Origin of the sequence: uncultured Ruegeria sp., from assembly GCF_947489545.1 — a bacterium.
GTDB lineage: Bacteria > Pseudomonadota > Alphaproteobacteria > Rhodobacterales > Rhodobacteraceae > Ruegeria.
Genome location: NZ_CANLDZ010000003.1, coordinates 57672 through 171894, shown reverse-complemented (window position 1 = coordinate 171894; position 114223 = coordinate 57672). Strand labels below are relative to the sequence as shown.

Sequence of the window (114223 nt, the reverse complement as noted above, 5' to 3'; positions counted from 1 at the left end):
GTCGCACACCAACCGCGGCATTTGCAAAAGCCCCTTTGGACGTGCGCCCAACCAATAGGCAGGCCGCGATTTCGGGAAACGCGCGAAACGGGACGATGAGAAAAGAACAAATGCGGAACAAACAGAAGGAAAGTCCAGACCCGGCGAGATGAGTCGCAAATGAGACTGGAAAGACCTAAATGCCTTGACTAAGGAAGAGTTCGAACATCGCAGAAGGAAGACGCACGCAATGGCAAAGATCACCTATGTCGAGCATGGCGGTACCGAACACACAGTCGAAGTCGCCAGCGGACTGACCGTCATGGAAGGGGCCCGTGACAACAACATCCCCGGCATCGAAGCCGATTGCGGCGGCGCCTGTGCCTGCTCGACCTGCCACGTTTATATCCACCCAGACTGGGTCGAGAAAATTCCCGACAAAGATGACATGGAAGAAGACATGCTGGACTTTGCTTATGAGCCGGACCCGGCCCGGTCGCGCCTGACCTGCCAGATCAAGGTCACGGATGCGCTGGACGGTCTGGTTGTGCAGATGCCCGAAAAACAGATCTGATGCATCTTGAAGCGCCGCACACGCGCGCTCGCCGGTGGCTGGGCCGGGCTCGCGGCGCACTGCTGGCGTCAAGCGTGTGGTTGTTAACAATAGGGCCAACGTCAGCCGCTGACACGATCATATCCGCACGCTTCACAGAACCGACCACCCGATACGCACATGGTGTGTTGGGTGATAATATTGAATACGGCACGCTGGAAATCACGGTCCAGACCGAACGGTCAAAACAGGCACAGGCAACTGATGCTGCCCAAGATCATTCGGTCCTGACCATCCGCCTTCCAGAAGATCGTGTATTCGAAGATCTCTCTCCACGTCTCATGGACGTAGATTCCGATGGCAAGTTCGAAGTAGTCGTCGTGGAATCTCAAGCTCAAAAAGGCGCTCAGCTGGCGATTTATGACGCCTCGGGGCAGAAGATTGCCGCCACCCCGCATATTGGCACACGCTTTCGCTGGCTCGCCCCGATCGGCGCGGCGGATCTGGACCGTGATGGTCATATTGAAGTCGCCTATATCGACCGCCCTCATCTGGCTAAGACCTTGCGAATCTGGCGCTTTGGAAACGGGCAATTGACCGAAATCGCCACCCTGCCCGGCCTCACCAATCATCGGATCGGGGAAGACTTCATCAGCGGTGGCATCCGGGAATGCAGATCAGGTCCGGAACTCATTGTGGCCAGTGCAGATTGGCGCAACATTTTCAGTGTGCGCTACGCGAACGGCTGGGTGAAAAACCACCTCGGCCCGTTTTCGCCCGCAGCTATGGATCAGCACATGGCCTGTTTATAATAGTATTGCCGCAGCCCGCGACAGCGGGCTGCCCGGCCCAAGGCCTGCTGAGACGCATCTTAGATGCGGCGCAAGGGCACGGGAGCTTTTTGATCAAAGCGCTCGCCAGCCAATGTCGCGCCGGTAAAACCCGTCCGGCCAATCGATCCCGTCAACCATCGCGTAAGCCCGGTCGCGTGCTTGCTTCAAGGTCTCACCACGTGCGGTAACGTTCAGCACGCGCCCGCCTGAGGCGGTGATCTGACCATCAACAGACTTTGTCCCTGCATGGAAAACCATGTTTCTGCTGTCTTCAGGAACACAATCCAGACCTTTGATAAAAGTCCCTTTTTCATAGGATCCCGGATACCCGTTGGCAGCCATGACCACCGTCATTGCATAATCATCCGCCCAGTTGACCTGCGTTTCGCCTAACCGTCCCTCAGCTGCCGCATGCATCAGATCCATCGCCTGCGCCCCCAAGCGCATCATCAAAACCTGACACTCCGGGTCACCAAAACGAACGTTGTACTCCACCAAACGGGGCCGGCCGTCCCTGATCATCAATCCCGCGTACAGGACACCCTGAAACGGCATACCCCGGCGCTTCATTTCCTGCATGGTGGGCCGGATGATTTCTTCCATCGCGCGCGCCTCGATATCAGCACTCAATACCGGCGCGGGGGAATAGGCGCCCATGCCGCCGGTGTTCGGTCCGGTGTCACCTTCACCGACGCGTTTGTGGTCCTGAGCGGTTCCGATCGAAAGAATCTCCTCGCCATCGCAGAGCACAAACAACGACGCCTCTTCGCCGTCCATGAACTCTTCGATCACAATCTCAGCCCCGGCACCGCCAAAAGCCCCTCCGAACATGTCGTCTATCGCGTCCAGAGCGTCCTGTTCCTCCATCGCCACGATCACGCCCTTGCCTGCAGCCAGACCATCGGCTTTGACGACAATCGGCGCGCCCTGTTCGCGAATATAGGCTTTAGCAGGCCCAGCTTCGGTAAATCGCGCATACGCCGCTGTCGGTGCCCCCGACGCATCACAGACTTCCTTGGTAAAGCTCTTTGAAGCCTCCAATTGCGCCGCTTCCGCCGAGGGTCCGAAAACCAACACCCCGGCTTCACGCAGACGATCTGCAACACCCGCAGCCAATGGCGCCTCGGGGCCTACAATGACAAAATCAATCGCGTTTTCTTCCGCAAAGCTGACCACCGCACCGCCGTTTTCGATATCCAGCGCCGCGCAATCGGCAATCTGGGCGATCCCGGCATTGCCCGGCGCCACGATGAGGCGGTCACATTTAGGGTTTTGCAACACGGCCCAGGCCAGGCTGTGCTCGCGCCCACCACTGCCGAGAATGAGGATATTCATGAATGCGCTCCGATCTGCTTGGCCTTGCCTTCCGGGCGTTCTAAGCTGGGCACGCATTTGACACAAGGCGCTGAAATGTCCGACCTGCTTGACGACCCGGTTCCGGGCCAAAACACACCCGAATACACCGTCTCGGAAATCTCGGGCGAGGTGAAACGTACGCTCGAAGGCTCGTTCGGGCGGATCCGCGTGCGGGGCGAGGTTGGGCGCGTGTTCAAAGCGCGGTCCGGGCATCTGTATTACGACGTCAAAGATGATCGGAACGTTCTGGCCTGCACCACTTGGAAAGGGCAAGTTTCCGGCCTGTCTGTTGTTCCCGAAGAAGGGCTGGAAGTTGTAGTAACCGGTCGTCTGACCGCATTTGGGGCGCAGTCGAAATACAACCTGAATGTCGACGAAGTTGCAGTCGCCGGGCAAGGCGCGTTGATGGCCTTGTTGGAAAAGCGCAAAAAACAGCTTGAGGCCGAAGGTTTGTTTGCGCCGGAACGCAAAAAGCCCCTGCCCTATTTGCCGCAAGTCATAGGCGTTGTGACTTCTCCATCAGGCGCTGTGATCCGGGATATCCTGCACCGCCTACGAGATCGTTTTCCCCGTAAGGTGTTGATCTGGCCAGTGGCCGTTCAGGGTTCAAACTGTGCACCCGAAGTCGCGAACGCAATAACTGGGTTCAACCAGTTTACATCCGGCGGGGCGCTTCCACGTCCCGACCTGATCATTGTTGCACGTGGCGGCGGATCAATCGAAGATCTCTGGGGATTCAATGAAGAAGCGGTGGCCCGTGCTACGGCAGCGTCGGACATCCCGTTGATCTCGGCGGTTGGACATGAGACCGATACAACGCTGATCGATTTTGTTTCGGACCGCCGCGCACCCACGCCCACGGCGGCGGCCGAACTGGCGGTGCCAGTGCGCATTGAGTTGCTAGCCTGGACCGGCGAACAAGGCGCTCGCCTGTCGCGGGCAGCCACCGATGCGGTCCAACGCCGGGCCCAGCGTTTGCGCGATCTGTCTCGCGCCCTTCCGCGGGCCGAGACGCTGCTGGGCACGCCGCGTCAGCGGCTGGATCAGGTGTCAGAACGGCTCCCCAATGCGCTCATCCGTGGCGTACAGAACCGCCGAGTCAAACTGCTGGATGCGTCCGCGCACCTGCGCCCTTCGACATTGCGCGGACTGGTGGAAACACGGCGCGACCGCTGGCGCAACCTGTCGTCACGCCTGTCTTTACGCCCGATCCAACGTGAACTCGAAGCCCGTAGCGAGACTTTGTCCCGATTGACCGAACGGCTCAACATCGCACAAACCACGCGACTGGACCGATTGCGCCAGCGGCTTGAGGCAACGGACCGCCTGCGCGAAACACTCAGCTACAAAGCAACGCTGGAGCGCGGCTACGCTGTTGTCCATGCCAACGGCGAGGTGATGACAACCAGGTCACAAGCCGCAGAGCATTCGGTTCTGGAAATCGAATTCTCCGATGGTCGTTTGAAAACCGGCGCGACTGGCAAAACGCCCGCCAGGAAAACCAAACAGGACACCCCTGACCAAGGGTCGTTGTTCTAAGCCATGCTGACCATCTGGGGCCGCAAAACATCATCGAATGTTCAGGCCCTGATGTGGTGTGTTGGTGAACTTGGCCTTGCATATCGACGCCATGATTTAGGACATCAATTTGGTGGCTTGGACACCGAACCGTTCAAACACTTGAACCCAAACCAGACCATTCCGGTTTTGCAGGACGGCGACACCCCACCGATTTGGGAAACCGGTGCGATCCTGCGCTACCTTGCCGCCCGATACGGGGACGATACGTTCTGGCCAAAGGACCCTGTTCAGCGGGCCGAGGTGGACAAATGGGCTGAATGGGCAAAGATCAATGTCGCGATGGCGTTCACAGTTCCAGTGTTCTGGCGCATCGTTCGAACGGCTCAGTCGGCACGGGACGAAAGTGCCATTTTAGCTGCTGTCAACGCGCTCGAAAGCAAACTGAAAATCGCGGATTCGAAACTGATGCAGAGCCAGTTCATCTCCGGGCCCGACCTGACACTGGCTGACATTCAACTTGGCCACATACTTTTCCGCTACTACGATATTGAAATTCCAAGAGCATCTCTGAAAAATATCCGCCGCTATTACGACGAACTGAGCCAACGAAGCGCATTCCACGAACATGTCATGATCAGCTATGACGACCTGAAGGTGACTTGATCCGGTTTCAGACCCCAACCTCAGGCCCGTAACAGATCATTTCTTCGCCTATGTCATCCGCTTCGTACAGTTCGGTTGCCTCCGGGTCGCCTTCAAACTGGGCGATCAAGCCGCCGCCTGACTGCGTAAACACCCAACACTGAGGGTCCAGACGATCCTCATAGATAAAGCAGATTTGCTCACCTTGTTGATACCAGATGCCTTCGCGGCACTTGCCGTCAAGGAAGGACCAGATAACGCGCTGATTGGGCAAATACCGCTCAACCCCATAAACTTGGCCATCATTGCCATAGTACAGCGTCTTACCGCGCGTATAGTTATCAAATTCTGAGCCGGACAACGGGGGCTGCGCTGCGGCTGCATTGCCCAAAAACACCAACGGAATCATCAGACATCTCAACATGCCTGCATTTTGTCAGATGCGGTGCGCCCGCGCCATACAAGCTTTGACATCGTGGCGCGCACAACTGACTGCCTCAACGTCACTGCTTGCGCCCAATCTGGAACCGAAGTGACATGGCTAAGAACAGTATTTGATCGGGACCTGACATGACGACAATCCTATTCTGGGCCGCCTTCGGATGCGCCTTGGCCTATCTGGCCCTTACAGCACGCGCCGCGAGCCCCATTCGCACCGTTTTGAAAACGTCGTCGGTTGCCATACTGGCATTAGTCGCGCTGATGCTGTCCACCCCTTGGATGCTGGTCCTTGCTTTGGCTTTGTGTTCCGTGGGCGACGCCTTGCTATCGCGAGAGACAGAGACAACCTTCATGGCCGGGATCGCAGCGTTCGCCGCCGGGCATCTGACCTATATCGCTTTGTTCCTGACGCTCCCTGCAAGCGATCCTGCACTAATCCTGGCATCACCCGCAGTCTTCTGGTCCCTGATCATTCTTGGGATTGTAATGGCGACACTGCTCGCACCGCGTGCGGGGGATCTAAAAGGTCCGGTATTGGCCTACATCCCGATCATCCTCGGGATGGGTGTAACGGTTCTGGCCCTGCCCGAAACCGGCGCGCTACGATGGGCCTTACCTGCTGCCATAGCCTTCATTGCATCGGATTTGATCCTGGCGACCGAGAAATTCCTTCTGCCCGAAGATCATCCGGCGCTCAAGCTTACGCCCTATATGGTCTGGCCGCTTTACTGGGGTGCACAAGCTGGCTTTCTGATCGCCTTTTCGTGACCCTTTGCAACTGCCGTCAATCCGCATTAGGTGAGGGGCACACCTGTGGAGACCAAAGATGGCGTTTTTCTCAAAGCTGAAGGACAAGCTGTTCAAATCCTCATCGCGCCTTGAAGAAGGGCTCGACGCGATTGTCGAGGATGGCGGCGAGGAAACCACAACCCCGGATCCGGTTATCCCGGAACCCGAACCCGAACCGCACCCCGTCCCCGAGATCCCTGAACCCGCGCCGGTCCCGCAGCCGGCTGAAACGCCCTCTCCAATCCCAGCGGACCCCACACCTGCAACGCCACCGCCCGAAGTGCCGAGTTCCAAGGGAGTACTGGGTCGCCTGTTTGCTCGCAGCGACACCCCCACCGAAGTTCGACGCACACTGGACGATGACATGCTCGAGCAACTCGAAGAGCTGCTGATCGCATCTGACATGGGCGTCGATACCGCCCTGCGTGTCACCGCCAACATGGCCGAGGGTCGCTTTGGCCGCAAACTTTCAACGCGTGAAATCAAGCAGTTGCTGGCGCAGGAAGTCATCCGTGTCATGGAACCGGTCGCGAAACCTCTGCCGATTTACCCTAAACGCCCACAAGTGGTTCTGATCGTCGGCGTTAACGGCTCAGGCAAGACCACCACGATCGGTAAGCTGGCCAGCCAATTTAAATCGGCTGGCAAGAAGGTGGTCATTGCCGCCGGCGACACATTCCGCGCAGCGGCAGTCGAACAGTTGCAAGTTTGGGGCGATCGCGCTGGCGTTCCGGTTCTGACAGCGCCCGAAGGCTCTGACCCGGCATCGCTTGCCTTTGATGCCCTGAGCAAAGCGCAGGAAGATGGCGCTGATCTGCTTATGATCGACACCGCCGGCCGTTTACAAAACCGCGCCGACCTGATGGAAGAACTGGCCAAGATTGTCCGCGTCATTCGTAAAGTCGACGATACCGCCCCGCACAACACCCTGCTTGTACTGGATGCAACCACCGGTCAGAACGCGCTGAACCAGGTCGAAACTTTCCGCAATCTGGCCGATGTCTCGGGCCTCGTGATGACCAAGCTGGATGGCACGGCCAAGGGTGGCGTGCTGGTGGCGCTGGCTGACAAGTTCGGCCTGCCGATCCATGCCATCGGCGTGGGCGAGCAGATCGACGACCTGGCCCCATTTGACCCAGAGGAATTCGCCGCCGCCTTGACGGGCCTGGAACAGAGCTGATCCACATCTTCATCTGGCTTCAAATATCCTCGGGGGGTCTGGGGGGCAGACAGCCCCCCAGCCTCTGCGCCAGCGAAAGCCCCGAGGCTTGAGCGACTGGCTGATTTCTCTGGAGGGTACCGAGGCAGGTCACCAACTTGCCCTCGGCCTCGCCCTGATGGCAGCCTTCCTGCATGCCGTATTTGGTGCGCTGCAAAAGGGTCGTCACGACCCATGGCTGTCACGTGGTGCAATCGATGCCTGCTATTGCCTGATGGCCGCGCCTTTTGCTTTCTTTGTGGTGCCATGGCCGGAACCTTATATGTGGCCGATCTTTGCAATGGTTTGGCTGATCCACATTGCGTACAAAACGCTTCAGGCCATGGCCTATACCAAGGGCTCCTATACCGTCGTCTATCCGGTCGTCCGCGGAACCGGCCCGCTCTTCACGGTTATTGGCGCCTATTTGTTGTTCGGAGAAGTCTTCACCGGTCTGCAATGGTTCGGCGTTGCTGTCTTGTTGGCCGGCATATTTGGCTTGGCCGCCTATAACCTTCGCTTCCTGGAAACCGACCGCGACACACTGGGTGTCGCGCTGGCATTAGCACTGGCCACGGGTTTGTTCGTTGCGATTTACACCACCTATGATGCTTACGGCATCCGCGCCACGGCTGATCCGTTCACCTTCCTGGCCTGGTTTTTCATGATAGATGGGGCAGCTATGCCGATCTATGCGTTCTTCAGGTGGCGCGCCATGATCCATCGCCCTACCATCGGACCGCTGATGTTGCGCGGTCTCGCAGGGGGCATCATTGCTCCGCTGTCTTTCGGGGCGATCATGTTGGCCACGCGTCTGGACAAGGTCGGAGAAGCGGCTGTGCTGCGCGAGACGTCAACGGTGTTCGCAGCCTTGATCGGGTGGCTCGTTTTGAAAGAAACCGTCGGTCCAAGGCGTATTGCGCTGATGGCATTGATTGCACTCGGCGCTGTAATAGTTGAAATGGGCGGGTAAGTAGCAGGACGATAGCATGACCGACAAAAGAGAAATCAATCCGTTTCTGAAGCAGGCCCTGGAATTGGGTCCACCCTTGGCGTTTTTCTTCATCTACCTGCGCTTGCGTGATGACAGCTTTCAATTCGGCAATACCGAGTATTCTGGCTTTATCGTTGCGACAATTATCTTTGTTCCGCTGATGTTGGGTGCGATGGGTGTTCTTTGGTTCCTGACTGGCAAGCTTAGTCGAATGCAGATCTTCACAGCTTTCATGGTGATCTTCTTTGGCGGCCTCACAGCCTGGTTCAACGACGAGCGGTTCTTCAAGATGAAGACGACGCTGGTTTATGGGTTTTTCGCGCTGATCCTGGGTATCGGTCTGCTACAGAAGAAATCCTATCTGGCCTACGTGCTGGACGAGATGCTGCCCATGCGCCACGAAGGCTGGATGATCCTGACCCGGCGCCTCTGCGCCTGTTTCGTCGTATTAGCGGTGGCAAACGAATTGGTCTGGAGAACATTGTCCACTGATCTGTGGGTCAAGATCGAAACTTTTGGGTTCCCCATCGCATTGATGGTTTTCCTGATGTTGCAGTTCAATTTGCTGCAAAACTTCATGGACGATCCCGACCACCAATAGCCAAAACTGACCTAAGCGGCGGATTGCATCAGCAATTGGCCGCAGATTAACAAAAATCAGACAAAAAACCTTGGCTTAGCCTTCAAGCTGTGAAACCTTAACTCACCACTCACCATCCAATTCCGGAGAACAGCGCCCGAATGACGGCCTTCCCAACCAGCGGATTCCTGTCCGAAGCATCCGACGGGCTGAGAGAAATGCTTGCCGATCAAGCATCCGAAATTTCTTTGGCTCAGGGCGAAATTCTATTCGAACAAGACGACGAAGGCGACGCGTTGTACGCCATTTTGGACGGCACGCTCGAGGTTTCGTTTCTCGCGATGAGCGGCAGAAAGCTGACGCTGACGTTGATGCGTCCCGGCGAAGTGTTTGGCGAGATTGCTTTGTTCGACAGCGGTCCTCGCACAGCCACCGTCGCGGCCGCAGAGCCCTCGCGCGTTCTGCGTGTCCGTCGCAGCGACGTCATGAACCAAATCCGCCGACACCCTGATCTGGCTGTAGATATGGTCCGCCTCGCCGGTTTAAGGATGCGGTGGATGGGATCGCAACTCAACGAGCAGGTCTTTCTGCCGATGCCAATACGGCTGGCTCGGAAACTCCTGCATTTGTCCGGCCTGCAGGACGACCCAACTGAACGTATCACATTGTCGCAAAGCGAGTTGGCTGAATTCGTCGGAGCAACACGTGAGGCCGTGTCCAAGACAATTGCCACATGGAAACGTGACAATGTCGTTGAAGCCTCTAGGGGTGGCTTGCTGATACAGGATTTCGACGCCCTACGCGAATTGGCAGATTCCGACCTGATCTGACCGCGTGTGAACTGCTTCACATACCAAGAACAAGTCCTGAGCTAGTTTGGATTCGTTACCGTAGGAGGTCAGAGAATCATCCCCGATATCTGTCCACTGACCTCTCCCTGTATCTGAGCCATATGCCCGCACGGCATATGGCTCATTTTCTTTTCAGCCATTGTCACAAACCAGACTTACGTTGTCATCGGCAAGCAATGATGAACTCTCTGTTTTCAGAATTCCGGGATGAAGTGTTCATTAACGACTTCATATTGCGAAAGCATATGTCCAACCTGCGCCGCTTCTGTGCCGTTCAGCCATTCCCAGTTGTCTAAAAGAAAGGAGGCCCAAAATGAGCCTCCTTAACAACCATCTTAGTGGTCGCCTTTCGGTATTGCCCAACTGCCTCTTGCTTTACTCTTCCAAGCTCAGCGCAACAAAACGCGGATCACCGCCTCGACGCACCAAAAGCAACAGGGATTTTCGCCCAGCTACGCGCGCTTCCTCCATTCGTCCTTCGAGATCTTCGATCGATTCGACCTTTTGCTGACCCGCTTCGGTAATCAGGTCGCCTGCACGTAGCCCTTTGGCATAAGCCTCGGATGCTTCATCCACATCAGCGACAACCAGCCCTTCTGCATCAGCGTCCAGACCAAGATCTTCCCGGAATTTGTCTGTTAGCGGGGAAATGGTCAGACCCAGGATATCAGCGTTTTCACCACCCTCAGCGTCAGGTGTTTCTTCTTCTTCGCTTTCGCTGCTTTCAGCGTCTTCACGACGTCCCAGCGTAACCAGAATGGTCTGTGTGCCGCCGTCTCGCTGAACAACGACCCGCACGGATTTACCCACCGTAGTCTCGCCAACCTGACGTACCAACCCACGCGTATCTTCGACGTCAACACCGTCAAAGCTGAGGATCACGTCACCCGCTTTAAGGCCGGCTTCTTTTGCCGGTCCTTCGGGTACATCGCTGATCAACGCGCCGCCGGGCTTCTCCAGCCCCATTGCCTCTGCCATATCTTCCGTGACGTCCTGAATGCGGACGCCGAGCCAACCGCGGCGCGTTTCTCCGAACTCACGCAGTTGATCTACGACCTTGATCACTACATTGGAGGCCATTGAAAATCCGATACCGATCGAGCCCCCGTTGGGCGACAAGATCGCGGTGTTCACACCGATGACCTGCCCGTCCATGTCAAACAGCGGCCCGCCCGAGTTGCCGCGGTTGATCGCTGCGTCGGTCTGAATGTAGTCATCATAGGATCCGCTAAGCGCCCGATTACGGGCCGAAACAATCCCGGCTGAAACGGAAAAGCCTTGCCCCAACGGGTTGCCCATTGCGATGACCCAATCTCCGACCCGAGCGTTGTCACTGTCGCCGAAGGTCACGTATTTCAACGGCCCCGATGCCTCGACCTTAAGAAGCGCGATGTCGGTTTTCTCGTCAGTACCGATAACTTCGGCGGGTAGTTCCTTTTTGGGCTGACCGTCGCCCGGGAAGAATTCAACAAGGATTTCATCTGCTTCGGCGATGACGTGATTGTTGGTGACGATATAACCGTCTTCGGAAATCACGAAACCGGACCCCAGCGCATTGCTGCGGCGCGGACGGTTTTCGTCATCGCCGTTGCGGTCTTGGAAATCTCGAAAGAAGTCTTCGAATGGTGACCCTTCAGGGACGATACCCTGCGGACCGGTCTGCCCTTCTATCAAGGTAGAGGTAGTGATGTTCACGACCGCAGGGCTGATTTGTTCCGCCAACGGCGCCAGGCTTTCCCCCCGCGCATGCGCGGCCATCGTCTGTGCCAAAACGAGCAGCATGCTGGCAAAGGCCAGCCACATCAGCCGCATCATAACACTAACATCGTCCCAACGGACGGACACACTGCGCGCTTTTGCCTGCACTTGGGATCTCCTTGTCGACAAACTATCCCGACGGTTATGCCGGTATTTCTACCCAATGTAGTCAGTTTGGGTCTGCCCGCAACTCGGGAACAGGCGGAAATCACCAGCACGTGACATCACCAGATCAAAATCCCAACTGATATGCGCCCCACAAAAGAACAAAACCGCTGACCACACAAAGCAAACCCATCAGGCGCCGGGCTGGTTCCGGCAGGGCGCGCAGCGCCTCTAACATGCGCTCAATAAGCGAAGGGGCCAGCGCATAGGCCAGCCCCTCAACTATCAATACCAGCCCGAAGGCCAGAAGGATCAGGCCCATTACTCGGCTACCGCAGCCGGCGCTTGCCGTCCGGTTGGAGAGCTGAGGTAGTTGAAGAACTCTGAATCCGGGCTCATTATCAACGAGCTGTTTCCGCCCTGCAGCGCATTCTCATACGCTGTCAGAGAGCGGTAGAATTCAAAAAACTCAGGGTCCGCGCCGTAAGCTTCGGCAAAGATCGCGTTGCGTTCAGCGTCAGCTTCACCGCGGATGATCTCGGCCTCGCGACGCGCGTCAGATACCAGCTCCACAACGGTCCGGTCGGCTTGAGCGCGCACACGCTGCGCAGCCTCGTTACCGCGGGCACGTTCGTCGGTCGCTTCCCGTTCCCGTTCGGCTTTCATCCGATCAAACGTTGCTTCGAGGTTGGCTTGCGGCAGGTCAGTGGCCTTCAAACGAACGTCAATCACGCTCACGCCCAGCGCCTGCGCCTCGGCAATCGCGCTGTTGCGGATACGAAGCATCAACGCGGCACGATCCGAGCTGAGGATATCGCGAGACGATACCGAACCCAGAACCTCACGAGTTTCGGCGCGCAGGATCCGGTCCAGACGGTCTTCGGCAACCGGAATACCGCCAACACCAACCGCCTGACGGAACTGTTCAAGGTCTGAAATCCGGTAGCGTGCAAACGCGTCAACCACCAGACGGCGATCATCCAAAGGCGTAACCTCAAGCGGCTGAACGTCGATGGACAAGATACGGTCGTCGTATCGGACTACTTCTTGAATAACCGGGATTTTGAAGGCGAGACCAGGCTCTTCTTTGACCGCAACAACGCGACCAAATTGCAGAACCAACGCGCGTTCGCGCTCGTCCACGATAAAGATCGAGGACAGACCCACAACCGCCAAGATGAAAACAAGGATCAGAATAATAGGTGATTTACGCATCAGTTGCTCTCCGCGGCAGGGCTACGACGCAGCTCGTTAAGCGGCAGATAGGGTACGACACCCTGCCCCTGCCCGCCTGAGTTCTGGTCCAGAATGATCTTATCTACGTCGCCCAGAACCTGCTCCATTCGCTCAAGATAGAGACGCTTACGGGTGACATCCGGCGCTTTGGAGTATTCTTCAAGAACCGCGCTAAAGCGGCTGGCCTCACCCTGAGCGCTGTTTATCTGCTGGGCACGATACCCTTCAGATTCTTCCAGGATTTGCGCAGCTTCACCACGCGCCTCGGCGAGAACCCGGTTGGCATAGGCGTCAGCGACATTCTGCAATCGATCCCGCTCCTGCGCGGCAGCCTGAACGTCGCGGAACGCGGCAATCACGTCCTGCGGTGGGTCGGCCTTGTCGAAGTTCACCCGCACAATGTTCACACCAGAGTTATAGCTGTCCATCGTGGACTGGATCAGTTCCTGCAGGCGATCCGCAATAATACCCCGATCCCGGTTCAGGATCGGAGCCAGCTCTGATTGCGCAATGATCTCACGCATGGCGGATTCCGACACGGCCTGAATGGTCTGCTTAGGATCTCTCAAGTTAAACAGGTACTTGGCGGGGTCGTTGATGTTCCAGACAACCTGATAATCGATGTCGACGACGTTTTCGTCGCCGGTCAGCATCAGACCGTCATCGCTGCCACGCGCTCCGCCCATATCTTCGTTCTGTTCGCGGGTCACCGGAATGACCTCGGCGGTCACAAGCGGCCAAGGTGCAAAGTTCAGACCCGGGTTACCGACGGCAGAGAACTCGCCCAGAAACAACTCAACAGACTGTTCTTCTGGCTTGACCGTATAAAAGCTTGCTGCCGCCCAAAGACCAGCCGCGACCAACAGACCAATGGCAACAGTGCCTTTGGTGAAGATGGGACCGCCACCACCACCCTTGCCGTTCGAACCACGGCCACCGCCGCCGCGCCCGCCCATAAGGACGCGCAGCTGTTCCTGGCCCTTCTTCATCAGCTCGTCGATCTCGGGAATCTGCGGGCCGTCGCTTTCGGGGGGCTTGCGCCCGTCCCCGTTGTTACCCCGATTTCCTCCGCCACCCGAGGAGCCTCCGCCCCCCCAGGGGCCACCGCTGTTGCCCGCCATATTTTTCAATTCCTTCGCTTAGGCCCGTGTGATCACGGGGTCCCTTGTAACTTGTGTGCGCGTACTTGCAAATCAAGCAGTGCGCACAGGTTGCCGCATTGTCACCAATTCCTCGGCCATCACCGGGTGAACCGCGACTGTACGGTCAAAGTCTTCCTTGGTTGCGCCCATCTTTACCGCAATACCTGCCAACTGAATCATCTCACCTGCGCCCGGCGCGACGATGTGACAGCCTAGCACCTTTCGTGTCGCCTGGCTGACAATCAGTTTCATCAAAACACGCTGGGTTCCACCAGCAAACGCTTTCTGCATCGGTTTGAACGAGGTGGCATACACCTCGATCGGTTCCTGTTCGGCGGCCTCTTCCTCGCTCAGGCCAACCGTGCCCATTTCCGGCTGGGTAAAGATCGCTGTTGGGATAAGCTCGTGATCGACCGGTGTAGGGTTGCCCTTAAACACGGTTTCGACAAAAGCCATCCCCTCGCGGATCGCAACCGGCGTCAGATTGACCCTGTCGGTGACATCGCCAATGGCGAAGATCGAGGGAACGGCCGTCTGGCTGTAATCATCAACGACAACCTCGCCTTTACGCCCCCTCTCAACACCCAGAGCTTCAAGCCCCAGATCATCGGCGTTCGGCGCGCGGCCCGTCGCGTACATAACCGTGTCAAACAGTTGTTCAGACCCGTTGGTCGCCTTGACCCAGATCTTGTCGCCCTGCTTCTTCATCTCAAGCACGTTTGTGCCCAGGTGAACATCGATCCCGTTCTGGCACATTTCTTCGCTGATCAACCCACGCGCCTCGTCATCGAAGCCGCGCAGAATTTGCGCGCCGCGATAAAACTGTGTCGTCTTGACCCCAAGCCCGTTCATGATCCCTGCAAATTCGCAAGCAATGTACCCGCCGCCGACAATCAACATTGTCTCGGGCAGCTTTTCCAGATGGAAGATTTCATTCGACGTAATCGCCAGCTCTGATCCTGGAAACGCAGGCACAACCGGACGACCGCCTGTGGCCACCAGAATGTGCTTGGCGGTCTTGCGCAATCCATCGGCCAGCTCGACTGTGTGTGCGTCCACCAAATGGGCACGCTGATCAAAGCTTTCGACGCCGTTGTTCTTCAGGATACTGCGATAGATACCTTCCAACCGATCCAGTTCTGCATGCAGTTTGCCGCGGAACGTTTCCCAATTGAAAGCACCGGGTTGAATGTCCCAACCATAAGCTTGTGCGTCACCCACGGTGTCAGCAAATTCGCTGGCAAAAACCATCAGCTTTTTCGGAACACAGCCCCGAATGACACAGGTTCCGCCATAACGATCCTCTTCAGCCAACGCCACTTTGGCGCCGGTTTCGCCAGCCGCGACCCGCGCCGCGCGTACCCCACCCGAGCCACCACCGATGACGAATAGATCATAGTCAAAGCTCATGCCTGGTTCCTTCGTTCAACTTGCAAGAATTCTCTGGATATCTGGGCGCAGAAAAACGCCTGCCAACCCCTTTGGAGAGGAAATAGCTGCTTTTCTTACAAGATTTGCGCCGCGACACATCAAATGGCTCAATCCGACAAATCGGAGAACAAGTTTTCGCCGGCCCCTTCGATCAATTGGTCCAGCTCGATTGTGCCCTCGTTGATGTCGCGTAATTCGACCCGACCATCCCCATGCCCGATGACGACCTTGTCGCAAATGTCGATGAACAAGCCATTCTCGACCACGCCCGGCACCTGATTCAGCACCAAGGCCATTTGCCGCGCGTTGCCAATGCGTTGCAGATGCAGATCAAGAATATGGTTCCCCTCATCCGTCACAAACAGCGCCTCACCATTCATGCGCAGTGCAGCCGAAGTGCCAAGCACGTCCATTGTGTCCAGCGCTTCTTCGATCAGCGTTCGCGTAGTTTGCCAACCAAACGGGATCACCTCGACCGGTAGCGGGAAAGCACCCAGTGTTTCGACCTCTTTTCCCGCATCCGCAATCACGATCATCTGGTCACTGGCAGTGGCCACGATTTTTTCCTGCAAATGCGCACCACCGCCGCCCTTGATCAGGTTCAGATCGCCGTCAAACTCGTCTGCTCCGTCGATGGTCAGATCCAGCCACCCGGCCTGATCCAGCGAGACCACCTCGATACCAACCTCGCGGGCCAGCTGAGCGGTCCGGGTCGATGTCGGAACACCCATGATCCGCAGGTTTTCACCCTGAACCCTTTCGCCCAAACGGCGTACCAGCCAGGCGGCGGTGGACCCGGTGCCCAAACCGACACGCATTCCGTCTTCAACCATGTCGGCTGCACGGCGCGCTGCAACGTATTTTGCCATATCGATGGGCGACAGTTCTCCGGTCATGGCAGCTATCCTTTGTTTTTCTGTCGATCTTATACGGAATGCGTCAAACGACTGCGAGCCCGAAATCGCATAAGCGCTTACCAATCATGTCGCAAAAATACGCGTTTCCTATCGGAAACGTCGCAATCAAGTCTTCCTGTTTCCACGTAGCGCTATAAGTAGACAGAATGACGACGCAGTATCGCCTCCACTATGCTCCTGACAACGCCTCGCTGGTGATCCGACTGGTGTTGGAAGAAATGGACCTGCCCTATGAAACTGTGCTGGTCGATCGCAGCCGGAACGAGCAAGAAAGCGTGGCCTACCGGGCGCTAAACCCGAACGGGTTGATTCCTGTTCTTGAGACATCGCAAGGCCCGATATTTGAGACAGCCGCGATTCTGTTGTGGCTGGCAGACACCCATGGTGAGCTCGCGCCCTCCTCAGCCAGCCCTAACCGCGGTGATTTCTTGAAATGGCTGTTCTTTGCGTCAAACACGCTGCATTCAGATCTGCGTATCCTGTTTTACGCGGACCAGTACATTGAATCTGCAAAGGCAGCGGAACTGCGCGCCGGAATGTGCCCTCGCCTGCGTCGACACCTGAACGCACTAGATACGGTGGCAAAACAATCGCCCGAATGGCTGCACGCCGATCACCCATCGATCCTGACCTATTATCTGGCCTGTATGATGCGGTGGATGGCGCTGTATCCTGCCCGAATAGATCGCAGCTGGTATCAGCTGCCCGACACGCCGTATCTACAGAAAATTCTGATGCAGCTTGAAACCCGCCCTGCGACGCGTGCAGCCATTGCGGCCGAGGGTCTTGGGGTCACACCTTTCACATCTCCCACTCACGCCACTCCTCCTGAAGGCTCAGCTATCTGACATGTTCCTCTCTGTCTTTGATATGTTCAAAGTGGGCATTGGCCCATCCTCGTCGCACACAATGGGACCGATGGTTGCCGCTGCCCGGTTTCTTGACATGATGCGCGCCTCGCCATTTGAATTTGCGGGACTTCGCGGGTCGCTACACGGCTCGCTGGCCTTTACTGGTGTCGGCCATGCCACAGATCGGGCGACCATCCTGGGGCTGGCAGGGTTTGTTCCGGACACCTACGACAACGCCAAAGCCGAGGCCGCATTGGCGGCGATCTCCGAGACCCACTCCGTTACGCCCGACGGTTTGCCAACCCTCAAATTCGATCCCAAGGCCGATCTTCTCTTTGATTATGAAAACACCCTGCCGGGTCACGCCAATGGCATGATCCTGATGGCGACGGACGCACAAGGCGACGTCATCCTGCGCCAAGTGTATTACTCGATCGGTGGCGGCTTTGTGATGACCGAAGAAGAACTAGCCGCAGGCAAAGCAACCGACGAAGGCGCACCGGTTCCGTTTCCCTTCAAGTCTGCCGCCGAGATGTTGGAGATGTCCAATTCCAGTGGCAAAAGCATCGCCCATATGAAGCGCGAAAATGAAATCGCGCGTGGGTGCGCCAACAGTTTTGCCAAAGGGTCGGCCCGCTTGTGGCAAGTGATGAATGACTGCATCGAACGTGGACTGTCCACGGATGGTATTCTGCCCGGGGGTCTGAGCGTGCGCCGCCGCGCAAAGGGTATCTACGATGCCTTGATGGCCGAGCGCGGTATGAACCTGACAGCGCCGCACACCATCAACGACTGGATGAGTGTTTACGCCATGGCCGTGAATGAAGAAAACGCAGCCGGTGGTCAGGTCGTGACAGCCCCGACTAATGGCGCGGCGGGCGTGTTGCCTGCTGTTCTGCGTTATTACTTGGATCATGTCCCGGGCGCATCAGAAAGCCATATCGAAGACTTCCTTCTGACCGCAGCCGCGATTGGAGGGCTGGTGAAATACAACGCCTCGATCTCGGGGGCCGAGGCTGGTTGCCAGGCCGAAGTTGGCAGCGCGTCTGCCATGGCCGCTGCGGGTCTGTGCGCAGTAATGGGTGGAACCCCGGAACAAGTGGAAAATGCTGCCGAGATCGCGTTGGAACATCACCTTGGCATGACATGTGATCCAGTAGCAGGTCTTGTTCAAGTGCCTTGCATCGAACGCAACGGGCTTGGCGCGATCAAGGCCGTCTCGGCGGCGTCACTAGCATTGCGTGGCGATGGTCAACATTTCGTGCCTTTGGATGCGGTGATCGAAACCATGCGCCAGACCGGGCAGGATATGCATGAGAAGTATAAAGAGACTTCACTCGGTGGTCTCGCGGTGAACATTCCCAACTGCTGAACGAGCGTTTAGCCCTTCCCCTCCGGCACAGCTTGACCTAGCGTGCCGGGCATGACCCAGGATCGCCCCGTCTTTGGCATCGTTCTGATGCTTGGTTTTTGTGTGCTCGCGCCGCTTGGCGACGCGACGGCGAAGCTGTTGGGGGAAACCACGCCATTGGGTCTGTTAGTGATGGTGCGTTTTGCGATTCAGGCGCTGATCCTGATTCCGTTGATTGCCGCCACCGGCCGCCCCTGGCGAATGCGCGGACGCATTCTACGACTGACAATGATCCGCACTGTGCTGCATATCGTTGGGATTACAGCAATGTTCAGTGCCTTGAAGTTCCTGCCGCTTGCAGATGCCGTCGCGATCGCATTTGTGATGCCATTTATCATGCTGCTGTTGGGGAAATACGTGCTGGGCGAAGAGGTTGGCGCCCGACGTTTGATCGCCTGTATCGTTGGATTTGCAGGCACATTGCTGGTTATTCAACCCAGCTTCGCAGAAGTCGGTGCGCCTGCCTTGCTACCCCTGATCGTCGCCGTGGTTTTTGCGCTTTTCATGCTGGTCACACGGCAGATCGCAAAAGAAACCGATCCGGTTTCGTTGCAGGCCGTGTCTGGAGTGTTTGCGACGATACTATTACTGCCAGTGCTTTTGATCGGAACGAGTGCCGACATCTGGGAGATCTCGGTGATCGTACCGACTGGCAACTCCCATTGGCTATTGCTGGGCATCGGTATCCTGGGCACCGTGGCGCATCTGTTGATGACCTGGTCGCTGCGCTACGCGCCCTCGGCCACTTTGGCCCCGATGCAGTATTTGGAAATCCCGGTTGCGACCCTGATTGGTTGGATGATCTTCAAAGATCTGCCTGACGGTCTTGCCGCGCTTGGGATTTTCATCACGATCCTTGCTGGGCTTTACGTCATCCTGCGCGAGCGGGCCACAGCCCGGTCTGCCCCGACAGAAACGCCTGCATGACCTGATCCAGCGCGTTGCGCGGGACCATAACCAGCAAGCCCGGTCCATCCATGTGCAGCTCGACCTCTGACAAGGCGCGATTGGACGTGCCCACTTGCCCGTTCGGTTCAAAAATCAAATCCTCGATGGGCCACTCCAACCCATTGCTGCGGCCAGTTACCCGAGCAAGTGGAAACAGAGACACTATGTCTCCGGGCGCTATTGCAAGCGAAATCTTAGGCGGCGCATGAAAGACTACTTCGTGTTCGCCAAACAAAACACATGCTCGGTCCTGATAGGTGACCAGAGTATTGAGCACCGCTAGTTGGTGATCCAGACGCCTGCCTAAAAACCCAGCGCCCAGAACCAAGGGTGCCTGCACACTGCGCAAGGCCTTGTCAAAATCCGTGCTGTCTTGTTCCCGTATGGGAAACAAGCGGTCGTCAGGGATTCTGTCTTTGATTGTGCTCTCTAACGAATCAAAATCGCCGATGACAGCATCCGGCAATCGCCCCGAATCTACCAAAACCGCTGCTCCACCATCCGCCGCGACGACGGTGGTGACGCGATTCAGCACCAGATTCAGGTCATCTGGCCCAATCTGCCCGCCTCCAAAGAGCCCAATGGGGCCATTTGACCGTATAATTGTCCCATTTTTTCTAAGATTGACCATTTTTTCCGGATTTGGACACATTGAGACCACAAAATGATAGGTTCATACAAAAAGTTTTAAGCCAACAGGTGTGCCCGGACCCGGGCAAGTTGGCTCGTAGTTTGTAGAGGACATGTGTCTGATGGTACAGAATAACAAAGTGTTGACCGTTTCTTATGGAACCTTTTCCTGCACATTAGAAGGATTTGACAATTCCTTCGAAACTCTGAAAGCCATTGCCGACTACTTCCGCGAACTCGCTGCGGATGACCGGTATTTCGGATCTGAGCCGCCGCAGCCAGATGCAGAAATGCTAAACCGCATCGCTCAGCGCAATCCCTCCCAACACATCGAGGCCAGTCATAGCGAAGCCGGTCTGTTGCTGCGCGCAACAGAAGCTGCTGCGCCCTCAACTGCAACTGCACCCGAAGAACAGACCTCGCAAGCCGCCTCGCTGAACATGATTGAAACGCCTGCCCCCGAAGCACAGACAGAGCCTGATGTTGCCAAGACAGACAGGCCCGTTGGCGCAGCAGCTGCGCCTGCTGATAGTATAGCATCCAAGTTGCAACGCATCCGCGCCGTCGTTTCACATTCGGATGCAAACCCACAGGGCTATGTCGAAGACGAAGACACCTCGTTGCTAAAAAGCAAAGAAGCCCCAGCAGACGCACTTACCGCCGCGTTCGAGGCGGGCGCGCTGAGTTCAGAAGATTTACAGCCGGCAAACGTTAAAAGCCCGTTTTCAATGGATGACCCCCAGCCAGTGACCGAGACGGCGCAGAAAAACGATCCTCAAACTGACGAAATTCTCTTTTCTGATCTCGACGAAACGTCGGAGGTCGAATTGGAAGATGACGGCATGCTCAACATCCTGAGCGATGAGGAAGTTGTTAGCCAGCCGGAAGGCGCGTCGATTGAGGACGCGCCGGGTCAAACCACCGAAGGTGTCATCACCGCCGAAGATGAGGCTGACCTGCTAGATGAGATTTCGGAAGTCGAATCAAAGCTTTCGGATCCGTCAGGCATCAAGCTGGCCGAGAAGACCGATCCGGACCAGGATGTTTTTCGCCTGATGGAAGAAGCCGGAACACAGATGGAAGACCCGGCCAATAACAACAAACGCGAAACCTACTCGCACCTACGCACGGCGGTTGCCGCAACCGAAGCCGCGCGCAAGGTCGAAGGTGACGCTGGACAGAAATCACTGGATCAGGACTACCGCGGCGATCTGGCGTCCGTGGTCAGCCCCCGCCGTCCGGACACGAATACGACCAGCGCGCGGCCCGACTACGATAGCGCTGCACCTCTTAAACTTGTTGCAGAACAGCGTGTCGATGACGAGACGGAAGACGCTGGCCCGGTTTCGCCGCGCCGCGTAAGTACTCAGTTGGAAGACGCTGGCCCCGAAGAGGGTGGTTTTGCCCAATTCGCCCGCGAACAAGAGGCACAATCCCTGCCCGATCTTCTTGAAGCGGCCGCAGCATACTTGTCCTTCATTGAAGGACAGGAGCAGTTTTCGCGCCCGCAGCTGATGAACAAAGTACGGTCGTTCAAGCAAGATGAATTTGATCGTGAAGAAAGCTTACGTTCTTTTGGACAATTGTTGCGCGACGGTAAAATCCAAAAAGCGGGTGGCGGTCGTTTTGCGGCGTCGCACCTGATTGGGTTTCGCCCAGACGATGCCCGCGCCGCGGGCTGACACTCATGGAAATTGAACTAAAAGGGCCGGGAGTTTCTCTCGGCCCTTTGCTTTTTGCATAGCTCTGTCGACACCAAGAGATGCGCGAATTGCCACTCATGCGATCAATTGACCACGTTATGCTGCAGCGCAGAATTGTGTTACAGTGAACCCAGGTTCCTTTTTTGCCAAGATATCCCGCTCAGACAGAGGCCGCGCCATGCATGACATCGCAATCCGACGTTTGCGTAAATACGATAAGGCTCAGGTGATTACACATTTTAGTAATCTGGACAGCGAGGCCCTGACATCTCGTTTCGGCGTACCTGTTCGCCCACAACGGTTACAAACCTACATATCAGACATGTTTGGCACCGCAGCATTGGTGTTTGGCGCTTTCCCGGATACTTGCCTGCGCGGATTGGCAGAATTGTATCTACAGCCTGACGGCAATGGTCACATTGCCGAAGCCGCATTTTCGGTGGAAAGCCCCTGGCAAGACCAGGGCATAGGTGACGCCTTGTTGTCTCGGCTGCTAACGGCAGCTCAAAACAGAGGGATTCGCGAAGTCCACATGCTCTGCCTTGCGACAAATCAAAAGATGAGGCGATTGGCATCACGTCACCAAGCTGACCTTACTCTTTTGCCTGGCCAGGTTGCGGCGACGCTGACCACGCCGTGGCCCACTCCATTTAGTATGGCCGAGGAACTGACTGGTGAATACCACGCCTTTGCACGTGCGGTTCTGAGTTGGCCAAATAAATAATAGAGAATTGATTAAGCTTGGAAATTGAATGCCAGCGCGACATACGGGCCGGTCAGAATCAGATCAATTACGTTGCCGCCCTCTTCGAAATCCACGCTCAGATGTCGATACCCACCTGCAACGTCGATACGGTCGGTCCATTTCCAACTGGCTTGAACCACCGCCTCCCACTGAAAATCTGACCCAACATCAAAACCCCCAACATTACCCATGGCCGAGACACCCCAATGCGAATTGATCGCCCTGCTATATCAAGCGCCGATCAAGGGGTCGGTCCAACTCTCATCAGTGCTGGCAGTAAATCCTGCGACGGTCGTCGACAGGTCCAGATCCCAATGCCTTAGCCCGCCGAATGCTTCGACTCGGGATTGGCCATCGTCAAACACCGAATAGCCCAAAACCAACGAGGTCATTGTGCCGTCCAATACCCAGTTTGCGATGTCATTAAATGGCCCGATGTTCACATCGTCGCCAAGGTTGAGATAGTTGAACTCGCCGCCGACGGCCCAACGCCCGTTTCTGGCCTCACCAGCGATCAGAAAGGCGCTGTTTAGTATGTTGAAAATGGATGTACTGCCATCAACCGGAGGATTCCGCCCGATATCAAGCGATGTACGAAAATCCGGGCCCCACACTTACGAGGCTACCGTGTACTCCCAATCGCTGGCCTGTGCGGTACCGGCAAGCAATCCCGACACGACAAGTGCTATCATGTTCAAATCAGGCCTGTTCATGAACAAACCTCCCGAGTTCAACACGCCAAGGCACCGCCGCTATAGAAGCGTCTCATGCAAACTGGTTCCAGGCAACGGTCTGAGAGCGCTTCAGGACTGATCTGGATCTTCTTTGCCGACGCCCCGAAACACGAACTTGAATGGCAACGCCCACAAGATGCCCAGAACGATATAAACCAGCAATTCCAACCAGATCGGTGGACGATCCAGCCAGTTCAAGACCGTCACCACCGCCACAATATACAGCGGCAGCCCAACCAAAAGAACCACCAGCGACCAGCGGCGACGCGCTTTATAGCTGAGGCCGGGTTTGTCCTCGCCACTCATCAGTCGGCAAATGGGTCGGTCACCAGGATGGTGTCGTCCCGTTCCGGGCTGGTTGACAAAAGTGCGACCGGGCACTCGATCAATTCCTCGACCCGGCGCACATATTTGATCGCATTTGCCGGCAGGTCCGCCCAACTGCGCGCGCCTTCAGTGGATTCGCTCCAACCCGGCACTTCTTCGTAGATGGGTTTGCAACGCGCCTGTTGGTCTGCGGCAGTCGGCAGGTAACCCAGACGTTCACCATCAAGTTCATAACCGGTGCAGATCTTCAGCGTCTCGAAGCCATCCAGAACATCTAACTTGGTCAGCGAAATACCATTCACACCGCTGGTGGCGCAGGTCTGACGCACGAGGCATGCGTCAAACCAACCACACCGGCGCTTGCGGCCAGTGACCGTGCCAAATTCATGCCCACGGGTTCCAAGGCGCAAGCCGTCATCATCGTCCAGCTCAGTCGGGAACGGGCCCTCACCTACACGCGTAGTGTAAGCTTTCACAATACCCAGAACAAAGTCCACGGAGCCCGGACCAATGCCAACCCCGGTTGCCGCTTGCCCGGCAATCACATTCGACGACGTCACAAACGGATAAGTTCCAAAGTCGATATCCAACAACGCGCCCTGAGCGCCCTCAAACAAGATACGCTTACCAGCCTTGCGCTTTTCATTCAGAACTTTCCAAACGGGTGCAGCAAACGGAAGGATCTGCGGCGCAATTTCTTTCAGCTGAGCAACCAGCGCATCCCTATCAACGGCCTCAATACCCAATCCTTTGCGGAGCGGATCATGGTGTTGCAGCGCCCGGTCTACACGCGCCTCAAGTGTCGCCTCATCAGCAAGATCGGCAACACGCACAGATCGACGACCAACCTTGTCTTCATAGGCAGGTCCGATCCCGCGACCTGTGGTGCCGATTTTCGTCCCTTTGCTCGCCGCTTCCTCGCGCGCGCGGTCCAACTCACCATGAATGGGTAGAATCAATGGCGTATTCTCGGCAATCATTAGCGTTTCGGGCGTAATCTCGACGCCTTGCTTTCGGATCGAAGCAATCTCTCCCACCAGATGCCAAGGGTCCAGAACAACCCCGTTGCCGATCACGCTCAGCTTACCGCCGCGCACAACACCTGAAGGCAGAGCATTCAGCTTGTAGACTTCACCATCGATGACCAGTGTATGACCGGCGTTATGCCCGCCTTGAAAACGCGCGATCACGTCTGCCCGCTCGCTGAGCCAGTCGACGATCTTGCCTTTTCCTTCGTCACCCCACTGGGCGCCGACAACAACCACATTGGCCATATCCGGTCCTTTTGCGCTGAGTTATCAAACTCGGCTCATATAGCGGGGCGCAAGCGGCAGGGAAACCGGTAATTCGACGCAGTCCACAATCGCTCTGCGTGCGATGCCTCCGGCGGCGGCAGCGCCCACTTCTAAGTGGGGGATATTCGAACGGGCTGACCGTGAGGTGTCGTCAGGTAGGCATTTTCCCAAGCGCTTTGCAGGCGCATAACATCTTCCGGCGCGGCTTCGCCTTGGTCTGCCAACAAATCTTCAAGCGTTTCGAGCCAAGCGTGGAAGTAGTCGTCACCACCATCCAGATCCCTGTTCAATCCATGACGCTTTAGAGTGTCCGAGAATCGTACCGCCCAGTCGGGCCAAGCGAACCGCCCAGCTTCGTTCAGCGCCACCGTCACTGCAAAGACCTGTGCATGCCAGGGTTCCGCAAACACTGGTTCGGGGGCGCAATGCACAATGCAATCCGTCATAGCGGTTCCAGGTAGCTTTGCCATAGATCCAGCACAACTTCGTCCTTCGGGTGTTCCGGGTTTGCCCAGAGTTCGGATGCAGGGAACACGACAGCGTAGAGCGGCTCGGGCGCTTCACCCAACCCGTGCGCGTTTGAGTCCGGCAGAACATGGGTTCCATGTAACTTGAGAACACGCCCCTTTGCGCCTGAGGCGTAGCCCGGCAATCGGGTGTGGCCCCCATCAACAAAACGATTTGCGGTTGGGCGCACTGTGCGGACGCTCTCGCCGATCTCGAATTTGATTGGAGTGTTCGAAGCGCGATCTGCCGGGCCGCCCTTGGCCAGAGCACCTGCAACAGCTTCGGCCTTCAACATTCGCGCCGCCAAAGGGTGGTCACCCTCACTTGCATCTCGCAGATCATCCAGAGTCAGAACGTCGTTTTCGACCAACAGGTCGGCCAGGCCTGATATCCACTTTTCATAGTAAGAAAACCGAGCGTAGTCCTTGGGTGACAAACATTCCCGAGCATGGCGCGACACGTCAATGTTCCATTGCCCCAAGAATCCCGAGGCCAGTGTCACGGCCAGTGCCCGCGCGTGCCAATTTTCGGCGAAGACCGGGTCGTCTTCAGATTCGGGGCGGATTGCCCAGTCACCGAACCGTCCACCCATGTCATGAACCCGGGTCATGAACGCACCCTGGGTAATCCTGTGCCTATCATACTGTCGCGGGTTACCAGAGCTGCCAGTTCATCCTCGCTTAATCCTTCGGTTCGACCTGGGCGCATTGGCAAGACGAGGTACCTAATCTCGGCCGTAGAATCCCATACTCGCACAGAAGCGTCTTTGGGCAAACTGACACCGAATTCGGACAAGACCTTGCGAGGTTCCCGAACCGCACGCGCGCGATAGGCGTCAGATTTATACCACCCCGGCGGGATGCCCAGCAACGGCCAAGGATAACAACTGCACAAGGTGCAGACGACCATGTTGTGCTGTTCAGGCGTATTCTCGACCACCACCATGTGTTCGCCTTGCCGACCGTAATACCCCAGATCCGCAACAACGGCGGTCGCGTCCTGCAGCAGAGCCTGCTTGAACTCCGGGTCAGCCCAAGCTTTGGCAACGACTCGTGCCCCGTTCTTCGGGCCGATCTTGTTTTGATATGTGTCGATAATCTCATCCAGCGCCGCCGGATCGATCAATCCCTTGCGGGTCAGAATCGTTTCCAGCGCTTTGACTCGAAGCGCAGGTTGGGGCGGCAATAGGGCGTGCGGGTGGTCGTGATCATCATGTGGCATGGCCACAACTTGCGTCACTGATCATTTGGCTGTCCAGTCCCTTTACCGTGATATCAGATATCACGTCTTGTGATGCCAACTCGTCACTTGCCCCCAGCTTCAAACTTGCATAAGTACCACGCGATACACGCTACGCCGCACAGGAACACCATGGAAAACGTCGTTCTCATCATCCATCTCCTCCTGGCCCTGGGCCTGATTGCCGTTGTTCTGATGCAGCGGTCCGAAGGCGGTGGCCTTGGCATGGGCGGCGGTGGCGGTGGTGCCATGGCGGGCCGGTCAGCAGCGACCGCATTGGGCAAAGTCACTTGGGTGTTGGCCGCGTGCTTTATCGTGACCTCGATCACCCTGACGATTCTAGCTGCGCAAAAATCCTCGGGCAGCTCGGTTATCGATCGTTTGGGCGTTCCGGCACCGGCATCGACCGAAGAAAGCACTCCGGCGGTTCCGTCGGCGGATGATCTGCTGCCACCCACGCAGGGTGACAATGCGCCGCTGATCCCGCAAGCCGACTAAGCCACAAAACCTAGAAATCTGACAGAGAGCTGCAACAGCATCTTGCGGTTCTCTTGCGCTGCGTGCGCGAATCCTTTATACGTGAAGTCCCGTGGTGCAGCGGTTTTTTCAAGCCGCCGGGCAGCTGATAATGACGTCTCACGGGAGCAGCCGAAAAACATGGCGCGTTTTATTTTCATCACTGGTGGTGTGGTTTCGTCCTTGGGTAAAGGACTGGCTTCGGCGGCTCTGGGCGCCTTGTTGCAGGCCCGGGGGTACTCGGTGCGCTTGCGCAAGCTGGACCCTTATCTGAACGTCGATCCGGGCACGATGTCTCCGTTTGAACATGGTGAGGTTTTCGTCACAGATGACGGGGCCGAGACCGATCTGGACCTTGGTCATTACGAGCGTTTCACCGGCGTCGCGGCGCGCAAGACCGACTCGGTCAGTTCGGGCCGGATTTATTCCAACGTGTTGGAAAAAGAACGCCGCGGCGATTATCTCGGCAAGACCATTCAGGTGATCCCGCACGTCACCAACGAAATTAAGGATTTCATCGCAATCGGTGAGGATGAAGTTGATTTCATGCTATGTGAAATCGGCGGCACCGTGGGCGACATCGAGGGCCTGCCCTTTTTCGAAGCGATCCGCCAGTTCAGCCAGGATAAGCCGCGTGGTCAATGCCTGTTCATGCACCTGACGCTGCTGCCCTACATCAAAGCCTCGGGCGAGTTGAAAACCAAACCGACCCAGCACTCAGTGAAAGAGCTGCGGTCTATCGGTCTGGCCCCCGATATTTTGGTCTGCCGTTCTGAAGGTCCAATCCCGACGAAAGAGCGCGAAAAGCTGGCCCTGTTCTGCAACGTCCGCGCTGACAGTGTGATCGCGGCTCAGGACCTGAGCACCATCTACGATGCCCCGCTGGCCTATCACCGTGAAGGTCTGGATCAAGCCGTTCTGGACGCGTTCCAGATCAGCCCTGCGCCTAAACCCGATCTGACCAAATGGGAAGATGTCAGCGACCGTATCCACAATGCCGAAGGTCAGGTGAAGGTGGCCATCGTTGGCAAATACACGCAGTTGGAAGACGCTTATAAATCGATTGCCGAGGCCCTGACCCATGGCGGAATGGCCAACCGGGTCCGCGTGAAGGTCGAGTGGGTCGATGCCGAAGTGTTCGACACCGAAGACGCCGCGCCACATCTGGAAGGGTTCCATGCGATCCTTGTCCCTGGCGGGTTTGGCGAACGTGGCACCGAAGGTAAGATCAAAGCCGCGCAATATGCACGCGAACATAAAGTGCCATATCTGGGCATTTGTCTGGGCATGCAGATGGCCGTCATCGAAGCTGCGCGCAACGTGGCCGGAATTAAAGAAGCCGGTTCGGAAGAATTTGACCACGAAGCAGGAAAGAAACGGTTCGAGCCGGTTGTCTATCACCTAAAGGAATGGGTGCAGGGCAATCACAAAGTCGAACGCAAAGTAGGCGATGATAAGGGCGGCACCATGCGTCTGGGTGCTTACGACGCCGTTCTGGCCGATGGCTCGAAAGTGAACGAGGTTTACGGCGGCACAAATATCGAAGAACGCCACCGGCACCGGTATGAAGTCGACATCAAATACCGCGACAAACTGGAAAAGGCAGGCTTGAACTTCTCAGGCATGTCACCGGATGGTCGCCTGCCCGAGATCGTTGAATGGTCGGATCACCCTTGGTTTATCGGTGTGCAGTATCACCCCGAGCTGAAATCCAAACCTTTTGATCCACACCCGTTGTTCCGCGATTTTGTACGTGCAGCCAAGGAAACGTCACGCTTGGTCTAAGCTTGAAATCACTGCAATGTGACGTAATACACAGAATCTTCTGTACGTGATAGTCGATCACACGGATAACTGTCGTCAACACCGCGACAGGAGACCGGCCATGACTGATCAAATCACCCGCGCAGAACTCTTTGCCGCCCTGCACAAAAAGGGCGATCCAATTGTCCTCTACAATATCTGGGATGCAGGCAGTGCTGGTGCCGTACGTGATGCCGGGGCCAAGGCGCTGGCCACGGGCAGTGCTCCGGTTGCCATGGCGCAGGGTTTTGCAGATGGTCAGAGCATACCCTTCGATCACGCGCTGGATAACGCCCGTCGGATCGTCGCGGCGGTAGATCTGCCGGTCTCGATGGATCTGGAAGGGGCCTACGCCGAAGACCCGGCTGAGATCGCAGTCAACGTTCAGAACGCCCTTGAAACCGGGGTCATCGGCTTTAACTTTGAAGACCAAATCATTGGCACAAAAGACCTTTATGACATCGAAACTCAATCGGCCCGGGTCGCCGCAATGCGTGAAGGCTGCGATGCAGCGGGCATCCCCGCCTTCATCAACGCCCGCACTGATGTCTTTCTGAAAGCCGCGCCCGACACTCACAACGACGCGATGCTAGACGAAGCCATTTCCCGTGCCAGATCCTATGCCGATGCCGGCGCCAGCGGTTTCTTCGCCCCTGGTCTGAAAGACGAAGCCATGATCAAACGGCTGTGCGACGCAACCGATTTGCCCGTCAACATCATTGCCCTGCCCGGCACGCCCGACACGCCTACTCTGGCCGGGCTTGGCGTGGCACGGATCAGCTACGGGCCTGTGCCGTATCGGCAAATGCTCGCCTGGCTGCAGGACAATGCGCATAAGGCGATTAGCCCGACGAACTGACCACCTTTAGGGGATTGCATTTTCTTCGTTTCCTTCGCACCTTGCCTGGGAATCCACAGGAGGACGCGCCGTGGCCAAAGGCTATTGGGTTGCCCATGTCGATGTGCACGACATGGAAACATACAAGAACTACATCGCCGCGAACGGTGCCGCGTTTGCCAAATATGGCGCAAAGTTCCTTGTGCGCGGAGGCGAGCGGGTCGAGCCCGAGGGTCAGGCCCGATCCCGCACGGTTGTAATCGAATTCCCCAGCTACGCCGATGCGCAGGCCTGTTATGAAAGCGATGCCTATCAAAAGGCCAAAGCCCTGCGCGACCCGGTCTCGACCGGCGATCTTGTGATCATTCAGGGCTATGACGGGTAGTCCACGCTTGGCGGACCACAAAATATGGAATAACCTGTTCCCATGCTGAAAAAGTTCTTTCAGGCGTTTCGACCGCCGCAACATGATCACTTGCCTGACCCGGATGCCGAACTGGCTTTAGGGGCTTTGATGGTGCGCGTTGCCCAAGCGGATCGAGACTACAAACTAGAAGAGATCAGCCTGATCGATCGCATTCTCGCGCGCCTGTATCAACACAACGCCATTGAGGCCGCCAAGGTGCGCGCCACCTGCGAAAAGCTGCACGCTGCTGCCCCAGAAACCGACACCTTCGGGAAGCTAATCCGCGAAACCACCGATTTGAAGGAACGTCTGGCTGCGCTAGAGGCGCTTTGGGAAGTTGTCGTCGCGGATGGCAACATGGACGAAGGCGAAATGAAGATCGTCGAAGAAGCTCGAATAGCGATGGGTCTAAGCTTCAATGACAGTCAGGCTGCGCGCGAGCGTGTGCAATCCCGCTTGGATGCGGGCTAAGCCGAGTCTATATCTGTCTCATGTTTAGTGATTTTTTATCCCGGCTGACCCAGCCTCAGCCCGATCCGATGGTCGATGACGATGCCCGCCTGGCCCTGACGGCCCTATTGGTGCGCATCGCACGATCCGACAACGACTATGCTGATTCCGAAATGGCCCGCATCGACCGGATATCAGCCGAGCGGTATGGCCTTTCGCCTTTCGAATCGGCGAGCCTGCGCGCGCAAGCCGAAGACCTGGAAGCAGAGGCACCGGATACCGTCCGCTTTACCCGCGCGATCAAAGAGGCTGTTGCCTACGAGGATAGGCTGGCCGTAGTTCAGGCGCTTTGGTCGGTTGCCTTGGCTGACGGTCATCGCACCGGTGAAGAAGATTCTCTGCTGCGTTTGGTCGTCAGTTTACTAGGTGTTAGCGACGTGGACTCTGCAATGGCACGGCAGAGCGTGGCGAAATCGTGACAGCCATGCTGGGCATGTATGACATGCCTGCCGTGCGGCCAGCAAATGATCGGTTCTGGGGTCTGATTCGTGCTGAATTGAACGACGGTCCAGCGCAACTGACCCGTAATTGCGACATGTGGAAGGTCTGGATGAGCCCGGAACTGATCTTTGCCCAAACCTGCGGGATGCCCTACAGAACCAAGCTGCATAATCACGTGCAATTGGTCGGTACGCCGGACTACGGATTGCCAGGATGCCTGCCGGGTTATTATCGCTCGGTGATTGTGGCCCGGTCAGAAGATAAGCGTGATCTGCAAGAACTGGCGCAAGGTGTTTTTGCCTATAACGAGGCTCTTTCCCAATCAGGCTGGGCCGCGCCAATTACTCATTTGTCTCAGATGAGTCTGGTGCCGGCAAAGCTGCTGGAAACGGGCGGGCATGCGTTATCCGCCGAAGCCGTCGCAGATGGAACGGCCGATTTTGCCTCGCTGGATGCGCTGACCTGGCTTTTGCTAGAAGAACATACAGATTTGGGGGATAGATTGCGTGAAGTGGCTGCCACTTCGCCGACCCCCGCGCTGCCCTTTATTACGGCCCTTGGGCGAGATGCTTGCCGGATTGCAGACGCGGTTCAGTCAGCCATTGTCGAACTGTCACAAGAAGACAGGCAGACGCTCCACATCCGGGGGCTGATCCCGATAGACGCGGATCAATATCTTGCCGTCCCAACTCCGCCTACGCCACAGGCGCTGCGGCACAATAGCTGACCGTTTTGGTGAAAACGTCTGGTCACTTTGGTGGATTCCGGGCTTGGTTTGGTGATTTGCGCATTGCATTGCTCTGATTTTTAAGCCCTAGTACCGCACCAACACCACAAGCTACTGGACCGTCCGTGACAGAACCCGCTCCCGTTATCGAGATCAACAACCTTCACAAAAGCTTCGGCAATCTCGAAGTGTTAAAAGGGGTCGACATTACCGCCCATCGAGGAGACGTGGTGTCGTTGATCGGGTCGTCCGGCTCTGGTAAATCGACGCTTCTGCGCTGCTGCAACCTGTTGGAAGACAGCCAGGAAGGTGAGATCCTGTTTAAGGGCGAACCGGTACTTTGGTCGGGGAAAGGCCATAGCCGCAGACCAGCGGATTCCAAGCAAGTTCTGAGGATCCGCACCAACCTGTCCATGGTGTTTCAACAATTCAATCTTTGGGCGCATTTGACTATCCTGCAGAACGTGATGGAAGCGCCGATTACGGTTCTGGGCCGTGATAAGGCTGAGGTTGAAGATAGCGCTCGCAGATATCTGGAAAAAGTTGGCATCGGCGACAAGTGCGATGTTTACCCGGCCCAATTGTCTGGTGGCCAGCAGCAACGAGCGGCCATCGCCCGTGGTCTGTGCATGGAACCTGAAGCTCTGTTGTTTGACGAGCCCACATCGGCGCTCGACCCGGAGCTTGAGCAGGAAGTCATCAAGGTGATCAAAGATCTGGCTGCCGAAGGTCGTACCATGATCATCGTAACCCATGATATGAAGATGGCGGCTGACATCTCAAGCCATGTCGTGTTCCTTCATCACGGTTTGATCGAAGAAGAAGGCACCGCCGAAGATATCTTTACGTCCCCCGAATCCGAACGGCTTCGGGGCTTTCTATCCGCCACTCAGGCGGCATAACTTTCAGGAAGAAACAAACTGGGGAGTAACCAATGAAAAACCTGATTCTGACAACCGCAGCGCTGGCACTGACCGCTGGTATAGCAATGGCAGACACAGTTCGCATGGGTACCGAGGGCGCTTACCCTCCGTACAACTTCATCAATGACGCCGGCGAGATCGACGGTTTCGAGCGTGAGTTGGGCGATGAGCTTTGCAAACGCGCCGAACTGGACTGCGAGTGGGTCAAGAACGACTGGGATTCGATCATTCCAAACTTGGTCTCTGGCAACTACGACACTATCGCGGCTGGCATGTCGATCACCGACGAGCGTGACGAAGTCATCGACTTCACTCAGGACTATTTTCCACCCACCGCATCGGCCTATGTTGCGACGTCTGACGCGGCTGACGTAACGGGCGGTGTTGTCGCAGCCCAAACCGCGACCATTCAAGCGGGCCATGTGGCAGAATCCGGTGCAACTCTGGTCGAGTTCGCAACTCCGGAAGAAACCATCGCAGCCGTGCGTAACGGCGAAGCGGACGCCGTTCTGGCCGACCGTGACTATCTGGCACCGCTGGTCGAGGAATCGAGTGGCGAGCTGGTCTTTATCGGCGATCCGGTTCCATTGGGCGGTGGTATCGGCATGGGCCTGCGTGAAAGCGACGGCGAGCTGCGCGGCAAATTTGATGCAGCCATCACATCGATGAAGGCGGACGGTACACTGAACGAAATGCTGAAGAAGTGGTTTGGCGAAGAAACCGCCACTTACGGCACAGACGGTACAGTTGTAACCAACTAAGCCATTTGTCTTGCGGTTCGGCGCGCATTAGCGCCGAACCTACCCCGACTTCAGGTCGGGCGCGACGTTCGAAAGACGCCATATGTTCTCCTACTGCGCTGATCCCGACACGCTGGGCACGTTCCGCTGGTTTTCGTGCTATCTGACCAATGGCGTCCACTGGTCATTCTACCTGTCCTTCATCAAGGTTCTGGCACTTTTGGCCGTCACCGCGCCCGTTGCGCTTGGCTTTGGGTTTGCAGGCGCGATGGCAGCACGGTCGCATTTCCTGCCCCTCAGCTGGCTGGGCAAAGGATACATCGCCATTGTACGTGGCGTGCCGGACATCGCATTCTTCCTGTTTTTCGTGATCGCTCTGGATCAGGCCTTCGAATGGACGCGCCATCAGGTCATGTGCCCCGAATGGACGGATCCAATCCGGCAGGGCAACGACTTTATCGTTTGCCGCGCCGCTAAACTACCGCTGGGTACCGCCCCGGAATGGGTCCACGAAACCTATGGGTTCCTGCTGGCGGTCATTACGTTCTCAATTGTTTTCGGCGCTTTCGCGGCCAATGTGCTGTTCGGGGGGATGCGTGCTGTACCGCACGCGCAGCTTGAAACAGCCGAAGCCTATGGGATGACCCGTCGCCAGACGTTCTGGCGCATCCTGGTTCCACAAATGTGGGTCTACGCCCTGCCCGGCCTGTCCAACCTGTGGATGGTGCTGATCAAAGCGACCCCCCTGCTGTTCTTGTTGGGAATCGAGGACATCGTCTACTGGGCCCGCGAGTTGGGCGGTACAAAGACGTCAAAGTTTACACAATACCCGCATGGCGACTGGCGCATGTGGTACTTTCTGTTCCTGTTGGTTTTCTATCTTGGCATGACCCGCGTTTCGGAAATCGGGTTGGAACGCCTGATGCAAAAGCTGTCCCATGGCCAGGCCACATCCGGTGGTGAGTTGCTGCGCAAGGAGACGACGGCATGAGCTGCTTGCAAACCATTCAGGACTACGGCCTGCGATCCATCGGCATTGGCGAGCGTCTGCTGCCCAAGAACGATTTTACGCTCTGCGAACAGTTCACCCTGATCGGTTCAGGAATGATCTGGAACGTTTATTTCGGGATCATGGCTCTGGCGACGGGGTTCTTTCTGGCCACTGCACTGGCGCTTGGGAAATTCTCTGCGAACAAGTGGCTGCGAAAACCGTCCGAGTGGTTCATCTTCCTGTTTCGAGGCTCACCGCTATTTATCCAATTCTTCTTCGCCTATTTCTTCTTCCTGTCATTGAAGAAACCCTACCCGATGTTTGACGCCTTCACCTCGGCCTGGCTGGGGGCGTTGATCGTGCTGTTCCTGAACACGGCAGCTTACACAGGTGAGATTTTCTATGGCGCGCTGCGGTCGATCCCCAAAGGCGATCTGGAGGCGGCAGATGCCTATGGGATGTCCGGCTGGTCCCGGTTCCGCCGGATCGTCTGGCCCACGATGCTGCGGTTGGCCTGGCCCGCGTATACCAACGAGGCAATCTTTCTGTTCCACGCAACCACGCTGGTGTATTTTTCTGCCTTTCCTGCCTGGCAGCAACGGGGTGATGCGCTGTACTATGCCAGCTACTTTGCCGACAAGACATTCAACCCGTTTGTCCCCTACCCGATCCTGGCGTTTTATTTCATCGTGCTGACTCTGGTGATCGTCTGGGGCTTTGGCCTGATCAACACACATCTGAACCGGCATCTTCCCGTCGCCAAACAAGGCAAGATGAAATTCAGGCTGAACCTGGCGCGCTGATCAAACTGCGCACCTGAAGCTCTCATCGCGGAATCAACGCTCACGACGCCATATTGTTCTGATTTTTTAGAGAGCTGGTACCGCCTCCCTGGCTTGAACAGGGGACCTCTGGATCCACAATCCAGCGCTCTAACCAACTGAGCTAAGGCGGCACTCGTGAGGGGCGATTTACCGAACGCGCCCCCGGAATGCAAGAGGATTAAAGCCGAATTCTCCAGCTTTGTTCAACAAGATCGACGCCAAAAGACCGCACAGGTTTACTGTCTAATAGCTGCCAGCCGTTTGCCCGATACAGCGCACAGGCCGCCTTGTGGCTTTCGTGGGTCCACAACGCCATTTCCTGATACCCAACGTTGCGTGCAAACCCTGTACAGGCGGCCAGAAGGCGCTTTCCCAAACCCAACCCGCGCGCCTGTGGAACCAACAGAAACAACCGCAGCTTTGCTGTTTCTTGGGTCAGGGAGACACAGAAAATACTACCTAGTCTCTGCCCGCCTTTTTCGGCAATCCAACCCCGCTCCCGCGACGGATCATGCTCGGCGATGAAGTCATCCAAAATCTGCGCCACGAGCTGGCCGAAGCTGTCGTCAAACCCTTCAGCCTGTGCATACAGCGTGCCGTGCTGTTCGATCAGCCAAGGTGCGTCATCGGGGCGAAACGGTCTGAGAACAACGTCTTCCATACCGCATCTGATAGCAAAGGTGACTTGATTCTCAACCCTTCGCGCGCTAGCACGAACGCTCAGTCCCGGAGGCACACATGGGCATTAACACCGAACGCGACATTCAGGCGAACCTTCAGATCGGGCCGACAGATCACGGCATGGTGCGGCTGTTCATCGAGGCAGATGGGGTCGAAGTTCCAATGGATTTCGAACCCGAGGAAGCCGAAGAAATCGCTGACGAACTCCGCGCTGCCGCGCAGGCTGCCCGAGCCGTCAAAGCCTAGGATCACGCAGCATCTGCAGGCGGTGCGCTGCATCTGTGGCGAATTTTTGGATCATTTTTTTTCGGCGAGCCGGAGCCACCCTGTCTTCCGGGGCCATACGAATGATTTCGGCATCGTAGGCGTCTGCGATGATCAGCCCCGTTTCGTTGGGCAACAGATCGGTTGGAAACTCGGTGTCCACCGCCCAGAAAAACCGATCACACCAGTCCAGATAGCCCTGCCACTTGGAGTCTGACTGGAAATCAGCACGGCTGGACTTGCACTCAATCACCCATAGTTCACCCTTGGGGCCCAACCCCATGACATCCACACGCAATCCACGTTGCGGCACGAATTCCTCAACAGACACAAAGCCGTGCGCGCTTAAGTGGCGCGACACGCCCCGTGCCAGTTTCTGTCCAGGCTGCAGATCCAACGTCATGTCAGGAATGTGAACAATTAGCGAACAAAAGTAAAGTAGACAGCTGTCTTGACATGATACCATTTAGTATCATACTTATATAGAACCAAATGGTATCCCAATTGAGGTTACTGATGCATATCCAAACCCAAAACGCCTTTCGTGCCCTTGCTGATCCCACCCGTCGGGACATCGTACAAATCCTTGCCGCCCAAGAGATGACGATCGGGCAACTTACTGACCGGTTCGATATGACCCGCGCCGCTGTAAAAAAGCACCTAACCGTTCTTTCGGACGGCGGACTGATTTCGGTCGAGGCGCGTGGAAGAGAACGTATTAACCGACTTGAACCTCAGGGCCTGGCCCCAGTGCTCGACTGGCTCAGCTACTTCGATCAGTTCTGGGATGATCGCCTCAACTCTCTCAAAGAAGCTATTGAAAGGAAAAAGAAATGACTGACGCCGTTCTGCAAAAAACGATCTTCCTACGCGCTGAACCTGAAACTGTTTGGGCCTATCTGACCGAGCCTGACAGGTTGGCAGAATGGTTTCACAAACCCGAACACCCGCTGGCCCAAGGGCAAAAGCTCGAGATGTTTGGAACAACCAGCGGCGATCTGCTGATCTGGGGAGAGGTGCGGGTCGCGCAGCCGCCGAAATACTTGGAGTATACGTTCACGGTCAAACCCATGGGGGAAGCCGTGAGTGTTGTCAAATGGACCCTGGACCCCGTCGCAGGAGGCACACGCCTTGGCCTGCAGCACGAAGGCTTGCCCCAGGGCGCAGAAGCCTTTGCCCTGATCTTGGCCCTGGACAATGGATGGGACGAACATTTTGGCAAGATGCGCACCGCGCTGCACGAAACAGTTGACGCCTGACCCCTTGTGCAAGCCCGCCGTACAGCCTACTTAGGCGCGTGGCGGGTTCTGCCCTTCTTGTGACAGGTAGCATTCTGGTGGCCTTAAGCAATTCCGAGGGGGCTGGCTCTGTTCAGGTTCTGGCCTGATTACCTGGCGCCCACCTGTACATACAGGTCCTCGGGAATCAAACCACACGGTTGACTGGTGGTCCCGCCACACTTCTTAAACTAACATCAGCGCCCTGCCTTGGCTTCTTGCTTTGCAACTGAGGGCTCGAAGCTGTGCACGACGGGGGTACCGCGGCGTGGGCCTTGCGGTTTGTCAGCCATGCTCATGATCGCGTAGGCAAACTGCACGCCTGCAAAGACGATCCCATTCATGAACCAGATCATGACAAGGGCAATCAGGCCAATCTCAGAGCTTGTAATCAAGTGACGCAGGTTGGCGACGTTCAAGGCCAAAAGCACTCCGACAAACACAGCCGAAATCGCAAAGCCCCAAGCAACCTGAGTGATATATAGGCGGATCAGTTTGGGCATGACGAACCTCCTTGAACTATGACCTTGAGTCTAGTGCATGTGAGGTTCGGGTAAACGTGTCAGAACGCCTCGGGCTTCGCTTCGTGGGCCATATGATCCAGGACGGCGTTGACGAATTTGGGTTCTTTGCCTTCCGGGAAAAAAGCGCGCGCCACATCGACAAATTCGGTGATTACCACTTTGGGCGGCGTATCACTTTGCGTCAGTTCAGCCCCTGCTGCGCGAAACAATGCCCGCAGCGTTGGGTCAATCCGGGAAATCGGCCATTTCGCAACCAGCGCACGGTCGGTCAACTGGTCGATGGGCGCCTGGTAATTCACCGCATCATCCACCAACCCGCGAAACACCGAGATATCGCCATCCAGCATTTCGTCACCCTCATAGACCGCGCCAAACCGGTGATCCAGAAACTCACCAACAACCTGTTCGGTCGTCTGGCCCGACTGCTCCATCTGGAACAGTGCCTGCACGGCGTACAGCCGCGCGGCGGATTTCATCAGGCGTTTCCGGTTGGCCGGTTTCGGCGCGTCTTTCTGGGTCATGCTGTCGTGGGTCCGTTGCTATCGCCCGCCACAAGGATGGACTCGGACGGCGGCTTGAAGCCAACGCCCTTTTTCGAAGCGCCCCACTTACGGCTGAGTGCGATCAGATGCAAGGCCGCAGCGGCCGCCCCGCCGCCTTTGTTCATCTTTTCAGGGTTGGCGCGCACCTCGGCCTGATCGTCATTCTCGACCGTAAGGATGCCGTTACCGATGCACAGACCTTGCAGACCCATCAACTGGATGGCGCGGCTGGAGTCATTGCACACCGTCTCATAGTGCGTGGTCTCTCCGCGAATGACACAGCCCAATGCAACATAGCCGTCGAAATTGCACTGACGGTCAGCCATGGCGATGGCGGTGGGGATTTCCAGCGCACCGGGCACTTCGACCACGTCACAGGTGCCGCCTGCCTCTTCGATCTCGGTCTTGGCACCGGCAACCAGGTTGTCAGCGATGGCGCGGTAGAACGGCGCGACGACAATCAACAATTTCACCGGGCGGTCGAATGTTGGCGTTGGCAGAACGCCGTGTTTGTCTTGTTCAGCCATGATCATCCCTCCTTGAGAATGGAGCGGTTTCCGACGATGGACAGACCAAAGGCGTCCAGACCCAGATATTTGGTTTCTGGTGAGTCGGTCAGCAAGATTAACTCCTGAACGCCCATCTTGGACAGGATCTGAGCCCCAAGGCCGGTTTGCTTGATGGTCCTCGGCCCTTCGTCCTCGGCCGCGTAAAGCGAATTGCGCGGCTGACGGAACAGGCAGACCACACCTCGTCCTTCGGCAGCGATGATTTCCATCGCACGGGGCAGTTCCTGTGGCGGTTTGGGTCCCAGGCCCAGAATATCGGGCGCTTCGTGCAGGGCATGGGTGCGTGTCAGAACGGGCTCGGGTGTCGTGATATCGCCTTTGATCATGACGACATGTTCGATGCCGTGGGTCTGATCGGTGAAAATCCGCATCTCCCAATCGCCGCCATATTCCGAGGTGACCGTTTCACGCGAGGTTTCGACCACCAGATTGTCGTTGCGAGACCGATACGTGATCAGATCACTGATGGTGCCGATCTTCATGTCATGCTCTTTGGCAAAAGCCACCAGATCCGGCAGGCGTGCCATGGTGCCGTCAGCCTTCATGATCTCACAAATCACGCCCGAAGGGTTCAACCCTGCCAACCGCGAGATATCGACCGCGGCCTCGGTATGACCCGCGCGCACCAGCACCCCACCCCGCTTAGCCCGCAGCGGGAAAACATGACCGGGTGTCGCGATATGCGCCATGGTGTTTTGCTCGTTGATCGCAGTCGCTACGGTCAGCGCGCGATCAGCGGCAGAAATCCCGGTCGACACGCCCTCGCGCGCCTCGATCGAAACGGTAAATGCTGTTTCGTGACGGGACGAATTATTCACTGCCATCATTGGCAGACCCAGCAAATCGATACGTTCCGCCGTCATTGGCAGACAGATCAGACCGCGCCCATGGGTGGCCATGAAGTTGATCGCCTCGGCATCCGCAAACTCGGCAGCGATCACCAGATCGCCTTCGTTTTCGCGATCTTCGTGATCGACCAGAATGTACATCCGGCCTTTGCGCGCCTCGTCGATGATCTCTTCGATCGGGCTGATCGCGTCGCGCAGCTCGGCCTCAACCGGTCCGGGTGTTTCAAAGCTCATGGGGCAGCCTTTCACAAGAGCATATCTGCAGGGCGGGATAGACCACCACGCGCCCAAAGGCCAGACCGCAAACGGCGCTGGCTAGCCGCGACGCGACGTTGTGTGCCCCCATCAGGTCAGGTCATTTCGGCCAAACGGGCGACGTAGCGTGCAAGTGTGTCGATCTCGAGGTTGACACGGTCGCCCTTTGATACGTCGCCCCAGGTCGTAACGTCCTTGGTGTGTGGAATGAAATTGATCCCGAAATCGCAGCCCTCAACATCGTTTACAGTCAGCGACGTGCCGTTCAAGGCAACCGACCCCTTTGGTGCGATAAACCGCGCCAGATCTTTTGGCGCGCGCAAGGTGACACGGGTGCTGTCGCCTTCGTCGGCGACTTCGACCACCTCTGCCACGCCATCGACATGCCCCGAGACGATGTGGCCGCCCAGTTCATCACCAACCTTCAGAGCACGCTCCAGATTGATCCGCTTACCAATCGTCCAGCTTTCCACATTGGTTTTGGACACGGTCTCGGCACTGATTTGGACGTCGTACCAATCGTCACCCAGTGCAATCACAGTCAGGCAAACACCGTCGCTGGCGATGGACGCACCTATATCGATGCCCGCAGTGTCATAGGCCGTCTTGATCCGCGCGCGCAGGTCACCTTGCTGCTCCAACTCGACGACAGTGCCAACATCTGTAACGATCCCTGTAAACATTCCGTTAACCCTCAGTTCATAACCTGTGCCTGACTATCACTGTCGAGTTACGCTCAGTAACCCTGGCGGGCAAGCCCTGGCTTGTTGGAATTGGGCGAAACGGGCATAGTTTTGACAATAACTAAGACTAAAGCAGATTACATGCACCACTCGTTTTCAGGTTCCAAAGGTCGCGTCTTCCTGTTCTTGCAGGGACCACATGGGCCATTTTTCAATGCTCTGGGACGCATGCTGCGCGCGTCGGGGGCGCAAACGTGGCGCGTAGGCTTCAATGCCGGGGATCGTGCATTCTGGTCTGAAAAAGCAAGCTACATTCCGTTCCGAGACACGATTGAACAATGGCCGGATGCCTTGGTTGACCTGATCGTTGGCAAAGGTGTGACGGACATCGTGCTATATGGCGATACCCGCCCAGTCCACGCCCGTGCGGCGGAAATCGCCAAATCCCGCGGCGTGATGGTCCATGTGTTCGAAGAAGGGTACCTTCGCCCATGGTGGGTGACCTATGAACGGGGCGGGTCGAACGGCAATTCACGCCTGATGTCACTGGACATCGATCAGATGCAACATGCGCTGGAGGCGTCCGCGTCCAAAGCGCCGCCACCGCCGTCCCACTGGGGGGACATGCGGCAGCACATTTTCTACGGCGCGCTATATCATTGGTTCGTCCTATTCCTGAACGGGCGCTACCGTAACTTCAAGCGCCACCGGGAATTGCCCGTCTCACGAGAATTCATGCTGTATTTCAAACGGCTTATCCTTATGCCGTTCCATCGTGTGCAACGCAGTTGGGCAACCGCACGCGTGCGCTCGGGCGGGTTTCCCTATCACCTCGCGCTGCTGCAATTGGGTCACGACAGCTCGGTGCAGGCTCATTCCGACTTTTCCAGCATGAGCGAATTTCTGGAGACGGTGATCGAGGGTTTCGCCCAAGGCGCACCCAAGCATCACCGATTGGTCGTTAAGGAACACCCACTGGAAAACCACCGCGAGCCGCTGCGCCGCCGCGTGCGGCAATTGGCGAAGGAATACGGAATTCAGGGCCGGGTTCATTATGTGCCCGGCGGCAAACTCGCCAAACTGCTGGACGAGGCGAACTCTGCCGTGACAATCAATTCGACGGCGGGTCAGCAGGTTTTGTGGCGCGATATCCCGCTGCGCATCTTTGGGAAATCAGTTTACGACAAGCCTGAATTTGTCTCACAACAATCCATAGCTGCGTTTTTTGCCAATCCCAGCGCTCCTGACGGCGACGCATACCGCAGTTACCGCCAATTCCTTTTGGAAACCAGCCAGATACCGGGCGGGTTTTACTCCCGTCGTGGTCGCCGACAGCTGTTGCGGCGGATGGTAGATATGATGCTTCAGATCCATGATCCCTACCAATCTGTCCTGAAAAGCAACGAGGCGATAACGCCACAGTTGAGAATCGTTGAGTAGCTCTGGCCATCTGCGACTGGAAGTTGCGATTCCAAAGCGGTATTCTGCCGAAAACTAAAAAACTTGAGGATATTCGGCAGTGCAGAGCTTTCCAATCCGATGGATGCGGGGGATTTCCCTTGTCGCGGCGTTTGGCCTTCTGGCCGCCTGCCAACTTCCCAAGTCCGGGCCTAACAAAAACGAGATCCTGGCCGGTTCTGTCGAAAACGGCGGCAATGCGTTTGTTGTCGAGGTGGATGACCGCGTGGCCAGAGCCACCTCCGCTGTCCCGCAATACGGGTTTTCTTCCTCATTCAGCACCGCACAGACTCTGACGGCTGATACGGTGCGACCGGGTGATGTTCTTGGTTTGACCATCTGGGAAAACGTCGACGATGGCCTTTTGTCCGGTGAAACCGGTGCGGCCACCGCGCTGGACGAAGTTCAGGTCGACAGCGAAGGGTTCATCTTTGTCCCCTATGCCGGTCGCATGCGCGCCGCAGGCAACACGCCAGAGCAACTGCGCGTTTTGATCACAAACAAGCTTCAGGAACAAACACCTGACCCTCAGGTCGAAGTACGCCGTGTCGCAGGTGACGGATCGACCGTGTCCCTGACGGGCACCGTTGCGGCGCCTGGCATCTACCCGATTGAACGGCCTACCCGATCTTTGCTGGGTATGTTGTCTCAGGCTGGTGGTGTTTCTGTCGCCTCGGATATTGCGCTTGTGACCCTGATCCGCGGCGATCAGAAAGGCACCATCTGGTACGAGGATCTGTTCCGCAATCCCAGGCTGGATGTTGCGTTGCGCGGTGGGGATCGCATCCTGGTGGAAGAAGACAGCCGATCCTACATCGCGCTGGGCGCCACGGGTGGACAATCCCGGGTCGCGTTTGAAAGTCAGGACCTTTCCGCGCTTGAGGCTTTGGCACAGGTTGGCGGATTGCTGACCTTGTCATCGGACCCCACTGGGATCTTCATTCTACGCAAAGAACGGCAGGATGTTGCCCGCAACGTGATGGGACGCGCTGACTTGCAGGGGGAGCAACGGTTGATCTATCTGTTGAACCTGACGGCGCCAAACGGCCTTTTCGTTGCGCGGGACTTTGTTATTCGCGACGACGACACAATCTATGTGACCGAAGCCCCCTACGCCCAGTGGAGCAAATCAATCTCGCTTATTGCGGGCGGGCTGACCCCGGTTGCAAACATAGCTACGCTATCGGGTAACTGATGAATGGTCCTGGATCGGGGCGCCCCAGCCGGGGCTGAGCGCACCCGGCTGTTTGTCTACAACGGTGGTTTTCTTACAAACAAGCGCATCAGGCGCATTCTGTCGCTGGCCGGGTATGACATACGTCTTGGCCTACCTCAGCAAAGCGATGCTGTGGGTGTTTGGGGAAACAGTCCAACCGCCTATCGCGGGATGCATGTCGCGAAGAAACACAACACGTCGATCCTGCGCGTAGAGGATGCCTTCCTCAGGTCACTACACCCGGGTCGGGGCGGTGAAGCGCCGCTGGGTCTGTTATTGGATCAAACCGGCCTGCATTTTGACCCCGAAACGCCGTCGGATCTCGAAACGCTTCTGTCGTCTCACCCGTTAGATGACACCGCCTTGCTGAACCGGGCACGTGGCGCGATTGAGCGGTTGAAAGAACTGCACCTCAGCAAATACTCGGCTTTTGACTTGGACGTTCAACCACCCGAACCCGGTTATGTTCTTGTCATTGATCAAACACAGGGCGATGCGGCTGTGACAGCCAGCGGTGGCGACCATGCCCGTTTCCGAGAAATGCTGGTGATTGCTCAGGAAGAAAACCCCGGAATGCGCGTTCTGATCAAGGCGCACCCGGAAACGCTTGCAGGTCACCGTAAAGGGTACTTCTCGGACCAGGACCAGTCGGATCGGGTGTCTGTTCTGCGCAAGCCAATAAGCCCGTGGTCGTTGTTGGATGGGGCTGTCGGTGTTTACACCTTGTCTTCGCAAATGGGGTTCGAGGCGATCCTGGCGGGCCACAAACCACGCGTTTTTGGACACCCTTTCTATGCTGGTTGGGGCCTGACAGAGGATGAAAACCCAATCCCACGCCGCCAACGCAATCTGACCCGGGCGCAACTGTTTGCCGCAGCCATGCTGCTTTACCCCACATGGTATGACCCATATCGGGACCAGCTTTGTGAGCTTGAAACCGTATTGGACACGTTAGAGGCGCAGACCCGGGCGTGGCGCCAGGATCATTTGGGCTGGACGGCTTCGGGGATGCGTCTGTGGAAGCGCAGACACCTGCAGCAAATGTTTGGGCGGCACCAAAAGATTCGGTTTTTCTCGGCAACCCCTACAGTATCAAAACGTCCGCATATGGTCTGGGCCAGTCAGGCCAGAGGCATCGAAGACGCCACACGGGTCGAGGACGGCTTTCTGCGTTCGCGTGGGCTAGGAGCAGAACTTGTGCCCCCATTCTCGCTGGTGACGGATGATCTGGGGATTTACTACGATCCGACACGGCCCAGCCGGTTGGAAGAACTGATCGCAAAACGTGAAACCCTGCGACCCGATCAGGAACAAAGGGTCGAGCGCATGGTAGGACAGCTGCTGTCCAAAGGGTTGAGTAAATACAATACCGGCGGCACCAGTCTTTCACTTCCTGAAGGTCATCGGGTCCTGGTTCCGGGGCAAGTTGAAGATGATGCGTCTATCTTGTTGGGAACCGGTGAGGTGCGCACGAATATGGGCCTGCTAAGTGCCGCGCGGGATGCGCATCCAGACGCAGTATTGATCTACAAGCCTCATCCTGACGTCGAAGCTGGTCTGCGGGAGGGAAAGATTTACGCCCACAAACTAGCAGATGTGGTGGCCGAAAACACGGATCCAACGGCTTTGTTGGCGCAAGTCGACGAGCTCTGGACCATGACCTCGCTGACTGGGTTCGAAGCGCTTTTACGAGGGGTTAAAGTCACGACGCTGGGTGCACCATTTTATGCAGGCTGGGGGCTGACCACCGATCTTGGCACGGTCCCAGCACGTCGGGGCGCGCGACCTTCTCTAATGGGTTTGATTCATGCGACGTTGATCGACTACCCGCGCTATATGGACCCCGTCACAGGACAGCCCTGCCCCGTTGAAATCGTCGTCGAGCGCCTGTCGAGCGGTTACGTCGCTCATCCCAGACCGCTGAACCGTATTCTGTCTAAACTGCAAGGCATCTTCGCAACCTATGCCCATCTGTGGCGTTGAGCATCTCGCCTATTGCGTAGATCGTCGCCATCGGTGGAATACATCGTCCCCTAGTGCGCGCGTTTCGACGAGCTCGAAACGGGGGGCAGCATCCAGTTTCTCCAACCCCAGCGTTCCAATAGCAGCAAGACCTTCGGCCCCGATGGTCAGTCCTGCTGTGAACCCTACCAGCTCGTCAACCAGATCCCCTGCCAGCAATGAGGCAGCCAGCGCGGCCCCACCCTCACAGAAGACGCTGGTCAAACCTGCATGGCCCAGTTGCTGCAGCACATCGACCGCATCAATATGGTGATCTTTCAGGGTGCAGGGTATCAAACGTGCGTCTAACCCCTCCCACGCCCGAGCCCGATCGGCATCCGGGTGTGGGCCATGGCACAACCAAACCGGAATTTCGGACGCCGTACGCGCCAACTGGCCCATCAGCGGCAAATCCATATGCCGCGACACGACAACGCGCACGGGCTGATGAGTTGCGCCAACATCTCGCACAGTCAAAGACGGATCATCTGCGCGCGCCGTGCCTGCCCCGACCATCACCGCATCATGACGCGCCCGCATTGCGTGGACCGCGCGTCTGGATATTGGGCCAGTGATCCATTGGCTGTGGCCTGTCGCGGTCGCGATCCGCCCATCAAAGCTGCTGGCCAGTTTCAGCGTTACAAAGGGGCGGCCTTGTTCAGTTTTCAGAAAGAAGCCAGCCAGGTGCAGCGCCGCCTGATCTGCCAAAACACCAGTTTCAACTTTGATCCCCGCATCGCGCAGCATTGCAAAGCCTTGCCCCGCCACACGCGGATCGCTGTCCTCAAGCGCAGCAACGACGCGACCTACGCCAGCGGCAATCAAAGCTTCGGCGCAAGGTGGTGTTTTGCCATGATGGGCGCACGGTTCCAGTGAAACATAGGCTGTCGCACCACGGGCTGCCGCACCGGCCTGCGTTAATGCTTCGGTCTCGGCATGGGGGCGTCCGCCGGGTTGTGTCCAACCACGACCAACAATCCGCCCGTCTTGCACTATGACACACCCGACGGCGGGGTTGGGCCAGCATCTGCCTTGGCCGCGCTGGCCCAAAGACAAGGCCAACGCCATAAATCGCTTATCTGTGTCGCTCACTCGTCCGTCGAAGGCTGCGGCGGGCGCAGTTCGTGGACAAACTCCTCGAAATCATCGGCCGCCTGGAAATTCTTGTATACGCTCGCAAAGCGAACATAGGCAACGGTATCGATCCGCGCCAGAGCTTCCATGACGATTTCTCCGATCTTGTTGGAGGGAATATCGGTATCCCCCATGCTTTCCAATCGGCGCACGATGCCCGAGATCATCTGATCGATCCGTTCAGGATCCACCGGACGCTTTTGCATCGAGATGCGGATCGAGCGTTCCAGCTTGTCCCGATCAAAATCTTCCCGTTTACCGTTGGTTTTGATAACGACCAAGTCGCGCAGTTGAACGCGCTCATATGTCGTGAACCGGCCCCCACAGGCCGGGCAGAATCTGCGCCGACGGATCGCGACGTGATCCTCTGCCGGGCGTGAATCCTTGACCTGAGTATCGATGTTTCCGCAAAACGGGCAGCGCATCCGCCGTCTCCTCGTCCCTTGTTCGGCCTCTTTTTGTAAGCGCTACGGCTTACTTATCCACAACTATAGGGCAGCCGCTAGGATTTGGGTAGTCGGAAATTTACACCGCTAAATAAAGTGTCAGCCCAGATGGGCCGCAACTAAGCGTGTATGGGGTGAAGCGCGATGTTCGACCAGGTAAATGCCCTGCCATGTGCCAAGATGTGGGCGCCCTTGAGACACTGGTATCGACAGTGACACAGGCATCAAAGCGGCTTTGATATGCGCCGGCATTTCGTCTGGTCCTTCATAGGTGTGCCGCAGATACGCCATGGACGGGTGGTCAGACGGGGGAACAAGCCTATCGAAAAACGCACGCAGATCGGTTTGCACTTCAGGGTCGGCATTCTCTTGTATCATCAAGGAACAGGACGTGTGGCGGACGAACAGGGTCAACACGCCATCCGTCGCCACTAAATTTGACCACCGAACTATCTCATCAGTGAATTCATACAGACCCGGCCCCTGCGTTTGAATTGTGAATTCTGCCTGCAATGCGAGCCTCCCATGCGCTCCTTAGCGGAGAAACGGACGAATGTTACAGCGGCCATTGGCGCCTTGAACCGACATGCTGTAGCCCACCGGGAAGCCAACCGTGATAAAGCTGCTTTGCTGAGGAACGCCCCCTGCCGGGGGTTTAAGTGAAAACTGCACCGCTGTTCTGCGCCCAGTCGTCACGCTAGGTCCATATCCGCGCAACACATAGATGCGCTGCTGCCATCCTGCCCCCAACTTGCGTCGGGCAAAATCCGCCGCGGCGCACCAATATCCATCTGTATCTTGACGCGCCCTAGGAATAACTTCGAATTCTGTGCTGTTTATCGGCTCGGTCCGATATCCGTTTGGTGCGGCATCAGCAGTCGCAGGAATGCTGAACGCAAAGGCAGCGAGAGTGGCGCTTACAATAATCTGTTTCATAGCTATCATCTTCCCTAATTGCGTGTGCCTAAAACGTTAGATCACGGATTAACCCTGCATAGTGGGGATCACAATCAATTCAGCTTTGACCCGATGCTCCGTGAACTGGCGTGAGCCAGCCTTGATATCGGATCAACAATCCCAGACCGGGCGCCTCTGCCGCAACATCAAACCTAAAACGCCCGCGGTCGTCCTGCCATTCAATTGTATCGGAACGAGGCAAAAGAAACTTCGGGACTGGAAGTCCCAGGATGGTCAATCGGTGAATAGAAATTCCAAGCCGCTGCCCGTCGAAAGACGGTTGCAACCATATCGACATCGCGCCGAAATCTTCGCGGACGCATCCTGTGTCGTGATCATATGTCAGGCTGGATTGCATCCTATGGCCATTGAAATCGCGTACCCAGCACCATCTCTGACCGTCCCCACTGATTGTGACCTGAACGGGCGTGTTGCTGCTCGCCGGAGGAAATCGACCCAGACGCAACGCCATGGCAACAAGCCTTCCTTGACCGCGTTCAATCCGACAACGCCCGGTGAAGCGCCCTTCAGAACTGTGCAGGGTACACACTGCTGTTGGCAATTCCGTCACAGCCGGCAGAGCAGTTAGAAACGGATCACTCACTCTGAAACCCCTGCTGTGCAAAACGCGATCGCATATCTGCATCCGGCACAAAGCAGAGCTCAGCGCGCCCAAAAATCGCGTATCTGTTTCGTGCAATGGCGTTATATAACGGATCTTTCAACATGGCAGGAAGAAACCGGCAAAGTGACAGCACTGGCCACGCCATCGGCAATTGCTGCATAGCTGCAGCGAATGCGTCCAGGCGCTGGTAAACCTTACCGTCGACCACAACCAGGTTGGTCTGAAAATCTCGCGTCGGCAGCCCAAGCTGCCGAAACAGATACTGACCCAACGGCGACTGCGCCGTCGCAAACTGAAACCGCCGCGACCGATCCCGCTTGAGCATGAATTGAAAAAACCTCGAACACAAAACGCATTCGCCATCAAAAACAATCAGGTTTTTCCCATTGAACATCTCTGGACTCGCACCACATTCCATATCCCTGACATCCCTGCCGAGAAAAATTTTTTTCAGGATGTCATGCGATACTGACTACGGCAATGCGACAAGAAAGAACCACAAGGAATGTGTGAATACAGTCAGAAGCCGTTGGCTAGGCGTTGAAGTTTCCACTTCGGCCTCGTCCAGTCGAAATGGCCCTTGTGGCGCGACAGGAGTTATCGAAGAGAGGAAGCGCCCTGCCTGAAACCAGGGTCATCAGCAATTTCTACCTCGCCCCGGCCCGTCCCATGAGTGGACAAGCCGAACATAGAAACGGAGCAATTCGGGTTCTTTTGATTTCCTGCCAAAGTTTTTTGGCAATGCCGCCAAATTGCTGTTTCCTAAAACAAAAAAAGGCGCCTCAAATCGAGGCGCCCTTTTCTATTGATCCAGGAACGATCGCAGTTTGCGCGATCTGCTGGGATGTTTTAGTTTTCGCAGCGCTTTCGCTTCGATCTGACGGATCCGTTCACGGGTCACGCTGAACTGTTGGCCCACCTCTTCCAGTGTGTGGTCGGTGTTCATACCAATGCCGAACCGCATCCGCAGAACCCGTTCCTCGCGCGGGGTGAGCGAGGCCAGAACCCGGGTCGTGGTTTCCTTGAGGTTCTCCTGAATGGCGCTGTCGAGCGGCAGCACGGCATTCTTGTCCTCGATGAAATCGCCAAGCTGGCTGTCTTCCTCGTCGCCGATGGGCGTTTCCAGAGAGATCGGTTCCTTAGCGATTTTCATCACCTTGCGAACCTTCTCAAGCGGCATCTGCAGCTTTTCAGCCAGTTCTTCTGGCGTCGGCTCACGGCCAATCTCATGCAGCATCTGACGACCGGTGCGGACCAGCTTGTTGATCGTCTCGATCATATGGACCGGAATACGGATGGTCCGGGCCTGATCCGCGATAGACCGCGTGATCGCCTGACGGATCCACCAAGTCGCATAGGTCGAGAACTTGTACCCACGACGGTATTCGAACTTGTCGACCGCCTTCATCAATCCGATGTTACCTTCCTGAATAAGATCAAGGAATTGCAGGCCACGGTTCGTGTACTTTTTGGCAATCGAGATCACCAGACGAAGGTTAGCTTCGACCATCTCTTTCTTGGCCTGACGGGCCTCTTTCTCGCCCTTCTGAACCTGCTGCACGATGCGGCGGAATTCAGGGATGTCCAGGCCGATATACTGACCAACCTGGGCCATATCGTTGCGCAGTTCTTCAACCTTATCGGTCGAGCGTTCGATGAACATCTGCCAGCCGCGTCCCGGCTTTTCAGCCATCTCAGCCAGCCAATTCGGGTCCAATTCGCGTCCACGATAGGCATCGATGAACTCACGCCGGTTAATACGGGCCTGATCGGCCAATTTCACCATCGAACTGTCCAAAGACATGATGCGGCGGTTGATACCATAAAGCTGGTCGATCAACGCTTCGATACGGTTGTTGTGAAGATGAAGTCCGTTCACCAACTCAACGATTTCAGCGCGCAGTTTCTGATAGGTCTCTTCGTCTTTCGCGCTGAACGTGTCGTCTTCGTTCAGAGTGGCCGAAATCCGGCTGTCCTGCATTTCAGAAAGCATCGCAAAATCGGTCGAGATCCGTTCCAAAGTAGTCAGAACCTGATCCTTCAGCGCGGCTTCCATCGCAGCGAGCGACATGTTGGCCTGTTCGTCTTCGTCATCATCGTCGTCCTGAGCAATCGGATTTCCATCCGCATCTAACTCCGGTCCGGTGTCCTTTTCAGGCTTTGCCGCCGAAACGGCCGATGTGTCGACAACCGGCTCTTCAACGTCGCCGTCTTCGTCCATCTGGTTGCCAAAGGTGGTTTCCAGATCGATGACGTCACGCAGCAGAATATCTTCGGACAGCAATTCGTCGTGCCAGATCGTAATCGCCTGGAAGGTCAGCGGGCTTTCGCACAGCCCAAGGATCATTGTGTTTCGACCTGCTTCGATCCGCTTGGCGATGGCAATTTCGCCCTCGCGGCTCAGCAGTTCGACGCTGCCCATTTCGCGCAGATACATGCGGACGGGGTCGTCTGTACGGTCGAGCTTTTCCGTTTGCGAACCAGCCAGAGTTACTTCGCGATTCGTATCGGTGGTGACCAGATCGGTCGAGCCTTTCTGCTCTTCCTCTTCGGCCTCTTCGTCTTCGATGATATTAATGCCCATTTCGGACAGCATCGACATTACATCTTCTATCTGTTCCGAGCTGACCTGATCAGGCGGCAGAACCTGATTGAGCTGGTCGTAGGTTATGTAACCTTTCTCGCGGGCCTCGGCGATCATCTTCTTGACGTTGGCCTGACTCATGTCCAGCGAGATTTCCTGTTCCTGCTCGTCGGATTTGCGGTCTTCGTTCGTATCCTTGGCGGCCATTCAATGCTCCTGCAGGGATGGGTGATTCGTTAGAGCCGAATCATTAGCGCGTTGAAGTGATTCGGCCACCCGTTTACCTGTTTTTCTTTTCCAGTGCCTTACGAAAACATCACTTTAACGACGTTTCCGCTCGAAATTGATACCTGATGTGATCGCCTTGAACGCGTCTTTCTCGTCGCGGTTGATTCGCGCACCGTTATCCGCGATGTCGAAAACGGCCTTGTCTTCGTTCTGGCTACGGCTTGTTCGGTTGCGCTCTTCGGCGGCCTGAGCCAACCGATAGGTCAACGCTTCGTCTGCCAGATCGGACAGTTCCTCTTCGGCTTCGGCAATCTCGGCATCCAACCCCCGGAGCGCTTTGATTTTCGCGAGTTCCTCGGCCAGAGTCATCTCGGCCTTTTCAACGTCGCCTGGTTTGAACACACAGGGGATGACTGCCACATGGCGAAGGCTCAACAGGTTTTCAAGGGCTTCGGCCCCCAAAGTTTCGGCAATGTGGTCCTGCAAGTTGTCCGGATCGTCGATCGCATGTCGCAACAGGGAGTGTCGCAAGGCAGCGTGATCGGGATCATGACAATCCATGTCCTCCAGCTGATGTTCAAACTGAACAACAACCTTGGGATTCAGAATTGCGATGGCCAAAATTGCGGCCTCGCGCATGCGAATATCAGCGTTCTCGGATGAAGCCAGAAATGACGCGCGCGCGCCGGGGGTGGCGGGTTGCGGTTGCGGTTTCCACTTGCCGCGCGGCGACCAAGGGCGGCTCTGCGATTGTCTTTGCGGGCGGAAAAGCTTCCAGCACAGATCCTTTATTTCGCGTTCGTAGTGAGAGCGGATGGAACCGTCACGGATCAACGTCGTCTTTTCACGCAAGATCTGTTCCAATGCCGCCCGGCGCTCCGGACTGTCAAAGATCTTGCCATCGGTTTCACGCTGCCACAGCAACTTCACCATCGGGACCGCTCGGTCCAGCACTGTTTGCACGGCCCCTGCCCCTTCGACGCGCAGTAGATCGTCTGGGTCCTTACCCTCTGGCAAAAGTGCAAAGCGCAGGGATTTACCGGCCTCCAGCAACGGCAGCGCCAGATCAACCGCCCGCATCGCTGCGCGCAACCCGGCTGTATCACCATCCAGCGCAATAATCGGCTCGTCTGAAATACGCCAAAGCAATTGCAGCTGATGCTCGGTTATTGCGGTTCCCAAAGGCGCGACTGACGCGCCAAAGCCAGCCTCGGCCAGCGCGATGACGTCCATATACCCTTCGGCCACAATCAGCGGCTGCCCTTTGCCTGCCGCCTGCCGGGCTGGTCCCTGATTGTATAGGCTACGCCCCTTGTCGAACAATTCGGTTTCAGGCGAGTTCAGGTATTTCGCATTGTCATTTGGGTCCATTGCCCGACCGCCAAAGGCAATGCACCGACCACGCGCATCGCGGATCGGGTACATGATACGGTTTCGGAAAGTGTCATAGGGTTTCTTCCCCTTGTTCGAAGGCTTGGCCAGCCCTGCCCCAAGGATCAGGTCCTCGTCGACATTCTTGCCGCGCAGATGATCCCACAGACCTTGCCAGCCATCCGGCGCGAATCCGATTTCCCAGCGATCCAGCGCCTCCGCATCCAGACCCCGGCGCGACAGATAGCCCCGCGCGTCCGCCCCTGCTCCGGTTTTCAGTTGAAGCCGGAAAAACTGCACCGCCTGCTCCATCACTTCGGCAAGCTGCGTTCGGCGGTCTTGTTTTTCCTGTGCTTTGGGGTCACGAGCAGGCATCGGCATGCCGGCCTCGCGCGCCAAAATCTCAACGGCTTCGATGAACGAGACATTCTCGGTCTCTTTCACAAAGCTGATCGCATCCCCTTTGGCGTGGCATCCGAAGCAGTAATAAAAGCCCTTTTGATCATCAACATGGAACGACGCGGTCTTTTCGTGGTGGAACGGGCAAGGCGCCCACATGTCACCTTTGCCCTGGTTCGATTTCCGCGCATCCCACATGACTTTGCGCCCAACGACCTGAGACAGGCTGAGCCGGGTGCGCAATTCATCCAGAAATCCAGGGGGCAGTGACATGGGTCAAACCTGACAGAAACGGAAACGCGCGCCAAGGGGATGACGCGCGGTTGTCCACAAAGAAATGACGTCGCTGTGGATTACTGCTGCAGACACAACTCCAACCAGGCCGCACCCAGATCTTTTTTGCGCACATCGCGCATCTTTTGTTCGTAGACCCAGGGCGTGATCAACGGAACAGCGGCATTGTAGCTCTCGGGCCATGTCGGCTCCGTATCAGAAACCGCCTGTGGCACGTCGCGTTCTTTGACTCTGTCCAGCCGTGCTTGCTGAACCGCGGCGACCACGTCAGCCTGATACTGGCAGCTTTGTTCCTTAGTCTCGGCGGCAGCCAGAGGGGTGGCCAGCACGGCGGCAGCGATGGCAATACGCAACATTGGGATCTCCCGGAATCGTTTCTTGGCACAGCTTACCCGGGCAAGGCGTGGCCTTCCATCGTCCTTTTTTACGAGACGGCAAAGGTTGGGCAATCCAGCATAGCGGGAATGCCCAACCTAAAAGCTCAAAGCCCTTTGGCGCGGTAGCTGCTTGAGACCCGATCAATGGCCACGATATACGCAGCAGTTCGCAGATCCTCAACGTCGTCACGGCTGTGCCAAACCTCGCGCATCGACTGGTATGCAATGCGCATGGTGTCATCCAGGCCAGAGCGGACCAGTTCAAGCTCATCAGCACCTTTTAGGTACTTCGACTTGAAGTTTGGTGACATTGTCCAGGCGTCGCCAAGGTAACGGTCCAACCGCTCCAATTCACTGACGATCAGTTCATGCCGGGCTTCTTCCTGACGGCGCTGCATGCGGCCAAACCGGATATGGCTAAGGTTTTTGACCCATTCAAAGTACGACACGGTCACACCGCCGGCATTGGCATACATATCCGGAATGATAACCGTGCCTTTTTTCCGAAGCACTTCATCAGCACCCGCCGTCACCGGGCCGTTCGCTGCCTCAATGATCAGAGGTGCCTTTATCCGATCCGCGTTATCCAGGTTGATCACGCCCTCCAAAGCAGCCGGGATCAAGATGTCGCACTCTTCCTCCAACACTGCCGCTCCCTCGGCGGAATGCGTCGCATCCGGGTAGTCACTGACGCCACCATGTTTGACGATCCACTGCCGCACCGCTTCGACATCAATGCCTTCGGGATTATACAGCGCACCATCCCATTCGATGATGCCAACAATGATCGCGCCGTCTTCTTCACTCAGGAATTTGGCGGCGTGATACCCCACGTTGCCAAGACCCTGAACAACAATGCGCTTGCCATCCAGCTTACCGGACAGGCCAGCCTTGGCGATATCTTCCGGGTGACGGAAGAACTCGCGCAGCGCATATTGGACTCCACGCCCGGTTGCCTCGACCCGCCCTGCGATGCCACCTGCATTCAATGGCTTGCCCGTTACGCAAGCACGCGCATTGATATCGGTCGTGTTCATCCGTGCGTATTGGTCTGCCATCCAGGCCATTTCACGCTCACCCGTACCCATGTCCGGGGCTGGGACGTTTTGCGACGGGTTGATCAGGTCACGCTTCGCGAGTTCATAGGCAAAGCGCCGGGTGATCTGCTCCAATTCGTGTTCTTCGTATTGCCGGGGGTCAATGCAGAGCCCACCTTTCGACCCCCCGAACGGAGTTTCAACCAAAGCGCATTTATAAGTCATCAACGCAGCAAGCGCTTCAACTTCGTCCTGGTTCACGGCCATTGCATAGCGAATACCGCCCTTGACCGGCTCCATATGTTCAGAGTGGACAGATCGATAACCAGTGAACGTGTGGATCTCACCGCGCAGGCGGACACCAAAACGAACAGTGTAAGTGGCGTTGCAGACTCGGATTTTTTGTTCCAGCCCAGGCGGCAAATCCATCAGGGACGCCGCCCTGTTGAACATCAGATCAACACTTTCACGAAAGCTAGGTTCTTTAGTGCCGGTCATAAAATCCTCCGTGCCGGTAACTGACAAATGTCATGACGTTTTGTCGCACCACTGAACAAATGCTGCAATCTTCAAATGTACATTTTTTAATCATTTTATGAACGAGGTCTTACCAAAATCATCCCTGAGTCGTTTTTTACTCGCCGGACGGGCATTGTTCGCAGAGGCGAAACAAACCCAATACTCCACCAAGAACTACGGCCAATTTTCATTCAATAATAGCACCATAGTGGCGACACTGCCCAAATCTTGCCACGATCAAAGTCTAAATAGTTAAACTTGCCAAGAACTGGGATCAGTGCGCCTGACCGGTAGAGGGACAAGTTATGAAAAATTTCGTTTGTAAGTTAAAATTGACAAAAATAAAGCAAGCGGACAGGTGTCGGCACACTTCGGAATCCTTTGTGAAATCCGAAGAAGGTCTTATGACCATTCTGGCTCTAACCCTCATATTGATCATCTTTACTGTTGGCGGTTTTGCTGTCGATATCATGCGCTTTGACCACGAGCGCGCCAGACTTCAGTATTCTCTCGACCGTGCCGTTCTGGCAGCCGCCGACCTTGAACAGGATCTTTGCCCCGCGGTTGTGATAAAAGATTATCTCGAGAAGGAGGGGCTGGCTGAGTATCTGGTCGGAGAGCCAATCGTTACTCCGGACCTCTGCGGCTCGCAGGCAGTGACTGTCCAAGGCTACCGTCGTGTTGAAGCAAGCGCCAAAATGGACGTGAAGATGCACTTCATGCAGTGGTGGGAAGTTGACTCGATCGCAACCTCGGTGGTCAGCGTCGCGGAAGAAGCTATTGGTAACGTTGAGATTTCAATGGTTCTCGACGTGTCCGGATCGATGAACAACAACAACCGCCTGACCACACTCAAATTGGCCGCTCAGAATTTCGTGCAAGAGATGGTCGACAAAACCGAAGACGGCAAGCTGTCTATCTCGATCGTCCCTTACGCCACGCAGGTGTCTTTGCCAGACACGCTGATGGCCGAATTGCCCACGACAGGCACAAACCCTCATGCAAACTGCATAAACTTCGAGGACACTGAGTTTTCGACAAGCAGTTTTGATCGGAACTTGATCCGCGAACGGACGTTGCATTTCACCCATTGGGGCGACTATGACCGGCGCCCCGACAACACTCTTGTTTATAGTGAAATTTGCGAGAGTGATACGAACCGTGAGGTCATGGTTCACCAAAAAGACGCCAACATTCTAAAGCAGAAGATTGCTGATTTCCAAGCTGGCGGAAACACTTCTATCGACTTGGGTGTCAAGTGGGGGCTTACTCTGCTGGACGAAAGCTTTAGACCCGTCGTCGCCTCACTCGCTGCAAAAGGCGATGTACCTGCCGAGTTCGCGACACGCCCTTCCAACGTTGCAAGCGGCGACACCATGAAAGTCATGGTTCTTATGACAGATGGCGCCAACACCTCGCAGTATTGGGTAAATGATCCTCACCGTGCCGGTAAGTCCGGTATCTGGTGGAATGATGACGAAGGCGTGGAGGGCGAGTATGTTTCATACGCCCAACTTGTAGATGGTGAAATCTACACCGGAAATAGTGCCCGGTACTACTGGCCCAACGTTGATATTTGGGAGTGGGATAGCGATCTCAACTTCTACTGGGCGCGCGAACAACTTCAACCTGCCGGGTATGGCAGCACTTTTGTTGATCCAAGCACTATGACTGTTATCGAAGAAGCAGATGCTGAAGTGTCAACCGACGGCTACGAGCGAGGTTTCATTCAGTACCGCTGCCTTTCTTTTTCCGACGGGATTTGCAGCGCATTCGACTATAGTACGTCCCGGCTTGTTAAATATGCTGACATGACGCCACCGGTTACGCCATCCGAGCACCTCACGTGGCCGAGCCTTTGGGAAAGCACCACGCGATACCAAATCTACGAAGATTTCCGCGACTATTATGGTTCGACCTTCGCATACAACTGGTACTACGATGCCGTATCCTCAAGCGGGCGCTCGACCAAAGACCCGCGCGTTACCGCCATGTGCGCCTACGCGAGGGACGTGAAGAAGGTCGTGATCTTTACGATTGCTCTGGAAGCACCGAGCGCTGGCAAGGCAATCCTTAAGACGTGCAAAAGTGATGATGGCGCCTACTATGAAGCGACCGTGGGCAACCTTCCGGATGTCTTTGCGTCGATCGGTTCAAGCATCCGCAACCTGAGGCTGACCCAATGATGAAGCGCTTGACCAAAAAGTTACGCCTGTTTCGTCGCGACGAAGAAGGCATGGCAACCATTGAATTCATAATGTGGTTCCCGATTTTCATGATGACCACCTACTCGGGCGTAGAGTTGGGCATTGTCGCCTATAACCATGCGAACCTGGAGCGCGCGCTTGATGAAACGATCCAGGATGTTCGGATGAACCACATCGCGAAGTATGACGCGAGTGACGGCGCGATTTGGACGCACACGCTCCTCAAGCAGATCATCTGCGACAAAGCTGGGGCGCTTCCGGATTGCAACGACAGTCTTGCTCTGGAAATGAAGTCGATTGACCCGCGGTCCAACAATCCTGTGCTGGACGCCAATCCATTTTGCGTCGACACCCCAGAAGACGTGCGGGGCAAAGACGACCAGGTGTTCACTCCTGGAAGCTCTAATGAGCTGATGATCATCCGAGCGTGCATTGAGATCTATCCGCTTTTCAATGGCACTACGCTTGGAAAACTGGCGGCCCGGGATCCCGATGGCCAGTACGAACTGCATGCAACAACGGTGTTTGTCCATGAACCGGCTTAAGCGCATACCTTTCACATCTTCTTCAGGGTTTTTCGGTCGATTTTTCCGAAAGCAAGACGGCGTTGTAAGCATTGAGGCCATTATGGTCTTTCCGTTGCTCTTCTGGTCCATGTGGACGTCGTACACGTATTTTGACGGCTATCGTCAGAGTGCGCGAAACCTGAAAGCGGCCTATGCCATCGCGGATATCCTTTCCCGCGAGAAAAACGAAGTGAATGCCCAGTACATAACCACGATGTATGATCTGCAAAAGTTCATGATTGCAGATCGGTCGGCGGTTTCAATGCGCGTTTCGTTTGTAAGGTGGGATCAGCCCGATGAACGTCACTATGTCTTGTGGTCGTGTGAGCGCGGAGAAAACTACGAAGAACTAACCGATGCGACCGTTCTGGACTACAAAGATCGTATTCCGGTTATGGCTGACAACGCGACAATGATCTTGGTGGAAACCACAGACCACTACACGCGTCCGTTCAAGATTGGTTTTGGCGACAACGAGTTTTCGATTGAAAAATTCATCTTCACCCAGCCGCGCGGATATCACCAAATCGCTGAGGCACCTACGGGCTGCTAACCGCCTGCCCGCTCGACCAGCATCGCAGTCAGCATTTCTGACATGAACTTGGCTTCTGAGGCGGCTGTGACGCCACCCACGCCAATGCGATGACCCATACGCCACCACAAGCCCGGAGCCCACCTGTTTGGGCCCTTGGTTCGAGTGCGAACCAGAAATCCGTTTGACGGTTTGAAGGCAAAAACACCACGATCCACGGATTCAATATCCGCAACCTCGGCAATTACACACCCGGTGGCGGTGCGCAATTCCGAACGCGTCAGTTCGATGCGATCAAGCGTCGACTGCCACATACGATGCGCCAACCACAGCGTGGCGGCACCAACGCCTAAAAGAAAGACCTGCCAAACCAGTTCGGGCGGTGAGGCAAGTGCGACGTAAATCACCAAGGCACCAACAGTGGTCAGCATTCCGACCCCAGCCCATCGTCTGGGCGATGACGCCTGGACCGTCGCCAGCACTTCGTCTTGCATTGATGCCTCCTGTTTGCCTGGCCTTCACCTAACTGCTTTCTTTCGTGAACAACAGGCCCCATAAACCCTGACAATTTTGCACAGGCATGGTGTGTCTCCGCAAATTGACCGTGATGACAAAAAGAATAAGTGCAGGTCAAACAAATAGGAGGCCGACATGTCCTTGCGACCCACATTGGAAACCCGACACGCTGTAGCCACGATGGAGGGAGCTGGCGTAAAATTACATCGCGCATTTGGGTTTCAGGATCCGTCGGAACTTGATCCATTTCTGCTATTTGACGACTTCCGCAATGAACGGCCACAAGACTACCAAGCTGGTTTTCCCTGGCATCCACACCGGGGTATCGAGACGATTACCTATGTATTGTCCGGCACGGTCGAGCATTCAGATTCGCTAGGCAACAGCGGCACGCTGGGCGCAGGAGATGTGCAATGGATGACAGCCGGGTCGGGCATTCTGCATCAGGAAATGCCCCACGGAAACACCTCCGGCCAGATGCATGGTTTTCAGCTATGGGGCAACCTGCCCTCGGATCAGAAAATGACGGCGCCACGGTATCAGGATGTGCAAGGCAAGGACATCCCCGAGATCACGGACGACGATGGAACAACCGTGCGGGTGATAGTGGGAGAGTTCTGGGGGAAAACCGGGCCGGTCGATGGTATCGCCGCGGATCCTCAATACCTGGACATTCACATCCCGTCAGGCGTCAAAAAAACCTTTCGCGTCGATACCTATCGCCGCGCCTTCGCATATGTGTTCCAGGGTCAGGCCGCCTTTGCAGATGCCTCACAGCCCTCTGGGGTTTTGTTGGAAAAAGAAGTTGCCGGGCAAGAGGTCAACATCCGCGACATGTCAGGAGACAGAACGCTGGTCCGCTTTGGCACCGGGGATGAGATTACCGTTCAGGCCGGCCCGGAGGGCACGCGCTTTTTGTTGATCTCCGGCGCTCCGATTGATGAGCCGGTCGCCTGGCACGGCCCAATCGTCATGAATACCCAAGCGGAGCTGGAACAAGCGTTTCGGGAACTGCGGAATGGATCTTTCATTCGGCCAGCACACTGACGAAACAACGGCCTGATCCAAAATGAATCAGGCCGTCACCGACCGACGCACCATATCCCAATAGGCTTGCTCGACCTCGTCCAGCGACAATCGTCCACCGGATCGGTACCAGGTCATCACGCCGTTAAGCATGGCGATCACCGCCAAAGTGGCGATCTTGGTATCTGCAATCGAAAACAGCCCGGATTGCTGCCCTTGGTGCAGAATGCCCTCAAGCTCGTTTTCGTACTTTCGGCGCAAATCCTCGATCTCGGCAAAATTGTCCGGAGTTAGATTGCGAAGCTCCATGTAGGCGATAAAAACTTCGTCTGGGCGTTCAAGATGAAAACGTATGTGAAACCCGACAAAACGGCGCAACGCATCCTGTGCATCACCGCCCTGCCCCAATGCATCATAGGCCGTCAGCAACTCCCGCATGTGATCCCGCATCAATCGATACAACAGGCTCTGTTTGTCGGGTGTGTAATTGTACAGGGCACCTGCCTGCACACCTACGTCCTTCGCAATCTGGCGCATTGAGACCGCAGCATAGCCGTGACGCGCAAAAAGCCTTATAGCGGCTTCGCGAATTCGCGGGCCTGTTATGTCGGAATGTGAACCTTGGGTGCGTGCCATTCGGTGACCGTATCTGAACACATGTTCAAATAGAACCCCGCTTGAACCAACCCTACAAAACGTGCATCACAGTTGGACGATGGACTTTGAAAGGGTTCACCATGAAATCCCTGCCTCTTCTCGCCTTACTGCTGGTCTGCGCCGGATGCGCCGACATACCCGAGCTTGACGGCAGCGAACCGAAATCTTTGAAATCTGCCGCCTATCCGCGCCTTATTCCGTTGCAGGAGATTATTGAAACCCCCGCTGACCCGGTCAGCGAAGCCGCTGAGGTTGAACAGGATTTGACAGCCCGCAGCGAAGCGTTGGCGAAAAAGGCCCAAGCGCTGCAAAATGCACAAATCAATTAAAGATCAGGGTTTCGAAGCCTCAACCGACCGGTGACGGATTGAACCCTTGCGCCGAACCCGCTAAGGCAGCGCTGAACGGACAACGCGTCCGAATTCAGAGAAATTCGAGCGGAAAGGAACCCACGGAATGACACAGGCGCTGCGGCTAGGAATTGCGGGCTTGGGAACGGTCGGCGTGGGTGTCGTCCGGATCGTCCGACGCCAAGCAGCGCTGCTGCACGCCCGCACGGGCCGCCCGATTGAGATTGTGGCCGTTTCCGCGCGGGACGCGAACAAAGATCGCGGTGTCAGCTTGTCCGAATATGCATGGGAAACCGACCCAGTTACTTTGGCAAACCGCGATGATATCGACGTGTTCGTCGAATTGATGGGGGGCGAAAACGGCCCCGCCAAAGCATCGGTCGAAGCAGCGTTGTCAAGCGGCAAGGATGTGGTAACCGCAAACAAGGCTTTGCTGGCGATCCACGGTCAGGATCTGGCGGAAAAGGCCGAAGCTTCAGGCCGCGTTATCCGGTTCGAAGCGGCGGTGGCCGGTGGTATCCCCGTGATCAAGGCGCTGACCGAAGGGTTGGCCGGAAACGACATCACCCGCGTCATGGGCGTTATGAACGGCACGTGCAATTACATTCTGACCCGGATGCAATCGCAGGAACTGGGCTATAACGCGCTGTTCGACGAATGCGCGCAGCTGGGGTATCTCGAAGCGGATCCCAACCTTGATGTGGGCGGTATTGACGCTGCGCATAAGCTGGCGCTTTTGTCGTCGATCGCCTTTGGCACAAAACCCAATTTTGACGGGATTGAGATCGAAGGCATCCAGCAGATCAGCTTGGATGACATCCATCAGGCGGCTGATATGGGTTATCGGATCAAGCTGTTGGGGGTTGCGCAGCGCACAGCGCGTGGCCTGGAACAACGGATGCAACCGTGTCTGGTGCCCAGCGACTCGCCCCTTGGGCAGCTTGAGGGCGGCACGAACATGGTCGTAATCGAAGGCGACGCGGTCGAGCAGGTGGTTCTGCGCGGCCCTGGCGCCGGCGAAGGCCCGACCGCAAGCGCTGTGATGGGTGATGTGTGTGATCTGGCACGTGGCTTGCAGATTCCAACATTCGGACGCCCTGCTGCGTCACTGGAAGAGGCCACCCCAGCACGTACCGGCCTACCGGCCCCTTACTACCTGCGCCTCGCGTTGCTGGACAAGCCCGGGGCGCTGGCCAAGGTTGCGGCTATTCTAGGCGATGCGGGCGTGTCGATTGACCGAATGCGCCAATACGCACATTCCGAAAGTACCGCCCCGGTATTGATTGTGACACACAAAACCACCCGAACCACACTGGATCACGCGCTTGAAGGCCTGCACGCGACCGATGTGGTGTCGGGCGAACCGGTTGCACTTCGGATCGAACAGGTCTGACCCCTTGCAGCCTGCGCCATCTGCAGGCTATGCCAGACATAACGTCTTTGCTGACCAAAGGATTACATCGCATGACCGCTGCCAAAATTGATTTCAACGACCGCTTGCTGTCTCTGGGCCTTGCGCGGGTCGCAGAGCAGGCAGCGCTTGCCTCAGCCTCTCTGGTCGGGCGCGGTGACGAAAAAGCTGCGGATCAGGCCGCCGTGAATGCGATGCGTGAGCAGTTGAACCTGCTGGATATTGCGGGTGTCGTCGTCATCGGTGAAGGCGAACGGGACGAAGCGCCAATGCTGTATATTGGCGAAGAGGTTGGAACCGGAAACGGTCCTGGCGTCGATATCGCGTTGGATCCGCTTGAAGGCACCACTCTCACCGCAAAGGATATGCCCAACGCGCTCACCGTGATCGCCATGGGGCCGCGCGGTTCCATGCTGCACGCGCCCGATGTTTACATGGACAAACTGGCCGTCGGTCCGGGCTATCCGGATGGCGTTGTCAATCTGGACATGAGCCCGCGCGAGCGGGTCGAGGCGCTGGCCAAAGCCAAAAACTGCGCGCCTGCAGACATCACGGTCTGCATTCTGGAACGCCCGCGCCACGAAGCGATGATCGCCGAAGTGCGCGAGACAGGCGCTGCTATCCGGTTGATCACGGACGGCGACGTTGCCGGTGTGATGCATTGCGCAGAAAGCGAAGAAACCGGAATCGATATGTATATGGGCCAGGGTGGCGCGCCCGAAGGCGTGTTGGCCGCGGCGGCTCTGAAGTGTATGGGCGGGCAGATTTTTGGCCGTCTGCTGTTTCGCAACGATGACGAACGTGGCCGTGCAGCCAAGGCTGGCATCACCGATCTAAACCGCGTGTATACGCGGGATGAAATGGTGACCGCTGACGTGATCTTTGCCGCGACCGGCGTCACCGGTGGGTCGCTGTTGCCACGTATCAAGCGCGAGCCCGGCTGGGTTGAAACCACAACGCTGCTTATGCGTTCTAAGACCGGATCGGTGCGCCGCATGTCTTACCGCACGCCAATGTGGTCACACACTGACGCATAGTGGCTTGCGCCACTGCCTTCGGCGAGAGTATTTGTAAAAAGATGAAAAGGCCGGGCCCGCAAGGTTCCGGCCTTATCGTATAAGGGGGTAGCGATGGGCTTTCTTGGAGTTGAACAGTCATTATCCGGTCGGCGCTGGATTGGGCCCACGCCCGAGGTTGAGCGGGCGACGGACATGCTGGCGCAACAGGCCGACCTTCCGCGTGCGGTCTGTCAGGTGCTTGCCCAGCGCGGGGTGCCGCCAATGGAAGCACAGAGCTTTCTGGAGCCCAAGCTGAAAGAACTCCTGCCTGACCCGCGCAATCTGAAAGACATGGAGATTGCGGCAGCCCGGTTTCTGCATGCTGCTCACCAAAAGCAAAGCATCGCAGTTTTTGCGGATTACGACGTGGACGGTGGCAGTTCCGCCGCCTTGTTATTGGTTTGGTTGCGCCAGATGGGCATGCAGGCGACCCTTTATGTGCCCGACCGGATCGACGAAGGCTATGGTCCGAATGTACCGGCTATGCAAGCGCTGACAAAGTCGCATGACCTGATCATTTGCGTGGACTGCGGCACGCTGAGTCACGAGCCGATCGCCGCGGCCAAAGGCGCCGACGTCATCGTTCTGGATCACCATCTTGCGGGAGAAACCCTGCCCGACTGCGTGGCGGTAGTGAACCCTAACCGTCAGGATGAAAGCGGCGATCTGGGATATCTTTGCGCGGCAGGCGTGGTCTTCTTAATGCTTGTCGAAGCTGGCCGTCAGATGCGTGAGGCCGGGACCAAGGGCCCTGATTTGATCTCTCTGCTTGATCTTGTGGCGCTTGCGACTGTCGCGGATGTCGCGCCTTTGATCGGTGCCAATCGAGCACTGGTGCGGCAGGGGCTGAAGGTGATGGCCGCGCGCAAACGACCGGGGCTGATGGCTCTGTCAGATGTGGCAAGAATGGATTCCGCCCCAAACAGTTATCACTTAGGCTTTCTTCTGGGGCCGAGGGTGAACGCCGGCGGACGAATTGGTCAGGCCGACCTTGGCGCACGGCTGCTAAGCACCGAGTCCATGAGCGAGGCTGAAGCCCTGGCCGAGCGTTTGGACGCATTGAACTCTGAACGGCGGGATATCGAAAACTCGGTGCGAGCCGCCGCGCTGGAACAGGCCGAAGATCGTGGGCTGGATGCGCCGCTTGTCTGGGCCGCCGGTGAAGGCTGGCATCCCGGCGTCGTTGGGATCGTTGCCTCACGCCTGAAAGAAACCGCAAACCGCCCCGCCATCGTCATCGGACTTGATGGGGATGAGGGCAAAGGCTCGGGTCGATCCGTCTCGGGTGTCGATCTCGGCGCGTCGATCCAAAGGTTGGCCGCCGAAGGGTTGCTGGTGAAAGGCGGTGGCCACAAAATGGCGGCGGGTCTGACAGTAAAGCGTGACCAGTTGGAACCGGCCATGGAACGACTGAGCGTGCTGTTGGCCAAGCAAGGCGCCGGACAAGCGGGACCTGCAGATTTGAAGCTGGACGGTACCCTGACGCCCAATGCAGCGACGGTTGATTTGATCGAACAGATTGAAAAGGCTGGCCCTTTCGGAGCCAGCGCCCCGGCGCCCCGCTACGTTCTGCCTGATCTTCAGGTGCGATTTGCCAAGCGCGTGGGCGAGTCTCATTTGAAACTGTCCTTGTCTGACGGCATGAGCAGTGGGCTTGATGCGATAGCCTTTGGTGCGTTTGATGGGCCGATCGGACAACGGCTGTCAAATCACGGCGGTGCGCGGTTCCATTTTGCGGGTCGGCTCGAGATCAATTCATGGGGCGGTCGGCAAAATGTACAGCTGCGCCTCGAGGACGCGGCAGAGGCCAGTTAACCCTTGTTTCAGGCCTTGTGCCGCATGCCAAAAAACTTTCACATCCCTGCACTTTTCGGCTTGCGGGGGTCCGAGTGAAACCGTAAAAGGCCCTCCACAAGCCAGCGTGGCCCGTTCGTCTATCGGTTAGGACGCCAGGTTTTCAACCTGGAAAGAGGGGTTCGATTCCCCTACGGGCTACCAGCTTGTATTTTTATATATTTTCCAGCGTCCTATTGATGGTTGATCAACCGTCTTGCTGGTTTGCCAATGTGGCCCGTTCGTCTATCGGTTAGGACGCCAGGTTTTCAACCTGGAAAGAGGGGTTCGATTCCCCTACGGGCTACCATTCCACCCCAAATCCGAAGAACTCTTTAAATCAAACCGCTTACCAAACGTGTAACGCGCCTTGTTCAGGGATGCCCAGACACTCAAACCTGATGGGAAATGATGTTGAATTTGGCCAGCGAAAACCAGTGCGATTTCATTTACTAAATTTTTAGTTTGACACGCAGGCAGAAAATCGCTGATGTTGTTCGTCATCCGGTCTGCGCCGGGTAACCATAATTTTTTGGGAGGAAACAGATGCGGAGACATCTACTTTCCGCAGTGGCGGCGGCTGCCGTCATTGCGGGGCATGGTCCTGTTTGGGCCGACGAAGCCGCAGCACAGCGCTGGATCGACGACGAATTCCAGCCATCGACACTGTCGAAAGACGAACAGATGGCGGAAATGCAATGGTTCATCGAAGCTGCTCAGCCTTACAATGGCATGGAAATCAACGTTCTGTCCGAAGGCATTCCAACCCATTCCTACGAATCCGAGGTTCTGACCAAAGCGTTCGAGGAAATCACGGGTATCAAGGTCAATCACCAGATCCTCGGTGAGGGCGAAGTGGTTCAGGCTGTTCAGACTCAGCTTCAGACAGGTCGGAACCTGTATGATGGCTATGTCAATGACAGCGACCTGATCGGCACGCACTCGCGTCTACAACTGGCCTATCCGCTGACCGACATGATGGGCGGTGATTGGGCGGCGTCGACTTCGCCGACGCTGGATCTGGATGACTTCATGGGCATTCAGTTCACAACTGGTCCGGACGGCAAGCTGTATCAGCTGCCCGACCAGCAGTTCGCCAACCTCTACTGGTTCCGCAAGGACTGGTTCGATGATGAGGCCAACAAAGCCGCCTTCAAGGAAAAGTACGGCTATGATCTGGGTGTTCCAGTCAACTGGTCTGCTTACGAAGACATCGCCGATTTCTTCACCAACGACGTGAAAGAAGTCGACGGCACCACGATCTATGGCCACATGGATTACGGCAAGCGCGCGCCTGACCTGGGCTGGCGTATGACCGACGCCTGGCTGTCGATGGCTGGTGCTGGCGATGTGGGCGAACCCAACGGTATCCCGGTCGACGAATGGGGCATCCGTATGGAAGCTGGCACCTGTAACCCGGTCGGTGCTTCGGTATCGCGCGGCGGTGCCGCTAACGGCCCGGCTGCGGTCTATGCGATCCGTAAGTGGGACGAATGGCTGCGGAACTACGCTCCTCCGGGTGCGGCGTCTTATGACTTTTACCAGTCTCTGCCTGCGCTGAGCCAGGGCAACGTAGCCCAGCAGATCTTCTGGTACACCGCCTTTACCGCCGACATGGTGAAGCCGAAGTCCGAAGGCAACAACACCGTGGATGACGAAGGCACGCCGCTGTGGCGAATGGCGCCCAGCCCGCACGGCCCTTATTGGGAAGAAGGCCAAAAGGTTGGGTATCAGGACGTGGGTTCCTGGACCTTCCTGAAATCGACCCCTGCGGATCGTGCGCAGGCGGCTTGGCTCTACGCTCAGTTCGTGACGTCCAAAACTGTCGATGTGAAGAAGTCCCATGTGGGTCTGACCTTCATCCGCGACAGCTCGGTCAACCACGAGTCGTTCACCGAGCGCGCACCCAAACTGGGTGGTCTGGTCGAGTTCTACCGCTCGCCTGATCGTGTGGCATGGTCGCCGACCGGCATCAACGTGCCGGACTATCCGAAGCTGGCCCAGATCTGGTGGCAGCAGATCGGTGACGTGAACTCGGGCGCGTTCACCCCGCAAGAGGCGATGGACCGTCTGGCTGAAGAGATGGACATCACCATGGCCCGTATGCAAGCCGCGGATGAAAGTGCCGGTGTCTACGGTGGCTGCGGCCCCCGCCTGAACGAGCCGCAGGATGCGTCCTTCTGGCTGGAAAAAGCAGGCTCGCCCAAGGCCAAGCTGGAGAACGAAAAGCCGCAAGGCCAGACCGTCAACTATGACGAACTGGTGCAGCGCTGGCAGTCCCAGTAAGCCGCAAAAACAGGGGATGCCGTCTCAGGCATCCCCATCCAAGACTAAAACAGCGCTTGGCGCTGCGGGATCGGAACCCACAGACATGATCGAATTACAAGACGCGACCAAACGGGTCGGCAACGTCATCCATATCAAACCCACGTCCCTGACTTTGCACACCGGTCACTTCAACGTGCTGCTGGGGGCCACCGGCTCAGGCAAGACCTCTTTGATCAAAATGATGGCCGGGCTTGACCCGATCGCCTCGGGTAAGGTCCTGATGGATGGACAGGACGTAACGAGGCTGAACACACAGAAACGCAAAATCAGCCTCGTGCACCAGTTCTTTGTGAATTACCCGCATATGAGTGTTTTCGACAACATCGCCTCGCCGCTTCGCGTGGCAGGCATGGCGCAAAGCGAAGTTGAAGGTCGAGTCGAAGAGGCCGCCGACCTGCTGCAACTGCGCCCGATGTTGCTCCGCCGCCCGCATGAACTGTCGGGTGGCCAACAACAACGCACCGCGCTGGCGCGTGCGATTGCCAAGGAAAGCCGCGCAGTGTTCCTGGACGAACCGCTCGCGAACCTGGACTACAAACTGCGCGAGGAACTGCGTGAGCAATTGCCGGATCTGTTTGCCGGGCGCGGCGCTGTGGTAGTCTACGCTACCTCAGAACCCGAGGAGGCGCTGCTGTTGGGAGGCCATACCGCCCTGATGGAGGACGGCAACGTAACCCAGTTTGGCCCGACGGCTGATATCTACCGCAACCCAGAAAACATCGCTGCTGCACGGGTGTTCTCGGACCCGCCAATCAACGTGGCGCAGATCACTGTCTCTGGTGAACAGGCGCAACTGGCCGGCGGCGGCGGTTGGTCTGTCAGCGATATCGCCGACGGCGATTACATGGTCGCTGTCCGCCCGCATCGGGTGACACCGTTCCGCACCTCGGATGCAGATGTGGAACTGACAGGCCGCGTAATCGTGACCGAGCTGTCGGGCTCGGATTCCAGCGCGCATTTCCAGCATGGCAATGACGCATGGGTTTCTTTGGCCGCTGGTGTGCACCCTTATGAGGTGGGCGAAGATCACAGTTTCTACATGAACCCGGCACATTGCCGGTATTTCGGCCAAGACGGCCAAAGGGTGGCCTGACATGGCTCAGATCAAGCTTTCAAACCTTCGCCACAGCTATATGCCTTCACCGAAAGGTCGCGAGGATTATGCGCTAAAGGAAATCGACGTGACTTGGCGTGATGGCGGTGCGTATGCGTTGCTGGGCCCCTCGGGCTGTGGAAAATCCACGCTGCTCAACATCATCTCGGGTCTGCTAACGCCGTCCGAGGGGCAGATTCTGTTCGATGATCGCGATGTGACCACCCTGCCCCCCGATCAGCGCAACATCGCGCAGGTTTTTCAATTCCCTGTGATCTACGACACGATGACCGTGGGCGAAAACCTTGCATTTCCTCTAAAAAACAGGGGCGTGAATGCGAGCACGATCAAACGCCGTGTTGATGAGATCGCCGAGATGCTGGATGTGACGGATATGCTGGGCACTAAGGCCTCGGGTCTGAGCCCAGACAACAAACAGAAAATCTCGATGGGTCGCGGTCTGGTTCGAGATGACGTAAACGCAGTGATGTTCGACGAGCCTCTGACCGTGATCGACCCGCATCTGAAATGGAAACTGCGGTCCAAGCTGAAAGAGTTGCACCAGCGTGTCAAAGCCACGATGATCTACGTGACCCACGACCAGACCGAGGCGCTAACCTTCGCAGATGAAGTGGTCGTGATGCAGGACGGTGAAGTTGTGCAGATCGGCACGCCCGTCGAACTGTTCGAACGGCCGCAGCACACATTTGTCGGCCATTTCATCGGCTCTCCTGGTATGAACGTCCTACCCTGCGAAGCCATAGGTGATCGCGCGGTTTTCGAGGGGCATGAGGTAGCGCTAGAGGGACCCACTAAAGGCGATGGAGGTCGCACAGATCTGGGTATCCGCCCTGAATATGTGGGCTTTGGTGATACCGGCATTCCGGCGCACGTCACCAAGGTCTCTGATATTGGCCGCCACTATGTGGTCAGCGCCATGGTCGGCAATATTGCCCTGAAGGCGGTAACCGAACACAGCGTCCCCGAGCCTGGATCACAAGTGTTCCTGCAATTCAAACCCGAACAATCGCGCGTGTACCGCGACGGCTGGATCGCGACCGAGGAGCGAGCCCAATGAGAACGGAAAATCAACGAGCCTGGTTCTTTGTCCTGCCAGTTTTGGCGCTGGTCGCGTTCAACGCACTGGTGCCGATGATGACGGTGGTCAACTATTCGGTGCAGGAAACCTTTGGCAACAACCAGTTCTTCTGGGAAGGGCTTGGTTGGTTTGAACAAATCCTGCGCTCTGATCGCTTCCAAGCCGCTTTGGGACGGCAGTTCCTGTTTACCTTCATGATCCTGATCATCGAGGTCCCTTTGGGCATCATCGTCGCCCTTTCCATGCCGCGCAAAGGCTTTTGGGTGCCGGTCTGTCTGGTTCTGATGGCCCTGCCGATGCTGATCCCGTGGAACGTGGTGGGGTCGATGTGGAACATATTTACCCTGCCCAAGATCGGCCTGCTTGGATACTTCCTAAATGACGTTCTGGGCATCAATTATGACATGACCCAACAGCCTCTGTCGGCCTGGATCACCGTCATTGTGATGGATGTCTGGCACTGGACGTCGCTGGTGGTGCTGCTGTGCTATGCGGGCCTCGTGTCGATCCCGGACGCCTATTACCAGGCGGCCAAGATCGACGGTGCCAGCCCTTGGTCGGTGTTCCGCTATATCCAACTGCCCAAGATGAAGACAGTTCTGACCATCGCAATCCTTTTGCGGTTCATGGACAGCTTCAACATCTATACCGAGCCGTTTGTTCTGACCGGCGGTGGCCCTGGCAACTCGACCACCTTGTTGTCGATCGACCTGGTGAAGATCGCGTTGGGACAGTTCGACCTTGGCCCTGCGGCGGCGATGAGTCTGATCTATTTCGCCATCACATTACTTGTGTCGTGGCTCTTCTACACTCTGATGACAAAGGATGACGCAGAATGAAAAAGCGTTCCCTCATCCCGATCCTGTACATCGCGTTCCTGATGCTGCCGATCTATTGGCTGGTGGCGATGTCCTTCAAGACCACGAACGAGATTCTGTCGGGCTTTTCCCTGTTCCCTCAGACCTTTACGCTGGAGAATTACATCACGATCTTCACCGATCCGACTTGGTACTGGGGCTACATCAACTCAATCACCTATGTGACTCTGAACACGGTGCTTTCGGTCTGTGTTGCCCTGCCAGCGGCCTATGCCTTCTCGCGCTATCGGTTCCTGGGTGACAAGCAGCTATTCTTCTGGCTGCTGACCAACAGGATGGCCCCGGCGGCTGTATTTGCCCTGCCGTTCTTTCAGCTCTATTCCTCCATCGGTCTGTTCGACACCTATCTGGCAGTAGCACTGGCACACACATTGTTCAACGTGCCGCTGGCCGTTTGGATCTTGGAGGGCTTCATGCGCGGCATTCCAAAGGAACTGGATGAAACCGCCTATGTCGACGGCTACTCTTTCCCGCGGTTTTTCGTGACGATCTTTCTGCCCAACATCAAGGCCGGGGTCGGCGTGGCGGCCTTTTTCTGCTTCATGTTCTCATGGGTGGAAATGCTGCTGGCGAAAACCCTGACGGCGGTCGAGGCCAAACCCATTGCTGCTGTGATGACCCGCACCGCCTCCAGCGCTGGGTATGAGTTGGGCTTGCTGGCCGCCGCTGGCACGCTAACCATTATCCCCGGCGCCATCGTCATTTGGTTTGTCCGCAACTACATCGCGCGTGGTTTCGCGATGGGACGCGTGTGAGGTTCAATATGCGCAAACTTTTATTTACCCTCCCGCTACTCCTACCCTCCTCTGCTGTGGCGCAGGCCGCAGCCGGATGGGGCAGTGTTGGCCAGCAAGAAGAAAAGGGATTTTCTTGGACGGCCCCGCTGTGGCCTGATTTCTGGATGGCATGGACACCTGCGACATTGGCTGTGTTTGTTGGCATCTTCTCCGCCATCGCCGTGATTGGCATTCTGGAGGTCACCCGATTTCGGGATGGGATCGAACGCCGCGGAATCCTTGGCCTGACAACCACCTTGGGAGACAGGTTATTCATTACTCTGCTGGGCTCGGTCTACATCTTCCTGGCTTGGCTTGGGTTTGTGGGACAGCCGGTTTGGATACCGCTTTTCCTGTCAATCGGTTGGGGCGTTTTTGTTTTCCGGAAAGTTTAGGCTTTGCGTAACCGCGAAAGGATGCTTGTTTAGCGGGCATACTAAGTAAAATGGTGACACCGAAACCGATGCGTAAGAAAAAGACGACAAATCTGCTGACCGAGGTTGAACTTGAGTTCATGAACGAACTCTGGGCCCTCGGACAAGGCTCGGTTCGTGATGTCCTTGACCGCCTGCCGCCAGATCGCAATCTGGCCTATACGTCAGGTGCCACAATCCTGCGCATTCTCGACGAAAAGGGCTTTGTCGAAAGTCGTAAGGACGGCAAAACGCTGATCTACAGGCCCCTTCTGGAAAAAGACAGGTATCAGGCACGATCGCTTCAAAACCTGTCCCGTACACTGTTCGATGACACGCCCGCCACGCTCGTGGCGCGACTGGTGGATGACGCGGGGCTGAGTGAAGATGATCTTGAGGAAATTCGAGCACTGGTAGAGAGGAGACTGCAAAATGACAGCGGTTAAACCGGTTCTCGACGCGTATCTTGAATTGAACATCGTGCTGGGGCTTTCGGCCGTGATATGGCTGGCGGCGCGCGCCCTTCTGGCCCTCACATCCCTGCGATACGGATTTGTGGCGCAGCTGCGAACGCTCAAAGCCTTGTGTATCTGTGTGTTGATCAGCCCGCTATTGGCCCTTGCTGTTTCCGCGCTTGCCGCGTTTGCATGGCCCGGCCACGCAGTTGGTTTGGGCGATATCGCGGTGTCAGCATATTTGCGGGGCGAAATCGCAATGCCCGCAACTCAGTTCGAGGCACTGCTCAACACCCGCGAACGATGGGTCGATCTCATCCTGTCCGGACATAATACAGCTGTGACTGTCACGCTGGCACTTCTGGCCGCTGTCGCCAGCCTGTTTGCTGCCCGCGCGATCCGCGACGCGCTGGCGATCCGAAATGCCGTCGCCAACAGTTTTCTTTGGCGTCGGTCCGCCAAGGTGGACATTCGCCTGTCAGATCGCATCACCATTCCCTTTGCGGTGCGCGGATTGCGCCGTCGCCATGTGGTACTGCCCAGCCACCTTCTGGACACCCCGCGCGAGTTGCGGTTCGCCTTGGCGCATGAGTTTCAGCATATCCGCGCCGGTGACGTTGAGTGGGAGCTAGGTTTCGAAATCCTGCGCCCGCTGCTGTTCTGGAATCCGGCGTACATGATGCTCAAATATCAGTTCGGTCGGTTGCGCGAATTGGCCTGCGACCAGTCAGTGGTCGCCCGCAAACGCATTGACGCCCGCGAATATACGACCTGCCTGCTGGATTATTGTGCCCGCACTGTCACGATGGGTCGTCCGCGCGTTTTGAATGTGGCTTTGGTCACCGGGGGCAAAGCCAAGCGCGTCCTACAGCAGCGTGTTATTGCCTTGACGGACGCCCCACCTGTCTCGGCCCCTTTACCGGCCTTGTTCCTGGGGCTGACGTTGACGTTCGCCACGCTTCTTGCGCTGAGTGCCGCGTCGCTGCAACAGACAGAGGATTGGAGCCATGATCGCCTGATGTTGTCGACAGTTGTGAATCTTGAACGGTTGGAGGCCCGCAATCAGGGCAATTGACATGTGGTCACCAGCCACGACGACCAAACAGAGACAGAATTCGCTTTTGGTCGGCAAACGGATCGATTTCCGTAGGCCGCTCCAATCGTGACACGACACGCGCGACCAAAACCCAGCTTATGGCGGCGAATATGACGCCTCCGAAAGCCTGCCCAAGAAGGACACCGGACGCGCCTGCCAGGTAAGATCCGATGGTCGCGAACACCCACGTTCCAATCGTGTGACGCCCCCAATTTATCCACGTGGAATAAACTGGATACCCAAGATTGTTAAAGCTGGCATTCGTGACAAAAATGACGCCGTTGAAAAAGGCGGCAAGCGCCAAAGGGCCACAGAACAGATAGATCAGAATCCGGGTTTCACCCTGCGCTGCGAACAGATCCGCGATTGGGCCGCGCAACAGGAACAAGATCGCGGCCATCCCAAGCACATAGATGGCCGTAAACTTGATCCCAGCAAAGAAAGCCTCGCGGACCCGGTCGAATTTTTCGGCCCCGAAATTTTGCCCGATGATTGGCCCTATTGCGCCCGACAGGGCAAAAATGACGGAAAACGCCACGGGCAGCAGGCGTCCGATGACGGCCATTCCAGCCACCGCATCCGTGCCATAGTGAGCGATCTCGCGTACCACGATGGCGTTTCCGATGGGCGTGGCCACGTTGGTCAGGACGGCCGGTATCGCAATCGCCCGGACAGGTCGCAGGTCTGTTGCGACCTGCTTGAGGGACGGACGAGCGAACCCGCGGTGGACCCGCAATGCAGGCCATAACGCCGCCGCCAACATACAAATCCGCGCAAGAACCGACGCGATGGCGGCACCATCCAGGCCTAGTCCAACAGCAAAGATCAAAATAGGGTCCAGCACAGCGTTCACCACGCCACCGTAGATGGTCGCCATCATAGATCGGCGCGCGTCACCATGCGCCCGCAATACAGCCATGGACACCATCGCAAGCGACATCACCCACATGGTTGGCAAGATGATCGATACATACCGCGTGCCCAGTCTAAGCACCTCGCCTTCAGCGCCCAGAAGGGACAATAGGAAACTGATGTTCATCAAGACCAGAGCCGACGTGATCACCCCGACAATCAGCCCCAGAATAGCGACGCTCGAGGCATAGTGACCCGCCTGCCTTGACCTGCCAGCCCCAAGCTCGCGCGCGACAAGCGCCCCGGCGGAAATGGACAGGCCAATGTTGATGGCGTTGGTAAAGAACAACAGCGTTCCGGCGTAACCTACAGCCGCCGCCAGCGCGTCGTTCCCCAACATCGAGATAAAGACCATATCCACGAAGTCGACGGCGAAGATAGCCATCAGGCCAATACTGGTGGTCAGCGACATGCGCGTCACGTGGCGCATCAGGCTCCCACTTAGAAACACGGCCTCATGTTTTGACTCGTCTGCCATGGCCTGGGCCGCTCCTTCGCGCGCGCGCTGCATCTGTCACCGACAACCATCGCAGTATCCGAAGCACTCTGCGATTGGTTTTTTACTGGTTTTGAAGCGTTTGTTGCTGTTCGATCAAACAGCAGCAACGGATGTTACGCCGATCTGCGCCATTGCGATGCTGATCTCGTCGCTAAGAACGTCCCAAAGCTGCTGAAGCCCCGCTTCGCCTTCTGCCGCTATCGCGAATTGCATAATACGACCAAAGAACACAAAATCTGCGCCCTGGGCAATTGACTTCAGCACATCTTCACCAGATCGCAGACCGCTGTCGTAAAAAACTGGAAAGTCATCGCCCACGGATTTTCGGATATCAGACAGGGCCGAAAACGGTGCCGGTGCGCTATCCAGCTGTCGCGAGCCGTGGCTGGAGACCTGGATTGCATCCACGCCTGCGGTTTTCAGGGCAACCGCGTCTTCGGCATCAAGAACACCTTTCACTACAAGATTTCCCGACCACTTATCTCGCAGCCGCGCCAATGTTTCCCAATCGGCCTTAGCGCGACTTTCGGTTCGGTCGAACGCGTAGCCGTTCATCAGAAAATTGGCCATTTGCGGCTTACCATGAAGCAACGTGCTCAGAGACCAGCGGGGGTGCAACGCGAAATCCAGGAACTGCTTTGGGCCCAACCGGAAAGGCATTCGAAATCCGTGGCGTAGTTCGCGCGGGCGGCGTCCAACTTCGGGGACATCCACCGTGAGTACAAGCGTCTCATACCCGGCAGCCTTGGCACGATCTACAAGCTTGAATGTACCCGCGCCATCGCCGCTGAAATACAGCTGGAACCACGCATTGCCCTGCGCCGTTTCGATCATCTCTTCCATGGGGGTTGAGGCAACGGTCGACACGCCCAGCGGCACAGAATACCGCGCGGCAAGGCGCGCCAGCATCAGATCTGCCCCTGGTGCCGAGAGATTGCACATACCCATAGGAGCAATGCCAAAAGGAAGCTTGGTGGCTTTCCCAAATACTGTGCTGACCAGTGACCTTTTGCTGACATCCCGCAGGATGCGTGGGCGTAAAGTCATGGCGTCCAGCGCAGCGCGATTACGCGCCGCGCCCATTTCGGCCCCGGCTGAGCCATCGATATAATCGAACACCATCCACGGCAAACGCCGCCGCGCCAGGCGGCGAGCGTCTTCTGCGCAGTGGATAGCGCTTGATGCCATTACGCCTGAACGGCCTTCATGAACCGGTCACGGATGACTACCGGGTCCATAGTGATGACGGGCATCTTGGCATTACCGCTTTCGCATTTGCTGACGATGATGGTCATCTGCTTGGCGTCCAGCGCGTCTTGCAGCACGCGACCCGTATCTTCGGCGGCGCATTCGATTACACGCTCGCACCCGGCAGCCTCGGCCATTTTGGTCAGCGAGGTTTTCTGCCCGGCATAGGTCGGCTGGTCGCCAGTCGAACCGTAAGAGCCATTGTCGATGATCAACAGAATGTAGTTGTCAGCCACGTTGTTGGCGATGGTAGGCAGCGTGCCGAGGTTGGTCAGGATCGAGCCATCGCCGTCAATGACAATAACCGGTTTCGGTTGTGACAGGGCAAGACCCAGACCGATGCTCGACGCCAATCCCATGGTGCCCAACATGTAAAAGTTGGTGGGTTGATCGTCGATGGCGTGCAATTCCTGGCTGGGGATACCGATATTACAGACAACCAGTTGATCACGTAGGATCGGGGCTATTTTCTTCAGAATTTCAGAACGGATCATTGGTCGCCGTAGCCTCCCCAGAAATTGGCATCGGTCAGAATTGCGACCGGTTTGTTGCACATGAACGTATATTTCAGGATCGCGTCCAACTCCTCGACATCCGCCTTATGGTGGAAGTGGTAGGTCGGGATATTCATTTGCGCCAGCAGTGCCTTAGTGTGCACCGCCATCTCGACCTGACAGGCCACTGGTTCCCGCAGTTCACCGCGATATGAGATCAGCATGGGCAGCGGCATACGGTAGTACTGGATCAATGTTGCCAGCGTGTTGATGGTCACGCCGATGGCAGTGTTTTGCATGATGATGGCCGGGCGTTTACCGCCCATCCATGCACCGGCGCACAGGCCCATCCCCTCGTCTTCCTTGTTGGACGGGATGTGAAAAATATCATCATGCGCATCGATTTCTTCGATCACGCCAGCCAGCTGTTTGCACGGTACGGTGGTGACGAACGAGATATCATTCGCAACCAGATCGTCGGTGATCTTTTTGTCTATGTTCATTTCCGATCAGTCAGTCCTGTTTGGGGCGCCTGGGGCGCGATTGAGAGTTCAGATCCTGCGATGCACATGCACGGCGCAGGTTGCGTGGCGGACGACCCGCGACGCGGTCGAGCCCAGAAAATAGTCGCTGAGACCCGGCTTGTGCGAGCCGATGACAATGCAATCAACACCATTGGTATCTGCATAATCGATGATCGTACGTGCGGTGTGACCTTTCACAATTTCCGAATTCACACCTTCGAGACCCTCGACCTTAGCCAGCAGTTGCCGGCGTGCGCGTTCAAAACCTTCGGCGACGGCAGACTTATCAAGATAGGCGCTGACCGATCCCTGTGGCATCTCGTAAACATGCAAGGCCATTATCTGGGCCCCGTCTTCAGACAGGGCACGGGCAACTTCCAAGGTGTGCTGAGAAATACCATGGTCCAGCGCCATCGGAACAAGAACTTTTTTGTACATGACTGCCTCCAATTCTGCAGGGATTACTCCCAGGGGTTCAGGATTACTTTCGGTGCGGCAACAGCACCTAATCGCAGATCGCGAAAAGCTTGCGCACCTTCTGACAACCCACGCATTTCAGTCCAATTCAGCGCCCCAAGTCGACCGTCAAAGATGGCCTGTGAGGTGTCGCGGAAGTCTTGGGACGTATAGGTATAGGTACCAATAAACGTAATCTCTTGCAGGGTCATTCGCCTAACGTCCAACCCGCCGGTGTCTTCGCCCAGACCGACATGTGCCATGACGCCGCCGGGTTTGGTGTGGGCCGAAGCCACTGCGCGGGTCGCAGCATATCCCACCGCGTCAATCACCAGCGAAAACTCTCCGGTCGGGATTTCCACCACATTGAACGAACCCAGTGCGCGCAGATAGTCGCGGCGCAGCGCATTAGGCTCAGCAACGGTCACGTCGTCGACATCCATTGCCCCAAGGGCCAGTGCGGCGGCCAGCCCTATCGCGCCACCGCCGATCACCAGCGCGCGCCGATTGGTGGCAGGGTGCAGGGCTTCGATTGCCAACCGCACGGCATGCCAACTGACGGCCAATGGCTCGGCCAGTGCGGCTTTGGCCAGCGAAACATCTTCTGGTACCTCGATCAGATTGCTGTCCGGGATCGTAACGAACTGCGCAAAAGCGCCTTCTCTGGGTGGCATCGAGATAATCTGACGATTGGAACAGAGGTTTTCGCGTTTTGATAAGCATGCAGGGCATGTGCCACAGGTTACCAACGGATTGATCGTTACGCGCGTACCATCCCGAGGGCCACTGGAAACAATACCAGCTGCTTCGTGACCCAGGATCAGCGGCGCGGGTCGCCGTTCATCATGCCCAAGATAGGCGTGCATGTCCGATCCACAGATACCGGATGCCTCGACGCGTACCAGGCATTCTCCGATACCGGGGACAGCATCAGGGACATCCGCAAACGACAAATGTTCGACACCGTTGTAGACCAGCGCTTTCATTTCGCGGTGAACCCTCCGTCGACCATTAGAACCTGACCCGTCACATAATCCGAAGCTTTTGAACACAAAAACAAGATCGGGCCGTCGATATCTTTCATGCGCCCGTTTCGCTGGATGCACGTCTGTTTTGCGTTACGGGTGGCGCGTTCGGGGTCATCAAACACGGCCTGCGTCAACTCGGTTGGAAAGAACCCCGGCCCAATCGCGTTGGCGGTGATCCCATGCGGCGACCATGCTTCGGCCATTGCCCGGGTCAATTGCCCAATGCCAGCCTTTGTCGCGCCATAGGCTATTCCGTTGGGAAAGGCGCGCGTTGTCTGCAATGAAGCAAAGTTGACAATCCGCCCCCACCCTCGGGTTTTCATCGCGGGCACCATAGCCCGGCTTAGAAAGAACGGAGCGCTGAGGTTAAGCGCCATCGTGGCATCCCATCCCTCATCCGTTACATCGTCTGCCGCTTCTCGGGTATTCACCCCCGCAGCGTGGACGATAATGTCCGGTGGTCCGAATTTGGCTGAAACCTCAGCGACGAGTGCATCCGTATTTGACCGATCAGCAACATCTCCCGTGACGGAAGAAGCGTTACCGCCAATTTCGGCGCACAGCTGTTCAAGCGCATCAACCCGACGCGCCACACCAACAACTTGCGCCCCAGCCGCCGCCAAAACCTTCGCCACGCGCCGCCCTAAACCCGAGCTTGCACCAGTTACGCAAGCGACCCGGCCCGCTAGATCAAATAACGTACGTGGGTCATCCATCGGCTGTCAGGTCAAACTGTTCGTCCGGGAAGTACTTGGCAAGACGCACATCAGCTGCCCTAGCGTGACCCTCCATCCCTTCAAGGCGCGAGATGCGCGCCGTCGCCACAGCAATAGATTTCGATCCTTCGCGCGTTGCGCGCTGCCAGGTGACGATTTTCATGTATTTGTGAACGCTCAGTCCACCTGTGTAGCTGGCCGCACCTGATGTCGGCAGTACATGGTTGGTGCCTGTGGCCTTGTCGCCGTAAGAAACGGTGGTTTCCTCACCCAGAAACAGCGATCCATAGCAGGTAAGTCGCCCAAGCCACCAATCCAGATCCTCGGCCTGAACCGTCAGGTGTTCGGGCGCGTACTCATCCGAACACGCCGCCATTTCTTCGCGATCCGAACAGACAATGACCTCGGCATAGTCGCGCCACGCCGCAAAGGCGTTTTCGCGGTTCAGTTCGGGCAAATCGTCGATCAGGGTCGGAACCAAGGACATGACTTTTTCAGCCAATCCCCGATCATCCGTCACCAGCCAGACTGGCGAGTTGTATCCATGTTCGGCCTGACTAACCAGATCCGTGGCCACCACGTGCGCATCTGACGAGGAATCCGCGAGGATCAAACTGTCGGTCGGACCCGCAATCATGTCGATCCCGACCGTGCCATAGAGGATGCGCTTGGCCTCGGCCACGAATTGGTTGCCCGGTCCGACAAGGATATTTGCGCGCGGCAGACCAAAGAGACCATAGGTCATCGCGGCAACACCCTGTACGCCGCCCATAGCCAGAATGCTGTCAGCGCCGCAAATATGCGCGGCATAGACAATCGCAGGCGCGACGCCTTCACCGGGACGTGGCGGAGAACAAGCCGTGATGTGGCGACATCCGGCCACCTTGGCCGTTGTCACCGTCATGATCGCACTTGCGATGTGGCTATAGCGACCACCGGGAACATAGCACCCTGCAGCGTCGACCGGGATGGCTTTTTGGCCAGCCACAAAGCCCGGAACGATTTCCATTTCAACATCGGACACCGTGGCTTTCTGCGTCTCTGCAAACCGGCGCACATTGTCGTGGGCAAAGCGGATATCAGCTTTCAGCTTTTCCGGAACCAACGCGCAGGCGGCTTCGATTTCTTCGGCGGTCATCAGAACATTGCCGTCGAATTTGTCGAACTTCACCGCATATTCAAGGGCTTTGGCATCCCCCCCTGCTTCGATTTCAGCCAGGATGGTCTTGACCGTCTCATGCACCTCGGAAGCATGGGTTTGCGGGGTAAGAGTTGCCTTCTTAAGGTAGTCACGCGGCATATTCAGCAAGTCCTATTGATAGATTTCAGGAAGCAACGTTGTCGAAACCGCGGGAACATACGCGATCAATAGGACAACGAACAGCATGGTCAAAACAAAGGGTACGGCACGGGCGGCGATCTTCAAGATGGATTCGCCGGTGATTCCGGACACCACGAAAAGGTTCAATCCCAGCGGAGGCGTGATAAACCCAACACCCAAAGCAGTAATCATCATGATGCAGAACTGAATTTCGTTCATACCGATATTGTCCGCCAAAGGCTTCAGGATCGGTGCAAGGATCACGATGTTTGGCGTCGTCTCCATCACACAGCCAGCGGCAATCAGGATACCGATCATCAGCAGGATCAAGACATAGGGATCATCCGTCAGCGCCGTGATCGAAGCGACGAACCCTTGGGGCACGCCCATAATCGCCAGCGCCTCGGCCAAGGGGGCTGAGAAGGCAATAATCGGCAGGATCACACCGTTCACCTTGGCCGAGCTGACCAACATCGAGGGGAAGTCGGCCAGTGTCAGCGTGCGCAGGATGAAACCCATGATAATCGTCACGACCACAGCGGTTGCACCCGCCTCGGTCGGGGTCAGGCGACCCGAAAAGATGCCATAGAAGATGATGCCAGGAACGATAAAGGCATACCAGCCGGATTTGAGCGCTTTGCCCAGATTGACCAACCACTCACCAAAGGTCATCACACCACCGCCTTCGTACAGGTAAATGCGGTTCACGATCAGGTTGGTGATCAGGATCGATATTAGAATGGCCAAGCCGGGAATGAGGGCCGCCAGGAACAATGTCGAAGCGGATATACCCAAAACCAGACCAATGATGATGTAGGCGATGGATGGCGGAATAAGAATGCCGGTACAGGCCCCCGCCGCCACCAAAGCACAGGCATACGGGCGCGGATAGCCGCTTTCGACCAGCCGATTTATGGTCATGCGACCCACAGCTGCAGCACCAGCAGCGTCCGAGCCAGAAATCGCCGCGAACATGCCGCAAACCAGAACAGTCGCAGAGCCAAAGCCACCCTTGGTGAAGCAAGTCAGCGCCTCGGCCACATCAAGGAATTTTCGCGATAAGCCCGTTCGGACCAGCACGTCGCCGGTCAGGATGAACAGCGGGACGGCTGTTAGGGCAAAGGCGTCGATGCCGGTAAACAGGCTTTCGCCAACCAGGCTTAGTGGCAGATCGCCCGACATGACCAGCATGACGATCGCGGCAGTACCAATTGCAGCCCAAACCGGAACTGCCATCGCGATCAGACCAACAAAGAGAATGACAGGCAGGTAAAAATCCCAGCCCAGTTCGACGGATTGATTGAGGGAACCCCAGAGCATTCTGTTTCTCCTCAGTCAAACAGCTTGTCGCCTTCGAAAACGGGGGTGCCGTCACGAAGGGATTTCAAGTCGCGTAGGAAGGATTGGATCAGTCGCCAGATCATCAGCGCAAAACCGGTGGGCACTGCCATCAGGAACCAGACCTTGGACACACGCAGACCATCCGTCACCGATCCGAACTTGGCCGAGACATGTACAGCTTCGTAGGACCAATAAAGCGCGATGACGGCCACTATGAACATCACCAGATCACCGAAGATGTATAACAGCGCTTTGGGGCGAGGTCCGAGGTAGTGCATGATCACGTCAATACGGATGTGGGCGCGTTCTTTGACGGCTGCTGCCGCACCGATCCACGCAAGGTAAATAAAGGAATAGCGGACTATTTCCTCACCCCAGATCGACGAAAACGCAAATATCTCTCGTCTCAGGACCTCGATGGCCATCGTGATGACGAGCATCACGTAAAACACCAGCAGCAGCCAGCGTTCGGCATTGCGATCTACGTTTTGAAGAATGGTCATCTTATCCCTCGGTGATAGAGCAGCCAGGCCGAAACCTTCTGTTTACGGGCCTTTGCGGCCTGGCTAACTGTGGAAAATGCGGACGCCTTACTAAGGCGTCCGCCAGTGAGGCGTTAGGCGTCGTGGACGTAGTACTTGCCCTGAGTTCCGGCCGCTTCGACCAGTTTCTCAAAGTTGTCCATCGACCCAGCCAGTTCCATTTTGAACGGGTCCCATTCAGAATTCTGGTACCCACCGGCATCCTGCCATTCGGCCAGCTGATCGCTGCTGAGTGAGTGGAATTCGACCCCAGCCTTGTTCAATTCGGCCATGGCATAAGCCCGCGCCGATGGAACTTTGGACAGGTTCTGGTGGCTGGTCATTTCCGCGCCCCACATGATGCCTTCCTGAACATCAGCAGGCATCGAGTTGAACCACTCAAGGTTACAGGAATAAACCTGACTGTCAGGCACCGCCTGAGTGAAGGTCACGTGGCTAAGTATGTCCTTGAAGCCGAACACATAGAGCGCACCCACCGACGGATCGAGCGCGTCAGCAACACCCTGCTTGATCGCAGAAGGCGTCTCGCCCCAGGCGACCGGCGTCGGATTTGCACCAGCCATCCGGTAATACTGCTGCAACATCTTGGAACCCGGCACACGGAATTTCACGCCGCTCATGTCTGAGGGGGTGATGATAGCGTTGCCGCCCTGACGAACCGCGACAACACGAGGGTCGATCACCACGTAGAACAACGCCTTGAACCCGGCTGCTTCGACCTTAGGGTGAACTTCGTTTTTCCAGGTGTCTGAATGAACCAGGTTGGTGAACCGCTGGTTCGATCCACACAGGTACGGCATGTTGATCAGGTCGACCGTCGACGCAAAAGGGGCAAAGTTCGACAGCGAATGCTGCGCTGCCTGAATTGTGCCACCCTGCACTTTTTGCACCAGCGATCCGCCCGCACCCAACTGACCACCTGGGGCCAGCTTGACGTAGACCTTGCCATTCGTTGCGTTCTGGATGTTTTCTTTCAGATCCAGTTGCATGATAGGATAACTGCGCGATGCACCTAGCACGTAGGCCGTCGCAATGGTCATGACGTGATCAGCGGCCTTCTCTCTCTCACTCTCTTCCTTGGCGGTTTGCGCTGCGGCTTCTGATGACCACAAAACGCCTCCAGCCCCAGCGACAAGCGCTGCGGTGAATGCCCCGCCGGCACTGAGTTTCAGGAAATTGCGGCGCTCTGTGGACGCAAGTTCTTTTCTGTCATTGTTCATGTATTGCCCTCCCTTAGGAAAATTCAGCGCTCGTCTGAACCGCCTTCTGCGGCTTTGCGATCCGCCTCCTTTTTCAGAATTGCGACAACGAACAAGATCGAGGCCGCGAACAGAACCAACATTTCCCCTACGTCTCCAAGAAACGCGCTGCTTGCAAACGCACCCAAAGCCACATTCGCAAAATAAATGACAAATACGATTATGGATGCAGCAAGGAACACGTTCTGATCTCCCAGTAGAATCGGCTCTACCCTATTTGTAAGCGCTTACATTCTAATTGCAAGCGCTTACATTGCTGCTTTCATATACCCCATGAAACAGCTAGACTTAAGTGAAAGCGAATTGTGAGTTCGGTAATGTCAAAACTTCGGTCGGCTCCGACCTTGGACGATGTGGCCAGAAAGGCCGGCGTTTCGACGGCGACGGTGTCGAGGTGTCTCAACGACCCCGAGCGCGTAGTCACTGCAACGCGCGAACGTGTGATGTCTGCCGTGTCCACCTTAGGGTATACACCGAATTTTGCCGCGCGCGTGATGGCTGCGAAGCGTTCCTTCACAATAGGCGCTATCATCCCAACCATGGAAAACGCGATTTTCGCCAGAGGTTTACAAGCCTTTCAGGAGGAAATTCACCGGCAAGGTTACACTCTGCTTGTCTCGAGTTCGGCCTACCGGCCCGAAGACGAAGAAGAACAAATTCGCACCCTTGTGGCACGCGGTGCTGATGGGCTTTTGTTGATCGGCCACGATCGTGCCCCGCGTATTTTCGATTTCCTTGAACAGCGCAAAATGCCCACCGTTGTGGCGTGGTCATTCATCCCGGAGAAGGACACGCCTTCGATCGGATTCAACAACAGACAGGCAATGAAAGCTTTGGCGGCCAAAGTGATAAAGCTTGGGCATACCCGGCTGGCGGCAATTTCAGGCATCAGACAGGGAAATGATCGGGCCCGGCTTAGAATCGAAGGCATAAAGGATGCCATGGAAATGAATAATCTGCCGCCCGATAGCCTGCCGATCATAGAGACATCGTATGAAATCGAAAACGGCGCCGAGGCATTTGCCAACCTTATGTCCCAAACAGAACGACCCACGGCCGTCCTGTGCGGCAATGACGTCTTGGCAGTCGGCGCGGTCCGGCAAGCGCAGGAAATGGGAATTCGGGTGCCAGATGACGTCTCTGTAACCGGGTTCGACGATATCGAACTTGCCCGGATCATCAATCCGCCATTGACCACCGTGCATGTTCCGCACCGCGAAATGGGCCGAAAGGCGGCACAGGCGTTGATCGAAATGATCGAGACAGGGTCGGCAGGGCATTCCCTCGAACTGCCAACCGAAATCGTGAGCCGACAGTCGCTTGATCGAGCAAATTGAATCGAAGACCTGACGAGTAAGGTGCCGATTTTGGGACGCTAAAAAGCGACCATTTGGTCTGCGAACAGCGATAAGCACTGGCCTCCCCCTTTTTTGACACTGCGACAATAGGCTTCCCCTAGCTTCGACCTGACGGCGTTCACACCATGGCAAGCAAAGGCATTCTCGGCGGATCGTCGCGTATCGGTTGAATGCTGTTGGTCTGTTTTCCCGCAAGGAACTAGCCTTACCGGCGAAGACTCATTTCCTCGATAGGAAAAGGACCATTCATGATGAAGTGCCGCGCAAATCGGTGGTTTTCTGCATTAACCCTGATGGCATCTGTTGCGTTTCCCAGCGGTGCCCTGTCGCAGAATGGAGGCTCGTTTTTCGAGCCATTTGACACCCTGTCTCAGAACCGATGGTTTGTCTCCAACGGTTGGGCAAACGGAGATCACCAAAGCTGCCTGTGGCATAGGAACCGGGTTGAAGTTGAGGACGGCAAGCTTTTGTTGTCCCTGACGGGTCATTCCAAACAGGATCGCGATTTCAGTTGCGGCGAGATACAAACACAGGACCGGCTGGGATACGGCACGTTTGAGGCGCGGATGAAGGTTCCCTACGCGCGCGGTATGAACGCCAATATGTTCGCGTTCATAGGGGCCCCGCAGGATCGGCCACATAACGAAATCGATTTTGAGTTCATTGCCCGAAACGAGCCAACGCTCCAGACAAACTTCCATTTCAAAGGCGATAGTGACAATGCCAAACTGCAATCCATGCCAGACGACGAGGTATTTCGAACTTATTCCTTCATTTGGGAACCTGGCCGGATACGCTGGTACATTGACGGTAAACTGCAGCGAGATCTAAGCGGTGACGCGTTGCCGAACGAGCCTCAAAAAATGTACATCAGCATATGGTCGACCGATACACTGGTCAGCTGGATGGGCGAATTTTCAGCGAATTCCGCGCCGCAGGTTCTGGAAGTCGACTGGGCGGCGTACACCAAACTGGGCGAAAGGTGCGCGTTTGAACAATCTGTGCTTTGCGAAGACGGGATCGATGTGCCTTGATCACCAATCGTGCACAATACAGGCAGTCGGAGGCGCGCTGGAAAAGCGCGCGTCATCCGTTAAATGCCACCAAATATGGGGCCGCTTGTGTAGGTTCAGAACCGGAAAACCAAGCCAAACTGGGTCATTGCGCTTGCGCAAATCTTGATCGTTTCCCGTATGAGCACCTTAGCTTGGGTCCGTATCACTTGTTTTCGAGGGGCCACATGCGGCATTCTGGGAGGCAAGACAGCGCCTTTTGGTGCCCAAAGTCTCGCCCCGCGAAAGACTGTCGTATCGCAGACACGACATGCGGTGCGCTTGTATGTCTGATCGTCGGACCCCTCGAAAAGGACAACCGAAGGGCTTTATTCGAATGAACGTGAAGCTGGCTTCGATCATCGATCCCGCACAAAACACGGCATATGTTGTGCCCGCTGTTGCGCTGTCGATGATCGTTTTCGCCTATTCGGTAAATTTCGGACCTCTTTCAATCCTCGCCTTTTATGGAGTCTGGCTTCTTCCCTTTGCGCTCGCACCGCGCGTTTTGTTGGGGCGTCCTGGCGCGGTTGTTCTGCTTTTGCTATTGCCGTTTTTCTTTCTTCTTTCCACTTTATGGAGCGATGTGCCGTCCGCCACGCTGCGCGCATCCATTCAATACGGGATCACCTTCTTCGCCGGTTTGGTCGCCGCGAGGATAACGTCACCGGGCAACCTGGCGCTGGGGGGGACAATCGGATGTCTGCTTGTCCTGCTCTACTCCGCTGTGAACTGGGGGTATTCCTACGACTACATTGACGGTGATTTTGCATTTAACGGCGCGTTTTCCTCGAAGAACCAGTTGGGATACTTTGCGACCCTTGCGATCATCTTCTCTTTGTCTCTTGTTGGGGTCTTCAGAGCGCCTCGAATGCTGTTGCCGATGATCGCGGTCACGGCGGCAACTGGATTCGGCATGCTTTGGATGTCGGATTCCGCGACCTCTTTGTTGTCGGCTCTGGTGGCCTTTTCTTCCATGCTTTTCATCGGGCTCGTGATGCTTCTCGCCCCTTGGCTGAGACGGGCCACGGTCGTTTTGGCGCTGGCCGGTATTGCCGCACTGGTATTGGCCGCGCAGCATCTGGGCGCATTCGATGCTGTTCTTGCGGCATTTGGTAAGGACACGACCCTGACGGGCCGCACCTATCTTTGGAACCAAGCGTTCGAAATCGGCGCGAATCAACGAGTACTGGGGCTGGGATACAACGCGTTCTGGGTTCCCGGACGCCCCGAGGCCGAGGCGCTGTGGGATACTTTTTATATTACCGCGCGGTCCGGATTTCATTTCCACAACGCGCTGATTGAAACATATGTGGGAACCGGTTTGGTCGGGCTTGGGTTTGTAGCAACAATCTGTGTGCTGTTGGTCGTCATGCCGCTCAGCGCTGTGTTCGGCCGGGGCAATGTCGGATCGCTGATGTTTTTCTCAGGCCTCGCCATCTTGTTCCTGGTTCGGTCGGTGGCCGAGGTTGATTTTGTGACACCACATACAGTCGGATCTTTTCTGGTCGCCTTCATTCTGTTGCGTTTGTTTGATCACAACCGAAACGTGCGGCACGCGGCATTTCTTTCCAGGCCAACGCGGTCAGCACAGCGTCCGTCGTTAGGCACTGCAACGGGTGTCTTCGAATGATGGCCGGTCACATCAATGCCCTATCGGCATCCATTTGCCTCACGCCATCACGGAGTTCCGGATATGAATGAACCTGTGAAAGAAAGGCGCATTACCTGGACCAAAGACAATGCGCATCTGCTTGCCGGATACCGGGACGAGCCGCGCGTTGATATGGGCGCCATGATGAGGGCCGTAAGACGCCAAATCCCTTTAGCGTTGGCATGTGCCTTTGTCGGCATCACAATCGCTGTGCTCATGATCCTTGGATCTGTACCTCGCTATACAGCTGTCGAAACCATTTTGCTGGATGAAGAGCGCGGCGAATTGCTCAATGAGGTTTCTCCGCTGCCAAATGCTGTCCGTTCGGACACCGCTGTGCAGAGCGAAATTGAAATCATCAAATCCCGCGCGCTTGCCTTTCAGGTCGTCGATCTGTTGCAGCTTGATCAGGACGCCGATTTCCTGTCTCCGCCGCTTGGACTAACAGAGAAAGCCAACCGGTTGATCTCGTCGGTGACCCGTCCTTTGGCGCGCCTCTTGACGCCGGACCCTCCTGCAAACCCGGAGAACGAAGGGGACAGCGAGGGGAACACCAATACAGAAGATACCCCTATTCCTAATTTCAACTTTGAGGTGACAGACCGCGACCGCGCCGTTCGGATATTACGCGACCACTTGTCTGTCTCACGGTCTGGCCGGAGCCTTGTGATCGAAATCGGGTTCTCAGATTTTGATCCCGCGCGTGCGGCCTCAATCGCGCGTGGTTATGGCCTAGCTTATGAAGGCTTTCAGCTAGTGACGACAAACGAAGTTGCGGCCAAGGCCGAAGCTTGGCTGCGCGAACGCCTTGAGGTTTTGGAACAGAAGGCGATTGATGCGGCCTCGGCCCTGCAGGCATTCCGCACGGAAAACGATCTGGTGCAAGTGCGCGGTGATCTTCTGACGGAACAGCAGCAGTCGGAGCTGGCCAGTGAACTTGTCAACGCATCCGCCGCTGCGGCCGAGGCGGAAGCATATCTGGAAAGCCTGGTCTCCTTGTCGGAGCGCGCAGCGAATGACGCCGATTTCATTGCGGTTCCATTTGTCGAAGGCCTTGTTGACGGCGCAAGTGAAACAGTTCGGCGGGAGTATCTGGATGCCAGTCAAAGCTATCGTCAGATTGTCGACCAATTCGGAGAGGATCACCCTCAGGCGCAACAACTGAATACCCGCATTCAAATTCTGGCCGATACCCTGAAGGTAGAGCTGGAACAGGCGACACAAACCGCCCGTGTGGCTCACAATATGGCTTTGGGTCGCGAGCAATCGCTGCGGTCGGATCTTGCTGCGTTGACGGGCACATCCGATGTGAACGTGGCCCTTCGCGGCAGGTTGCAGCAACTAGAAGCTATCTCGGAAACCTATGCACAGGTCTATCGCGACTATCTTGCCCGGCTGGAAGTCACGATGCAGCAGCAGAATTTCCCAATTGCATCGATCAAAATCATCTCTCCTGCGGAATTGCCCAAGGATCCATCCAGCCCTCGGAAAAAGGCGATGTTGTTCACCGGAGCCTTACTGGGCGGATTGTTGGGCGCATTGGCGGGTGCTGCGCGGGAGCTGAGCCCAAAACCTGCTCGGACCGTCTCTGAACTGAGGCAAGGGGCCGGAGTGACCTGCCTTGGTATGCTGCCGGACCCAAAGACACTGGGAGACGCTGCGGCGGCTAACGCACATGCCCGTACAGTTGAGAGGCTGGCGCAGGTTTGCGAAGCCAACAGTCAGTCAGGCTCTGGCTTGCTGATCGGTATGGCTCCTTTGACGCCTGATCTACAGAAAACACAGGACTTGCCGTTGGAACTGGCCAATCGACTGTCTCGCGCGGGCAACCACAAAGTTTTGGTTGTTTACGAAGGCGTATCACAGGGCTTGTTGCCTGCGGCCACACCAAATGGTGTGGAAACCGCCAGCATGCAAAGCATCATGGACCACATGCGCGAAAATGCGGCAAGCGGTTCTGATGACACCGCACAAGACATTCTCACAAGCGATCTGCGCGCACAGTTCAGTTATGTGTTGGTGGCGTTGAACCCGCTGAGCCATGCGGAGCAATCTGATCCCCACGCCTGGGCATACGACATGACCGTCCTGCGCATCCCATGGGGCAAAATCCTGCCAAGCTTTGTCTCGGACGCGCTGCTTGATCATCCCAAGTTCAGCGATGCTTTGGCGACAACAATTCTAGAAGACGCAAACCTGACAAAGGCACGGCGATACATTAGCCCCGGCAGCTATGAGGAGGTCACGATCAATGCTTAGAGACGTTCTACCTCAAACTCTGCATCGCATCAGAAGCAGCTTTTCTGTTTCCCTTGCCGTTGTCGTTCTATTGTCAGGCAACGCAGCCGCCCAATCAACATCTGATACCGGGGCGATAAGCGCTGAAACTCTTGGACCGCAACAAACGCTGGAAATCCGCATCGGCAAGTGGGATCCGGTCGACGAAGTATTCTTGCCTTGGGACGCAGTGGCCGGAACCTACCTGATTAGTGCATCTGGCGCGGTCGCGTTGCCTCTTGTCGGCAGCGTGCAGGCCGCCGGAATGACACCTGATGAACTTGGCGCTGACTTGGCCGGGCGCATTCAGGACCGTATGGGTTTGCGCAGCGACTTACAGGTCATCGTAACAATTGCCGAATATGCACCGATTTACATACTCGGCGACGTCAAATCCCCGGGCGCGTATTCGCATGTACCAGGTATGACGGTGCTTCAGGCTCTCAGCCTTTCGGGCGGTATAGACGATGCGTCGTCAGCATTAGTGCGGGGCGAACGCAACGCGTTGAGCGCCATCGGCAACTACCGGGTGATGGAGCTTGAGCTTATGCGCCGTCTGGCGAGGCTCGCGCGATTGGAAGCCGAGGAAGCCGGAACAGAGTTCGTAGCGCCACAAGAGCTAACGTCGTCCCCGTTGGGTGCCGAACTGATCGAGCAAGAGCGCAAGATCATGGCGTCCGAACAATCCGCCTTCGCATCCAACCTTGCACAAATCGAAGAATTGGAAGCCTTGCTTCTGGAGCGGATCACACGGCTTCAACAACAAATCGAAGTGCGGCAAAGACAGCTGAGTTTACTGAGTGAAGAACTGGATAACGCCTCCAGCCTTGTCGAGCGCGGTCTGTCTACGGTTACGCGGGAAAGCAATCTGCAGCGCGCGGTGACGGATCAGCAAGTGCGGTTGCTCGAAGTTGAAACGGCCCAACTGAGCGCTGAGCAACGGCTCAGCGAAACGCGCCGCGACCGGTTGGACTTGACCAACCAGCGTGACCGGGAAAGGGTCCAGGGTATTCAAGAGCAGCGTGCGGCCACCTCCGAACTTCGCGTGAAAATGGAGACCGAAGCGGCGCTTTTTGCCGAAGCCGAGCGCACGGGTAACGGTCTGGTCGAGCTTTCGATGCTCGCATCGTTGAGTATGAAGATCACCCGAGCCAGCACCGAGGGGCCCTCTACGTTTTTGGTCGAGCGCAACGATCAGATTCAGGGCGGAGATGTCTTAGAGGTTATCCTGTCCTCTCCGACTGCCAATGATGCGATCCCGGTGCGTCGACTGACAACTGAAGAATCTGAAAATCCACAGTCGAACTAGACCGCTGTGCCCGCCTCAGCCGAACCAAAGCTTGACCCGCCTCCGTCTTGAGGGGGCGGTCTTACGAAACCGGGGCGGTCCAATACTTCAACCAGCCTGTCAATTTGACGTTCGGGGTTCATCTCGGGACGTTTGGAGTATTCAAGGGCAAGTTTGGACAGTTTGGAATAGATCTGTTCGTCACACCACAGGCCGCGCACTGCCGCTAACCAATCTCCAACTGGTGCGTCCGGTTCCAACAAAATACCACCAGGACCAACGGCTTCAGGCAACCCGCCAATTTTCGATGCCACAACCGGGATGCCACTAACCTGCGCCTCGGCCGCTATGCGACCAAACGCTTCTTCCCATTGGCTGGGTGCAAGAACGATACGGGCATTTTTGTAAACAGACCGCATATCATCGGTCGAGGCGCGCAAGGTGACATTCGAAAGCCTCGACAGGTTGTTCTGAAGATCGGCTTCCTGCTCGGGGCTCAGGCCCCAACCCCGCACAAAGACAAAGGGGATTTCGGGGCAAGCCTCGGCCACTTTCAGCGCGATATCGACACCCTTGTTCGGATGCGGGTTTATAAAGGTCACGTTCTCACCGGTCGAGCTAACTCGGTACTTCTCGGCTTCGATCATTGGATGAATGACATCGGCGGATATACCTTGTGTCTCTGCAAACCGTTGCGCCGTAAAATGCGAATTGGCAATGAAGCCCGTGTTGGGCACTTGCTCCAGCGACCCTCCCAGATCCTCGGTTTCGACGTTGCGCAGATAGATGAAGGTACGCGTTGCATTTCGGTCAATTGACTGTGCCAATGGCACTGGGAGCCGCGATTGAAAAATCGCAACATCAGCTTCGAAATCGGTCACAACACGATGCACGACATCCTGTGCAAACCAGGCCCGAAACACGAGATACCCAAGACTTTCATCGCTGACATAGCCGCGCCTTGCTAATTTCAACAACAGCCTGCTGCGCAGACCTAACCACCCCTCTCCTGTCAGACCACTCAACACCCCAACAGTGTGACCGCGCGCGCTAAGGCGCTGTACCAACTCATGTGTACTGGCCTGAGCGCCGCCATACATTTGCGGTAAGTAGGGATGAGCACTTCCAAACAGTATACGCATGTCGGGATCACCTCGAATTCGACAATTTGGAATTGAAACCGGCCGCGTTTTGGGGTCGCGCGCACTTAAAGTGCGTTGCGACCGCCCAGGCAACCTGCGCCCTGCGTATGCTAGAGCCAAACAGGGCCGTGTCTAAATCACCAACCGTTGGGGTCAACGGGCTAGGTTGGTTTTCAAATGATCCTATCGCCATTGGTCGGCAGCACCGTTTCGTGTTTAACGTGAATCTTCAGTCAGCGAGTCAGTCTTTGAATTGCGTAACGGAGATTGTTGGGGAGGCGTTTATCTATTGCCTTCGATTCGGGCATGTGTGGCATCATCCGTCAAAAGTTAAGCGATGAAAATGTGTGGTTGTGCGGAAATCCGGCGAAAGTCCAAGCAACCATAGGCGGTGCTTTGCTTGAATCGCCACCGGCGTTTGCAATCGCAGCATTTGTCATATCCATCTAACCACAGTGTGTCAGAATACAGTAACGAGTGGCGTAAATTGTACACGGATCACTTTCGCCGGCACCGGTTGGTGTTTTACGGCGATTGTCTTTGCAACTTTAGGTGGCAGCGGTGCTTATACAAGGTGCCGGTTCTTAAGACATAGGGATGAAGTGGGATGAAACCGATCGAGACAGAAATGGCATCCGCCGAAGGCATTATGTCGCCCGTGTCGCGACCGCGTCATGTTGTATGGACTCATCAGGCCCCGCAGGAAGAGCCCGCGGGTGGATGGACAAAACGAACGCTCGACATCGCGATCGCCGTTACCATGCTTGTAATACTGTCACCGCTCATGGTGGGGTTAGCACTTTTGGTTTGTATAACGTCCCCGGGGCCAGTTCTGTATCGGCACCGCCGGGTTGGGTACCGAAGCCAGCCCTTTTCCTGTCTCAAGTTCAGAACTATGGCGGTGGATGGTGATGACCTTCTGCAAAGGCATCTTCAAAGCGATCCAATTGCCCGCACTGAGTGGGACAAAAACCAGAAACTGCGCGATGACCCACGCGTCACGCCAGTGGGGCATGTCCTGCGAAAACTCAGCCTTGATGAATTGCCGCAGCTTTACAACGTCCTGCGCGGGGACATGAGCCTTGTTGGCCCCCGCCCCGTTCTGAGCGAGGAGTTGCGCCGCTACGGGCCATCCAGCCGCTACTACCTGCGCGCACGCCCAGGCATTACTGGTCTGTGGCAAGTAAATGGTCGGAACACCACATCCTACAAGCGCCGGGTGGCCTATGATCGCGCCTATGTGACCAAGGTCAGCACTGTTACAGACATCGCTATTCTTGCCCAGACTTTACCAGCCGCGATGCGTTCTGACGAGACATCGTAACAACATGCAAAAGCCTTGCCCCAGTCGGTAAACGTGCCCAACTCAATCACAGACGGGCTTGTAGGTGAGCGATAGGATCATGGCAAACATCGCAACGTCGGCACCGCACTCAGCGCAAACCAGGCCCGGCTCCCTGGTATCTGTCGTGATGTCAAACTTCAATGGGTCCGCCCACCTTGAAAAAGCGATAATCTCGGTTCTGAATCAATCTCATTCAGAGCTGGAACTGATTGTGGTTGATGACGCATCAGAAGACAGCAGTCTGGAGATCATCCAGCGACTTGCCTCATCAGACCCCCGCCTCAGATCAATCGCCTTAGACACAAATCGAGGCCCCGCGGGGGCGAGAAACGCCGGGCTGGAAGCAGCCAAAGGGCATTGGATAGCGATTGTCGATGCCGACGATCTGATCCACCCGCAGCGGATCGAGCGCATGCTGGCTGCAGCCCAAGACATGGGGGCGGATGCAATAGCAGATGATTTGCTATGTTTCGGATCCGCACGTACGGCGGGTAAAACCTTACTAGAGGCCAGCCACATCGAACAGCCGCAGCCTGTTGCGGTGGCTGACTTAGTCCGCAGTGACTCGGCTATCGCTGGTTTTACTTCATTTGGATATCTGAAGCCATTGATCCGTAGGGGAAAACTGCGTTCCCTTAGATACGATGAAGATCTTCGTTTGGGCGAAGATTTCGACCTGTATTTCCGACTGCTGATCGCGGGTGCAAATTTCGTTATACTGCCGGACCCGACCTATCTTTACCGGCGCCATTCGGGCTCAGTGTCCCATCGCCTTTCGGTGTCATCCTTGCAGCGCCTTTTACATGCGCACACAAAAATAGCCAAACTGGCCGCCAATATGGCTCCTAAAGACGCTGAGCTTGTTGCCTTGCTCAACCAGCGCAGGGCGCGGCTTGAAAGAGCAATGATGTATCAGAGCCTTGTGAGCGATACTAAATCTGCAAAGGTGTGGCATATTATTCGACGGCTTGGGCGTCGCCCGGCGCTGTTGCTTGATCTGACAAACAGCCTTATCGACCGTTGGCGCCCTGCTGGATTTGTCAGGCACAACCGATCGACCGGAAGCCCCAAAACCATTGTGCTGGCCTCTCCGGATCAGATTGATCTGATCGACGCACCTCCAACTGTAGTACGCGTCCCGGTCAATCCATCAGACTGGGTGGCACGCCGCATCATGGCTAGCAAACTCGCAAAACTGGCCAGTACTGGACCCGTCGATGTTATTGCTGACGGCCCCGCAGGGCTGGATGGTTTGGGTTACCTACCAAACTGGCGCTCCACGCGCCTTGCGCTTAGCAAGAAAGATGTAGGCACGGCCAAAGTTCCTCGGCATGTGGTTTTGGACGTCACCTAGACTGATCTGCACGCCGACTATTCGACCGATAGCAGCAGTCGTGATCCCTTCTCGGGTGCTGCATCCGCCGCCGTTTTACTAAGATTCAGCTTATCGCGCAGGATCTGCAGTGCTACAGGCCAAGCGCGATCGCGCGCGCTGATCAGATAGCGTACCGCGGCCCACACCCCTTGCTCGCGCCGCAGATCAAGAGAGATCCGGTGATCCCGTTTCCGCCGAATGTCCCGCAGATGTTGCTGCATGGCGCGAGTCAGATCCGAAGATTGCGGCCTGCTGTCCAGATGCGCTTGAAGCGCGATATGCAGCTGCGCCAATTCGGACGCGCCATGACGTGCGCTTAGAGAATTCGAACGCACAACCGCCGCGTATCCCGGTCGGCGTGTCAATTGCATCCGCGCTCCGGCCAGCAGCATCCGCACGTAAAGATCGTAATCTTCGCCAAGCCGCAAAGAAGGATCATACCGCAATTTGTTCTGTTCTAAAAAATCTCGGGAAAGAACGGGTTTCAGAAACCCTAACTCACCGCGTGACATCCCGTGATTGCGAAGGTTGCCCCGTACAAACTCTGCTGCGACAAGCGGTGCAAATTTCGGGTCGATAACTGACCAATCCTGTTCTGTCGCCTCCGACAAGTTTTCCGGTGTCACGAATGCGATATTGTCCGCGACCATTTCGCAGTTCTTGACAGACGACAGGTGCGCAAGCCGCCGGGGCAGAAATACATCATCAGAATCCAGCACAGCCACATAGTCTGAAGTTGCAACATCTAGCGCTCTATTGCGCGCAGCGGCGGGCCCGTGGTTGGTCTCTTGTTGGATAAGGTGAACACGCGGGTCGCGCTTGGCTTCGTCTGCAACGACGCCACATGTGGCGTCCCGCGACGCATCGTCGACAACAATAACCTCAGCCGTTTCCGGCTGGGCCAAAGCCGAACGGATCGCACGGGATACCGTATCCTGAGCATTAAATGCGGCGATAATGACGGTGACGCTGGCAGACATCAGACCTGGCTAAGCTTACGTGACTTCGATGGGCTGTCCCCAAGCGGCGTAAAGCACAAGGTACCTTCATCCAAGTGAAACTAAGCCAGTGACATCACTTCAGCGTGCAATCGCCTGAGATGCTACGGAATTGAGCCGTTTTTCGTCAGGATGCCCTAAGAAACCGTGACCGGAATTACGCATCCGACTTTGGGGACACTTGCGCGGACGGCACGGTTGGTGCGCGATCATCTGCCGCTTGGGTTTTGCGCTTTCTGTCAACCGCCAACAGCGCAACAACAAGGACGTAGACCAGTTGCAGCAACACAGTGACCGCGACGACAAACAGAACCAGCTGAGCCGAGCTGAATCCAGCCGCATATCCAATCACTGCTGACACAAGAACAGACAGAAAAAGTCCTGCAACAAAAATCGGTAACTGCATCGTTTCCCCTATTGGCGGAGGCTCAATTTAACGCCCCATTCCCCCACCATTTGATGCAGAGTACAGCAAAAACACCCCGGACGACCACTCAATTCTAGGCCCTCCTGTGGCAAAAATGTAAACAATCAAGCGGGGGATGCGAAACAGTTGCGCTAACGCTGCCTTCATAGCGTGGACAACCAGTCCCGTTCAGGTCGAAGCCACCTAAGCCTTTTCGCTGGCCTCGCCATAGACCGTGATATCTTGAACCCCAATCAAAGACGCGATAGTTCCGCAATGTAGCGCGCCACGCAGCAGGTTTGCATTGCGCCGCGCGGCACTTGGCGCAGTTATCAGCGCGAAAAAAACACAGTAAATCACCTTGGCAACCGCCAGTGGCAGAGCCCTCAGGCGCACGCTACCTCGGCCGTGCTGGCGCAAGAGACTTCCATGTGTCTGTCCCATTCGGAACCGTCGCCGCATCAGCCACGACATGGTTGCTCGCGACGGCGTTACCGGCTCTTCAAGCTGAGCATGCGGGGCGAATGCAATCCGGGCGCCATGTTCAACAGCTTCTTTGAAGAACGCAGTATCTTCGCCCCCTGATACGCCCCGATCCAAATCGAAACGTCGGCCCGCCAGAGCATCGCTACCGAGATCCATAATGACGTTGCAGCTATGACCCGCGATTGGTCGGCCATCAGCCCCGAGTTCTGGTGTTGTGTCGTGAATGCGCAGCGCACGCATCCAACGTGGTGCCTCTGGTCCATACCCTGCGCGAACTGGCCCGACCACAACGTCTGCATCGGCATCTGCGAGGCGCACAACAAGGTCACTGAGCCAGTTCGGCGGAGCCAGCTCATCGTCATCGATGAACGCAAAGGCACGCAAACCTTGGAGTTCAGCCTCATCCAGTGCAGCATTGCGTGCAATCGCGATGTTTCCCGCAGGCGCAAATCGGTAGATCACTTGGTGACGTGAGGCCGCAGCGAATTCATCGACAATGCTGCGGGCGCTGGGTGACGCATCATTATCGACAACAATGATCGATAGTTTCGTGCCATTTGGAAGGTTCTGATGTTCAAGCGTTGTTAACGTATCCATCAGGCTAGTACGTTGATACGTACAAACGCCAACAGCGATATGCTCCAACGGGATCGCGGGTTTCTGAGTGTTGGAAATTGGAACATCGCCGAACCGTACATCCGATGGGCGCAGTAACAGCTGCTTCCAGAAGCCAGTCGACCAACCCAGATGCATAACGATCGCAATCGGACCAGCACCCAGCGCTGAAACCTCAAGCTTTGTAGCGGCAAGTATCGCGCCCGAGATCAGACAGGCCGAGATCCAAATCACTGCAGGCAATGCAAAGATTGGGGCGATTGGGGCCAGAGCTGCCAGCCCTAACAGTGGAGCGATACCGATCATCGCAGCCTGCCTCAGCCGCGGCATCTGACGGTGCTTCAACATCGTCCGCGCCCTGCCCCCGCCAAAATTGAAGTATTGACGGAACAATGCGGTGATGGTGCTCCGTGGAAAGTATTCAAGCCGCGTGTTTGACGTCAGCCAAATCCGGTGCCCCGACTGCGTCAGGCGCCTATCCAGTTCGGCATCCTCATTGTGCGAAAACCGCGGGTCATACCCGCCGACTGACCTGAAAGCATCAAGACGCATAAGCGCGTGATGCCCATGATCAACGAACCGTCCGAAGCCGCCGGTTCGATGCGCCGACCCGCCGTTTCCAAGACGAGCGTTCTGCGTCACGGCGATGGCGTGCTGTATCAGGGTCGCACCAACTGCGTGCATTGGGACGACGACGCTGGCCGCCTTGGTCCGATCCGCCTCAGCCAGCAAGGTATCAATGTAGTCGACCGGGTAGTCGGAGTGCGCGTCTAGGCGGACCAACCAGTCTATACCCTCACCATACCGGGCACAGGCCGCGTTCACTCCGGCACTCTGATATCGGGCGGGGTTGTCCAGCAGCCGTATGTCATAGTGTGGCAAGGCTGCGATTTTGTCCCTGACAATGTCTTGCGTCCCGTCCGTTGAGCCGCCATCAGCGATCACCAAACGCGTATGCGCTGCCTGTTCGCGTCTGCGTTTAAGAAAGACTGTCAGCCCATCTACAACACCCGCGATATGCTCAGCTTCGTTAAAGGTCGGAATGACAATCAGCACCGCATCTTGCGCTGTATTGATGCTTTCTGACGCTTTGAATGGCTGCTTTTCGGTGATTGCCGCAACAAGGTCGCACGCATCATGCTGTCTAACCTGCCAAACGTCTGGCGGTACTGCATGTTGCATCTGGTGCAAATGATCCACGATCTCAGGTGACACTTGCTCCATTGCCGAGATGACCGACGCGTCATCTGCTTTTTCCAGTATCAGACCAATGCCAAGTTCGCCTATAAGGTGCGCTGTTTCTGTTCCGGCGAGTGCGATTGGCGGCACGCCGTTCAGTCCACTTTCATACAGGCGGTTTGGCAAAAGCCAATCCGAATTGCCGCCGGAATCGTAGCGGTCGATCATCCAGGCAAGATCCACGTCCCGATAGATCGCAGCAAGATCATTCGGGTAGGAGTATGGACCTTCGAACACCAAATCCGGGTTACCCTCAACGACATCATGGAAGTCGGGCAATTCATCAAGCGCGGGACGTCCGCGCAACACAATCCTATAGCGTCCCGGATTGGCTTTTGTGAGGGTATCCAGGCATCGCAGAGAAAAGCGACACCTTAGAATTCCGAACCAACCGATGCGAAGCACAGCTTGAACTGCACCCGTTGATCGACCGCTGGTTCCAGATGGGTCGTCGCTCTGCGCAACCACCTTATTTTCAACCAAGAGGATCGGAGCCGTGCTGCGCTGGACTGGAACAAAGTACTCTCGCTGAAAGGCCGGAGAAGAAACGACAATTTGATCCACCTTCCGGCACAGTCGGCGTTCAATCCAGCGCATTACCTGCGCCTTGATTGATTGGCCAACCATAAGGCGATGAATATCGAGGACCTCGTAGACTAATGAGACCGGCCGAGTTGATCGCAGAACCCGAAGCAACGGTACCGCAAGCGCCAGCATCTCAAGGTTCCTGCAGAGGATTGCATCCACAGGTGGCACGTTTCTGACAATCGCGTGCAGCCGAAGACGAAGTTTCAGAACCAAAAAGACGCGTTGCAACATCTTGCCATTATGGGTCTGGCCCAGCACCAGAGCATCTTCGGGCAAGGGCCCCGAGCGTCGTCGGAATCCGACAACACTGACGTCGGCACCGCCTGTTCTAAGCATATCGACCCGTCGCCAAATGGCGGCGTCATCCAGATCATGCGCCAGATACAAAACGTGCCGTTTCACGCCAGAGCAGTTGCCTTGCTCGAAGGTTACTTCAGTCCCGCTTGTATTGTCCGTGGGCATCGATCGAACATCTCATCGCAGATACGCTTACGCTTTTGTGCCGCAGCTGGGTTGACGTTGCGAGGCTTGTCTAAAACGCGCTCCCGAACCGGCAAAACCGAGCCGTCACCCGCTTTAGAATGAGCGAAAAATCGTCCATAGGATGAATCCGTCAGTAAGTCGCAAATCAAATACGCATCAGTTCTGGATGCCCAAGTCTTGCATCATGTTTGTTACGTATAGAACGTTTTCCGCCATTCAGGGCACCCGTTTGGCGGGAAGTTGCTGAAAAAGATGCTGCGCGTGCAAAGGGCGGGCACACCTCCCCGCTCCATGCAATTCTTGCGACGTCAAATTGGCAGAAAGTCCTAAAGCATGGCTCAACGTGATCCTCATGAGGTGGTGGAAACCGTCGCCCATGACACCTACGGCGGAACCGTCGTTCAAGGTGGCGTCTACGCCGCATTGAGCCAACTGGTGATGGTCGGGTGTCAGTTCGGGTCGGTTCTCATCCTGTCGCGACTGCTCAAGCCCGAAGATTTCGGCCTGATTGCTATGATCGGCCCGGTCATTGCATTTCTGACGCTGTTCAAGGAAATGGGTCTGCTACAGGCGGTCATCCAGAAACGGACTCTGACATATGGACAGCTCAACTCGTTGTTTTGGATCAATTTGGGCGTCAGCCTGACACTAACAGTCTTGCTGATCCTTCTGGCACCGCTGATTGCTGATTTCTACAAAGAACCCGAATTGGCATGGCTGGTCAGAATCATGGCCCTGAACATGGTCGTCACAGCGCTTGGGGCGCAGCACTTTGCCCTGCTCAATCGCAGTATGGGCTTTGGTCGAATTGCGATCAACGCCAGCATTATCGCCGTGTTTTCTTTGGTTGTTTCGATCCTTTGGGCGTTGGTCTCACCAACACCCTGGGCGCTGGTTGCGGGTACTCTGGCCGGCGGCGTTCTCGGCGCTCTGTTGGTGTGGGCTTGGGTCCCTTGGCACCCATCGCGCCCTAGCATCGCAGCTGGGACTGCCGATCTTTTGGGCTTTGGCGCCGGAGTGACGGGGTTCAAGCTGGCGAATTTCCTGTCACGCAACCTCGACAGCATCTTGATTGGGCGCGTCTGGGGTGGTTCGGCGCTTGGGTTCTATGATCGGGCGTACAAACTGATCCTGTTTCCGTTGAACCGTGTGGCTCAGCCATTGTCGCAGGTTATGGTACCCGTTCTGTCACGGATGCAGGACGAACCGCACCGTTACACCCACGCGTTTTTTCGCGTCTTCGGGCTGATGCAGCTTGCCATCCTGCCCGGCGTCGCCGCGTTGACGGGAATGGCGGACACAGCCGTTCCGTTTTTGCTCGGTGCGCAATGGACGGAAAGCGCCCCGATCTTCGCAGCTTTGGGCATTGCCGCCTTGGCGCAACCGTTGGCAAACCCTACCGGGTGGCTATTTGTCAGTCAGGGGCGCACCACCGAAATGGCATGGTGGGGCTTTGCGTCTGCGACTGTCACCTGTGCAGCATTCGTCTGGGGGGTGCAATTCGGCGTCCGTGAGTTTGCGATGGCTTATGCCGCAGTCACGATGCTGAAACTGTTTCCCCTTTGGCTGCTTGTAACCCGCAAAGGACCAGTTGGTCGGGATAGCATCCTGCGGCGAATTCTGCCGGCATTCTGTGCCGGCCTCGTTTGTTACGTGATCATTTTGGTTACGCAAGCCTCATTGCCCAATCACGCGTTTGCAAAGCTCCTTGCCGGAACCACGATAAGCTATGCCGCGTTTGCAGTCTTTTTGACCTTCAGTGCCTATGGCCGCGACACCCTGAGCGAAGTGAAAGGGTTGGCAGTCAAAGCCTTACAGGAACTGAAAAAACGCGGCGATAAGAGGCCCGCATGATGTGCTCTACAACACCAACTGCACCACGCTTTTGTGCCGGTTGCGCAGTCCGGATGCCGGAGGCTATGTGATGCAGACGCTGACACGGATTAGCACCGAGATCGGTTGGCGCGTGATGCCCAGCCGAATGATTGAACGCTCACAGCCCAAGCCCGACCCGCAGCTTGAAGATGTCTATCTGAGACGCGGCCTTATCCTAATACACATACCCAAGAACGCCGGTACGTCGGTGGAAGACGCTTTGTTCGGGTACCGCGTGCGGCACAGGACGTGGAACGATGTAAAGTCGGAATGTCCAAGGGCATGGCAACAGCTACCCAAGATCGCGATCCTTAGGGACCCTGTGGATCGGTTTTTGTCTGCCTATGACTATCTGAAATCCGGTGGACGCAACGCGCAAGACCGACAGTTCGGATCCAGAATGATCGGGACGCAACCGGTCGATGACTTCCTGAACCGGCTTTGGACACAAAAGGCCTTTCGCAAAACGACCATGAGGTTTTTCCATTTTCGACCTCAATCGGATTACATCTGTGACGGTGATACCGTGATGGTCGATGCGTTGATCCCATTTCACAAGATGGCCGAGGGGCTGACTAAGTTGACTGGCGTGCCCCCGGGGCTGCTATTGCATGCAAACAAGACCACCGGATCACGAACGCAAAAGTCCGACCTGTCACAATCTGGTGTCGATAAGATCCAACATCTTTACGCGTCGGATGTCGAACTACATTCGGATGCTTGCAAAACTTGGTGCGCAACCTCGCCAATCCAGCCTCTCGTAACCCGGCCAACAGACGGGGCAGATCATTGATGAATCAGCATACCGGCCTCGCCCGTCACAACAATTCAAAGCGCGCAGTATGCCTGCGCCCATTTGTAAGGGTATGAAAATGCGAATTCTATTTGCGGGTGGAAATGGTTGGTTGCCCGAAGCCAGCGGCGGCACCCAGAACAGCACCGATCATTTGATCCGCGAGAGCATTGCCCAAGGTCATGAATGCGCCGTGTATTGCGGCTTTTCTGGTCGTGGGTTCTTTGGGTTTCGGATGAGAGCCCAGCGCAAGATCACCGGTCGCCCGTTCAGTATCGACCACAGTCAGGGTTACGAGGTCATGCGCACCTGGGAACCCGTGGACCCGGCCCGAATTTCCGCAGCCGTCGATCGTTTCCGACCCGATGTCGTGGTCATCCAAACTCGACATTCAGCCCGCTTGGGTATGGAGTTTGCAGAACTCGGCCTGCCTGTTGTTCTATATCTGCGCAACGTTGAGTTTGACGAAAACGAAGGGGATGTAAGTATGATCCCTGGCGCAAGTTTCATCGCCAATTCAAACTTTACAGCGGGGGCCTACCACGACGCCTACAGCATCGATTGCGCGGTGATTACGCCAACCATAAATTTTGAAGAATATAGATGCGACACCACCAGAGAATTCGCGACGCTTATCAACATACATCCAAAAAAAGGGTATGAGGTTGCGCGCGAAATGGCGCGTGCCTGCCCGGATATTCCGTTCCTGTTTGTCGAGGCCTGGACACTTTGGGACGGTCTTTTCAAACAAATTATGGCCGAAATTGCCGAGCTGCCCAACGTCACGTTCATGAGCCGAACATCAGATATGTCGAAGGTCTATGGGCGTACAAAGGTACTGCTGGCGCCAAGCCAGTGGGAAGAAGCCTGGGGCCGCGTTGCGTCCGAGGCCCATTGCAGTGGTATCCCCGTGATCGGTTCGAACCGAGGGGGGCTGAGTCAGGCCATCGGACCCGGCGGCATCGTTCTGCCCCATGATGCACCGACCGAGGAGTGGGTCGATGCGCTGCGCAAGCTATGGTCGAACGAAGATGCCTACAACGATCTGTCAAAAACAGCATTGGACTACGCCAAACGCCCCGAACTCGATTTCAAACGCCAGCATGAGGCGTTCCTGTCGGTACTGAACAGGGCTGTTTCGCAACAAAGTGTCCGCTGCTCAGCCTGAATTGGCAAATCCAACGAAATCGGAGCCGACCCGTGAACATCTGCTTTTGTGTCTCGAGCTTTCCAACGGTGTCACAGACGTTTGTCACCTCACAGGTGATGTATGCCGTGGCACAGGGACATCAAGTGACGGTGGCCTGCAAAACGTTCGAAGCAGAGACACCACTTTCGGATGAAGAAAAGGCTTTGCTGACCGACGTTCGAATTGTCGTTTGGCCCCCGACAAGACCAAGCCTGTTACAGGCCATCCCAAGACATTTGGCGGACCGACTGGCCGCGCGGATGGATCGATCTGCATGGCGGCGACAGATTGATGCAGACGTTGTCATTGCACATTTCGGGTATCGCGGCGCTGCGGTGGCACGCGCGCAAAAGGGCTGGAAACATCGCCCACCTTTGGTGACTGTTTTTCACGGTCGGGATGTGAGTGTCGAGTATCAGCGCGATAGGTTGGAACGATACCGGGATCTCTTCATCCAGGGCGATCTGCATGTCACGGTCAATGCACAATTCGCCAAGCGTCTTGTTGAGTGCGGCGCCCCCGACGCGCGCGTCGAAACCCGGCACCTTGGCATTCCAGTGTCTCGATACGCTTATTCGGCACCCAAAGTCGACACGACTTTGCGCCTGTTTAGCCTGTGCCGGTTGGTGGAGAAAAAGGGGTTGAAGACCGCAATTGACGCATTGGTGTTGCTGCACCAACACCACCCCGAGATCGGCTGGCGTTACGACATTGGCGGCGACGGCCCGCTGACATCGGAACTGCAAGATCAGGTGACGCGTAACGGATTGCAAGATCGCGTTCGTTTTCTCGGTGCCCTGCCTCATCAAGATGCCCTGAAACGGATTACTAATTCGGATGTCTTGCTCGCCCCAAGCTGCACGGCAAAGGATGGTGACCAGGAAGGCATACCAGTTACCTTGATGGAGGCGATGGCGCTTGGAACCCCGGTATGCGCAACGCGCCATTCCGGCATACCCGAACTGGTCACCCATCATGAGACCGGGCTACTGTCTGATGAATACAACGCAGAAGAGCTGTGTCAGAACATTCTGTTCGTTGCGCAAAACATCGAAAACGCAACGGCCTTGGCAACAGCTGCCCGCAAGAAAGTCGAGCGCGACTACAACGAAGATTTGCAAAACGCCGAGTTTCTGGAGCGGTGTCGAACCCTGCAATCAGCGCCCCGAACCGAATTGGCAAGCCAGATTGCTGCGTCTTAGCTTTCAACCCTCTTCCGCCCGATGATCGAATAGGAGGCAATGATTTTGGCAATACCGGACTTCATCATCGGAGGAGCTCCGAAATGCGGCACAACCTCACTGCATCAAGTTTTGGATCAACACCCCGACGTCTGGATGGCCAAAAACGAGCTGTACTTCTTTGATGCCGACGATCCCATTGCACACGGTGATTTCCTGGGGATGGAGGGTGACGATCTGGTTGCACGTTCTCCCGGCGACCCGGCCCTGAAGGACTGGTATCAAAACCGCTTTTCTGATGCGCCCGATGGATGCCTTACGGGCGAGGATTCAACAACCTACCTGATGTCCGATGTCGCAGCGTTTCGCATCAAAGCAATGAACCCGGATGCAAAAGTAATTTTCATGCTGCGAGATCCGGTCCGGCGCGCTTTTTCGCAATACTGGCATCTTCTGCGCAGCGGACGCACCTGTGTGTCTTTTGAAAAAGCGCTCAGCAGCGAACCTTCAATCGTGTTGGGTTCAACCTATGCCCCGTCCCTACGGCAATTCCATGCGGCGCTTGGGAAGGACCGGGTGCATGTTGTCTTGTTCGAGGAATTCAAGGCCGATCAGCAGGCCGCGATGGATGGTGTTACCACATTTCTCGGGCTTTCACCGATGCCGGTCGCAAAGGTGGAAACCTGGCACAATCGAACAAAGTATCCGACCCGAACAAGTACGCTGCTTCGCCTGAATCGCGTGGGCAAGATTTTGGTGCGCTATCGCTACGCCCGCCATTTCGATGGCTTCGGTCGCGCCATGTCTGCCATCGGTCACAAAGCTTACCGTCGTTGGTATCATTTCGTCGAAAAGCGGGTTCTAACGCAGGATCGACCGCCGTCGGACATACGGCCCAAAACGCGCGACTACCTGCGCCAGCATCTATCGCACCGAAATGCCGGGCTTTCAGATCTTTTGGGCAAAAGCCTGGGCGATTATTGGCCGGGATTCTCCCAATAGCCGACGACGGCCTTGGCTCGCACGCACCTTCCTGGCCACCTGGACCTTGCTCGCACCAGCAACAATATCACGCGGGGTGACACACGTTTCTAGTAGGATACCGCCTATCGAAAATGGGGCGCAAATACAGGCTCCGATCTGTTAGCTTGGTCTCAGGTCAGCAGCAATCGCACTTACAGGTGGAAATATGGCTGTCGCACTGATTTGGCAGAACGGCGACTGCGACAAGAACGGGCCGGTTGATGCACCCATCCGCGTTAACGCGCGCATAAGCGACTTCACAGCGGTCCACATCGTGACGACGTTGATCGTCTTTCTCTTCGCGATCTTTCGAGGATTTGCCCGTGCCATGGTCTTTGTGGAACACAGAACAATCGATATTGACAGCGAGCGAAATAACTTTTTCCTCGCAAGGTCCCAACGTGAATTTGGTTTCGGACAAAGAAGCATTCCACCCAAGATCGCGCCCGCTTGCCGTTGTGAAACTGCTTAGTGAAAGTGCCACGTCGCGTGTTCGCCGGCTGTCATTGGAAAACGTAATCGAGATGACGCGCCGTTCAGAACACCTAGCTTCGATCAATACGTCTCCATCACAAATACAGCACTCGCAGCAGCTGTCGTAAACGCGCGGGCTGTCACAGCACTCACACCCGTAGTCGCATCCACACTGTTTTGGAGAATACTGCACGCCCGGCACCCCATAAAGTGCGGTGGAGTAGTAGGCCTGCAGCTGCGTGTACCCTTCGCGGAGACTGCAGAGGTAGTCGTCAATATCCATCATCCGCATGCTCTGCGTGCGATAGCAATATGCATAGAACACCTCGGGTTTTCGGGCATAACTGCCACCGGGGGGTGTCATCGTTTTTTGCATGTTCTTGCCTCCTAAGCGCGGATAGAGGAACCTTCAGACAGCCAAAATGCGTGCCGTCACAGTTTCCGAAAGAATCCGTATGAATGCAGTGGTCTCGACGCGGACTGGAATCTTGCTCGGGATCTGAAAGGTCCAGATTTGTGATGCTGCCTGACCCGCTTCCAGCGTAATGGCTTCGTTGGTGACCTTAAGCGGCGCGAAACTCGCCAGCTCAGCCTCATAACTGAGCGACATGGCGCGCATCACATCGTCCAAGGTACGTTCCGTATCTTCAAGCTTCTTGAGCGTCGCCCGCTGTGCCCGGCAGTGTATCTCGTCAAGATCAAGTTGCACGGCTCCGATTGCCGGAATGGTGACAGGAACGTTGCCATGGTTTTGAAAGGCCATCAGCTTTTCGACCTTTGCACCTTTCTTTCCCACCACAAACACTTCGGGGGGTGAAACCTCAAAATCGACGACCTCGGTTACGATGACTTGGGCCTGATGGTCCGCGCCGTCTAAGGGAAATGACATCGTGTATATGCCGGGTGGCGTCGACGGTTTCAGGGCAACGGTCAAAGGTACAGCTTTTCTGGCGCCGGCTCGAATTTTGACGCGTGGCAAATCAACGGCCAAGGCCGGTTCAGATACCTTGGTTTTTGTACCCCTTCCCCCCTTTGCTGGCACCTGGGTCAACTTAAGATCGCGCAGTGCCTTTCGTTCAGCACCCGCGTTCTCAAGGTTCAGAGTGCCGCACAACGCACTCGGTTCGCCAATCAAAACAAGCGGCTCAACAAGTTTGACGTCTGAGGTTGTTTTCTTTGATGCCGTTGCCATGTCGCGCCTACTTGATATGGATTTTCACACCACCAGAACTGGGTTGCTTACCGGCTGTGGCATGCCCCGACGACGGTGCCGAACTTTGCGCCGGTAACTGGACCGAAGGACGGAAAGGCAACTCTTCGTAGATCTGCTTGCTTTCACCGCTATAGGTCACGCCGTAATACTCGACACCCATATAGGTCACGCCGATATGGTGGTGGTACGGTTGGCAGATGATGCCGGTGGGCAGCTTACCGTAGTTAACCGTGGTGCAGAAATCCAATGCCACCGGTTTCACATCGATCGACAGCGGCTTGATCTCGAGCGTCAGATCGCTTGAGCTTTCGGTGACTATCGGCTCAGAAATCTTGATGTCCTGAAGGCTTTCCGTTTTGATCGGATCCCCGCCCTCAAGCTTGGTCTCAGACTTGATCGGGTTCGCTCCACCATTGAGCGTAACACCGATATCATCGAGACCATTTACCGTGACATCCGCATCGGTATCTGAATCGATTGAAATAGGTCCGTTGTTGACGTTTACGGTGCTTCTGCCACCTCCGCCTTTGCCGCCGCCTGGCATCGTCACCTCCGAATGCAATCGGTGCAGTGCCTATGACATGCACCTCAATATGAATAAGTGTTTGGCACGTAAAACATGCAGATGGTGAGCTAAGAGTAGCATATTTGGCGTCCTTGATCACGTTTGATGATCAGCAGCACACGTGCTGGCGCGCCAAAAGAACCAATTTGTGTTATGGTACAGGCAGATCAGTGGTTAGGTGCGCAGCGCGTGCCGATAATCATCGCCAGAGGTGACAGACGCTGTGAGTGTTGAAATCGCATTGAATCCGCATGACGCTACCTGTGCAGGCCTGTCCGGTCGCCTGCTCTGTTTTCCGCATGCAGGCGGTGCGGGAGAGCGCTTTCAAGATTGGATAAGCGGTTTTGCGCCGGTTTTGGACGTCAGATCCATAACATTGCCAGGTCGAGGAGCGCTATTGAACCACATCCCTGTTGAATCGTGGTCGTCCCTCCTCGCTGCCGTCGTCACAAAAATACTGCCGCTCACGGATCGGCCCTATGCCCTGTTCGGGCACAGTTTCGGGGCACTTTTGGCCTATGAAACAGCCCGAGCGCTGGGGGCAAAGGGTCGCGTGCCCAATTTGCTTGTTGTCGCTGGGCGCGCGCCACAAATGGCCACCCATGAGGTCGCGATATCCGGCTTGCCGCGCGTCGCGTTTCTGAAAGAGCTGGAAGCGATTGATGGGACACCGGCCGACGTTCTCGCCAACGCTAACTTGATGGACCGGGTGTTGCCTGCTGTGCGCGCCGATTTCACCTTGCTGGAACGTTACGACGCGGATGACGCAGAAAACCATCCGCCGCTTGATTGCCCTATCCTCGCCGTAGGCTCTGATAACGACCCGCGGGTTCCATTTGATGCCGTTCTCGGCTGGCGCCATCGGACGCGCCTTCGGTTCGAGTGTCGTCTTTTTGCGGGCGATCACTTCTTTCCCTTTTCTAACCCGGATTTCGCCGACTCATTGTTTGATTATGTTGATGGCTCTCTGAATGAACACTCAAAGGACTTCCATCGCGCCGGATGAAAACTCCATCGCGATCATCGGAATGCAGGGCCGCTTTCCCGGCGCTGCGACTGTCGAAGAGCTGTGGCAAAACCTTCTGGCCGGGCGCGAAGCCGTAACAACGCTGACAGCCGAACAAATGGAAGGAGCAAGTGTTCCCAAAGACATCCACGAACTGCCAAACTACGTCAACAAAGCCACCCTTCTCGAGGATGTCGACAAGTTCGACGCCGAGTTCTTTGGGTTCAGCCCCCGTGACGCCGAACTGACCGATCCTCAACACCGCCTGTTTCTGGAATGCGCCTGGCACAGTCTGGAAGATGCCGGGTACGTCCCCAACCGCTACAAGGGTGATATCGGCGTGTTTGGCGGGTGCGAATTGTCCGGATACCTCTATCTGATCAATCGCAATCTTGATCGTCTGGGATTTTTGGACGGCATGCAATTGATGATAACAAACGATAAAGACTACATGGCCACTCAGGTGGCTTATAAGCTGAACCTGACCGGTCCAGCTATAACCGTTCAGACGTCGTGTTCGACATCGCTGGTTGCTACGTGTCTTGCCTGCCAAAGCCTACTGGAAGAAAGCTGCGATATTGCCTTGGCCGGCGGAGTGACGGTGAAAGTTCCCCAGCGGCGTGGTTATCTGTTTGCAGCGGGTGGAATCTTGTCACCCGACGGGCAATGCCGTCCGTTCGATGCCGCCGCTCAGGGCACCATCGTCGGCAGCGGCGTCGGGCTTGTTGTTTTAAAACGCCTGGACAAGGCGATCCGCGACGGAGACCGCATACGGGCCGTGATCAGAGGTTTCGGGCACAACAACGATGGAGCAAACAAGGTCAGCTATGCAGCGCCAAGTGCAGAAGGACAGGCGCGCGCGATTGAGACTGCCTTTGAGATGGCAGGCATTGCACCGCGTTCCGTCGGATACATCGAGGCCCATGGAACAGCGACGATGCTCGGCGACCCCATCGAGGTTTCGGCCCTGACGCGTGTCTTTCGCAAATCAACGGATGACACGCAGTTCTGTTCAATTGGTTCGGTCAAAGCCAATCTGGGACACCTCAGCTGCGCCGCTGGGGTCGCCGGTCTGATCAAGGCTGCACTGGTGACCGAAACCGGCAAAGTGCCACCCAACCCCCATTTCAGTGTTCCCGCCCCGGGGATCGATTTTCCGACAAGCCCGTTCTACGTGAATCGCGACGCTGCCACGATACAGGCAAAAGACGGGCCTCGGCGCGCGGGTGTCAGTTCATTTGGGGTAGGTGGAACAAATGCGCATGTCCTTCTGGAAGAACCGCCAAAGCAGACCAACTCAGGACCAGGACGCAAGCGGCAGTTGGTGGTCATGTCCGCCCGAAGTGAGACAGCACTGAATCGGCTGGCTTTGGCACAGGCCCGCCAAATCATGACGGCAACTTCATCTGAACTCGCCGACATTGCATATACCGCTAAAACCGGCCGGACCCGTTTCGCGCATCGGCGCTATGTGCGTGTTGACTCCGACAATCCGGCCGGCAGCGCGCTCGCGCTTCTGTCTCACAATACCGAAAAAGTGCGCACGTTTCAGTCCAACGGCGAAGACCGCCCCGTCGTGTTCATGTTTTCCGGCCAAGGCTCACAATATCCGGATATGGGCAGAGGTCTGCACCGGGCCGAACCCGTTTTTCGCCGCGCATTCGACCGGTGTTGCCGCGCGTTCCGGGTAGCAACCGATCTGGATCTGAAACCTATTGTGTTTCCAAAGAAAGAGGCTCGAAAACGCGCAGCTGACAAGTTGAAGCAGACCCAGTTCACACAACCCGCTTTGTTTGCGGTCGAATATGCGCTCGCCCAGCTTTGGATGTCGTGGGGCGTTCGCCCACGCGCCATGATTGGTCACAGCATTGGCGAATACGTGGCGGCGACACTGGCCGGGGTCATGACACTGAAGGATGCGGTACGACTTGTTGCGCGGCGCGGTGCTTTGATGGCGTCCTGCAAACCCGGAGCAATGCTGGCAATCCCAAAGGACGAGGGGTTTGTGCGCTCTCTTTTACCGAACGATATTGCGGTGGCGACCGTCAATGCGCCTAGCATGACAGTGGTGGCGGGTCCGACACCAGCTATAAAACGACTGGCCAAACGGCTTGAAAACCAGAAGATCACTCCGACGTTGCTGCGAACGTCTCATGCGTTCCATTCCGCCATGATGGATCCGATCCTTGATGCATTCATTGAGGCGTTCAAGGATGTACGTTTGCGGCCGCCAAGTGTCGACGTCTACTCGAACCTCACTGGCAGCGTGCTGACGGCAACGGCCGCAACTGACCCCGCCTATTGGGCCATGCATATCAGAAGCACGGTTCGTTTTGCCAACTGTGTGCAAGGTGGTCTGGCGTTGCAAGATGCGATCTTCCTTGAGATCGGACCGGGCCGCTCGCTGACCAACCTTGCCGGACTTCTGCTTGTGGGCAACAACTCTGTTGCACTGTCGTCGATGGACAGCAAGGCGGGGCCTTCGGAAGAGGTCGATCTTGTGACGGACGCGCTCGGTCAGTTGTGGGCGCAAGGTGCGGATATTGACTGGCATACATATTACAGGGGCGAAGTTCGGCGAAAGGTGGCGCTGCCGCCCTACCCGTTCGAACGCGACAGTTACTGGGTCGGCGGCGGCGAAGACCCAAGCATGCAGGCTGCCGCCTCGCGCAAGGCCATGGTTGATTGGGCCTATGTGCCTGACTGGATTGAAACACCAATCGAGAACTTATCCACCTTTCCCGATGAAGCACGCGTGCTGATCTTCAGCGACAAACGCAGCGCTGCGAACAGCTTACAGAACTCAATACAAGAGCAAGGCGTAACAACCATCAAGGCCACGGCGGGGAAACGGTTCATGCAGCGAAAAGACGGATCTTTTGTTGTGAATCCCCATGACCCGGAACACATGAGACAACTGGCCGCCAAACTCAATCTTGAGGCCAGCCCGATCACCCATGTCGTTTCCTTTTGGCCTCTGATGCTTAAAGATGCTGAAACCTGCATAAGCACAATGCAAAATGCGGCCATCGAACTTGCCAAAACGAATGGGATGGCAAAGTTTCAGATGATTTCGCTGACAACGCAGGCGCAACCGGCCCGGCCCGATGGAACATGTTCCATTGCAGCGTCAGCCACCCTGGCCTTGGCGAAGACATTGGGGCAGGAAGTTTCATCACTGCAGGTCACAACTGTGGATGTCGCGAAAGACGATCAATCTACGGCCGCCGCGGACCAGCTTGCGCGCTGGGTGCTGGACGAGCTACAGGCGTCTGAATTCACGCCCAGCGTCGCGTATATTGGCGGCAAAAGACACGTTCTGAGCTGCACTGCGCAGCCGTTGGAGCCCGTTGATCCCTCGCCGCTTTTCAAAACAAACGGCGTCTATGTGATTACTGGAGGTCTCGGAAATATCGGATTGTCGATTGCACGGATGCTAGCCGAAAAGTATCAGGCGAAACTGGTTCTCATTTCTCGAAACGGCGCGCCACCCAAGGCCAATTGGGAGGCCTTGACCGCCGGGTCGGACGAATTTGACAAGACCGCGACCCTTGCACGCACGCTGATGAATTTGGACCGCAAGGGCCATGTACTTGCTCTGAAGGCTGACGCGACAGACCAACAGGCGCTTGAACAAGCCCTGTCCGATGGCCGAGAACTGTTTGGCGAAATTGATGGTGTTTTTCATATGGCGGGAAACGTGAAAGACGGGTTCGGAAAGCTGAAGAAGCTGAAATCCGACGATCTGGCGCGCCAGCTTAATCCGAAGATCGGCGGTGCACAAACGCTGGCCAAGGCACTACAAGGTCATACCCCGGATTTTGTTATTCTTGGATCGTCACTTTCTGCGGTTCTTGGCGGAGTTAATCTGGGGTATTATGCGGCTGCCAATCAGATGCTCGACAGCTTTGCCGCGTCCAGGCCCACGGACGCTAGGTGGATCTCGGTCAATTGGGATGAATGGGCTTTTGCGGATCAGATCCACCGAGAAGATGCCATTTCGCCCGAAGATGGGGCCGAGGCACTTTTGCGGCTGGCAGCGCTTGATGCCAACCAGATTGCCATTTCCACAACACCATTGAAGACGAGACTAGCCGAATGGGTCGACTTCACTGCCAGGCCACACACGGCGGAAGCTTCAACAGGTGGCCATAACCGTCCGAACCTGACCAATCCCTTTGAGGCACCAAAGACCGACATGGAGACTATCCTCGCGGGGATTTGGGAAGAACTTCTTGGG

At 56.3% G+C, this 114223-nt stretch carries 115 protein-coding genes and 3 tRNA genes (1 of these 118 running past the window's edge); 63 read left to right on the top strand and 55 right to left on the bottom strand.

Features of this window, described 5'->3' with window-relative positions; translation table 11 throughout:
- Positions 1 to 229: 229 nt before the first annotated feature.
- Together Q1B13_RS05795 and Q1B13_RS05790 are read left to right on the top strand one after the other, a co-directional pair.
- The gene (locus Q1B13_RS05795; protein ID WP_298932607.1) at positions 230 to 553 is read left to right on the top strand and encodes a 2Fe-2S iron-sulfur cluster-binding protein; all 324 of its coding nucleotides are present in this window, start codon (positions 230 to 232) and stop codon (positions 551 to 553) included.
- A 164-nt stretch (positions 554 to 717) separates the two neighbouring features.
- Positions 718 to 1344 (top strand): FG-GAP repeat domain-containing protein, encoded by a 627-nt coding sequence (locus tag Q1B13_RS05790; RefSeq protein ID WP_367180699.1) that lies wholly within the window; start codon positions 718 to 720, stop codon positions 1342 to 1344.
- A 93-nt stretch (positions 1345 to 1437) separates the two neighbouring features.
- Here the strand turns inward: Q1B13_RS05790 and purD are convergent, their stop codons facing one another.
- Positions 1438 to 2700 carry a phosphoribosylamine--glycine ligase gene (gene purD / locus Q1B13_RS05785; RefSeq protein WP_299078270.1) on the bottom strand — a complete coding sequence of 421 codons (1263 nt, stop codon included), beginning with the start codon at positions 2698 to 2700 and terminating at the stop codon, positions 1438 to 1440.
- 75 nt (positions 2701 to 2775) lie between these two features.
- Here purD and xseA point away from each other — a divergent pair, with 75 nt between their 5' ends.
- The gene (xseA, locus tag Q1B13_RS05780) at positions 2776 to 4260 is read left to right on the top strand and encodes an exodeoxyribonuclease VII large subunit (protein WP_299078269.1); all 1485 of its coding nucleotides are present in this window, start codon (positions 2776 to 2778) and stop codon (positions 4258 to 4260) included.
- A 3-nt stretch (positions 4261 to 4263) separates the two neighbouring features.
- Entirely contained in the window at positions 4264 to 4905 is a 642-nt protein-coding gene (locus tag Q1B13_RS05775) for a glutathione S-transferase family protein (RefSeq protein ID WP_299078267.1), read from the top strand.
- Positions 4906 to 4912: 7 nt separating this feature from the next.
- On the opposite strand, the gene Q1B13_RS05770 is transcribed toward Q1B13_RS05775, so the two are convergent.
- Positions 4913 to 5293 (bottom strand): hypothetical protein, encoded by a 381-nt coding sequence (locus tag Q1B13_RS05770; protein WP_299078265.1) that lies wholly within the window; start codon positions 5291 to 5293, stop codon positions 4913 to 4915.
- Positions 5294 to 5454: 161 nt separating this feature from the next.
- Here Q1B13_RS05770 and Q1B13_RS05765 point away from each other — a divergent pair, with 161 nt between their 5' ends.
- The 5 genes from Q1B13_RS05765 to Q1B13_RS05745 all read left to right on the top strand — a co-directional run bounded on the left by Q1B13_RS05765 (position 5455) and on the right by Q1B13_RS05745 (position 9716).
- A complete protein-coding gene (locus Q1B13_RS05765) occupies positions 5455 to 6093 on the top strand; it encodes a lysoplasmalogenase (RefSeq protein WP_299078263.1) in 639 nt (212 codons plus the stop codon).
- Between the two features lie 58 nt (positions 6094 to 6151).
- Positions 6152 to 7294, top strand: coding sequence for a signal recognition particle-docking protein FtsY (ftsY, locus tag Q1B13_RS05760; protein WP_299078261.1), 1143 nt, complete (start codon positions 6152 to 6154; stop codon positions 7292 to 7294).
- 88 nt (positions 7295 to 7382) lie between these two features.
- Positions 7383 to 8285 carry an EamA family transporter gene (locus Q1B13_RS05755; protein WP_299078259.1) on the top strand — a complete coding sequence of 301 codons (903 nt, stop codon included), beginning with the start codon at positions 7383 to 7385 and terminating at the stop codon, positions 8283 to 8285.
- A 16-nt stretch (positions 8286 to 8301) separates the two neighbouring features.
- Positions 8302 to 8907, top strand: coding sequence for an inner membrane-spanning protein YciB (locus Q1B13_RS05750; protein ID WP_298932622.1), 606 nt, complete (start codon positions 8302 to 8304; stop codon positions 8905 to 8907).
- A 140-nt stretch (positions 8908 to 9047) separates the two neighbouring features.
- The gene (locus Q1B13_RS05745; RefSeq protein WP_298932623.1) at positions 9048 to 9716 is read left to right on the top strand and encodes a Crp/Fnr family transcriptional regulator; all 669 of its coding nucleotides are present in this window, start codon (positions 9048 to 9050) and stop codon (positions 9714 to 9716) included.
- Positions 9717 to 10112: 396 nt separating this feature from the next.
- Here Q1B13_RS05745 and Q1B13_RS05740 read toward each other — a convergent pair whose 3' ends face one another.
- The 6 genes from Q1B13_RS05740 to rpiA form a co-directional block, all read right to left on the bottom strand.
- A complete protein-coding gene (locus Q1B13_RS05740) occupies positions 10113 to 11603 on the bottom strand; it encodes a Do family serine endopeptidase (protein WP_299078256.1) in 1491 nt (496 codons plus the stop codon).
- A 124-nt stretch (positions 11604 to 11727) separates the two neighbouring features.
- Entirely contained in the window at positions 11728 to 11922 is a 195-nt protein-coding gene (locus tag Q1B13_RS05735) for a DUF2065 domain-containing protein (RefSeq protein WP_120635092.1), read from the bottom strand.
- The gene (gene hflC, locus Q1B13_RS05730) at positions 11922 to 12815 is read right to left on the bottom strand and encodes a protease modulator HflC (protein WP_299078253.1); all 894 of its coding nucleotides are present in this window, start codon (positions 12813 to 12815) and stop codon (positions 11922 to 11924) included. The genes Q1B13_RS05735 and hflC overlap by 1 nt, the downstream gene beginning before the upstream one ends.
- Complete coding sequence (hflK, locus tag Q1B13_RS05725) at positions 12815 to 13957, bottom strand: FtsH protease activity modulator HflK (RefSeq protein WP_298932629.1); 1143 nt, start codon at positions 13955 to 13957, stop codon at positions 12815 to 12817. Before hflK ends, hflC begins: the two co-directional genes overlap by 1 nt.
- A 72-nt stretch (positions 13958 to 14029) precedes the next feature.
- Positions 14030 to 15388, bottom strand: coding sequence for a glutathione-disulfide reductase (gene gor, locus Q1B13_RS05720; RefSeq protein ID WP_299078250.1), 1359 nt, complete (start codon positions 15386 to 15388; stop codon positions 14030 to 14032).
- A gap of 128 nt (positions 15389 to 15516) precedes the next feature.
- Positions 15517 to 16305 carry a ribose-5-phosphate isomerase RpiA gene (gene rpiA / locus Q1B13_RS05715; RefSeq protein WP_299078247.1) on the bottom strand — a complete coding sequence of 263 codons (789 nt, stop codon included), beginning with the start codon at positions 16303 to 16305 and terminating at the stop codon, positions 15517 to 15519.
- A gap of 167 nt (positions 16306 to 16472) precedes the next feature.
- On the opposite strand from rpiA, the gene Q1B13_RS05710 reads away from it, so the two are divergent.
- Genes Q1B13_RS05710 through Q1B13_RS05700 form a run of 3 tightly spaced genes read left to right on the top strand, consistent with a single transcriptional unit; the run spans position 16473 to position 19515 of the window.
- Entirely contained in the window at positions 16473 to 17174 is a 702-nt protein-coding gene (locus Q1B13_RS05710; protein WP_299078245.1) for a glutathione S-transferase family protein, read from the top strand.
- A gap of 1 nt (position 17175) precedes the next feature.
- Complete coding sequence (locus tag Q1B13_RS05705; RefSeq protein ID WP_299078242.1) at positions 17176 to 18549, top strand: L-serine ammonia-lyase; 1374 nt, start codon at positions 17176 to 17178, stop codon at positions 18547 to 18549.
- A 51-nt stretch (positions 18550 to 18600) separates the two neighbouring features.
- Positions 18601 to 19515 carry a DMT family transporter gene (locus Q1B13_RS05700; RefSeq protein WP_298932637.1) on the top strand — a complete coding sequence of 305 codons (915 nt, stop codon included), beginning with the start codon at positions 18601 to 18603 and terminating at the stop codon, positions 19513 to 19515.
- Here the strand turns inward: Q1B13_RS05700 and Q1B13_RS05695 are convergent.
- On the bottom strand, positions 19460 to 20167 hold the full coding sequence (locus tag Q1B13_RS05695; RefSeq protein ID WP_299078240.1) for a thiamine diphosphokinase: 708 nt from the start codon (positions 20165 to 20167) through the stop codon (positions 19460 to 19462). The two genes, Q1B13_RS05700 and Q1B13_RS05695, sit on opposite strands and share 56 nt — an antisense overlap.
- A gap of 121 nt (positions 20168 to 20288) precedes the next feature.
- Between Q1B13_RS05695 and Q1B13_RS05690 the strand changes: the two genes are divergently transcribed.
- Both Q1B13_RS05690 and Q1B13_RS05685 read left to right on the top strand, forming a co-directional pair.
- Positions 20289 to 21848 carry a hypothetical protein gene (locus tag Q1B13_RS05690; protein ID WP_299078237.1) on the top strand — a complete coding sequence of 520 codons (1560 nt, stop codon included), beginning with the start codon at positions 20289 to 20291 and terminating at the stop codon, positions 21846 to 21848.
- 199 nt (positions 21849 to 22047) lie between these two features.
- Positions 22048 to 22593 carry a GNAT family N-acetyltransferase gene (locus tag Q1B13_RS05685; protein WP_299078234.1) on the top strand — a complete coding sequence of 182 codons (546 nt, stop codon included), beginning with the start codon at positions 22048 to 22050 and terminating at the stop codon, positions 22591 to 22593.
- An 11-nt stretch (positions 22594 to 22604) separates the two neighbouring features.
- Here Q1B13_RS05685 and Q1B13_RS05680 read toward each other — a convergent pair whose 3' ends face one another.
- The 7 genes from Q1B13_RS05680 to nthA all read right to left on the bottom strand — a co-directional run bounded on the left by Q1B13_RS05680 (position 22605) and on the right by nthA (position 26698).
- Entirely contained in the window at positions 22605 to 22805 is a 201-nt protein-coding gene (locus Q1B13_RS05680; protein ID WP_299078231.1) for a hypothetical protein, read from the bottom strand.
- Between the two features lie 39 nt (positions 22806 to 22844).
- Complete coding sequence (locus Q1B13_RS05675; protein WP_299078228.1) at positions 22845 to 23228, bottom strand: hypothetical protein; 384 nt, start codon at positions 23226 to 23228, stop codon at positions 22845 to 22847.
- 189 nt (positions 23229 to 23417) lie between these two features.
- Positions 23418 to 23654 carry a DUF2842 domain-containing protein gene (locus Q1B13_RS05670; protein WP_298932648.1) on the bottom strand — a complete coding sequence of 79 codons (237 nt, stop codon included), beginning with the start codon at positions 23652 to 23654 and terminating at the stop codon, positions 23418 to 23420.
- A complete protein-coding gene (locus tag Q1B13_RS05665) occupies positions 23654 to 24949 on the bottom strand; it encodes an adenylosuccinate synthase (protein WP_299078225.1) in 1296 nt (431 codons plus the stop codon). The genes Q1B13_RS05670 and Q1B13_RS05665 overlap by 1 nt, the downstream gene beginning before the upstream one ends.
- Before the next feature lie 131 nt (positions 24950 to 25080).
- Positions 25081 to 25416 carry a nitrile hydratase accessory protein gene (locus Q1B13_RS05660; protein ID WP_299078222.1) on the bottom strand — a complete coding sequence of 112 codons (336 nt, stop codon included), beginning with the start codon at positions 25414 to 25416 and terminating at the stop codon, positions 25081 to 25083.
- Complete coding sequence (nthB, locus tag Q1B13_RS05655; protein WP_299078219.1) at positions 25413 to 26087, bottom strand: nitrile hydratase subunit beta; 675 nt, start codon at positions 26085 to 26087, stop codon at positions 25413 to 25415. The genes Q1B13_RS05660 and nthB overlap by 4 nt, the downstream gene beginning before the upstream one ends.
- The gene (nthA, locus tag Q1B13_RS05650) at positions 26084 to 26698 is read right to left on the bottom strand and encodes a nitrile hydratase subunit alpha (protein WP_299078216.1); all 615 of its coding nucleotides are present in this window, start codon (positions 26696 to 26698) and stop codon (positions 26084 to 26086) included. The genes nthB and nthA overlap by 4 nt, the downstream gene beginning before the upstream one ends.
- Positions 26699 to 26848: 150 nt before the next feature.
- Between nthA and secG the strand changes: the two genes are divergently transcribed.
- The 11 genes from secG (at position 26849) to Q1B13_RS05595 (ending at position 35414) form a co-directional block, all read left to right on the top strand.
- Positions 26849 to 27214, top strand: coding sequence for a preprotein translocase subunit SecG (gene secG, locus Q1B13_RS05645; protein WP_120635078.1), 366 nt, complete (start codon positions 26849 to 26851; stop codon positions 27212 to 27214).
- Positions 27215 to 27373: 159 nt separating this feature from the next.
- A complete protein-coding gene (locus Q1B13_RS05640) occupies positions 27374 to 29017 on the top strand; it encodes a CTP synthase (protein WP_299078213.1) in 1644 nt (547 codons plus the stop codon).
- 100 nt (positions 29018 to 29117) lie between these two features.
- Positions 29118 to 29894 carry an isocitrate lyase/phosphoenolpyruvate mutase family protein gene (locus Q1B13_RS05635; protein ID WP_299078210.1) on the top strand — a complete coding sequence of 259 codons (777 nt, stop codon included), beginning with the start codon at positions 29118 to 29120 and terminating at the stop codon, positions 29892 to 29894.
- A gap of 70 nt (positions 29895 to 29964) precedes the next feature.
- A complete protein-coding gene (locus Q1B13_RS05630) occupies positions 29965 to 30258 on the top strand; it encodes a DUF1330 domain-containing protein (RefSeq protein ID WP_298932663.1) in 294 nt (97 codons plus the stop codon).
- 42 nt (positions 30259 to 30300) lie between these two features.
- On the top strand, positions 30301 to 30750 hold the full coding sequence (locus tag Q1B13_RS05625; protein ID WP_298932665.1) for a TerB family tellurite resistance protein: 450 nt from the start codon (positions 30301 to 30303) through the stop codon (positions 30748 to 30750).
- 20 nt (positions 30751 to 30770) lie between these two features.
- Positions 30771 to 31208, top strand: a complete 438-nt coding sequence (locus Q1B13_RS05620; protein WP_298932667.1) for a TerB family tellurite resistance protein — start codon at positions 30771 to 30773, stop codon at positions 31206 to 31208.
- A gap of 5 nt (positions 31209 to 31213) precedes the next feature.
- Positions 31214 to 31957: a PhnD/SsuA/transferrin family substrate-binding protein gene (locus Q1B13_RS05615; protein WP_299078798.1), complete on the top strand. Its 744-nt coding sequence runs from the start codon at positions 31214 to 31216 to the stop codon at positions 31955 to 31957.
- A gap of 125 nt (positions 31958 to 32082) precedes the next feature.
- Positions 32083 to 32859, top strand: a complete 777-nt coding sequence (locus Q1B13_RS05610; protein ID WP_298932669.1) for an amino acid ABC transporter ATP-binding protein — start codon at positions 32083 to 32085, stop codon at positions 32857 to 32859.
- Between the two features lie 32 nt (positions 32860 to 32891).
- Positions 32892 to 33641: a transporter substrate-binding domain-containing protein gene (locus tag Q1B13_RS05605; protein ID WP_298932671.1), complete on the top strand. Its 750-nt coding sequence runs from the start codon at positions 32892 to 32894 to the stop codon at positions 33639 to 33641.
- Between the two features lie 82 nt (positions 33642 to 33723).
- The gene (locus Q1B13_RS05600) at positions 33724 to 34611 is read left to right on the top strand and encodes an ABC transporter permease (RefSeq protein ID WP_298932672.1); all 888 of its coding nucleotides are present in this window, start codon (positions 33724 to 33726) and stop codon (positions 34609 to 34611) included.
- Positions 34608 to 35414, top strand: a complete 807-nt coding sequence (locus Q1B13_RS05595) for an ABC transporter permease subunit (RefSeq protein ID WP_299078205.1) — start codon at positions 34608 to 34610, stop codon at positions 35412 to 35414. Before Q1B13_RS05600 ends, Q1B13_RS05595 begins: the two co-directional genes overlap by 4 nt.
- Before the next feature lie 75 nt (positions 35415 to 35489).
- Here the strand turns inward: Q1B13_RS05595 and Q1B13_RS05590 are convergent.
- Together Q1B13_RS05590 and Q1B13_RS05585 are read right to left on the bottom strand one after the other, a co-directional pair.
- Positions 35490 to 35566 (bottom strand) — tRNA-His (locus tag Q1B13_RS05590).
- 47 nt (positions 35567 to 35613) lie between these two features.
- Positions 35614 to 36096, bottom strand: coding sequence for a GNAT family N-acetyltransferase (locus Q1B13_RS05585; protein ID WP_299078202.1), 483 nt, complete (start codon positions 36094 to 36096; stop codon positions 35614 to 35616).
- 77 nt (positions 36097 to 36173) lie between these two features.
- On the opposite strand from Q1B13_RS05585, the gene Q1B13_RS05580 reads away from it, so the two are divergent.
- Entirely contained in the window at positions 36174 to 36362 is a 189-nt protein-coding gene (locus Q1B13_RS05580; RefSeq protein ID WP_120635781.1) for a DUF6324 family protein, read from the top strand.
- Here the strand turns inward: Q1B13_RS05580 and Q1B13_RS05575 are convergent.
- The gene (locus Q1B13_RS05575; RefSeq protein ID WP_299078199.1) at positions 36352 to 36783 is read right to left on the bottom strand and encodes an MmcB family DNA repair protein; all 432 of its coding nucleotides are present in this window, start codon (positions 36781 to 36783) and stop codon (positions 36352 to 36354) included. The genes Q1B13_RS05580 and Q1B13_RS05575 overlap by 11 nt on opposite strands.
- Before the next feature lie 113 nt (positions 36784 to 36896).
- Between Q1B13_RS05575 and Q1B13_RS05570 the strand changes: the two genes are divergently transcribed.
- Together Q1B13_RS05570 and Q1B13_RS05565 are read left to right on the top strand one after the other, a co-directional pair.
- Positions 36897 to 37217 (top strand): helix-turn-helix transcriptional regulator, encoded by a 321-nt coding sequence (locus Q1B13_RS05570; protein ID WP_299078196.1) that lies wholly within the window; start codon positions 36897 to 36899, stop codon positions 37215 to 37217.
- The gene (locus Q1B13_RS05565; RefSeq protein WP_299078193.1) at positions 37214 to 37639 is read left to right on the top strand and encodes an SRPBCC domain-containing protein; all 426 of its coding nucleotides are present in this window, start codon (positions 37214 to 37216) and stop codon (positions 37637 to 37639) included. The genes Q1B13_RS05570 and Q1B13_RS05565 overlap by 4 nt, the downstream gene beginning before the upstream one ends.
- A gap of 215 nt (positions 37640 to 37854) precedes the next feature.
- Here Q1B13_RS05565 and Q1B13_RS05560 read toward each other — a convergent pair whose 3' ends face one another.
- From Q1B13_RS05560 to Q1B13_RS05540, 5 genes are all read right to left on the bottom strand, one after another.
- Complete coding sequence (locus tag Q1B13_RS05560) at positions 37855 to 38160, bottom strand: hypothetical protein (protein ID WP_299078186.1); 306 nt, start codon at positions 38158 to 38160, stop codon at positions 37855 to 37857.
- A 59-nt stretch (positions 38161 to 38219) separates the two neighbouring features.
- A complete protein-coding gene (gene nusB / locus Q1B13_RS05555; RefSeq protein WP_298932684.1) occupies positions 38220 to 38702 on the bottom strand; it encodes a transcription antitermination factor NusB in 483 nt (160 codons plus the stop codon).
- A complete protein-coding gene (locus Q1B13_RS05550; protein ID WP_298932685.1) occupies positions 38699 to 39250 on the bottom strand; it encodes a 6,7-dimethyl-8-ribityllumazine synthase in 552 nt (183 codons plus the stop codon). The genes nusB and Q1B13_RS05550 overlap by 4 nt, the downstream gene beginning before the upstream one ends.
- Positions 39251 to 39252: 2 nt before the next feature.
- A complete protein-coding gene (gene ribB, locus Q1B13_RS05545) occupies positions 39253 to 40374 on the bottom strand; it encodes a 3,4-dihydroxy-2-butanone-4-phosphate synthase (protein ID WP_298932686.1) in 1122 nt (373 codons plus the stop codon).
- A gap of 116 nt (positions 40375 to 40490) precedes the next feature.
- Positions 40491 to 41078, bottom strand: a complete 588-nt coding sequence (locus Q1B13_RS05540; protein ID WP_299078183.1) for a riboflavin synthase — start codon at positions 41076 to 41078, stop codon at positions 40491 to 40493.
- A 141-nt stretch (positions 41079 to 41219) separates the two neighbouring features.
- On the opposite strand from Q1B13_RS05540, the gene Q1B13_RS05535 reads away from it, so the two are divergent.
- The 3 genes from Q1B13_RS05535 to Q1B13_RS05525 all read left to right on the top strand — a co-directional run bounded on the left by Q1B13_RS05535 (position 41220) and on the right by Q1B13_RS05525 (position 45735).
- Positions 41220 to 42518 carry a capsular biosynthesis protein gene (locus tag Q1B13_RS05535; protein ID WP_299078180.1) on the top strand — a complete coding sequence of 433 codons (1299 nt, stop codon included), beginning with the start codon at positions 41220 to 41222 and terminating at the stop codon, positions 42516 to 42518.
- Between the two features lie 103 nt (positions 42519 to 42621).
- Positions 42622 to 43731 carry a polysaccharide biosynthesis/export family protein gene (locus Q1B13_RS05530; RefSeq protein WP_299799729.1) on the top strand — a complete coding sequence of 370 codons (1110 nt, stop codon included), beginning with the start codon at positions 42622 to 42624 and terminating at the stop codon, positions 43729 to 43731.
- Positions 43732 to 43734: 3 nt separating this feature from the next.
- A complete protein-coding gene (locus Q1B13_RS05525; protein WP_299078175.1) occupies positions 43735 to 45735 on the top strand; it encodes a capsular polysaccharide biosynthesis protein in 2001 nt (666 codons plus the stop codon).
- A 9-nt stretch (positions 45736 to 45744) separates the two neighbouring features.
- Here the strand turns inward: Q1B13_RS05525 and ribD are convergent, their stop codons facing one another.
- The 10 genes from ribD to Q1B13_RS05475 form a co-directional block, all read right to left on the bottom strand.
- A complete protein-coding gene (ribD, locus tag Q1B13_RS05520; RefSeq protein ID WP_299078172.1) occupies positions 45745 to 46845 on the bottom strand; it encodes a bifunctional diaminohydroxyphosphoribosylaminopyrimidine deaminase/5-amino-6-(5-phosphoribosylamino)uracil reductase RibD in 1101 nt (366 codons plus the stop codon).
- Complete coding sequence (nrdR, locus tag Q1B13_RS05515) at positions 46842 to 47312, bottom strand: transcriptional regulator NrdR (protein ID WP_117869416.1); 471 nt, start codon at positions 47310 to 47312, stop codon at positions 46842 to 46844. The genes ribD and nrdR overlap by 4 nt, the downstream gene beginning before the upstream one ends.
- A gap of 120 nt (positions 47313 to 47432) precedes the next feature.
- Positions 47433 to 47846, bottom strand: a complete 414-nt coding sequence (locus tag Q1B13_RS05510) for a secondary thiamine-phosphate synthase enzyme YjbQ (RefSeq protein WP_299078169.1) — start codon at positions 47844 to 47846, stop codon at positions 47433 to 47435.
- Positions 47847 to 47867: 21 nt separating this feature from the next.
- A complete protein-coding gene (locus tag Q1B13_RS05505) occupies positions 47868 to 48269 on the bottom strand; it encodes a hypothetical protein (protein ID WP_298932696.1) in 402 nt (133 codons plus the stop codon).
- A 79-nt stretch (positions 48270 to 48348) separates the two neighbouring features.
- A complete protein-coding gene (locus tag Q1B13_RS05500) occupies positions 48349 to 48894 on the bottom strand; it encodes a DUF4166 domain-containing protein (RefSeq protein ID WP_299078166.1) in 546 nt (181 codons plus the stop codon).
- Positions 48887 to 49309 carry a thiol-disulfide oxidoreductase DCC family protein gene (locus tag Q1B13_RS05495; RefSeq protein WP_299078161.1) on the bottom strand — a complete coding sequence of 141 codons (423 nt, stop codon included), beginning with the start codon at positions 49307 to 49309 and terminating at the stop codon, positions 48887 to 48889. Before Q1B13_RS05495 ends, Q1B13_RS05500 begins: the two co-directional genes overlap by 8 nt.
- Before the next feature lie 408 nt (positions 49310 to 49717).
- Complete coding sequence (gene rpoD / locus Q1B13_RS05490) at positions 49718 to 51706, bottom strand: RNA polymerase sigma factor RpoD (protein WP_298932702.1); 1989 nt, start codon at positions 51704 to 51706, stop codon at positions 49718 to 49720.
- A 114-nt stretch (positions 51707 to 51820) separates the two neighbouring features.
- Positions 51821 to 53770, bottom strand: a complete 1950-nt coding sequence (gene dnaG, locus Q1B13_RS05485; protein ID WP_299078158.1) for a DNA primase — start codon at positions 53768 to 53770, stop codon at positions 51821 to 51823.
- Between the two features lie 80 nt (positions 53771 to 53850).
- Positions 53851 to 54147 carry a hypothetical protein gene (locus Q1B13_RS05480; protein ID WP_299078155.1) on the bottom strand — a complete coding sequence of 99 codons (297 nt, stop codon included), beginning with the start codon at positions 54145 to 54147 and terminating at the stop codon, positions 53851 to 53853.
- A gap of 125 nt (positions 54148 to 54272) precedes the next feature.
- Positions 54273 to 55703 (bottom strand): Glu/Leu/Phe/Val dehydrogenase, encoded by a 1431-nt coding sequence (locus tag Q1B13_RS05475; protein ID WP_299078152.1) that lies wholly within the window; start codon positions 55701 to 55703, stop codon positions 54273 to 54275.
- A gap of 404 nt (positions 55704 to 56107) precedes the next feature.
- Between Q1B13_RS05475 and Q1B13_RS05470 the strand changes: the two genes are divergently transcribed.
- The 3 genes from Q1B13_RS05470 (at position 56108) to Q1B13_RS05460 (ending at position 59050) form a co-directional block, all read left to right on the top strand.
- Positions 56108 to 57910, top strand: a complete 1803-nt coding sequence (locus Q1B13_RS05470) for a pilus assembly protein TadG-related protein (RefSeq protein ID WP_299078150.1) — start codon at positions 56108 to 56110, stop codon at positions 57908 to 57910.
- The gene (locus Q1B13_RS05465; protein ID WP_299799745.1) at positions 57910 to 58476 is read left to right on the top strand and encodes a TadE/TadG family type IV pilus assembly protein; all 567 of its coding nucleotides are present in this window, start codon (positions 57910 to 57912) and stop codon (positions 58474 to 58476) included. Before Q1B13_RS05470 ends, Q1B13_RS05465 begins: the two co-directional genes overlap by 1 nt.
- A 109-nt stretch (positions 58477 to 58585) precedes the next feature.
- A complete protein-coding gene (locus Q1B13_RS05460; RefSeq protein WP_299799727.1) occupies positions 58586 to 59050 on the top strand; it encodes a hypothetical protein in 465 nt (154 codons plus the stop codon).
- On the opposite strand, the gene Q1B13_RS05455 is transcribed toward Q1B13_RS05460, so the two are convergent.
- Positions 59047 to 59523 carry a hypothetical protein gene (locus Q1B13_RS05455; protein WP_299078144.1) on the bottom strand — a complete coding sequence of 159 codons (477 nt, stop codon included), beginning with the start codon at positions 59521 to 59523 and terminating at the stop codon, positions 59047 to 59049. The genes Q1B13_RS05460 and Q1B13_RS05455 overlap by 4 nt on opposite strands.
- Positions 59524 to 59680: 157 nt before the next feature.
- Here Q1B13_RS05455 and Q1B13_RS05450 point away from each other — a divergent pair, with 157 nt between their 5' ends.
- A complete protein-coding gene (locus tag Q1B13_RS05450) occupies positions 59681 to 60592 on the top strand; it encodes a pirin family protein (RefSeq protein WP_299078141.1) in 912 nt (303 codons plus the stop codon).
- Positions 60593 to 60619: 27 nt separating this feature from the next.
- Here the strand turns inward: Q1B13_RS05450 and Q1B13_RS05445 are convergent, their stop codons facing one another.
- Complete coding sequence (locus tag Q1B13_RS05445) at positions 60620 to 61207, bottom strand: TetR/AcrR family transcriptional regulator (protein WP_298932718.1); 588 nt, start codon at positions 61205 to 61207, stop codon at positions 60620 to 60622.
- Between the two features lie 101 nt (positions 61208 to 61308).
- Here Q1B13_RS05445 and Q1B13_RS05440 point away from each other — a divergent pair, with 101 nt between their 5' ends.
- The 14 genes from Q1B13_RS05440 (at position 61309) to Q1B13_RS05375 (ending at position 73997) form a co-directional block, all read left to right on the top strand.
- Complete coding sequence (locus tag Q1B13_RS05440; RefSeq protein ID WP_298932719.1) at positions 61309 to 61557, top strand: hypothetical protein; 249 nt, start codon at positions 61309 to 61311, stop codon at positions 61555 to 61557.
- A 127-nt stretch (positions 61558 to 61684) separates the two neighbouring features.
- Positions 61685 to 62971, top strand: a complete 1287-nt coding sequence (locus tag Q1B13_RS05435) for a homoserine dehydrogenase (protein WP_299078138.1) — start codon at positions 61685 to 61687, stop codon at positions 62969 to 62971.
- 71 nt (positions 62972 to 63042) lie between these two features.
- Entirely contained in the window at positions 63043 to 64026 is a 984-nt protein-coding gene (gene glpX, locus Q1B13_RS05430) for a class II fructose-bisphosphatase (RefSeq protein WP_299078135.1), read from the top strand.
- Positions 64027 to 64119: 93 nt separating this feature from the next.
- Positions 64120 to 65862 carry a single-stranded-DNA-specific exonuclease RecJ gene (gene recJ, locus Q1B13_RS05425; RefSeq protein ID WP_299078133.1) on the top strand — a complete coding sequence of 581 codons (1743 nt, stop codon included), beginning with the start codon at positions 64120 to 64122 and terminating at the stop codon, positions 65860 to 65862.
- Positions 65863 to 65970: 108 nt separating this feature from the next.
- Positions 65971 to 66045 (top strand) — tRNA-Glu (locus Q1B13_RS05420).
- 70 nt (positions 66046 to 66115) lie between these two features.
- A tRNA-Glu gene (locus Q1B13_RS05415) sits at positions 66116 to 66190 on the top strand.
- A 236-nt stretch (positions 66191 to 66426) separates the two neighbouring features.
- Positions 66427 to 68166, top strand: a complete 1740-nt coding sequence (locus Q1B13_RS05410; protein ID WP_298932728.1) for an ABC transporter substrate-binding protein — start codon at positions 66427 to 66429, stop codon at positions 68164 to 68166.
- A gap of 85 nt (positions 68167 to 68251) precedes the next feature.
- The gene (locus tag Q1B13_RS05405) at positions 68252 to 69301 is read left to right on the top strand and encodes an ABC transporter ATP-binding protein (protein ID WP_299078130.1); all 1050 of its coding nucleotides are present in this window, start codon (positions 68252 to 68254) and stop codon (positions 69299 to 69301) included.
- A 1-nt stretch (position 69302) separates the two neighbouring features.
- The gene (locus Q1B13_RS05400) at positions 69303 to 70379 is read left to right on the top strand and encodes an ABC transporter ATP-binding protein (RefSeq protein ID WP_299078127.1); all 1077 of its coding nucleotides are present in this window, start codon (positions 69303 to 69305) and stop codon (positions 70377 to 70379) included.
- Positions 70376 to 71239, top strand: a complete 864-nt coding sequence (locus Q1B13_RS05395; protein WP_085821869.1) for a carbohydrate ABC transporter permease — start codon at positions 70376 to 70378, stop codon at positions 71237 to 71239. Before Q1B13_RS05400 ends, Q1B13_RS05395 begins: the two co-directional genes overlap by 4 nt.
- Positions 71236 to 72033, top strand: a complete 798-nt coding sequence (locus Q1B13_RS05390; RefSeq protein WP_170346512.1) for a carbohydrate ABC transporter permease — start codon at positions 71236 to 71238, stop codon at positions 72031 to 72033. Before Q1B13_RS05395 ends, Q1B13_RS05390 begins: the two co-directional genes overlap by 4 nt.
- An 8-nt stretch (positions 72034 to 72041) precedes the next feature.
- Positions 72042 to 72449 (top strand): DUF2160 domain-containing protein, encoded by a 408-nt coding sequence (locus Q1B13_RS05385; protein ID WP_298932741.1) that lies wholly within the window; start codon positions 72042 to 72044, stop codon positions 72447 to 72449.
- A gap of 68 nt (positions 72450 to 72517) precedes the next feature.
- Positions 72518 to 72913 (top strand): BlaI/MecI/CopY family transcriptional regulator, encoded by a 396-nt coding sequence (locus Q1B13_RS05380; protein ID WP_299078124.1) that lies wholly within the window; start codon positions 72518 to 72520, stop codon positions 72911 to 72913.
- Complete coding sequence (locus Q1B13_RS05375) at positions 72900 to 73997, top strand: M56 family metallopeptidase (RefSeq protein ID WP_299078121.1); 1098 nt, start codon at positions 72900 to 72902, stop codon at positions 73995 to 73997. The genes Q1B13_RS05380 and Q1B13_RS05375 overlap by 14 nt, the downstream gene beginning before the upstream one ends.
- A gap of 7 nt (positions 73998 to 74004) precedes the next feature.
- Here the strand turns inward: Q1B13_RS05375 and Q1B13_RS05370 are convergent, their stop codons facing one another.
- The 12 genes from Q1B13_RS05370 to Q1B13_RS05315 form a co-directional block, all read right to left on the bottom strand.
- The gene (locus Q1B13_RS05370) at positions 74005 to 75408 is read right to left on the bottom strand and encodes an MATE family efflux transporter (protein WP_298932748.1); all 1404 of its coding nucleotides are present in this window, start codon (positions 75406 to 75408) and stop codon (positions 74005 to 74007) included.
- Positions 75409 to 75522: 114 nt separating this feature from the next.
- A complete protein-coding gene (locus Q1B13_RS05365; protein WP_299078118.1) occupies positions 75523 to 76617 on the bottom strand; it encodes an alpha-hydroxy acid oxidase in 1095 nt (364 codons plus the stop codon).
- Positions 76617 to 77171: a sulfopyruvate decarboxylase subunit beta gene (comE, locus tag Q1B13_RS05360; protein WP_299078114.1), complete on the bottom strand. Its 555-nt coding sequence runs from the start codon at positions 77169 to 77171 to the stop codon at positions 76617 to 76619. Before comE ends, Q1B13_RS05365 begins: the two co-directional genes overlap by 1 nt.
- Positions 77168 to 77674, bottom strand: a complete 507-nt coding sequence (gene comD / locus Q1B13_RS05355; protein ID WP_298932754.1) for a sulfopyruvate decarboxylase subunit alpha — start codon at positions 77672 to 77674, stop codon at positions 77168 to 77170. Before comD ends, comE begins: the two co-directional genes overlap by 4 nt.
- A gap of 48 nt (positions 77675 to 77722) precedes the next feature.
- Positions 77723 to 78133 carry a universal stress protein gene (locus Q1B13_RS05350; protein WP_298932756.1) on the bottom strand — a complete coding sequence of 137 codons (411 nt, stop codon included), beginning with the start codon at positions 78131 to 78133 and terminating at the stop codon, positions 77723 to 77725.
- A 23-nt stretch (positions 78134 to 78156) separates the two neighbouring features.
- Positions 78157 to 79137, bottom strand: coding sequence for an alcohol dehydrogenase catalytic domain-containing protein (locus Q1B13_RS05345; RefSeq protein ID WP_299078111.1), 981 nt, complete (start codon positions 79135 to 79137; stop codon positions 78157 to 78159).
- Entirely contained in the window at positions 79134 to 79895 is a 762-nt protein-coding gene (locus Q1B13_RS05340) for an SDR family oxidoreductase (RefSeq protein ID WP_299078108.1), read from the bottom strand. The genes Q1B13_RS05345 and Q1B13_RS05340 overlap by 4 nt, the downstream gene beginning before the upstream one ends.
- Entirely contained in the window at positions 79888 to 81195 is a 1308-nt protein-coding gene (gene hisD, locus Q1B13_RS05335; protein WP_298932761.1) for a histidinol dehydrogenase, read from the bottom strand. The genes Q1B13_RS05340 and hisD overlap by 8 nt, the downstream gene beginning before the upstream one ends.
- 12 nt (positions 81196 to 81207) lie before the next feature.
- Complete coding sequence (locus Q1B13_RS05330) at positions 81208 to 82536, bottom strand: TRAP transporter large permease (RefSeq protein ID WP_299078105.1); 1329 nt, start codon at positions 82534 to 82536, stop codon at positions 81208 to 81210.
- 11 nt (positions 82537 to 82547) lie between these two features.
- Positions 82548 to 83060: a TRAP transporter small permease gene (locus tag Q1B13_RS05325; protein WP_298932765.1), complete on the bottom strand. Its 513-nt coding sequence runs from the start codon at positions 83058 to 83060 to the stop codon at positions 82548 to 82550.
- Between the two features lie 113 nt (positions 83061 to 83173).
- On the bottom strand, positions 83174 to 84319 hold the full coding sequence (locus Q1B13_RS05320) for a TRAP transporter substrate-binding protein (protein WP_298932767.1): 1146 nt from the start codon (positions 84317 to 84319) through the stop codon (positions 83174 to 83176).
- A 23-nt stretch (positions 84320 to 84342) separates the two neighbouring features.
- Positions 84343 to 84540 (bottom strand): hypothetical protein, encoded by a 198-nt coding sequence (locus Q1B13_RS05315; RefSeq protein WP_298932769.1) that lies wholly within the window; start codon positions 84538 to 84540, stop codon positions 84343 to 84345.
- Positions 84541 to 84675: 135 nt separating this feature from the next.
- Between Q1B13_RS05315 and Q1B13_RS05310 the strand changes: the two genes are divergently transcribed.
- The 5 genes from Q1B13_RS05310 to Q1B13_RS05290 all read left to right on the top strand — a co-directional run bounded on the left by Q1B13_RS05310 (position 84676) and on the right by Q1B13_RS05290 (position 92008).
- A complete protein-coding gene (locus Q1B13_RS05310) occupies positions 84676 to 85695 on the top strand; it encodes a LacI family DNA-binding transcriptional regulator (protein ID WP_299078103.1) in 1020 nt (339 codons plus the stop codon).
- 314 nt (positions 85696 to 86009) lie between these two features.
- Positions 86010 to 86750, top strand: a complete 741-nt coding sequence (locus tag Q1B13_RS05305; RefSeq protein WP_299078100.1) for a family 16 glycosylhydrolase — start codon at positions 86010 to 86012, stop codon at positions 86748 to 86750.
- A 355-nt stretch (positions 86751 to 87105) separates the two neighbouring features.
- Positions 87106 to 88401 carry an O-antigen ligase gene (locus Q1B13_RS05300; RefSeq protein ID WP_299078097.1) on the top strand — a complete coding sequence of 432 codons (1296 nt, stop codon included), beginning with the start codon at positions 87106 to 87108 and terminating at the stop codon, positions 88399 to 88401.
- Between the two features lie 63 nt (positions 88402 to 88464).
- On the top strand, positions 88465 to 90681 hold the full coding sequence (locus Q1B13_RS05295) for a GumC family protein (protein ID WP_299078094.1): 2217 nt from the start codon (positions 88465 to 88467) through the stop codon (positions 90679 to 90681).
- A complete protein-coding gene (locus Q1B13_RS05290) occupies positions 90674 to 92008 on the top strand; it encodes a polysaccharide biosynthesis/export family protein (protein ID WP_299078091.1) in 1335 nt (444 codons plus the stop codon). Before Q1B13_RS05295 ends, Q1B13_RS05290 begins: the two co-directional genes overlap by 8 nt.
- Here Q1B13_RS05290 and Q1B13_RS05285 read toward each other — a convergent pair.
- Positions 92005 to 93129 carry a glycosyltransferase gene (locus Q1B13_RS05285; protein ID WP_299078088.1) on the bottom strand — a complete coding sequence of 375 codons (1125 nt, stop codon included), beginning with the start codon at positions 93127 to 93129 and terminating at the stop codon, positions 92005 to 92007. The genes Q1B13_RS05290 and Q1B13_RS05285 overlap by 4 nt on opposite strands.
- Positions 93130 to 93736: 607 nt before the next feature.
- Here Q1B13_RS05285 and Q1B13_RS05280 point away from each other — a divergent pair.
- A complete protein-coding gene (locus Q1B13_RS05280) occupies positions 93737 to 94453 on the top strand; it encodes a sugar transferase (RefSeq protein ID WP_299078086.1) in 717 nt (238 codons plus the stop codon).
- Between the two features lie 148 nt (positions 94454 to 94601).
- Positions 94602 to 95828, top strand: coding sequence for a glycosyltransferase (locus Q1B13_RS05275; protein WP_299799724.1), 1227 nt, complete (start codon positions 94602 to 94604; stop codon positions 95826 to 95828).
- Positions 95829 to 95845: 17 nt separating this feature from the next.
- Here the strand turns inward: Q1B13_RS05275 and Q1B13_RS05270 are convergent, their stop codons facing one another.
- The 3 genes from Q1B13_RS05270 to Q1B13_RS05260 all read right to left on the bottom strand — a co-directional run bounded on the left by Q1B13_RS05270 (position 95846) and on the right by Q1B13_RS05260 (position 100643).
- Positions 95846 to 96829, bottom strand: a complete 984-nt coding sequence (locus tag Q1B13_RS05270; RefSeq protein ID WP_299078080.1) for a glycosyltransferase family 2 protein — start codon at positions 96827 to 96829, stop codon at positions 95846 to 95848.
- Between the two features lie 175 nt (positions 96830 to 97004).
- Positions 97005 to 97253, bottom strand: a complete 249-nt coding sequence (locus Q1B13_RS05265; RefSeq protein WP_299078077.1) for a hypothetical protein — start codon at positions 97251 to 97253, stop codon at positions 97005 to 97007.
- Between the two features lie 204 nt (positions 97254 to 97457).
- The gene (locus tag Q1B13_RS05260) at positions 97458 to 100643 is read right to left on the bottom strand and encodes a glycosyltransferase (protein ID WP_299078074.1); all 3186 of its coding nucleotides are present in this window, start codon (positions 100641 to 100643) and stop codon (positions 97458 to 97460) included.
- Between the two features lie 354 nt (positions 100644 to 100997).
- On the opposite strand from Q1B13_RS05260, the gene Q1B13_RS05255 reads away from it, so the two are divergent.
- The 5 genes from Q1B13_RS05255 to Q1B13_RS05235 all read left to right on the top strand — a co-directional run bounded on the left by Q1B13_RS05255 (position 100998) and on the right by Q1B13_RS05235 (position 106704).
- The gene (locus Q1B13_RS05255; RefSeq protein WP_299078070.1) at positions 100998 to 102518 is read left to right on the top strand and encodes a lipopolysaccharide biosynthesis protein; all 1521 of its coding nucleotides are present in this window, start codon (positions 100998 to 101000) and stop codon (positions 102516 to 102518) included.
- A 70-nt stretch (positions 102519 to 102588) separates the two neighbouring features.
- Entirely contained in the window at positions 102589 to 103332 is a 744-nt protein-coding gene (locus Q1B13_RS05250; protein WP_299078068.1) for a sulfotransferase family 2 domain-containing protein, read from the top strand.
- Between the two features lie 79 nt (positions 103333 to 103411).
- A complete protein-coding gene (locus Q1B13_RS05245) occupies positions 103412 to 104500 on the top strand; it encodes a glycosyltransferase (protein ID WP_298932797.1) in 1089 nt (362 codons plus the stop codon).
- 68 nt (positions 104501 to 104568) lie between these two features.
- Positions 104569 to 105723: a glycosyltransferase gene (locus Q1B13_RS05240; RefSeq protein WP_299799723.1), complete on the top strand. Its 1155-nt coding sequence runs from the start codon at positions 104569 to 104571 to the stop codon at positions 105721 to 105723.
- 45 nt (positions 105724 to 105768) lie between these two features.
- Complete coding sequence (locus tag Q1B13_RS05235) at positions 105769 to 106704, top strand: sulfotransferase (protein ID WP_299078063.1); 936 nt, start codon at positions 105769 to 105771, stop codon at positions 106702 to 106704.
- 157 nt (positions 106705 to 106861) lie between these two features.
- Here Q1B13_RS05235 and Q1B13_RS05230 read toward each other — a convergent pair whose 3' ends face one another.
- Genes Q1B13_RS05230 through Q1B13_RS05220 form a run of 3 tightly spaced genes read right to left on the bottom strand, consistent with a single transcriptional unit; the run spans position 106862 to position 108956 of the window.
- The gene (locus Q1B13_RS05230) at positions 106862 to 107575 is read right to left on the bottom strand and encodes a hypothetical protein (protein WP_299078060.1); all 714 of its coding nucleotides are present in this window, start codon (positions 107573 to 107575) and stop codon (positions 106862 to 106864) included.
- Between the two features lie 33 nt (positions 107576 to 107608).
- Complete coding sequence (locus Q1B13_RS05225; protein ID WP_299078057.1) at positions 107609 to 108391, bottom strand: hypothetical protein; 783 nt, start codon at positions 108389 to 108391, stop codon at positions 107609 to 107611.
- 7 nt (positions 108392 to 108398) lie between these two features.
- Positions 108399 to 108956 carry a hypothetical protein gene (locus Q1B13_RS05220; RefSeq protein ID WP_298932809.1) on the bottom strand — a complete coding sequence of 186 codons (558 nt, stop codon included), beginning with the start codon at positions 108954 to 108956 and terminating at the stop codon, positions 108399 to 108401.
- A 244-nt stretch (positions 108957 to 109200) separates the two neighbouring features.
- Between Q1B13_RS05220 and Q1B13_RS05215 the strand changes: the two genes are divergently transcribed.
- Both Q1B13_RS05215 and Q1B13_RS05210 read left to right on the top strand, forming a co-directional pair.
- Positions 109201 to 109983: an alpha/beta fold hydrolase gene (locus Q1B13_RS05215; protein WP_299078054.1), complete on the top strand. Its 783-nt coding sequence runs from the start codon at positions 109201 to 109203 to the stop codon at positions 109981 to 109983.
- Positions 109949 to 114223: the 5' portion of a type I polyketide synthase gene (locus tag Q1B13_RS05210; protein ID WP_299078051.1), read on the top strand. 1017 nt of this gene lie beyond the right edge of the window; the window shows 4275 of its 5292 coding nt (coding positions 1–4275); the start codon lies at positions 109949 to 109951; the stop codon falls past the right edge of the window. Before Q1B13_RS05215 ends, Q1B13_RS05210 begins: the two co-directional genes overlap by 35 nt.

Coding starts and splice junctions, on each gene's coding strand:
- Q1B13_RS05795 (WP_298932607.1), top strand. CDS start 230: ATGGCAAAGATCACCTATGTCGAGCATGGCGGTACCGAACACACAGTC.
- purD (WP_299078270.1), bottom strand. CDS start 2,700: ATGAATATCCTCATTCTCGGCAGTGGTGGGCGCGAGCACAGCCTGGCC.
- xseA (WP_299078269.1), top strand. CDS start 2,776: ATGTCCGACCTGCTTGACGACCCGGTTCCGGGCCAAAACACACCCGAA.
- Q1B13_RS05775 (WP_299078267.1), top strand. CDS start 4,264: ATGCTGACCATCTGGGGCCGCAAAACATCATCGAATGTTCAGGCCCTG.
- Q1B13_RS05770 (WP_299078265.1), bottom strand. CDS start 5,293: ATGATTCCGTTGGTGTTTTTGGGCAATGCAGCCGCAGCGCAGCCCCCG.
- Q1B13_RS05765 (WP_299078263.1), top strand. CDS start 5,455: ATGACGACAATCCTATTCTGGGCCGCCTTCGGATGCGCCTTGGCCTAT.
- ftsY (WP_299078261.1), top strand. CDS start 6,152: ATGGCGTTTTTCTCAAAGCTGAAGGACAAGCTGTTCAAATCCTCATCG.
- Q1B13_RS05750 (WP_298932622.1), top strand. CDS start 8,302: ATGACCGACAAAAGAGAAATCAATCCGTTTCTGAAGCAGGCCCTGGAA.
- Q1B13_RS05745 (WP_298932623.1), top strand. CDS start 9,048: ATGACGGCCTTCCCAACCAGCGGATTCCTGTCCGAAGCATCCGACGGG.
- Q1B13_RS05735 (WP_120635092.1), bottom strand. CDS start 11,922: ATGGGCCTGATCCTTCTGGCCTTCGGGCTGGTATTGATAGTTGAGGGG.
- hflC (WP_299078253.1), bottom strand. CDS start 12,815: ATGCGTAAATCACCTATTATTCTGATCCTTGTTTTCATCTTGGCGGTT.
- hflK (WP_298932629.1), bottom strand. CDS start 13,957: ATGGCGGGCAACAGCGGTGGCCCCTGGGGGGGCGGAGGCTCCTCGGGT.
- gor (WP_299078250.1), bottom strand. CDS start 15,388: ATGAGCTTTGACTATGATCTATTCGTCATCGGTGGTGGCTCGGGTGGG.
- rpiA (WP_299078247.1), bottom strand. CDS start 16,305: ATGACCGGAGAACTGTCGCCCATCGATATGGCAAAATACGTTGCAGCG.
- Q1B13_RS05710 (WP_299078245.1), top strand. CDS start 16,473: ATGACGACGCAGTATCGCCTCCACTATGCTCCTGACAACGCCTCGCTG.
- Q1B13_RS05705 (WP_299078242.1), top strand. CDS start 17,176: ATGTTCCTCTCTGTCTTTGATATGTTCAAAGTGGGCATTGGCCCATCC.
- Q1B13_RS05700 (WP_298932637.1), top strand. CDS start 18,601: ATGACCCAGGATCGCCCCGTCTTTGGCATCGTTCTGATGCTTGGTTTT.
- Q1B13_RS05695 (WP_299078240.1), bottom strand. CDS start 20,167: ATGGTCAATCTTAGAAAAAATGGGACAATTATACGGTCAAATGGCCCC.
- Q1B13_RS05690 (WP_299078237.1), top strand. CDS start 20,289: ATGGTACAGAATAACAAAGTGTTGACCGTTTCTTATGGAACCTTTTCC.
- Q1B13_RS05685 (WP_299078234.1), top strand. CDS start 22,048: ATGCATGACATCGCAATCCGACGTTTGCGTAAATACGATAAGGCTCAG.
- Q1B13_RS05680 (WP_299078231.1), bottom strand. CDS start 22,805: ATGGGTAATGTTGGGGGTTTTGATGTTGGGTCAGATTTTCAGTGGGAG.
- Q1B13_RS05670 (WP_298932648.1), bottom strand. CDS start 23,654: ATGAGTGGCGAGGACAAACCCGGCCTCAGCTATAAAGCGCGTCGCCGC.
- Q1B13_RS05665 (WP_299078225.1), bottom strand. CDS start 24,949: ATGGCCAATGTGGTTGTTGTCGGCGCCCAGTGGGGTGACGAAGGAAAA.
- Q1B13_RS05660 (WP_299078222.1), bottom strand. CDS start 25,416: ATGACGGATTGCATTGTGCATTGCGCCCCCGAACCAGTGTTTGCGGAA.
- nthB (WP_299078219.1), bottom strand. CDS start 26,087: ATGACCCGGGTTCATGACATGGGTGGACGGTTCGGTGACTGGGCAATC.
- nthA (WP_299078216.1), bottom strand. CDS start 26,698: ATGCCACATGATGATCACGACCACCCGCACGCCCTATTGCCGCCCCAA.
- secG (WP_120635078.1), top strand. CDS start 26,849: ATGGAAAACGTCGTTCTCATCATCCATCTCCTCCTGGCCCTGGGCCTG.
- Q1B13_RS05640 (WP_299078213.1), top strand. CDS start 27,374: ATGGCGCGTTTTATTTTCATCACTGGTGGTGTGGTTTCGTCCTTGGGT.
- Q1B13_RS05635 (WP_299078210.1), top strand. CDS start 29,118: ATGACTGATCAAATCACCCGCGCAGAACTCTTTGCCGCCCTGCACAAA.
- Q1B13_RS05625 (WP_298932665.1), top strand. CDS start 30,301: ATGCTGAAAAAGTTCTTTCAGGCGTTTCGACCGCCGCAACATGATCAC.
- Q1B13_RS05620 (WP_298932667.1), top strand. CDS start 30,771: ATGTTTAGTGATTTTTTATCCCGGCTGACCCAGCCTCAGCCCGATCCG.
- Q1B13_RS05615 (WP_299078798.1), top strand. CDS start 31,214: ATGCTGGGCATGTATGACATGCCTGCCGTGCGGCCAGCAAATGATCGG.
- Q1B13_RS05605 (WP_298932671.1), top strand. CDS start 32,892: ATGAAAAACCTGATTCTGACAACCGCAGCGCTGGCACTGACCGCTGGT.
- Q1B13_RS05600 (WP_298932672.1), top strand. CDS start 33,724: ATGTTCTCCTACTGCGCTGATCCCGACACGCTGGGCACGTTCCGCTGG.
- Q1B13_RS05595 (WP_299078205.1), top strand. CDS start 34,608: ATGAGCTGCTTGCAAACCATTCAGGACTACGGCCTGCGATCCATCGGC.
- Q1B13_RS05585 (WP_299078202.1), bottom strand. CDS start 36,096: ATGGAAGACGTTGTTCTCAGACCGTTTCGCCCCGATGACGCACCTTGG.
- Q1B13_RS05580 (WP_120635781.1), top strand. CDS start 36,174: ATGGGCATTAACACCGAACGCGACATTCAGGCGAACCTTCAGATCGGG.
- Q1B13_RS05575 (WP_299078199.1), bottom strand. CDS start 36,783: ATGACGTTGGATCTGCAGCCTGGACAGAAACTGGCACGGGGCGTGTCG.
- Q1B13_RS05570 (WP_299078196.1), top strand. CDS start 36,897: ATGCATATCCAAACCCAAAACGCCTTTCGTGCCCTTGCTGATCCCACC.
- Q1B13_RS05565 (WP_299078193.1), top strand. CDS start 37,214: ATGACTGACGCCGTTCTGCAAAAAACGATCTTCCTACGCGCTGAACCT.
- Q1B13_RS05560 (WP_299078186.1), bottom strand. CDS start 38,160: ATGCCCAAACTGATCCGCCTATATATCACTCAGGTTGCTTGGGGCTTT.
- nusB (WP_298932684.1), bottom strand. CDS start 38,702: ATGACCCAGAAAGACGCGCCGAAACCGGCCAACCGGAAACGCCTGATG.
- Q1B13_RS05550 (WP_298932685.1), bottom strand. CDS start 39,250: ATGGCTGAACAAGACAAACACGGCGTTCTGCCAACGCCAACATTCGAC.
- ribB (WP_298932686.1), bottom strand. CDS start 40,374: ATGAGCTTTGAAACACCCGGACCGGTTGAGGCCGAGCTGCGCGACGCG.
- Q1B13_RS05540 (WP_299078183.1), bottom strand. CDS start 41,078: ATGTTTACAGGGATCGTTACAGATGTTGGCACTGTCGTCGAGTTGGAG.
- Q1B13_RS05535 (WP_299078180.1), top strand. CDS start 41,220: ATGCACCACTCGTTTTCAGGTTCCAAAGGTCGCGTCTTCCTGTTCTTG.
- Q1B13_RS05530 (WP_299799729.1), top strand. CDS start 42,622: ATGCGGGGGATTTCCCTTGTCGCGGCGTTTGGCCTTCTGGCCGCCTGC.
- Q1B13_RS05525 (WP_299078175.1), top strand. CDS start 43,735: ATGGTCCTGGATCGGGGCGCCCCAGCCGGGGCTGAGCGCACCCGGCTG.
- nrdR (WP_117869416.1), bottom strand. CDS start 47,312: ATGCGCTGCCCGTTTTGCGGAAACATCGATACTCAGGTCAAGGATTCA.
- Q1B13_RS05505 (WP_298932696.1), bottom strand. CDS start 48,269: ATGAAACAGATTATTGTAAGCGCCACTCTCGCTGCCTTTGCGTTCAGC.
- Q1B13_RS05495 (WP_299078161.1), bottom strand. CDS start 49,309: ATGTTCAATGGGAAAAACCTGATTGTTTTTGATGGCGAATGCGTTTTG.
- rpoD (WP_298932702.1), bottom strand. CDS start 51,706: ATGGCCGCCAAGGATACGAACGAAGACCGCAAATCCGACGAGCAGGAA.
- dnaG (WP_299078158.1), bottom strand. CDS start 53,770: ATGTCACTGCCCCCTGGATTTCTGGATGAATTGCGCACCCGGCTCAGC.
- Q1B13_RS05480 (WP_299078155.1), bottom strand. CDS start 54,147: ATGTTGCGTATTGCCATCGCTGCCGCCGTGCTGGCCACCCCTCTGGCT.
- Q1B13_RS05475 (WP_299078152.1), bottom strand. CDS start 55,703: ATGACCGGCACTAAAGAACCTAGCTTTCGTGAAAGTGTTGATCTGATG.
- Q1B13_RS05465 (WP_299799745.1), top strand. CDS start 57,910: ATGAAGCGCTTGACCAAAAAGTTACGCCTGTTTCGTCGCGACGAAGAA.
- Q1B13_RS05460 (WP_299799727.1), top strand. CDS start 58,586: ATGTGGACGTCGTACACGTATTTTGACGGCTATCGTCAGAGTGCGCGA.
- Q1B13_RS05455 (WP_299078144.1), bottom strand. CDS start 59,523: ATGCAAGACGAAGTGCTGGCGACGGTCCAGGCGTCATCGCCCAGACGA.
- Q1B13_RS05450 (WP_299078141.1), top strand. CDS start 59,681: ATGTCCTTGCGACCCACATTGGAAACCCGACACGCTGTAGCCACGATG.
- Q1B13_RS05445 (WP_298932718.1), bottom strand. CDS start 61,207: ATGGCACGCACCCAAGGTTCACATTCCGACATAACAGGCCCGCGAATT.
- Q1B13_RS05440 (WP_298932719.1), top strand. CDS start 61,309: ATGAAATCCCTGCCTCTTCTCGCCTTACTGCTGGTCTGCGCCGGATGC.
- Q1B13_RS05435 (WP_299078138.1), top strand. CDS start 61,685: ATGACACAGGCGCTGCGGCTAGGAATTGCGGGCTTGGGAACGGTCGGC.
- glpX (WP_299078135.1), top strand. CDS start 63,043: ATGACCGCTGCCAAAATTGATTTCAACGACCGCTTGCTGTCTCTGGGC.
- recJ (WP_299078133.1), top strand. CDS start 64,120: ATGGGCTTTCTTGGAGTTGAACAGTCATTATCCGGTCGGCGCTGGATT.
- Q1B13_RS05410 (WP_298932728.1), top strand. CDS start 66,427: ATGCGGAGACATCTACTTTCCGCAGTGGCGGCGGCTGCCGTCATTGCG.
- Q1B13_RS05405 (WP_299078130.1), top strand. CDS start 68,252: ATGATCGAATTACAAGACGCGACCAAACGGGTCGGCAACGTCATCCAT.
- Q1B13_RS05400 (WP_299078127.1), top strand. CDS start 69,303: ATGGCTCAGATCAAGCTTTCAAACCTTCGCCACAGCTATATGCCTTCA.
- Q1B13_RS05395 (WP_085821869.1), top strand. CDS start 70,376: ATGAGAACGGAAAATCAACGAGCCTGGTTCTTTGTCCTGCCAGTTTTG.
- Q1B13_RS05390 (WP_170346512.1), top strand. CDS start 71,236: ATGAAAAAGCGTTCCCTCATCCCGATCCTGTACATCGCGTTCCTGATG.
- Q1B13_RS05385 (WP_298932741.1), top strand. CDS start 72,042: ATGCGCAAACTTTTATTTACCCTCCCGCTACTCCTACCCTCCTCTGCT.
- Q1B13_RS05380 (WP_299078124.1), top strand. CDS start 72,518: ATGCGTAAGAAAAAGACGACAAATCTGCTGACCGAGGTTGAACTTGAG.
- Q1B13_RS05375 (WP_299078121.1), top strand. CDS start 72,900: ATGACAGCGGTTAAACCGGTTCTCGACGCGTATCTTGAATTGAACATC.
- Q1B13_RS05370 (WP_298932748.1), bottom strand. CDS start 75,408: ATGGCAGACGAGTCAAAACATGAGGCCGTGTTTCTAAGTGGGAGCCTG.
- Q1B13_RS05365 (WP_299078118.1), bottom strand. CDS start 76,617: ATGGCATCAAGCGCTATCCACTGCGCAGAAGACGCTCGCCGCCTGGCG.
- comE (WP_299078114.1), bottom strand. CDS start 77,171: ATGATCCGTTCTGAAATTCTGAAGAAAATAGCCCCGATCCTACGTGAT.
- comD (WP_298932754.1), bottom strand. CDS start 77,674: ATGAACATAGACAAAAAGATCACCGACGATCTGGTTGCGAATGATATC.
- Q1B13_RS05350 (WP_298932756.1), bottom strand. CDS start 78,133: ATGTACAAAAAAGTTCTTGTTCCGATGGCGCTGGACCATGGTATTTCT.
- Q1B13_RS05345 (WP_299078111.1), bottom strand. CDS start 79,137: ATGAAAGCGCTGGTCTACAACGGTGTCGAACATTTGTCGTTTGCGGAT.
- Q1B13_RS05340 (WP_299078108.1), bottom strand. CDS start 79,895: ATGGATGACCCACGTACGTTATTTGATCTAGCGGGCCGGGTCGCTTGC.
- hisD (WP_298932761.1), bottom strand. CDS start 81,195: ATGCCGCGTGACTACCTTAAGAAGGCAACTCTTACCCCGCAAACCCAT.
- Q1B13_RS05330 (WP_299078105.1), bottom strand. CDS start 82,536: ATGCTCTGGGGTTCCCTCAATCAATCCGTCGAACTGGGCTGGGATTTT.
- Q1B13_RS05325 (WP_298932765.1), bottom strand. CDS start 83,060: ATGACCATTCTTCAAAACGTAGATCGCAATGCCGAACGCTGGCTGCTG.
- Q1B13_RS05320 (WP_298932767.1), bottom strand. CDS start 84,319: ATGAACAATGACAGAAAAGAACTTGCGTCCACAGAGCGCCGCAATTTC.
- Q1B13_RS05310 (WP_299078103.1), top strand. CDS start 84,676: ATGTCAAAACTTCGGTCGGCTCCGACCTTGGACGATGTGGCCAGAAAG.
- Q1B13_RS05305 (WP_299078100.1), top strand. CDS start 86,010: ATGGCATCTGTTGCGTTTCCCAGCGGTGCCCTGTCGCAGAATGGAGGC.
- Q1B13_RS05300 (WP_299078097.1), top strand. CDS start 87,106: ATGAACGTGAAGCTGGCTTCGATCATCGATCCCGCACAAAACACGGCA.
- Q1B13_RS05295 (WP_299078094.1), top strand. CDS start 88,465: ATGAATGAACCTGTGAAAGAAAGGCGCATTACCTGGACCAAAGACAAT.
- Q1B13_RS05290 (WP_299078091.1), top strand. CDS start 90,674: ATGCTTAGAGACGTTCTACCTCAAACTCTGCATCGCATCAGAAGCAGC.
- Q1B13_RS05285 (WP_299078088.1), bottom strand. CDS start 93,129: ATGCGTATACTGTTTGGAAGTGCTCATCCCTACTTACCGCAAATGTAT.
- Q1B13_RS05280 (WP_299078086.1), top strand. CDS start 93,737: ATGAAACCGATCGAGACAGAAATGGCATCCGCCGAAGGCATTATGTCG.
- Q1B13_RS05275 (WP_299799724.1), top strand. CDS start 94,602: ATGTCAAACTTCAATGGGTCCGCCCACCTTGAAAAAGCGATAATCTCG.
- Q1B13_RS05270 (WP_299078080.1), bottom strand. CDS start 96,829: ATGTCTGCCAGCGTCACCGTCATTATCGCCGCATTTAATGCTCAGGAT.
- Q1B13_RS05265 (WP_299078077.1), bottom strand. CDS start 97,253: ATGCAGTTACCGATTTTTGTTGCAGGACTTTTTCTGTCTGTTCTTGTG.
- Q1B13_RS05260 (WP_299078074.1), bottom strand. CDS start 100,643: ATGCCCACGGACAATACAAGCGGGACTGAAGTAACCTTCGAGCAAGGC.
- Q1B13_RS05255 (WP_299078070.1), top strand. CDS start 100,998: ATGGCTCAACGTGATCCTCATGAGGTGGTGGAAACCGTCGCCCATGAC.
- Q1B13_RS05250 (WP_299078068.1), top strand. CDS start 102,589: ATGCAGACGCTGACACGGATTAGCACCGAGATCGGTTGGCGCGTGATG.
- Q1B13_RS05245 (WP_298932797.1), top strand. CDS start 103,412: ATGCGAATTCTATTTGCGGGTGGAAATGGTTGGTTGCCCGAAGCCAGC.
- Q1B13_RS05230 (WP_299078060.1), bottom strand. CDS start 107,575: ATGCAAAAAACGATGACACCCCCCGGTGGCAGTTATGCCCGAAAACCC.
- Q1B13_RS05225 (WP_299078057.1), bottom strand. CDS start 108,391: ATGGCAACGGCATCAAAGAAAACAACCTCAGACGTCAAACTTGTTGAG.
- Q1B13_RS05220 (WP_298932809.1), bottom strand. CDS start 108,956: ATGCCAGGCGGCGGCAAAGGCGGAGGTGGCAGAAGCACCGTAAACGTC.